The sequence below is a fragment of the Pseudomonas sp. GW821-FHT12A04 genome (genome assembly GCF_058807755.1).
Map to the genome: position 1 here is coordinate 1 of NZ_JBXAQZ010000009.1, position 112,741 is coordinate 112,741.

Genomic DNA, 112,741 nt, shown 5'->3' on the forward strand with positions numbered 1-112,741 from the left:
TGTCCCCTTCGTCTAGTGGCCTAGGACACCGCCCTTTCACGGCGGTAACAGGGGTTCGAGTCCCCTAGGGGACGCCATTTGCGGGAATAGCTCAGTTGGTAGAGCACGACCTTGCCAAGGTCGGGGTCGCGAGTTCGAGTCTCGTTTCCCGCTCCATATTTAACGAAAACGCCGCTCATTGAGCGGCGTTTTTGTGTGCGCGTAAAAAACCGGATCAACTGCTGAGGGTTTGTACCAGGCTTTCGAGCGCTTCAGTGGTTTTGTCATCCTGCACCGGTTGCGTAGCGGCAGCTGCTTTGAGTTGGCGTGCCAGGCGGTATTCGCTGGGCGTGCAGTTGGCGAACTGCTTGAAGGCACGGGCGAAGTAGGAAGGATCCTTGAAGCCGGCCTCATAGCCGATGCTGGTAATCGGCATCTGGCTGTTGTCGAGCAGATCCTTGGCGAAGTTCATGCGCTTGTCCAGGATGTAATCCGTGAAGCCAAGCCCATTGGCTTCCTTGAACAGGCGGCTGAAGCGAAATGTCGTCATGCCGCAGCGTTGCGCCAATTCCCTCTGATCGATGCTGTCACGAAAGTGCTGTTCGATGTACAGCATGACATTGCTCAGCGCCTGGTGTTTTTGGTGTCCTGAGGTCCGACGGATGCTGTCCGGCAGGGTAGGGGAGTGGTCGATCTGCGATGACTTGCCCCGGCCGTTGGCATTTCGGCGCAGCTCGCAGAGCTGCACCACCGCCGTCAGGTAACGATTCTTCTCGGTGGTCGAGAGCGGGAGCACCATGTATTCCCAGACGCTGGAGCGCATGGCCCATACAGCCAGTTCCTCCGAGTGCTGCACGGTGAACATGGTGATCGGGATGCTGGGGGTGGTGCGTTTGATCTCCAGCAACAGTCGCAAGCCTGGCGTGTCGGGGCGATCAAAATGGACGCAGATCATGTCTGCCGGTTCCCCGATGGGCAACACGGAGTTTTTCGCCAGTTTGCAGTCGCAGGTACCCTCGAACTGCGCGACGAGTTCTTTCGTGGACCGATCATGAGTCAGATCGAACCACAGGAGCGATGGCCTTTTGGTCAAGTTGGACGTCATGTCTCTACTCTGGGGTTCTTGGTGACTCACTTCGCTAGTATTGCCAATGTGCTATCACCTTGCAGATTTAATCCCGATAGGAAAGACGGTTTTTAGTTCTATTCGCTCTATGGGTTGCCTGGAAGGCAGCCCGAGCGAGTGTTTGTTGGTGTGTTTTCGACAAACCGGGTTTAACCGCTTGTCGCTTGTGAATCAATGACAATTGCCTTTGGTTTTCAACGCCTTGTTTACCCCTCCCGTTACTTCTGTAAAGACCAATGTCCCATATTTGGCCGCCCCGCAAAAAAGTCCTAACGATGTGCAAAATCTTCCTAACGCCAATGCCTGCACCCTGACTACTGTTGCACTCAGGCAGCGCAGAACGTACTGCCTCAGAAAAAACAACATTCGAGTGAGGTGGGCAAAATGATCATGCAAACAATCAAGGCTTCGGTAGTGAAGTTCATCAATGACGAAGATGGTCTGACCGTTGTGGAGTACGCGGTAGCCGGCGGGTTGGTTACGGCGCTTGTCGTCGCAATATTTACCACTCTTGGAACAGCGGTTCAGACCAAAATGCAGACACTCTGCACCGCGCTTAATAATAACGTCGCTTGCTGATAGTTCCCGCTGGGTGACGCGTCGATGTTTATGGGACAGCCGGTTGCCGCTATTTCTAATAGGGCGCCGGCAACTTTCTTCATGGACATCGCGTTGTCCCTTTCAATTTGCGTAGAGAGCGCAAATCACTGCGCTGTTAAAGGCCGCCAATAGCAATGTTGCGTGCTAACGATTAATACCCGCAGGGAGACATGCCATGTCCACGGAACTGGTATCGATGGTTTTACTGATAGGGCTTTTGGGCGTGGCGGTGGTTAGCGATCTGCTTCACCACCGTATTCCCAACATGCTGGTCCTGTTGGGCCTTGCCCTGGGCTTGGCCGGTCAGACTTACTCAGGCGGTGTCGGCGGATTGGGTGACAGCCTGCTGGGCATCCTGATCTGTTTTGCGCTGTTTCTGCCGATGTACGCCTTCGGTGGCATGGCTGCCGGTGACGTCAAGTTGATGGCAATGGTCGGCAGTTTTCTACCGTTCCAATACGCATTGTGGGCTGCAATGTTCAGCCTGGTAGCTGGCGGCGTATGCGGTTTATTGATCGTGCTGGTTCGCGGTCAATTGCGTCAGACCTTTGGGCGCTATTGGCTGATTCTTAGGGCGCAGGCTTATCTGGCGCCAACTTCGGATGAAGTAGCCGGCAAGCCTTTCCCATATTCGATTGCAATATTGATCGGCACTTTGAGCAGCGTCTACGGGCAAGTTGCCGGTGGATTCGGAGGTTAGACATGCACGTCATCGTCGATAGTGATGCCTACCCCAGTGATCGGGGAGCGGTGCAACGGCTGGCTCCTCAGCCCTGCACTATCCGCGAAACTGGCCTGACGGACAGTTTTCTCGGCGAGTTGGTGTGCAAGCATTTGTTTGATGCCGGTGTGCTGGACATGTCGCGGCTGGTGGACCGCCTGGCGCTGACCGGCGCGGTACTTGAAGAGGTCCTGGCGTTTCTGCGCAAGGATGGCCGTGTCGAAGTACTCGGCCAGGTGAGTCAAACGGGCGGCCAGATGTTGCGATATGGCCTGACCGAGCGCGGTCGCAGTGTCGCCCGCGATGCCCTGTCGCGCAGTGGCTATATCGGTGCGGCACCCTTCCCGGTGAGTACCTACCGGTCCCTGATCAAGCTACAGACCATTCACCATGGTCGCATCAACGCCAACGATATGCGCAATGCCTTGGCAGGCGTAGTGCTCACGGAGGAGATGCTCGATCAGTTGGGTGTGGCGATGAACTCCGGGCGCGCGATCATGATTTATGGCCCCGCGGGTACCGGCAAGACTTATGTCAGCAGTCGGCTGATCCGTCTGTTCGCCGAGGCCATCTGGGTCCCCCATGCCATCGTCATCAACGAGTCGGTGATCGAGATCTATGACCCGCAAGTGCATCAGCGCCTCGATGACAACGCTCAACAGAACACCCTGATGCTCAACGAAGGGATCGACCGTCGACTGCTGTGCTGCAAACGCCCGATCGTCATCACGGGCGGTGAGTTGAGCATGGAACAGCTGGACGTTCGTTATGACCCTTTCACCCGTCAATACCAGGCTGCCCTGCAGCTCAAGGCCAGCAATGGCCTGTTCATCATCGACGACATGGGGCGCCAGCGCATGGCACCCGCCGAGCTGTTGAATCGCTGGATTGTCCCGATGGAAGAGAAGCGCGATTTCCTCAACCTGGGTGGTGGTCGGCATTGCGAGTTGCCATTCGATCTGATTCTGGTGTTTTCCACCAACCTCAATCCCCTGGAGCTGGCCGATGAGGCCTTCCTTCGCCGGATTGGCTACAAGCTGCAATTCGGTTACCTGAAGCCCGAGGAGTACGAAAAGATCTGGCGTATGGAAAGCGAGCGTCTGGGTATTTCCTATGACCCGCTGTTGGTGCGTTATGTGCTGCAAAGGCTTTATGCAAGTGAAGGCATGCCCCTGGTGCCCTGCCATCCCCGAGACCTCCTGAACATGGCGCTCGATCGCCAGCGTTATATCGGCGGTTCCGGACCACTGTCACCGAAAGAGTTGGAATGGGCCTGGCACAACTACTTCGTCCAGCTCAACTTTCTTTGATGCGGAGATACTGACATGAGCTCTCGTACGCTTACCCTGATAGGCGCTTCACTGGTCATGGGCCTTGGGGCTGCATGGATGGCCGACTCCTGGCTGAGCGCGCGGCTCAATGCCAGCCCGGATGACCACTTTCGAAGTGTGGTGGTCGCCACGGTAGAGATTCCATTCGGGCAGATGGTCGAGGCCCAGCAGGTCACGACCGTACGCATGCCCATGGATACGATCCCGGACGACGCCTTCGATGCCAGCGAAAAAGCCGTGGGCAAGATCGCAACGTTCGACATTCTGCGGGGCGACATCGTGCGCGGTGCGCGTCTGAGCGAGCACCTGGGGGGCAGCACCCTGGCCTCTTTGATTGCTCCTGACAAACGCGCCATATCGGTACGTGTGGACGATGTGGTCGGCGTGGGCGGATTCCTGTTGCCGGGTAACCGGGTCGATGTACTGGCGACCAAAACCACCAATGCCGGCGGTAACAGCGCCACGTCCAGGACCATCCTCGAGAACCTGCGGGTGTTGGCGGTGGATCAGACAGCGGGTACCGACAAGACCCAACCGGTCGTGGTGCGCGCAGTGACTCTGGAGATGTCGACCGCCGAGGCTGAAACCCTGGTCACGGCGCAAACGGAAGGGAAGTTGCAATTGACCTTGCGCAACCCGCTGAACGCCGAGAAACAAATCGCGACCGTTGCGCCTGCCGCACCGGTCATGGCGGTGGCTACCGCCACAGAGCCAAGACGCGTGGTGCCGCGTGGTAATGGTGAGAGTGGCAGAGCCGTCACCGTTATCCGCGGGACCGAAGCCAAAGTGGTCAACATTCGCTGACGGTGTGCAACAGGTGCCTGGGCACCAGGTTATTGGCGGAGCCGATCCGGATCCGTATCGGCAATCGAGGGCTTGATGATGAATCTTCGTATTCAGCGGCCGTTCATTTCGACGCCAAGGCGCCAGGAAGGATCGGTGAGTGCATTGATGGTGATCGCGTTGGCGGCGATGGCCATGATGGCGGCGTTGGCTCTGGACGGCGGGCATATGATGCTGAACAAAACGCGTCTGCAGAATGCGGTGGACGCCGCCGCCCTGAGTGGCGCCAAAACCCTGAGTCAGGTGGAGGGGGGCGTCAACAGTGTCAGCGCGGCCACCGCGACGCGTACCGCCGCGCTCAATACGCTGACACAAAATGCCAATGCTACAGGCAACAACGAATTGGCCACGGCGGTCGGCGGCAATGCAGGCGCATTTGCAGTGGTGGAGCTGGCAAGCAGCGTCTATGGCCCGTTCTCCTATCCCGGGCCAACGGATGCCAAGTACGTTCGGGTATCGGTAGCGAGCTATAACCTGACGGGATTTTTCTGGAGCTTCGCCCAGTCATTAGGCGCCCTGGGGAACAAGGCGGTGGCGGCGATCGCCACCGCGGGACCCAGCCCTACCAGCCCCTGCGATCTCGCGCCTTTGATGGTCTGTGGCGACCCGGCTCAATACAACCCGGGCGCCGGTATGTTCTGGGGCTTCCAGTTTGGTGATCTGAAGGTATTGAAGACGGCTTCCGGCAATCAGTCGCCCATTGGTCCAGGCAACTTTCAGTTGCTCGATTTTGGCTCGGGCGGCAATGCGGTCAGGGAGGAGATGGCCGGAGGCGGCCAGGTCTGCCGCAATGTGGGAGACAACGTCACGACCGAACCTGGCAACAAGGTCGGCCCTGCGTCTCAAGGCCTGAATACGCGCTTCGGCATTTACAACGGTCCGGTCAGTGCCTCGGCCTATCCGCCGGACCTGGTGACCACGTCCAGTAATCCCGCAATCACTGACGACGGCACAGGCCCTAAGTACCAGGGGCAAACCATTACCTCGAGCAATGGCAATCTCACGGCGGGCGGCAACTCGATACTGGACTACAACGACTGGCGTGCGAGCGTTGCTGCGTGTGTGGCTGGGGGCAGTGGCTGTCAGAGCAATGGGGTGTTCGAGCGCCGGATGCTGAAAATCGTGGTGGGCAACTGCGCCGGGAAAAATAATGGTTCAACCTCAATCCCCGTCCTCGGTTTTGGCTGTTATTTCGTGGTGCAGCCCATGAATGGCGGCGGCGGGGAAGCGGAGATCTTCGGCCAGTTCGTGAAGGAGTGCGAAGGCGACAACGTGGCCGGCCCTTCGCCGTCCACCGATTCCGGCCCGCAGATCATTCAGCTCTACAAAACCTATCTCAACGGCAGCGGCACTCCGAGCACTGACTCGTAGGGGGCGTCATGAGACTTCATGGATTTAAACATCGGCAGTGCCAGCAAGGCCTGGCCTTGGTGGAATTCACCCTGGTCCTGCCGGTGTTGCTGTTGATGTTACTGGCCTTCGGTGAGTTCGGCCGCATGTTCTATCAGTACAACTTGTTGCTGCAGGCCAGTCGCGATGCCGACCGTTTCGTCGCCAGCCAGGCCTGGAACTCGACGCTGGGTGCGGTCGCTCTGAGCAGTACGCTACTGACCCAGACGAAAAACGTTGCGGTGTATGGCGTGCCGGCCAACACCGGGACCGCTGTGGTGTCAGGGTTGACGACTGGCAACGTGGTCGTTGCCGCGGTGGGCACCGACCATGTTCGGGTCACCATCACTTACACGTTTTGCCCGGTGATTGGCGCTGGCAATTGCGCCGGAGCGCTTCCCGGTTTTTTTGGTAATCAGATTGCACTGGGCATTCCGCTGGTCGCCACTACCGTGATGAGGGCACTGTGATGAATCGCAAACACATGCGCGGCACCTATGTGGTGGAGTTCGCCGTCATTGGTCTGTTGGTGTTCACGCTGTTGTTCGGCGTAGTGGAAATGGGCCGCCTGTACCTCACGGTCAATGCGCTGGATGAAGCCGTACGGCGTGGTACGCGCCTGGCGGCGGTATGCAATATCAGCGATCCGGTGGTGTTGCGGCGGGCGATCTTCAATGCCGCGGGCAATGCAGGTAATAGCCAGCTGATCGGCGATCTGGCCACCACTCACCTGACGTTGACCTACCTGGATGTAAACGGTGCACAGGTGGCCAACCCCGCTGATCTGGTCAGCGTCAATGGTTTTCGTGCAATCCGCTATGTCCGGTTGAGCCTGCAAAACTTCGTTTTCAATCTGTTCATTCCCGGGTTCGGCGTGCCCATTACCTTGCCTACATTCAGGGCAACGTTGCCACGCGAAAGCCTCGGGCGTCATTCCGATTCCGGGGAGATCACGCCATGCTGAATACCAAGGACACCCCACTCGCCAGTTCTACCGGCAAAGCCGGGCTCAGGTTGCTGATCAGCAGCCGTGATGCCACGTCGTTGCGCGACCTGCAAGGCGTCTGCCAACGCATGCCCAGCCTGGAGGTGAGTACTCGGCTGGTGAGCAATGGGCATGTCGACCCGCTCTACGGCCTGGACCGGATGCCCGATCTGTTGCTGTTGCGCGTCAGCCACCTGTGGCGCGAGGAGCTGGCGGCACTGTTGCAGCGCCCGGCCCATGAGCGCCCACCGATGTTGGTGTGCGGTCTGCTGAGCGAACAGGAAGGCATGCGCCTGGCGATGCAGGCCGGCGCCCGTGACGTGCTGCCGGAGCCCGTCGCCGAGACGGAACTGGTCGCCGCCTTGAATCGGCTGGTCATGGAGGTTCGAACCGGCAGCGGGACAGTAGGGAAATTGCTCGCCGTGATCAGCGCCAAGGGCGGATCCGGCGGCACCATGCTGGCCTGCAACCTGGCCCAGCAGCTCAGTATGAAGGGTGGCTGTACCCTGTTGCTGGACATGGACCTGCAATTTGGCAGCGTGACGCATTACCTGGATGTGGCGCAGTCGCACAGTCATCTGGAGGTGTTGCACCAGATCGACGGCATGGACAGCGTCGCGTTACGCGGTTTTTGCAGCCACTTCAGCCCGACCTTGCATGTGCTGGGTGGGCGGGCCGGCGAGCTGTGCCTGCCGCAGGATGCCCAGCCCGAGCAACTTGATACCTTGTTGCAATTGGCCCGCGCCAGCTATGACTGGGTAGTGATCGATCTGCCGCGGCAAATCGACCACCTCACCGGCTCCGTGCTGGAACAGGTGGATCGGGTGTACGTGGTGGTGCAGCAGAGCGTCAGCCATTTGCGCGATGCCAGCTCTCTGGTGCGGATTCTTCGCGAAGACTTGGGTGTGCGTGGAGATCAGTTGCAGATAGTGGTCAACCGCTATGACAAGACGGCAGCGGTCAGCCTCAAGGATATCGGCGAGGCGCTGCGCAGCACGAACCTGTCGAAATTACCCAACGACTTCAACCTGGTCAGCCAGAGTCAGAACACTGGCGTGCCGTTGGAGCTGCATGCGCCGAAGGCGGCGATCACCGTTGCCCTGCGCAACGTGGCCGACGACTTGGTCGGCAACCAGATGGCTGGAAAAAAAGGTGTGTTCAAACGCGCCTTCAACCGTTTTTTCGGGGGGTGACCCATGATCAGCGACTTTCGTAACCGCTTGCGCAAACAGTCCGCTAAACCCGCCTCATCGCCGGCTAGCCAGCCGGGTGACGACCTGCCGGATCCGGCTGAGGAAATAATGGCGTGGGAGCGTGCAACGCCGGACGTTCTTTACGAAACCAGAAGTCAGGTCACCCCGGTGGAAGCCGAGTGGCGAGAAAAGATCTACCAGCAGTTGCTCAAGGTCATGGACCTGTCCTTGCTGGACACCCTTGAACAGGCTGAGGCCGCACGGCAGATTCGCGATATTTGCCAGCGCCTGCTCGATGAGCATTCGGCACCGGTGAGTACTTCCAGCCGCCAATTGATCATCAAGCAGATCACCGACGAGGTGCTCGGCCTTGGCCCTCTGGAACCCTTGCTGGCTGACCACAGCGTGTCCGACATTCTGGTCAACGGTCATGCCTCGGTCTATGTCGAGCGCTTCGGCAAACTGCAACGCACCGATGTACGCTTTCGCGATGATCAGCATTTACTGAACATCATCGACCGCATCGTCTCCAGCCTGGGCCGGCGTATCGATGAGTCGTCGCCCTTGGTGGACGCCCGGCTCAAGGACGGTTCGCGGGTCAACGCGATTATCCCGCCGCTGGCCATCGACGGTCCGAGCATATCGATCCGGCGCTTTGCGGTGGACCTGCTCAATACCGACAGCCTGATCCAGGTGGGGACGTTAACCCCGGCCATTGCCCTGCTGCTCAAGGCGATTGTCCGTGGGCGCTTGAACGTGCTGATTTCCGGTGGTACCGGCAGCGGCAAGACCACCATGCTCAATGTGCTGTCCAGTTTCATTCCGCACAACGAGCGCATCGTCACCATCGAAGACTCGGCCGAATTGCAACTGCAGCAGCCCCACGTGGTGCGCCTGGAAACCCGGCCTTCGAACATCGAGGGGCGTGGCGAGGTGAGTCAGCGGGAGTTGGTGCGCAACAGCCTGCGGATGCGTCCGGACCGTATTGTGATCGGCGAAGTGCGCGGCACCGAGGCGCTGGACATGCTGACAGCCATGAACACCGGCCACGATGGCTCGTTGACCACGATCCATGCCAACACCGCGCGCGATGCGTTGGGGCGGGTCGAGAATATGGTGTCGATGACCGGGGCGACCTTCCCGATCAAGGCCATGCGTCAGCAGATCGCTTCGGCCATCGATGTGGTGATCCAGCTGGAACGCCAGGAGGACGGCAAGCGCCGCCTGGTCAGCGTGCAGGAGATCAACGGCATGGAAGGGGAGATCATCACCATGACCGAAATTTTCTCCTTCGCGCGCCATGGCATGGGTGAAAATGGCGAAGTGCTGGGTGATTATCGGCCCAGCGGCATGATCCCCGCCTTTCGCGATGTGCTGGCCAAGCGCGGCATCGAGTTGCCGCTGACGATGTTCAGGCCTGAGTGGATGGAGGCTCGGCAGCCATGAACCAGATTCCCGGTGAATTCATTTTGATGTTCCTCGGCATGGTGTTTATCGCCGTCTTCCTCCTGTCCCAGGGGGTGGCGGTGCCGGTATTCGGCGAGGCCGGCAAGATGCGCAAGCGCATCCGCGGTCGCCTGCACGTACTGGAGAAAGCCAATAATTTGCCCAACATGCAAACGGTATTGAGGCAGAAGTACTTGACGCGTTTGTCGCCACTGGAGGCCATGCTTGAGCAGTTGCCTTTTATGGAAACACTGACGCAAATGATCGAGCAGTCCGGGCACGAGTACCGGGCCTATCGGGTATTGCTGCTCGGGCTGGTGCTGGGTGTCTGGGCGGGTATTTTGATCTGGATGGTCTCGTCAGTCTGGTGGATGGCGCTGGTGGTGGGGGTGGCGGTCTTCTGGTTACCCATACTGAAAATCTCTCGTGACCGTGGCAAGCGTTTCGCTGCGTTCGAGGAAGGCCTGCCGGACGCGCTGGATGCCATGTGCCGCGCCTTGCGCGCTGGGCACCCATTCAACGAAACCCTGCGTCTGGTGGGCGAGGAGCACAAGGGGCCGGTGGCTCATGAGTTTGGCCTGACTTTCTCCGATATCAACTATGGCAACGATGTACGCCGGGCCATGCTCGGCTTGCTGGAGAGGATGCCGAGCATGACGGTGATGATGCTGGTGACCTCGATCCTCATCCATCGCGAGACCGGCGGTAATCTGACAGAAGTGCTGGAACGTCTGAGTCGGCTGATCCGCGGGCGCTTCCGCTTTCAGCGCAAAGTCAAAACCCTGTCGGCGGAAGGGCGCATGTCGGCCTGGGTGCTGGTGGCGATTCCCTTCGTGCTGGCGATCGCGATCATACTCACCACCCCCAGTTACATGCCTGTGCTGATCAATGATCCCATGGGCCGCAAGCTGATCATCGGGGCGTTCTGCGCCATGTTGATCGGGATTTTCTGGATACGCAAAATCATCCGGATTCAGGTTTAAGCGCTATTCGCTACCGAGAGGTACAGTTCATGGACTTTTTACTCGGGTTGTTCAGTCGGGTCACGGCAAACGAGGAGATGGCGCGTCTGTTGTTCCTCGCCGTGATCGGTTTGAGTACGGTGCTTGCGGTTGTCGCCGTGATCTTGCTGATGATGGGGCTTCAGGATCCGGTGCAGCGTCGTCTGGCGCTGATCAAGCGTGGTCATTTAGGCAACACGACCGGACAGGACGCTCCAGGTAACCTGCAACTGTTGCTTGAGCGGGTCGGCCAGCGCTTTGCCTCAGCCGAATCGGCTCAGACGTCCGTCACCCAGACCCTGTTGATGCATGCGGGATACCGCTCCTCGTCGGCGGTGCAGATGTACTGGGCGGTACGCTTGATGTTGCCGCTGTTGTTGTTCGGTATTGCGTTGCTGCTGTTGCCGATGATTCCCAAGGTTTCCCTGGTCATGGGGCTACTGTTGGTGGTCTTGGTGACCGGTATCGGATGGCTGGTGCCAGCGCTGTATGTCGCCAAGCGCAAGCAGTTGCGACAAGGTCGGCTGCGTGCTGCGTTTCCGGATGCGCTGGATCTGATGGTGGTGTGCGTGGAGTCAGGCCTGGCCCTGCCCACGACGATCGAACGGGTGGCTGAGGAGATGTCGGTCAGTCAGGTCGAACTGGCTGAAGAACTGGCCCTGGTCAATGCGCAAATCCGTGCGGGCATTTCCAGTACCGAGGCGCTCAAGCAACTGGCCTTACGCACTGGCCTGGATGACGTGCAAGGGTTGGTCAGTCTGTTGGCACAAAGTATTCGCTTCGGTACCAGCGTGGCCGACACCTTGCGCATCTATGCTGATGAGTTTCGCGACCGGCGTACGCAGGCCGCCGAAGAGATGGGGGCGAAAATCGGTACCAAGCTGGTATTTCCGCTGATTTTCTGTCTATGGCCGAGCTTCTTTCTGGTCGCTATCGGCCCCGCCATGATCGGAGTACTCAAAGCATTCGGGTGAGGTAAAACGGCCGGAGCCTGTCGAGCGCGATGGCCTTGTCACCCAAGCCTGATCTGAACTTGATCTACACATCTCCCGCAGGCTGCGATCTTTTGATTTTTCTGGCAGGCAATTCGTTGCCTGGGCCTTTAATTCAGAAGATCGCAGCCTGCGGCAGCTTCGGGAGTAATTTGATAAGGATTGGATAATGTGTAGATACCACTGCTTTCCTGCACACGACATCAAGCCCGGCTTTGCAGCCAGGCTACTCTGGACGACACCAGAGGCTGATCACCCATCGATAGGCCTCAGTTGCCGATGGTCATTTGTCCCGCTGAATCCTGGTCATAAAATTCCGGAATCGGGTAGTTGAAGCTATTGAGCCAGCGTTGCATGGCCAGGTCACGTTCGGTGGCCGAAGCGGTTTGCAGTTTAGGAGAGGCAACCACTCCGCGAATCTGCAGCTGCAACCACTGTTCGGTGCCTTGTTGATAAGGCGAAGAGGGGCCCGGCTCAATGGCCCAGGCAGTGGTTGACAGGCAAGCCGTGCACACGATCAACAGCCGTTTGGTATTCATCTCGACTCCTCGTACGTTCTACTTGTTCGCACTGGTAGAGGCATCGGCTACCTCAGCCTTGCGATTCCCCTCGGAAACCACCACTTTTTTGGCGGAGGCCTTGAGTTTTTCCGCGCGGGTTTGAGCCTCTACGACTTGCTTGGGGCTCAAGTCGGCGCGGGTCACGAGTTCGGCGGCCGCCTTCCAGTTATCCTGATAGATCAGCAACGTCACCATGTTGAGTGCCGCCAGTGTGTTTGCCTGCTTGAGCTCCATGGCGGTCATGAACTCAAAGCGTGCTTCGGGGATCCGTCGCTGATTGAGGTAGACGACCCCCAGGTCATTGCGCATCCTGTCGTCGGTGGGGGCCATCCTCACCGCACGCTCAAGGTGAGTGGCAGCGCTGGCGTTGTCATTTCTGGCGGCGGCCAACTGGCCCAGGCCATGTTCCCCTTCAGCCGCCAGACAGGTGCCGAGCAAGCCTTCGTACAACGGCTGCGCGTCGCCGCTACGCCCCATCAGGCGCAGTACCCGAGCCTTGCGCAGGCGAACCTGGACCAGGTTATCGGGCAATCCTTCCAGATTCGCCAGGCTGGCATACAAACGGCCTTCGTCGGCCATGTTGTCGGCCAGGTTCAGGGCCAGTTCTTGCTCCGAATCGGGCTTGGCACAGCTGGCCGGTCGCGAAGACAGACCATTGCTGGCACAACCTGCGAGCATTAATGTCGCCGCTATTGCAATGACTGCTTTCATCGAAGGTCCCCTGGCTGCAACACGTTGAACGCCTGGCCAATGGCAATAAGGCTGGCCCGGCAAGTGTTCAAAGTCACCGCTACGCGTGAGGGCGAGACAAGTCTGGTTCAGGCTCCGGTTCATTGCGAGAGCCCGCTGCGACTGTCGAAGTCGCCATTTTCCAGGAAAAACATGCGGTAGAAGTTCGGGTCGTAATTGCGCAGCTGTTCGCCAGGCAATGACGGTAGTTGTGCATTGGCAGCCAGTGGCTGGACCAGATGCGGGGTAACGATCATCAGCAGTTCGCGCTCTTCACGGTTGATGGTGTTGTCGCGGAAAAACGCGCCCAGAACCGGGATATCGCCCAGCCCCGGAAACTTGTTTACCTGGGAGTTGTTGCGGGAGCTGATCAGGCCGCTGATGACGAAGCTTTCGCCATCAGCCAGGGAGATGCTGGTATCGGTCCGGCGCACGTTCAGGGCCGGGACGACCGTACCGGCGATGCTCACGGCGTTGGTGAAATCCAGTTCACTGACTTCCGGCGCCACCTTCAGCGCGATACGGTTTTTCCCGACGATGGTCGGCGTCAGGGTCAGGCGGATACCGAATTCCTTGTACTCGATGGACACGTTATCGCTGCCTGAACTGGGCACCGGAATCGGTATTTCACCGCCGGCCAGGAAGCTCGCACTCTGCCCGCTGAGCGCTACCAGGCTTGGCCGCGCCAGGGTGTAGGCGAAGCCGCTGCCCTCCAGCGCATTGAGCGCCACCAGGGTACTGCCGGTAGCAAACGTGAGGTTGAAGTTGTCGTTGTTCACCGGTATTGACGGCGTGACAATGCCGCCGATGGTGGGCAAGGTTCTCGGCGAGCCGAACAGCCAGTTGCCACGGACGCCGAAAATCGAGGCGGAGGCTTCCTTGAGTTTGGTCCGGCTGACTTCAACGAAGCGGATATCGGTCTGCACCTGGCTCGGTAGCAACGGGTCGTCGGAGGGCACCGACGGCACACTGGTCAGCGCCGATGTGGCTCTACCCTTGACGAACACCATGCTTTGGCGCGGCGTTTTCGAACAGGCGGTCCAGACCATCAGGCTGGTGGTCCCCGGCGCAATGCCCGTGAGTATGAATGCGCTGCTGCCGCTGGGCTGCACGTCGGCGATTTTCGGGTCACCCACCGCCAGTTGCGTCACCGGAACGGGGCTGCGCAGTTCATTCTGCAGCCCCTGACCGACCTCGTACGTTGTCGGCCAATTGTCCAGTTGTGAACAATTGGCCGGCGCGGCCTGAGCCGCATCCACGCTGAGGCCCATCCAGAACAGGCCATGGATAATTCGCTTGAAAGCGGGCTCGGTACGAAAGCTCATTAAGGACATCCTCGCTGGATAGGCCATCTTCAGGCTGACTAAGTTGTCTCGGATCACTCACGGGGACCGGACTACCTCTCCCAATGCGCCAGACCACTTATCCACGGCCTTGGCGTTATTCCTTGCGTGCTACACATGAGCGGGCGCAATTCGCTGATCTGGCTGGATAGCGAGCGACCATTGCTGAAACGGTTTTCAGTGATCCGGTGACCTGGACTGCCTGTCGGAGCGATACTCGCGCCTATGGTTCGACCTGGTCCCCCCGGAAAGTCATCGGCAATGCAGGTACAGAGCCGGAAAACGCCTGCCAGGATCATGGTGAGGTAACTCCTTTTGCCAATCCGCTATCTGATCACTGAAGCTAACGTGAAAACTCGAGCCGTTATGACTTCTTGTAGTTTGAAGGTAGTTCAATCAAACCAAAGTGCCATGAGATAGAGAGAAAACTATTGGTGCAAAGGCTGGAGCTAGGCAGGCGGACGCTGCGGAAAAGGTCGCGGCACAGTGCGGTTGCCTGAAGTTGACGGGGTGCGCTGAAGGAAAAAAAAGGCCCGCATGCTCAAGCATGCGGGCCTTTGGCATCACTGATTGATGATCAGTGCTTGCTGTCCTGGTTCGACAGCGCCAGCAACTGCTTTTCCTGGTTCCAGTCGAAGGGCTCGTCGTTCTGTTCGGCTTCGAAGCGGCGCTCTTCCAGTGCCTGATACAGGTCGATTTCATCATCGGGCATGTAGTGCAGGCAGTCGCCGGCGAAATACCACAGCAGGTCGCGCGGGACCAGGTGAGCGATTTGCGGGTAGCGAGTGATGACCTGGCACAGGATGTCCTGGCCCAGGTACTGGCTTTCGATCGGGTCGACAGGCAGTAACGCAAGCAGTTCGTCGAAGCGCTCAAGGAACAAGGCATGACTTTCGTCGGGAACCTGCTCGGCCTCACCTACGGCGACCAGGATGCTGCGCAGGTGGTCGAGTAAAACGAGATGATCGGCAACGATGTTGGACACGAGATAAGTCCTCAAGAGCAAAACGGGCGCGGGAGTATAAAGCGCCCGCGCCCGTTTTTACATGTTTGAGGGGATCAGCGGACTTTTCCCTTGGCCAGTGCCAAGGCCTCTTGGTCAAAGTCATCGACATCGATCACCTTGCGCCGGGCCGCCTCGGCTTCTCGCAGGGTTTGGGCCTCCACCGGCTGCAATACACCCGCCTCGAGGGCGGCATCGATCACCGACTCGCCGGCCACCGGTTTGACCTGGCCACTTTTGAGTGCCATATGCAGTTTTTTCTGTAGCGGCTGTGCGGCGCTCAACAGATTGCAGGCGTGTTGCAATGCACCGACCGGATCGTCGCTCGCTTGCGGGCGGTAGCACCCCAGGAGCACTTCCTCCAGTGCCGGGTCGCCCTTGGCGCGGCCGATCACCCCTGCGACTTCGGCGCCGAGTTTGTCCGATGGCCCTTTGTGCTGGCGCCCGAACGGGAACACGATCACTCGCAACAGACAGCCCACGACTTTATTCGGGAAGTTGCTCAGCAGTTCATCCATCGCCCGTTCCGCCTGGCCCAGGCTTTCTTCCATGGCCCAGGTCAGCAGTGGTGTCATGTACTGCGGTGAGTCAAGGTCGTTGTAGCGCTTGAGCGCGGCGGACGCCAGGTAAAGGTTGCTCAATACGTCGCCTAGCCGTGCAGACAGGCGTTCGCGGCGTTTCAGTGCGCCGCCCAGCAACATCATGCTCAGGTCGGCGAGCAGGGCGAAAGCAGCGGCCTGACGGTTGAGTGCGCGGAAATAACCTTGGCTGAGTTTGTCGCCCGGGGTGTGTTCCAGATGCCCGAAACCGAGATTGAGCACCAGCGTACTGGCGGCGTTGCCCACGGCAAAACCGATGTGCTTGAGCAGCAGGTCATCGAATTCTCTGAGCGCCTGATCCTTGTCTTCACGGCCGGCGAGGGCCATTTCCTTGAGCACGAACGGATGGCAGCGAATCGCGCCCTGGCCGAAGATCATCAGGTTGCGCGAGAGAATGTTCGCGCCTTCGACGGTGATGAAAATCGGCGCGCCGTTCCATTTGCGACCGAGGTAGTTGTTCGGCCCCATGATGATCGCCTTGCCGCCGTGCACATCCATGGCGTCGCTAATGCAGTCGCGGGCGCGTTCGGTCAGGTGGTACTTGAGAATTGCCGACAGCACCGACGGTTTCTCGCCCAGATCGACTGCATTGGCGGTCAGCATGCGGGCGGCGTCCATCATCCAGGCGTTGCCGCCAATGCGGGCCATGGCTTCCTGGATGCCTTCGAACGAGGCAATCGGCACATTGAACTGCTCGCGAACCTGAGCGTATTGGCCCGTTACCAGACTGGTGAACTTGGCCATGCCGGTACCCACCGCCGGCAGGGAAATCGAACGCCCGACCGACAGGCAGTTCATCAGCATCATCCAGCCTTTGCCGAGCATCTCCTGGCCGCCGATGAGGAACTCCAGCGGGACGAACACGTCCTTGCCCGAGTTCGGGCCATTCATGAATGCCGCGCCCAACGGCAGATGCCGGCGGCCGATCTCGACACCGGCGATGTCGGTCGGAATCAGTGCCAGGCTGATGCCCAGGTCTTCCTTGTCACCCAGCAGGCGATCCGGATCGTAGGCCTTGAAGGCCAGGCCGAGGAGGGTGGCCACCGGACCGAGGGTGATGTAGCGTTTTTCCCAGTTCAGGCGCAGGCCGAGGACTTCCTGGCCCTCCCATTCACCTTTGCAGATCACTCCTGAGTCCGGCATGCCGCCGGCGTCGGAGCCGGCCAGCGGGCCGGTCAGGGCAAAACACGGGATGTCGTCGCCGCGCGCCAGGCGAGGCAGGTAATGATTACGTTGTTCGTCGGTGCCGTAATGCAGCAACAGTTCGGCCGGGCCGAGGGAATTGGGGACCATCACGGTTGAGGCAAGGTCGCCGCTGTGGCTCGCCAGTTTCATCGCCACTTGCGAGTGGGCATAGGCGGAGAAGCCCTTGCCGCCAAACTCCTTGGGGATGATCAGGGCGAAAAAGCCGTTGTCCTTGATGAATGTCCAGGCTTGTGGCGGCAGGTCCATGGTTTGACCGAGCTGCCATTCACTGACCATGGCGCAGAGTGTTTCGGTCGGCCCGTCGATGAAGGCCTGTTCCTCTTCATTCAATTGCGCCTTGGGATAGGACAGCAGCTTGCTCCAGTCCGGACGGCCACTGAACAGTTCGCCGTCCCACCAGACCGTGCCAGCGTCGATGGCATCGCGTTCGGTTTGCGACATCGGCGGCAGGGTTTTCTGGAACCATTTGAACATCGGCGCACTGAACAATTTGCGGCGCAGGTCGGGCAGCAGCAAAGGCGCGGCGACGGCGGCGATCAACACCCAGAAAACCAGTAGCAGCCAGCCCGGTGCGCGGCTGAAAGCGCCCATGGCCACGACATAGATGGCCACGATGACCAAGGCGGGCAGCGGGGCGATGCGGCGGTGGGCCAAATAAGCAATCCCGACCAGCAAAACCAGTATCCACAACAACAGCATATTCATTCCTCCGTGAAACCAGGGCGAACCAGCCCACAGAGCTTAGACGGCATCCGCGAAACAGGCTGGTTGGAGCGATGTGATTCGAATCGTGGGAAACCCCGGATGATTTTCGTGCGACAAATGGGTCGCACACGTGGGAAATACGTTCATTGAGCGAGCGGCAAAGCGGCCATGTTTGGCCGAAACGTCGTTATCTCTGTGCTGAAGCTCTCGCTAGACTCGGGGCTTCCCCAGGAGATTATTTTCATGCGCGAGTATCTGAGTCCCGGCCGCTTCATCGATAGTGACCATCCGTCCGTGGTGGAGTTCGCCGAAAAGCACCGTGGCGCCAGTCGCGATCCGCTGGAGCAGGCGATCAGTCTCTATTACGCCGTGCGCGAAGCGGTGCGCTACAACCCGTACACGTTCAGTCGCGACCCGCAGACCCTGCGCGGCAGTTATGCGCTGGCGGCCGGGGAGAGTTACTGCGTGCCCAAGGCCACGTTGCTGGCAGGTGCAGCGCGGCATTGCGGGATTCCCGCGCGGATCGGCCTGGCGGATGTGCGCAATCATTTGTCGACGCCACGGCTGCTCGAATTGCTCAAGAGCGACATGTTCGCCATGCACGGTTACACCGAGTTTTACTTGCAGGATCGCTGGGTCAAGGCGACACCCGCGTTCAACCGCAAACTCTGCGACCTGTTCAATGTGGCGCCGCTGGAATTCGACGGGATCAACGACAGCGTTTTTCATCCCTTCAACCGCGATGGCGCGAAGCTGATGGAGTACCTGGTCGATCACGGCCAGTTCGCCGACGTACCTGAAGCGTTCTTTTTCGAACACCTGGAAAAGTGCTATCCGCACCTGTTCGGTGAGCAACAGCAACCACTATTGGGCGACATGCAGAGCGATTTGAGTCGCGCCTGATCCGGCGTATGCTGCCTGCCCACTTACCGAAAAAGAGGCGGTCATGCTGAAGATCTGGGGTCGGAAAAACTCGTCGAATGTCAGAAAACCATTGTGGGCCGCCGAAGAACTGGGACTGGCCTACGAGGCGATCGATGCCGGTGGCGCCTTTGGTGTCGTCGATACACCCGAATACCGCGCCATGAATCCCAATGGTCGCGTGCCTGTCATTGAAGACGACGGTTTTGTGTTGTGGGAGTCCAACGCCATCGTGCGTTACCTGATGGCCTTGCATGCCGACGGCACGGCCTGGTACCCGAATAGTCCCAGGGCCCGGGCCACTGCCGACAAGTGGATGGACTGGACCACCTCAAGCTTTGCCGGCCCGTTCCGTACCGTGTTCTGGGGTGTGCTGCGTACCCCGGCAGACCAGCAGGACTGGCCCGCCATCAAGGCGGCGATCAAGGAGTGCGACACGCTGCTGGCAATGGCCGATCAGGCGTTGGCGAACAAGCCCTACCTGTCCGGAGACGAGATCGGCATGGGCGATATTCCCCTGGGCAGTTTCATTTATGCCTGGTTCGAGATGCCGATCGAACGTGCGCCACAACCGCATCTGCAGGCCTGGTATGGCCGGTTGAAACAGCGTCCGGCGTATCAAAAGGCGGTCATGACCGCGTTGACTTAATACTCACTATCGACACGCTTGACTGTACTTGTGTGGCGGCGACAAGCACCATTGTGCCACTCCGCTGCGGTTGTTTTGTTCGCCGCCGCCCATACTTATCCTTTTCTTCCCTTCTTGGTGCGTAAATCAGATATGAGTTCCGCTCTGTCCATCCGGCAGCTAACCAAAACCTACGGCAACGGTTTCCAGGCCCTGAGTGGTATCGATCTGGATGTCGCCGAAGGTGACTTTTTCGCCTTGCTCGGCCCGAACGGCGCCGGCAAGTCCACGACCATCGGTATTCTCTCGACCCTGGTGAACAAGACCAGCGGCACGGTGAACATCTTCGGTCACGACCTGGACAGGAATCCTGCGCAGCTCAAGCGCTCCATCGGCGTGGTGCCTCAGGAATTCAACTTCAACCAGTTCGAAAAGACCTTCGACATCGTCGTGACCCAGGCCGGCTACTACGGCATCCCGGCGAAAATCGCCAAGGAACGCGCCGAACAGTACCTGACCCAGCTCGGCCTGTGGGACAAGAAGGACGTGCCATCGCGCTCGCTGTCCGGCGGTATGAAGCGTCGCCTGATGATCGCCCGCGCGCTGGTTCATGAACCGCGTCTGCTGATCCTCGACGAGCCGACCGCCGGGGTGGACATCGAGCTGCGTCGCTCGATGTGGAGCTTCCTCACCGAGCTGAACGAGAAAGGCATCACCATCATCCTCACGACCCACTATCTGGAAGAGGCTGAGCAGCTGTGCCGCAACATCGGCATCATCGACCACGGCACCATCGTCGAGAACACCAGCATGCGGCAGTTGCTCAGCCAGTTGCATGTCGAAACCTTCCTGCTGGACCTCAAGGGCGACCTGCCAGCTGCGCCGCAGTTGCTCGGCTATCCGTCCCGGCTGATCGACAGCCACACCCTGGAAGTCCAGGTGGAAAAGTCCATGGGCATCACCGCGCTGTTCACCCAGTTGGCGCAGCAGAACATCGAAGTGCTGAGCCTGCGTAACAAAACCAATCGCCTCGAGGAGTTGTTCGTGTCCCTGGTGGAGAAAAATCTGTCGAAGGTGGCGGTATGAGTTCCGAGCTGCGCCCCAACCTCGTTGCCCTCAACACCATCGTTTACCGTGAAGTCCGGCGTTTCACCCGGATCTGGCCCCAGACCCTGCTGCCGCCGGCCATCACCATGGTCCTGTACTTCGTGATCTTCGGTAATCTGATCGGTCGGCAGATCGGCGACATGGGTGGCTTCACTTACATGGAGTACATCGTGCCGGGGCTGATCATGATGTCGGTGATCACCAACTCCTACGGCAACGTGGTGTCGAGTTTCTTCGGCAGCAAGTTCCAGCGGTCCATTGAAGAATTGATGGTCTCGCCGTTGTCGCCGCACACCATTCTGATTGGCTATACCCTGGGCGGCGTGCTGCGTGGCCTGATGGTGGGGATCATCGTGACCCTGCTGTCGCTGTTCTTCACCCACTTGCAGGTGCATCACCTGGGCGTGACCATTCTGGTGGTGGTGCTGACCGCGACCATCTTCTCGTTGCTGGGCTTCATCAACGCCGTGTTTGCGCGCAACTTCGATGACATTTCGATCATCCCGACTTTCGTGCTGACGCCACTGACCTACCTGGGCGGGGTCTTCTACTCGATCACCTTGCTGCCACCGTTCTGGCAGACCGTGTCCTTGGCCAACCCGGTGCTGCACATGGTCAACGCGTTCCGCTACGGCATCCTTGGCGTATCGGATATCCGCATCAGCGTGGCCATCGCCTTCATGCTGGTTGCGACCGCGGTGCTGTATTTCGGTAGTGCAAGGTTGCTGGTCAGCGGGCGCGGGATGCGGACTTAAGGAATACCGCGTCGCCTGCATCGCGAGCAAGCTCGCTCCCACAGGGGATCTTGTTCGCCGCGTAGATTGAATGTGGGAGCGAGCCTGCTCGCGATGGCGTCAGCCCGGACACCGCAAAAAAAAACGGCCTCCCAAGTGGAGGCCGTTTTGCATTCTCACATCCGGCTCTTCTTGCGCCGCTTCCACTGCCTGGCCACCCACCAGCGCCAATACATCATCACCAGGAAGTAGGCCAGTGCGCCGAGTACCAGCCCCGTTACCACCGAGCCCAACAGAAACGGTTGCCACAAGGTCGAGATTTCACCCGTGATCCATTCCCAGTTCAGTGAGTCCGGCAACTGCCGGGCGGGAACGTCCATCAGCCAGGCGCCGGTCTGGTACGTGCAGAAGAACACGGCGGGCATGGTGATCGGGTTGGTCAGCCAGACCAGGCTCACGGCAATCGGCATGTTGCCGCGCACGATGATGGCGAGGATTGCCGCCAGCAGCATCTGTAGCGGGATCGGCAGGAACGCGGCGAACAGCCCCACCGCCATGGCGCGGGCAACGGAGTGGCGGTTGAGGTGCCACAGGTTCGGGTCATGCAACAGCGTGCCGAGAAAGCGTAAGGACTTGTGTTCCCTGATGCTCATCGGGTCTGGCATGTAGCGTTTGAATAAGCGCCGGGGCATAAGGCTTCTCGGTCGGTCAGGGCGGCAAGTATGTCTGGATTCCATGAACTGCCTATTCAGATTTTGTGACAATTATTGACGGCGCCCATGAGACGAGCGGGCTAAGCCTTGAAGGGGACTTTCAAGGACGGGCTTATGCGCACAGGGATGATGGCGCTGGCGTTGGGTCTTTTGACCTTGCGTTTTTTACCGGCATTACCGCCGGTCTGGTTATGGCTGGCGATGCCGGTTGCGGGTTTGATGTTGCTGCCGTTCAGGACTTATCCGGTGGCGTTTTACTTGTTCGGCTTGAGTTGGGCCTGCGCGAATGCGCAATGGGCGCTGGATGACCGGTTACCGCCGGCGCTGGACGGAGAAACCCGTTGGGTCGAAGGGCGGGTCACTGGCTTGCCCCGGCATGACGACGGTGTCGTGCGTTTCGAGTTGACCGACATCCAGTCCCGACGTACCCGGCTGCCGCAGCAAATGCGTCTGGCCTGGTATGGCGGGCCGCCGGTGAACAGTGGTGAGCGCTGGCGCCTGGCAGTCAAGTTGAAGCGTCCGGTCGGGCTGCTCAATCCGCAGGCCTTCGACTACCAGGCCTGGTTGCTGGCACAACGCATCGGGGCGACCGGGACGATCAAGCAGGGCGAACGCCTTGCGCCAGCCCAATGGGCCTGGCGCGATGCAATCCGTCAGCGTTTGCTGGTGGTGGATGCCCAAGGGCGAAACGGCGCGTTGACGGCGTTGGTGCTCGGGGACGGCGCCGGGTTGAGTCGCGAAGACTGGCAGGTATTGCAGGACACCGGCACGGTTCATCTGTTGGTGATTTCCGGGCAGCACATCGGATTGCTGGCGGGCGTCGTGTATCTGCTGATCGCCGGCCTGGCCCGCTTTGGGTTATGGCCGAACCGTCTGCCATGGTTGCCCTGGGCGTGTGGCCTGGCATTCGCCGCTGCGCTCGGTTACGGGATGCTGGCCGGTTTCGAGGTGCCGGTGCGACGGGCCTGCTTGATGATTGGTCTGGTGTTGTTGTGGCGTCTGCGGTTCCGTCATCTCGGTGCGTGGTGGCCACTGTTGTTGGCACTCAACGGCATTTTGCTGCTGGCGCCGCTGGCGAGTCTCCAGCCTGGTTTCTGGCTGTCTTTCGCGGCCGTGGCAGTCTTGATATTGACCTTCGGCGGACGTTTGGGGCCGTGGCGTTGGTGGCAGACCTGGACCCGTGCCCAGTGGCTGATTGCAATCGGGCTGTGCCCGTTGTTATTGGCACTGGGGTTGCCCATCAGTCTGAGCGGGCCGCTGGCCAATTTGTTTGCGGTGCCCTGGATCAGTCTGGCGGTACTGCCACCGGCGTTGCTCGGGACGCTGTTGCTGCCGGTGCCTTATGTGGGTGAGAAATTGCTGTGGCTGGCGGGCGGTCTGATCGACGGTTGGTTCAGCGGATTGGGGTTCGTCTCCGGTCAGGTTCCTGCTTGGGTGCCCGCGGCAGTCCCGCTATGGGCCTGGGCAATCGGTGCTATTGGCGCCTTTTTGCTCTTGCTGCCGCGAGGCTTGCCGATGCGCCCGTTAGGGTGGCCCATGCTGTTGATGCTGGTTTTTTCGCCCAGGCCGATGTTGCAGGAGGGCATGGCGGAAGTCTGGCAACTGAATGTCGGTCAAGGCCTGGCGATCCTGGTGCGCACCCGGCATCACACGTTGCTGTATGACGCCGGACCGCGTTTCGGAGAACTCGACCAGGGGGAACGGGTGGTGCTGCCGGCATTGCGCAAACTGGGGGTGAAGGGCATAGACCTGATGCTGATCAGCCACGCCCACGCCGATCATGCCGGCGGTGCCCCGGCGATTGCCAGGGGGTTGCCGGTGAAACAGGTGGTCAGTGGTGAACCGTCAGACTTGCCTGCGCAACTGCAGGCCGGGAGATGTGAGAGCGGTCGGCGATGGACCTGGGATGAAGTCGATTTCCAGCTTTGGCACTGGCCATTGGCCGGCGACAGCAACCAGAACTCTTGTGTCTTGCTGATCGAGGCCAATGGCGAACGGCTGCTGTTGAGTGGCGACATCGATGCTGCCGCCGAGAGAGCCCTGCTGGACAGTCCGTTGGCCCGGCCCACCGATTGGCTGCAGGCGCCACACCACGGCAGTCGCAGTTCGTCGTCCAATGCCCTGTTGGATGTCCTGCAACCCAAAGGTGCGCTGATCTCCCGCGGGCAGGGCAATTCGTTTGGCCATCCGCATCCCACGGTCATCGCCCGTTATCAAAAACGTGGAATGGCGATCTACGACAGCGTCGAACAGGGTGCCATTCGTCTGCAACTGGGACGCTTCGAGCCGCCGTGGTCATTGCGCCAGGAACGGCGTTTCTGGCGCGATCCGCCGCCCTTGAACCCATAACCGAGCGTTATCAAAGCCCGACCGGATGCGACATCACGGTCTTCGGTGCGTCCACCCCCTATGTTAGAGTGGCGCACTTTTTCGAGGGGGCTGTCACTGTGTGGGAATTGGTCAAATCCGGCGGCTGGATGATGCTGCCGATCATTTTGAGTTCCATCGCGGCCATGGCGATCGTTGCCGAGCGTCTGTGGACCCTGCGGGCCAGCCGCGTGACCCCGGAGCACTTGCTCGGGCAGGTATGGGTCTGGATCAAGGACAAACAGCTCAATAAGGAAAAGCTCAAGGAACTGCGCGCCAATTCGCCTTTGGGCGAGATCCTGGCGGCCGGCCTGGCCAACTCCAAGCATGGCCGCGAGATCATGAAGGAGTGCATCGAAGAGGCCGCTCAACGGGTCATCCATGAGCTCGAACGCTACGTCAACGCCCTGGGCACCATTGCTGCCATGGCCCCGTTGCTGGGCTTGCTCGGTACCGTGCTGGGCATGATCGATATTTTCAGCGCGTTCACAGGCTCAGGCATGACCACCAACGCCTCGGTACTGGCCGGTGGTATTTCCAAGGCCCTGATCACCACGGCTGCCGGTTTGATGGTTGGTATCCCGGCGGTATTCTTCCATCGATTCCTGCAACGCCGGATCGATGAACTGGTGGTAGGGATGGAGCAGGAAGCGATCAAACTGGTCGAGGTAGTGCAGGGCGACCGCGATGTGGACCTGGCCGGGAGCAAAGCGTGAAATTCCGCCGCAAACCACGGGAAACGGTGGACATCAACCTCGCGTCGCTGATCGACGTGGTGTTCATCCTGCTGCTGTTTTTTGTCGTGACCACCACCTTCACCCGTGAAACCCAGCTGCGCGTCGATCTGCCGGAAGCGGTCAGCGGCGCGCCGGCCGACGATCAGAACAAGCCTCTGGACATTGCCATCAGTGCCGACGGCGTGTTCTCGGTGAACAACCAGATCCTGCCGAAAAGCGACCTGGCTTCGCTGATGGACGCGCTGCAAAAGGAAGCCAATGGCGACACCAACCGGCCACTGTCGATCAGCGCTGATGGCAAGACACAGCATCAGTCCGTCATCACCGCCATGGATGCGGCCGGCAAGCTCGGTTTCAGCCATTTGCGCATGACCACTGTCGAAGCGGCGCCCCCCGCGTCCTGATGGCCATGTCCGATCGATTGCTCGCCGCGTGGTACGCAGGTCATCCGGCCCTGAAACTGTTGCAGCCGCTGGAATGGCTGTACCGGTGCGTGGTCATGAACAAGCGCAAGCGCTTTCTGGCCGGTGAGGGCGAGATCTATCAGCCACCGGTGCCGCTGATCGTGGTCGGCAACATCACCGTGGGTGGCACCGGCAAGACACCGCTGATTCTGTGGATGATCGAGCACTGCCAGCGCAGCGGCCTGCGGGTCGGCGTGGTCAGCCGCGGCTACGGCGCCAAACCGCCGCAACTGCCATGGCGCGTCGAGGCCGAGCAAAGCGCCGACGTCGCCGGTGACGAGCCGTTGCTAATCGTCCAGCGCACGGGCGTCCCGCTGATGATCGACCCCAATCGCAGCAACGCTGTCAAAACCTTGTTGGCCAGTGAGCCGCTGGACCTGATCCTGTCCGACGACGGCATGCAGCACTACCGCATGGCCCGTGACCTGGAACTGGTGCTGATCGATGCCGCCCGTGGCCTGGGCAATCGCCGTTGCCTACCTGCCGGGCCGTTGCGTGAGCCGGTCGAGCGCCTGCAAAGCGTCGACGCGGTCCTCTACAACGGTGCCGTGGCCGACTGCGATGATGGATTTGCCTTCCAGTTGCAACCCACCGCGCTGGTCAACCTGCGCAGCGGCGAACGGCGTCCCCTCGACCACTTTGGCGCAGGCCAGGCCGTGCACGCGGTGGCCGGCATCGGCAATCCACAACGTTTCTTCAAGACCCTCGAAACGCTACACTGGCAGCCGGTTCCACATGCGTTTGCCGACCACGCCGAATACAGCGTGGAGGCGTTGAATTTCACGCCGTCATTGCCGTTGGTGATGACGGAAAAGGACGCGGTGAAATGCCGTGCCTTTGCCGCCGCCGACTGGTGGTACCTGGCGGTCGATGCTGTGCCGTCGCCGGCCTTCGTGGCCTGGTTCGACACGCAGTTGATGCGCCTGCTGCCGGCTCGTTTGTTGCCTTAACTCCGTTTTTTCCAGGGAATGCTCATGGACACCAAATTGCTCGATATCCTCGCTTGCCCGGTCTGCAAAGGCCCGCTCAAGCTCAGCGCCGACAAGACCGAGCTGATCAGCAAGGGCGCAGGCCTGGCCTACCCGATTCGCGACGGCATCCCGGTGATGCTCGAATCCGAAGCGCGCACCCTGACCACCGACGAGCGCCTGGATAAATGACCACAGCCTTTACCGTCGTCATTCCATCGCGTTACGCCTCCACACGCCTGCCCGGCAAGCCGCTGCTGCTGATCGCCGGCAAGCCGATGATCCAGCACGTCTGGGAACAGGCGAGCAAAAGCAGCGCCGAGCGGGTGGTGGTGGCCACCGACGACGCGCGCATCGTCGAGGCCTGCAATGGCTTTGGCGCCGAAGTGGTGTTGACCCGTGAGGATCACAACTCCGGCACCGATCGCCTGGCCGAAGTCGCGATGAAGCTGGGCCTGGCGCCCGACGCTATCGTGGTCAACGTCCAGGGCGACGAGCCGCTGATCCCGCCGAACGTGATCGATCAGGTGGCCGCCAACCTGGCAGCCCACGCCGAAGCGCGCATGGCCACGCTCGCCGAGCCGATCGAAGACGTGGACACCCTGTTCAATCCCAATGTGGTCAAGGTCGTCAGCGACCTCAATGGCCTGGCGCTGACGTTCAGCCGTTCTACCTTGCCCTGGGCGCGGGATGCCTTCGCCGTGAACCGTGAGCAGTTGCCCGAAGGTGTGCCGTACCGCCGCCATATCGGCATTTATGCCTATCGCGCCGGATTCCTGCAGGATTTCGTCAGCTGGGGTCCATGCTGGCTGGAAAACACCGAGTGTCTGGAACAGCTGCGTGCGCTGTGGCACGGCGTACGAATTCACGTCGCCGATGCACTGATCGCGCCGCCGCCCGGTGTCGACACCGTTGAAGACCTTGAGCGCGTTCGTCGCCTGCTGGAGGCGTGATGCGGGTTCTGTTTGTCTGCCTGGGCAACATCTGTCGCTCGCCCACGGCCGAAGGCGTGCTGCGGCATAAGCTGCGCGAGGCCGGCTTGGCCGATCAGGTTGAAGTGGCCTCCGCCGGCACCGGTGACTGGCATGTCGGCAAGGCGCCGGACAAGCGCAGTCAGGCCGCGGCGAAGCTGCGCGGTTATGACTTGTCCGCCCAGCGCGCCCGGCAAGTCAGTCGTGCCGATTTCGCCACCTACGACCTGATCCTGGCGATGGACAACAGCAACCTGCGCAACCTCAAGGCCTTGCAGCCGGCCAAGGGCAAGGCCGAATTGGACCTGTTCCTGCGTCGCTACCAGTCGCCAGTCGATGAAGTACCGGACCCGTACTACGACGGCGAACAAGGCTTCGAGCAGGTGCTGGACCTGATCGAGCACGCCAGTGATTTGCTGGTGATCGAATTGAAGGGACGGTTATGAGTTTGCAGGTTCAATCACAGGTTTCGCTCAAGCCGTTCAACAGCTTTGGCGTGGATGTCCAGGCCCGGCTGTTTGCCCAGGCCCATAGCGACGCCGATGTGCGCGAAGCTCTGGCCTACGGGCTGGAGCACAAGGTCCCGGTGCTGGTGATCGGCGGCGGCAGCAACCTGTTGCTGACGGCAGATATCGAATCACTGGTTCTGCGCATGGCCACGCGCGGAATTCGCGTGCTGAGCGATGAGGGCGGCAAAGTGGTGATCGAGGCCGAGGCAGGCGAGCCCTGGCATCCATTTGTGCAACACACACTGTCCCTGGGGCTGTCCGGCCTGGAAAATCTCAGCCTGATTCCCGGCACTGTCGGTGCGGCACCGATGCAGAACATCGGCGCTTATGGCGTCGAGATCAAGGATGTGTTCGCCGGCCTGACCGCCCTCGATCGCCAGACCGGCGAACTGCGCGACTTTACCCTGCAAGAGTGCAACTTCGCCTACCGCGACAGCCTGTTCAAGCAGGAGCCGGGGCGTTGGTTGATCCTGCGTGTGCGTTTCGCCCTCGACCGCGCCGCGCATCTGCACCTGGAGTACGGCCCGGTGCGCCAGCGCCTGACCGAACAAGGCATCGAGCATCCGACCGCCAGCGATGTCAGCCAGGCCATTTGCAGTATCCGCAACGAAAAACTCCCGGACCCGGCCGTACTCGGCAATGCCGGCAGCTTTTTCAAGAACCCTTTGGTGTCGTCGGCGCTGGCTGCACGGCTCAAGGGCGAATACCCGGACCTGGTGGCCTATGCGCAACCCGACGGGCAGATGAAACTGGCCGCCGGTTGGCTGATCGAGCGGGCAGGGTGGAAAGGTTTCCGTGAAGCTGATGCTGGCGTGCATAAATTGCAGGCGCTGGTGCTGGTCAACTATGGAGGCGCGACGGGCCTGCAACTGTTGAACCTGGCGCAGCGCATCCAGAAAGACATTCTCGAGCGTTTCCATGTCGATCTGGAAATGGAGCCGAACCGGTATTGAGCTAAGCTTTCAGGACGGATCAAAAAGCCCTGCACAATGTTTATTGTGCAGGGCTTTTTTGTTAATGCTCGGTTAACTTAGTCAGCTAACGATGCACACTCTTGCTCCACCAAAGGCCCGGTGCAGACCATTTGTGTCCGCATAAGAGAGCCCATTAGCCTGAGTCGATCTGCGTGCGACCCACCGAGATCCAGCGGCAGATTGCTCGACCCCATAACTCAAGACCTATGCGGGCGTGCCCATGATTACCCTGAAACTCAATGGTCAAGACCATCAACTCGACGTCACCGAGGACATGCCGCTGCTCTGGGCGATCCGCGACGTGGCCGGTTACAACGGCACCAAATTCGGCTGCGGCATGGGCCTGTGCGGCGCCTGTACCATTCATATCGAAGGGGCTCCGGCACGCAGTTGCATTACGCCCATCGGTTCAGTCGTCGGGCAGAATGTCAGCACCATCGACAACCTGCACGCCGATCCGATCGGCAAAGTCGTGCAGCAAGCCTGGCTCGACACGGCAGTGGCTCAATGCGGCTTCTGCCAGGGCGGGCAAATCATGTCGGCGACGGCACTGCTCAAGACCCATCCGAACCCGAGCGACGAGCAGATCGAAGAAGCCATGGTCGGCAACATCTGCCGCTGCGGCACCTATAACCGTATCAAGACCGCGATCCGTCAGGCTTCCACTCACCTGAAGGAGGCCAAGGCATGAGCCGGTTACCGAATGATTTCACCCTGAGCAACCTCAGTCGCCGTGGTTTTCTCAAGGGCGTGGGGGCGACCGGTGCGCTGGTGGTCGCCGCGAGTTGGGGCTGGCAAGACGCGTTTGCCGAAGAGAAAGAGAAGAAGTTCGGCGCCGACGGCATGCCCCACGGCTGGGTCGACGATCCGAAAGTCTATGTGAGCATCGCCGCCGATGGCACGGTGACCGTTATCTGCAACCGCTCGGAGATGGGCCAGGGCGTGCGCACCAGCTTGACCATGGTGGTGGCCGATGAACTGGAAGCCGACTGGGCGATGGTCAAGGTACAGCAGGCCCCCGGCGATGAAGCGCGCTTCGGCAACCAGGACACCGACGGCTCGCGCAGCATGCGTCACTGGTACGAGCCGATGCGTCGTTGCGGCGCCGCCGCACGGGCCATGCTGGAACAAGCCGCGGCTGACCAGTGGAAAGTGTCAGTCGGCGAGTGCCAGGCGCAACTTCATAAAGTCATTCATAAACCGTCGGGCCGCGAACTGGGCTATGGCGCGCTGGCCGCCGCCGCTGGCGCTTTGGCCGTGCCTGCGCGAGAAAGCCTGAGACTCAAGCAACCTTCGGAATTTCGATATATCGGTAAGGAAGGCACCAAGGCCATCGACGGTGAGGACATCGTCAATGGTCGTGCGGTGTACGGCGCCGACGTGCATTTCGACGGCATGCTGTACGCGACCATCGCGCGGCCCACGGTGTATGGCGGCAAGGTCAAAAGCTTCGATGGCAGCGCGGCGATGAAAGTCCCAGGCGTGGTCAAAGTGGTACAGATCGAAAGCCGCCCGTTGCCTTCGGAGTTCCAACCCCTGGGCGGCATCGCCGTGGTGGCGAGCAATACCTGGGCGGCGATCAAGGGCCGCGAGGCACTGAAAATCGAATGGGACGACGGCCCCAACGCCAGCTACGACTCGATTGCCTATCGCAAGGAACTCGAAGCAGCCTCGCTCAAGCCCGGCAAGGTGGTGCGCAATACCGGCAACCTCGATGAGGCCATGGCCAGCGCCGATAGCACGCTGGAAGCCTCCTACTACTTGCCGCATTTGTCACAGTCGCCGATGGAACCGATGGTCGCCATTGCGCGGTTCAAGGACGGTGCGTGCCAAGCCTGGGGGCCAAGCCAGGCGCCGCAGGTCACCCGGGAACGGATCGGTGAGCGCCTGGGCCTGCCGTTCGACAAGGTCACGTTCAACGTGACCCTGCTCGGGGGCGGGTTCGGGCGCAAGTCCAAGCCTGACTTCATCATCGAGGCCGCCATCCTCGCCAAGGAATTCCCCGGTAAAGCGGTGCGGGTGCAATGGACCCGCGAAGACGACATCCACTGTTCCTATTTTCACACCGTGTCGGCCGAATACCTCAAGGCCAGCCTGAACAAGGATGGCCTGCCATCCGGCTGGTTGCACCGTACGGTGGCGCCGAGCATCACCGCGTTGTTTGCGCCGGGCATGAACCATGAGGCGGCGTTCGAACTGGGCATGGGGTTCACCAACATGGCGTATGCGATCCCCAACATTCGCCTGGAAAACCCCGAGGCAACGGTGCATACCCGGGTAGGTTGGTATCGCTCGGTGTCGAACATTCCCCATGGTTTCGCGATCCAGAGTTTTATCGATGAACTGGCGCACAAGGCCGGGCAGGATCCGCTGAAGTACCAGATCAGATTGCTCGGCCCGGACCGTCAGATCGATCCGCGTACCTTGAGTGAAGAGTGGAACTACGGCGAATCCCCCGAGCGTTATCCGATCGACACCGCGCGCCTGCGCACGGTACTGGAGACCGCCGCCAAAGCCGCCGGTTGGGGGCGTGAGTTGCCCAAGGGACGCGGCCTGGGCCTGGCAGTGCATTACAGCTTCGTGACGTATGTGGCGGCGGTGATCGAGGTGGAGGTCAAGGACGACGGTACGCTGGTGGTGCACAAGGCTGACATCGCCGTCGATTGCGGGCCGCAGATCAACCCCGAGCGGATTCGCGCGCAATTCGAAGGCGCCTGCGTCATGGGTCTGGGTAATGCGGTGCTGGGGGAAATCAGCTTCAAGGACGGCAAGGTTCAGCAGGATAACTTCCATATGTACGAAGTGGCGCGCATGTCCCTGGCACCGAAAGAAGTGGCGGTGCATCTGGTGACGCCGCCGGGCAATGTCCCGTTGGGTGGTGTGGGTGAACCGGGCGTGCCACCGATTGCGCCGGCACTGTGCAACGCGATCTTCGCCGCCACCGGCAAACGCATCCGCAATCTGCCTGTTCGTTATCAGTTGTCGGGTTGGCAGAAGGCCGGCGCCTGATGGACAGCGCCGATCTGAACGTCCTGCGCAGCGTGTTGCAATGGCATCGCGCCGGTCAGCGGGTGGTGTTGTACAGCGTGGTCGAAACCTGGGGCACTGCGCCCCGGGCACCCGGCGCCATGCTGGCCCTGCGCGAAGACGGCATGGTGATTGGTTCGGTCTCGGGCGGGTGTGTCGAAGATGACTTGATTGCCCGGCTGCACGACGGACGCCTGGAACTTGACGGGCCGCCGGTGCAATTGATCACCTACGGCGTGACCCGCGAGGAAGCCGCACGTTTCGGCTTGCCCTGCGGTGGCACCTTGCGCTTGACCGAGGAGCGTATCGACGATGGGGATTGGGTCGAGCAATTGCTCGCCCGTTGCGAGGCCCATGAAATCGTTGCGCGTGAACTGAACCTGACCACCGGCGAAGTACTTTTGCAGCCGGCCAGTAAAACTGACGTGTTGACGTTCGATGGACAGACCTTGCGGGTGATCCATGGCCCGCGCTGGCGCTTGCTGCTGATCGGCGCGGGGCAGCTGTCGCGCTATGTGGCGGAAATGGCCCGGCTGCTGGATTTCGAGGTGCTGATTTGCGACCCGCGTAGCGAGTTCGTCTATGGCTGGGAGGAACAGCACGGACGATTCGTTTCGGGCATGCCGGATGAGGCTGTATTGAATATCCAGACCGATGAACGCACGGCTATCGTGGCCTTGACCCATGATCCGCGTCTGGATGACATGGCGCTGCTCACGGCCCTGGATTCCAGGGCTTTTTACGTCGGAGCGCTGGGATCGCGGGTCAACAGCCAGAAGCGCCGGGAAAACCTGGCTCAACTGGGGTTGTCGCAATCGGCGATTGACCGCTTGCATGGCCCGATCGGTTTGCACATCGGCAGTCATAATCCAGCGGAAATTGCCTTGTCGCTCATGGCGGAAATCGTGGCGGTCAAAAACGGCATCGAACTGAAGCAGAAGAAAGTCCTGCGGGAGAGCGTATGAGCAAATCCATCGGCGTTATCGTGTTGGCAGCGGGGCAGGGCAGCCGGTTTCGTCAGGTGGCGGGTGCCGAAAAGGATAAAATGGTGGCCGATTGCATCGGGCGTGACGGCGTGGTGCGGTCCGTCATCGAGCACACATTGGTCAACCTGCCGGCGACGCTGGACAAGCGCGTACTGGTGACCACTGCTGACCGCCCGCAAGTGATTCGCATGGCTCAGGCCTATGGCTGCGAGATTGTGCTGATCGAATCGACGGGAATGGGCGACAGCATTGCCGCGGGAGTCGCTGCCTGCAAGCAACTCGATGGCTGGCTGATGGTGCTGGGGGATATGCCGTTCATCCTGCCATCGAGTATCGAGCAAGTGGTGGCGGGGATTGGCGATGACAGTATCAGCGTGCCCGTGCAGGACGGCGGGTACGGGCATCCGGTCGGTTTCGGACGGGGTTTCGCGGCGGGGTTGATGGCGTTATCGGGGGATCGCGGCGCCAAGCCGCTGTTCGCCCAAGGGCGGGTGGTTGAAGTGAGCGTGGATGATTCTGGTGTGGTGTGGGATGTGGATGTGCCTGAAGCACTAACCTTCAGGCCAGCATAGATCCTTGTGGGAGCGAGCCTGCTCGCGATAGCGGTGGATCAGCTAGCACCAATGTTGAATGTCATTCCGCCATCGCGAGCAATCGAGCGTCGACCGGCTGCTCCCACAGGGGAATGGTGTGATTTCACAGATGTAAAAAAAGCCCCGCCTGGGATCACCAGGCGGGGCTTTTTAGTGGCCGATGGAATCAGACGAGAGGTTTAGGCTCGTGTTCTTTTTCCTGGGCTTGCTCGTGTTGCTCTACCGCTTCCTGAACGGAGCGCGGTGCTTCGTGGATCACCGACTCAACCGGCTCGGCAGCCACTTCGGCAGCCGGGGCAGGAGCTGCCTCAACCACTTCAGCAGCAACCGGTGCAGGCTCGGCGGCGACAACCGCTTCAGCTGGAGCCGCAGCGGCAGCCAGTTCAGCTTCCTTCTGCAGACGCTCGGCTTCACGCTTGCGACGACGCACTTCACGCGGGTCGTTAGGCGCACGGCCACTTGGCGTCAGGGCGCTGGCAGGAGCGGCTTCGACCACTGGTGCAGGTGCTTGGGCAACGACCGGTGCTTCAACGGCTGGCGCTTCAACCACCGGGGCCGGGGCCGGTTCTGCAGCGGCAATCACCGGCTCGGAAACCATGGCTTCAGCCACTTGGGTTTCAGCGGCAGGTGCAGCGGTTTCAGCGACGGCTGGCTCGGCAACCCAGTTGAATGCGGTTTGCTCTTCGCGAACTTCACGCACGGTATCAGTCACGGTTTCAACAACCGCTTCCGCAGCCTGGGCAGGTGCTTCTACCACTGGCGCTGGCTCGGCAGCCGCTTCAACAGCAGGCTGAGATTCTGGCGCTGGCGCCACTTCGATTTCCGGCGAGGCGGTGACTTCGACCGGTGTGGTCGCTTCAACGACTGGCGCTTCAACCGGAGCTGCTTCCAGGGTCGCAGCAGTGGCGCGTTCGGCTTGCACATTGGCTTCAGCTTCTGCTGGAGCGCTGATCACGCTGCTGGCAACAGCTGCGGTGACAGCCAGGCCGGCGGCCAGATCGGCAGTGCTTGGCGCTTCAGCGTTTTCGCCGGACTCGGACTCTTCCGAACCTTCGATCACGTTGCCGTTGGCGTCACGCTGACGCTCGCGACGGTTGCTGCGACGACGCTGACCACGGGAGCGGCGGCGTGGACGATCGCCTTCGGCGCTTTCCTGACCGTCTTCCGACAGTTGCTCTTCGTTGGTGGTCAGTTCTTCTTCAGTTGCGGCTGCGGCAGCTTGTTCGGCACGTGGCTGACGTTCTTCACGCGGTGGGCGTGGCGCGCGTTCTTCACGTGGCTGACGAGCCGGGCGTTCTTCAGCGGTAGCAGCCGTAGCGGTAGCAGCGGCGGCCGGAGCAGCCGGAGCGGCATCCAGAGGCTCGCGCAGTTCACGAACGCGTTCTTCACGCTCGCCACGTGGCTTGCGATCTTCACGCGGAGCGCGCGGTGCACGTTCTTCACGAGGCGCGCGTGGTGCGCGTTCTTCGCGGGCTACCGCTGGCGTTTCTTCGCGGGTTTCGCGAGGTTCACGCACTTCCCGTGGCTGACGCTCTTCACGCGGCTCACGTGGTGCGCGTTCTTCACGCGGTGCACGCTCTTCGCGAGGCTTGCGCTCTTCATCGCGGCGACCGTTACGGTTGCGGCTCTGCTGGCGACCGTTGCGACGCTCTTCGTTGCGGGCCGGACGCTCGGCGGCAGGTTTTTCAACCACAACCGGTGCGGCAGGCTCTTCCTTGGTGGCGAACAGGCTCACCAGCGACTTCACCAGGCCTTTGAACAGGCTTGGCTCCGGTACGGCGGCCGGGGCAGGGGCTGGAGCGGCCACCTCTGTTGGCACAGGAGCGTTGGCACGGGCCGGGGCCGTTTTGACCGCAGCTTCCTGGCGAACCAGGGTGCGGGTCGCAGCGGCTGGCTGGACTTCTTCGACTTCGGCAGCGGCAGCGGCGATTTCGTAGCTGGACTGGTTGGTCGCCGCTTCCGGGCTGTCGTCACGCAGGCGCTGTACTTCAAAGTGCGGCGTTTCGAGGTGATCGTTCGGCAGGATGACGATGCGGGCACGGGTGCGCAGTTCGATCTTGGTGATCGAGTTGCGTTTTTCGTTGAGCAGGAACGCCGCCACCGGGATCGGCACTTGTGCACGAACTTCGGCGGTACGGTCTTTCAGGGCTTCTTCTTCGATCAGGCGCAGGATCGCCAGGGACAGCGATTCAACGTCACGGATGATGCCGGTGCCGTTGCAACGCGGGCAGACGATGCCGCTGCTTTCACCCAGGGATGGACGCAGGCGCTGACGGGACATTTCCAGCAGGCCGAAGCGCGAAATGCGACCGACTTGCACGCGAGCGCGGTCGGCTTCCAGGCATTCGCGGACTTTTTCTTCCACGGCGCGCTGGTTCTTGGCTGGGGTCATGTCGATGAAGTCGATGACGATCAGGCCGCCGATGTCGCGCAGGCGCAACTGACGGGCGATTTCCTCGGCCGCTTCAAGGTTGGTTTGCAGCGCGGTTTCTTCGATGTCGCTGCCTTTGGTGGCGCGCGCCGAGTTGATGTCGATGGACACCAGGGCTTCGGTCGGATCGATCACGATGGAACCGCCGGAAGGCAGTTCGACAACGCGCTGGAAAGCGGTTTCGATCTGGCTTTCGATCTGGAAGCGGTTGAACAGCGGAACGCTGTCTTCGTACAGCTTGATCTTGCTGGCGTACTGCGGCATTACCTGGCGGATGAAGGTCAGGGCTTCGTCCTGGGCTTCAACGCTGTCAATCAGCACTTCGCCGATGTCCTGGCGCAGGTAGTCGCGGATCGCGCGGATGATCACGTTGCTTTCCTGGTAGATCAGGAATGGCGCGGCGCGGTCCAGCGAAGCTTCCTTGATGGCGGTCCACAGTTGCAGCAGGTAGTCGAGGTCCCACTGCATTTCTTCGCTGCTGCGGCCAAGGCCTGCAGTGCGCACGATCAGGCCCATGTCGGCCGGGGCAACCAGACCGTTCAGGGCTTCACGCAGTTCGTTGCGCTCTTCGCCTTCGATGCGACGGGAGATACCGCCGGCACGCGGGTTGTTCGGCATCAGCACCAGGTAACGACCGGCCAGGCTGATGAAGGTGGTCAGGGCGGCGCCCTTGTTGCCACGTTCTTCTTTTTCGACCTGAACGATGACTTCCTGGCCTTCGCTCAGGACGTCCTTGATGTTGACGCGACCTTCCGGGGCTTTCTTGAAGTATTCGCGGGAGATTTCTTTGAGGGGCAGGAAGCCGTGGCGCTCAGAGCCGAAATCGACAAAGGCAGCCTCGAGGCTTGGTTCGATGCGAGTAATCCGGCCTTTATAGATGTTGGCCTTCTTCTGCTCGCGTGCACCGGATTCGATGTCCAGGTCGTAGAGGCGCTGGCCATCTACCAGTGCAACACGCAACTCTTCGGGTTGAGTTGCGTTAATCAGCATTCTTTTCATGTAGTACCGTCGGTTTCCGGGCTGCCGGAAACGGCGTTCGGCACACACGACTTCTCACGGTCGGTGTCAGGTGCGTCGGGAGTGGTTGGCCATTTCCCGTGTCCAGCGAAGTCCGGCCAATGTGGGCCTTCATCGCGACGTACGCGTCCTGCTTGCTGTGGCTACTTAAGCACTCAGTCAGGAGGAGGAATCAACCAGCGGCTGTGGACGAGATGAAGCGTCTTGAGAAAGCCTGTTGCTACACAGTCCGGCGGTTGTGCATCTCCACCCTACACGTATCCCTGATAATTCGGGTGCTGCCGCGCGCAGAATCCGCAGCGGGTTGGCATTTACCGTGAGCTCCGAAAGGGGAGGTCACGCATCATGGCTAATTTAGGCGTTGTTTCCGATGCCTTCGCTCGGGGTCATTCGCAGCTGACTGCACTTTGTGAACTGGCCGTGAATATGGCTCGCAAAACGAGTGGAAAACTCTGCTTTGTGGCGTGATTCAGGCCTCATGTCACCTGCGCTCGTTACACCTGCAAACTCCACCGTTACGTAGCGAAAGCCCCGTAGGACGGCCTCGCGTCCTGGTGAATTGCGTTGGTCAGGGCCGGTTTTTGACCGTTGGTCCGCTGTCCAGGCCGCTTTTGGCGGCGTTCGCGACTATAGCAGCAATGATTAAGTGCTTCAATTCCATAAAAAATTGTTATCATCCGCGCCATGACGACGACTACCCCCCCGACTCCAGGCGTACAACTGCTTGAGGTCTCGCCGGAATATGCCGGCCAACGCATTGATAATTTCCTTCTCGCCCGACTCAAAGGCGTGCCCAAGACCTTGATTTATCGCATTTTGCGCAAGGGCGAAGTGCGCGTGAACAAAGGTCGGATCAAGCCCGAGTACAAGCTGCAGGCGGGCGATATCGTGCGCGTGCCGCCGGTTCGCGTGCCTGAGCGCGACGAACCGGTGCCACTGGCACAAGGCCTGTTGCAGCGGCTCGAGGCCTCGATTGTCTTCGAAGACAAGGCACTGATCGTGATCAACAAGCCCGCGGGCATTGCTGTTCATGGTGGCAGCGGCCTGACTTTCGGGGTGATCGAAGCCTTTCGTCAGTTGCGCCCCGATTGCAAAGAGCTCGAACTGGTTCACCGTCTCGACCGTGATACGTCCGGTCTGTTGATGATCGCCAAGAAGCGCAGCATGTTGCGCCACTTGCACACCGCATTGCGCGGTGATGGCGTCGACAAGCGCTACATGGCGCTGGTCCGCGGTAACTGGGCGAGCTCGATCAAGCAAGTCCGTGCGTCGCTGGGCAAGAGCAATCTGCGCTCCGGCGAACGCATGGTCGAGGTCGACGAGGAGGAGGGGAAGGAATCCGTGACCGTGTTCAAGGTCCTGCGCCGCTTCGGCGACTTTGCCACCCTGATCGAAGCCAAGCCGATTACCGGCCGGACTCACCAGATCCGCGTCCATACCTTGCACGCCGGGCATTGCATCGCTGGCGACACCAAGTATGGCGACGAAGGTTTCAGCAAGGAAATCCGCGATCTGGGCGGCAAGCGCCTGTTCCTGCACGCCTACATGCTGACGGTGCCGCTCCCCGATGGTGGTGAGCTGAAGCTGCAAGCGCCGGTCGACGAGATGTGGGCCAAAACCGTGGAGCGATTGAGTGCGCCCATCTGACTACAAGCTGTTGATCTTTGATTGGGACGGCACTCTGGCCGATTCCATTGGTCGGATTGTCGAGGCGATGCACGTTGCCTCGCAGCGTTCCGGTTTTGAGCTGCGCGATGATCTGGCCGTCAAGGGCATCATCGGCCTGGGCTTGCCGGAAGCGATCCGCACCCTGTACCCCGAAATCGGCGACGCCGAGCTGATCGCGTTCCGCGAGCACTATGCTGAGCATTACATCGCGTCGGAGGCTGAGCCTTCGCCGCTGTTCGAGGGTGTGGTCGAGTCGCTCGAGGCATTTCGTGCCGAGGGCTATCATCTGGCTGTGGCGACCGGCAAGGCCCGTCGCGGGCTGGATCGGGTGTTGAAGTCCCATGGCTGGGAGAATTACTTCGATATCACTCGCGCCGCCGACGAAACCGCCAGCAAGCCCCATCCGCTGATGCTCGAACAGATTCTCGCCCATTGCGAGGTCCGCCCGGAACAGGCGTTGATGGTGGGTGATTCGTCCTTTGATTTGCAGATGGCGCGCAACGCCGGCATGGGTTCGGTGGCCGTCAGTTATGGCGCTCAATCGATCGATGCGTTGAGGTTGTATGAGCCGCGACTGGCCATCGACCGTTTTTCAGAATTGCATGCCTGGCTGAATCAGCGGGCTTAACCGGTTGTTTTTTGGGTGGATGGCATGACCGACGAATGGAAGGCGCCCGCCAAGGCAAGCGCAGAGAGCGGTGACGACAAAAGCTGGAAACTGCTGGAAAAGACCCTGCTGGCCGGCATACAGGAGCAGCGCCGGTCCCGTCGCTGGGGGATATTCTTCAAGTTTCTGATTTTTGTGTATCTGTTCGGCGCCATTGTCCTGTTTTCGCCTCTGATGGATATGGAAAAGGCCGGCACCCTTAGTGCCAATTACACGGCGTTGATCGATGTGAGAGGCATGATTGCCGACAAGGAGTCGGCCAGTGCAGACAATATCGTTGGCAGCTTGCGTGCGGCCTTCGAGGACAAGAAGGTCAAGGGCGTCATCCTGCGCATCAACAGCCCGGGCGGCAGTCCAGTGCAGTCGGGTTATGTCTATGACGAGATCAAGCGTCTGCGCGGTCTGCACCCGGACATCAAGCTCTATGCGGTCATTTCCGATCTGGGGGCTTCCGGCGCTTACTACATCGCCAGTGCGGCGGATCAGATCTACGCCGACAAGGCGAGCCTGGTCGGCTCCATCGGTGTGACGGCAGCCGGTTATGGCTTTGTCGGCACCATGGAGAAGCTGGGTGTCGAACGTCGTACCTACACGTCTGGCGAGCACAAGTCGTTCCTTGATCCGTTCCAGCCACAGAAGCCGGAAGAAACCGCCTTCTGGCAGGGCGTGCTCGATACGACCCACAAGCAGTTCATCAATAGCGTCAAGCAGGGTCGTGGCGACCGCCTGAAGGACAAGGAGCATCCGGAGTTGTTCTCTGGCCTGGTCTGGTCCGGCGAGCAGGCACTGCCATTGGGGTTGATCGACGGGCTGGGTAATGCCAGTTCGGTTGCGCGGGATGTGATCGGTGAGAAAGAGCTGGTGGATTTCACCGTTCAGGAATCGCCATTCGATCGCTTTTCGAAAAAGCTCGGCGCCAGCGTTGCTGAGCATTTGGCGATGTGGATGGGTTTTAACGGTCCGTCGCTGCGCTGATTCTGATGTGACATAAAAAACCGGCCTGCGTGGCCGGTTTTCTGGTATCGGGATTCAGGGAACCTGTACGCCTTCAGCCAGCAGCATGTCGATCAGGCGAATCAGCGGCAGGCCGACCAGGCTGGTGGCGTCAGGTCCTTCGGTGCTGCGAAACAGGCTGACCCCCAGGCCTTCGGCCTTGAAGCTGCCTGCGCAGTCGTAGGGTTGTTCGGCGCGCAGGTAGCGTTCGATGCGAGGTGCGTCGAGTGTGCGCATGTGTACGGTGAACGGCACGCAATCGACCTGGCAGTGCCCTGTCTGGCTGTTGAGCAGGGCCAGGCCGGTGAGGAACGTCACGCTGGCACCGCTGGCGGCCAGCAGTTGTTCCCGGGCTTTTTCGAATGTGTGGGGTTTGCCGATAATCCGCTCTCCCAGCACGGCGACCTGGTCGGAGCCGATTATCAGATGAGCGGTATGGCTGTCGGCCAGGGCGCGCGCTTTCTCTTCGGCGAGGCGCTTGACCAGCTCGATGGCGGACTCAGCCGGGCGATGGCTTTCGTCGATATCCGGTGAGCTGCAAGTGAAAGGCAGCTGCAGGCGGGTCAGCAATTCCCGGCGATAGGCCGAGCTGGAAGCGAGTAATAAAGGCAGCATGCACAACTCCATAAGGCGTGTGCGAATTCTAGCGAGGCTTCCAAGTGACGGACAGGGCTGAATTTCCTTTGACATGGGCGGGTGCATCCCTATAATGCTGCGCCTATGTTGAATGACCCGATTCCACCTCACGTTGACCCGCGCAAATTGGCTGATCGTGGCACCACCCTTCAAGGTGAAATGCTGCTGGCCGATTTGGAGAGACTCTGCGACCCGCTTTCCGACAATGTCGGTACGGTGCAGGCTAAATTCGTTTTTGAACGAGATGAACGTAAATCTGTGGTCATCCACAGCTTTATCGACACTGAAGTCAAAATGGTTTGCCAGCGTTGTCTTGAGCTGGTCACCCTGCCGATCCATAGCGAATGCAGTTACGCTGTGGTGAAGGAGGGTGCGAATACCCAGTCGTTGCCGAAAGGTTATGACGTGCTGGAACTGGGCGAAGATCCTTTGGATCTGCAGTCACTGATCGAGGAGGAGCTTCTGCTCGCCTTGCCCATTGTGCCTGCTCATCATCCGGAAGAATGCCAGCAGCCGGCGGGAGCAGATGAGCCCGAACCGAGCGAGGACGAGGTAACGCGGTCCAACCCGTTCAGTGTATTGGCGCAGTTAAAGCGTGACCCAAACGTTTAGGAGTTAATCAATTATGGCTGTTCAGCAGAACAAAAAATCCCGCTCTGCCCGTGACATGCGCCGTTCGCACGACGCTCTCGAGGCTAGCACCCTGTCTGTAGAAAAAACCACCGGTGAAGTTCACCTGCGTCACCACGTATCGCCAGAAGGCGTATACCGTGGTCGTAAAGTGATCGACAAGGGCGCTGACGAGTAATCACTTGTCCGCTCAAGTCATCGCGATTGACGCAATGGGCGGGGACTTCGGTCCCCGCAGCATTGTCCAGGCCAGCCTTGCTTGCCTGTCTGCCACACCCTCGCTGCACCTGACCCTCGTCGGTCAACCCTCCCTTCTTGAAGAGCTGATCGCTGGCCATCCGGCTGTGGATCGCGCGCGCCTGTCGATAATGCCAGCGTCCGAAGTCATCACCATGGACGAAAAGCCTGCCCAGGCCTTGCGCGGCAAACCCGACTCGTCGATGCGCGTGGCGCTTGAGTTGTTGCGTGACGGCAAGGTCCAGGCTTGTGTCAGTGCCGGTAATACCGGTGCGCTGATGGCGTTGTCGCGGTTCGTGCTCAAGACCTTGCCCGGCATTGATCGTCCGGCCATGGTGGCGGCGATTCCGACACAAAAGGGTTATTGCCAGTTGCTCGACCTGGGCGCCAACGTCGATTGCAGTGCCGAGCATCTGTTGCAGTTTGCGGTCATGGGCTCGGTTGCGGCCGAGACCCTGGGCATAGCGCGTCCTCGGGTGGCGTTGCTGAACATCGGCACCGAAGACATCAAGGGCAATCAACAGGTCAAGCTGGCCGCGACTTTGTTGCAAGGCGCCCGTGGCATCAATTACATCGGCTTTATCGAGGGCGACGGTTTGTACCGTGGCGAAGCGGATGTGGTGGTGTGTGACGGTTTTGTCGGCAACATCCTGCTCAAATCCAGCGAAGGTCTGGCGACCATGATTGCCGGGCGCATCGAAGCGTTGTTCAGGAAGAGCGTGGCCTCTCGCGTGGTCGGTGCGCTTGCACTACCGTTGATGAAGCGCCTGCAGGCCGATCTGGCACCTGCCCGGCACAACGGTGCGAGCTTTCTCGGCTTGCAGGGCATTGTGGTGAAAAGCCACGGTTCTGCCGGGGTTCAGGGGTTTCAGAGTGCCATTCAGCGCGCCTTGATCGAGATTCAGGAGAATCTTCCCGAGCGCCTGCACGGTCGTCTGGAGGATTTGTTGCTTTAGGCGTTTTCGTCGGACAATGCTTAAATGTGACCGCTTGGTTCGATGGGCCATCCAACTGTCAGTTTCTTGCGTCCCCAAAGCGGGGCGCCAACTCTCCGACGACAAGATCATTAGGGGCTTGTTACATGTCTGCTTCCCTCGCATTCGTCTTTCCAGGACAGGGTTCGCAGTCCCTCGGCATGCTGGCCGAGCTGGGCGCGCAACATCCGGTTGTCCTTGAAACATTCAAAGAAGCTTCCGATGCACTGGGTTACGACCTGTGGGCACTGACCCAGCAAGGGCCGGAAGAGCAACTCAATCAAACCGATAAAACCCAGCCAGCCATTCTGACCGCCTCTATCGCCCTGTGGCGTTTGTGGCTGGCCGAAGGTGGTGCGCGCCCGGCTTACGTTGCCGGGCACAGCCTGGGTGAATACAGCGCGCTGGTCGCGGCAGGCAGTCTGAGCCTGGGCGATGCGGTGAAGCTCGTCGAGCGTCGTGGCCAGCTGATGCAGGAAGCCGTTCCGGCCGGGCAGGGCGGCATGGCCGCCATCCTGGGTCTGGACGATGCCGACGTACTGGCAGCCTGTGCCGAAGCGGCGCAAGGCGAAGTGGTCAGCGCGGTCAATTTCAACTCGCCGGGCCAGGTGGTCATCGCCGGTGCCAAGGCTGCCGTCGAGCGCGCCATCGAAGGCTGCAAGGCACGTGGTGCCAAGCGCGCCATGCCGTTGCCGGTCAGCGTGCCGTCGCACTGCGAGCTGATGCGCCCGGCTGCCGAGCGTTTTGCAGAATCGATCGCGGCGATCGACTGGCAGGCACCGCAGATTCCAGTGGTGCAGAACGTCAGTGCCCAGGTGCCGGCCGATCTGGAAACCCTCAAGCGCGATCTGCTCGAGCAACTGTACAAGCCAGTACGCTGGGTTGAATCGGTCCAGGCACTGGCCGCCAAGGGCGCGACCAACCTGGTCGAGTGTGGCCCGGGTAAAGTGCTGGCCGGTCTGAACAAGCGTTGCGCCGAAGGCGTGTCGACATCCAACCTCAATACCCCAGACGCTTTCGCTGCCGCCCGTGCAGCGTTGGCCTGAATCAGGAGAAGCTTGCATGAGTCTGCAAGGTAAAGTTGCACTGGTCACCGGTGCAAGCCGTGGCATCGGCCAGGCTATCGCCCTGGAACTGGGTCGTCAGGGCGCCATCGTTGTTGGTACCGCGACCTCCGCGTCGGGTGCTGAGCGCATTGCCGCGACCCTGAAGGAAAACGGTATTCAGGGCACTGGCCTGGAACTCAATGTCACCAGCGACGAGTCCGTGGCAAGTGTTCTGGCGAGCATTCAGGAGCAGTTCGGTGCGCCGGCGATTCTGGTCAATAATGCCGGTATCACCCGCGATAACCTGATGATGCGCATGAAAGACGACGAGTGGCACGACGTTGTCGATACCAATCTGAACAGTCTGTTCCGCCTGTCCAAGGGCGTTTTGCGCGGCATGACCAAAGCTCGTTGGGGCCGAATTATCAGTATTGGCTCGGTTGTGGGTGCCATGGGCAACGCAGGCCAAGTAAACTACGCTGCCGCCAAGGCCGGTCTGGAAGGTTTCAGCCGTGCTCTGGCGCGCGAAGTCGGTTCGCGTTCGATTACGGTAAACTCGGTGGCTCCTGGGTTCATCGATACCGATATGACCCGTGAACTGCCCGAGGCACAGCGTGAAGCCTTGCAGTCGCAGATTCCGCTGGGTCGTCTGGGGCAGGCTCAAGAGATCGCGTCCGTGGTCGCTTTTCTTGCGTCGGACGGTGCGGCTTACGTTACCGGAGCTACAATCCCGGTGAACGGCGGGATGTACATGTAATTCAAATGTGACGGATTGCTTCAAAAAAATGTCATACGAGCTGTCTAAAATCCGTTATAAAGCTGCAATCTATTTATAGGCAGAGGGTCACCGGGTTCGAGGAGTGAAGCTTTCAGTTGAAAAGCTGAAAAGCCTTTCTATACACTTACCCACTGGCCAGCTGCCTGAATTTGTCCATTAGGAGTGAAAACAAGGTATGAGCACCATCGAAGAGCGCGTCAAGAAAATCGTTGCTGAGCAACTGGGCGTTAAAGAAGAAGAAGTGGTCAACACTGCTTCCTTCGTTGAAGACCTGGGTGCCGACTCCCTTGACACCGTTGAGCTGGTGATGGCTCTGGAAGAGGAATTCGAGACCGAAATCCCTGACGAAGAAGCCGAGAAGATCACTACTGTACAAGCTGCAATCGACTACGTTACTAGCCACCAGGCGTAATAGTTTGTAATCGTTGCTCGCTGTCATGGAAAAACCGCACTGCCATCATGGCGTGCGGTTTTTTCTTTAGGCCTGATGCAAAGTCGTCATTTGAAAAAAGGAGAGTGCTGTGTCGCGTAGACGCGTCGTAGTCACCGGTATGGGTATGTTGTCGCCACTGGGCACGGATGTGCCGAGCAGCTGGCAGGGCATTCTGGCTGGCCGCAGTGGCATTGGTCTGATCGAACACGCCGACCTTTCTGCCTATTCCACCCGTTTTGGCGGCTCGGTAAAGGACTTCAATGTCGAGGAATACCTGTCGGTCAAGGAAGCCCGCAAGCTCGACCTGTTCATTCAATACGGTCTGGCCGCAGGTTTTCAGGCGGTACGCAATGCCGGTCTGGAAGTCACTGACGCCAACCGTGAGCGTATCGGCGTGGCCATGGGCTCGGGTATTGGCGGTCTGACCAATATCGAAGAAACCGCCCGCACGCTGCACGAGACCGGCCCACGACGGATCTCTCCGTTCTTCGTGCCAGGCTCGATCATCAATATGATTTCCGGTTTCCTGTCCATCCACCTCGGTGCACAGGGACCCAACTACGCCATCGCCACGGCCTGTACCACCGGTACACACTGCATTGGCATGGCTGCCCGCAACATCATGTACGACGAAGCTGACGTGATGATTGCCGGCGGCGCCGAGATGGCGGCCTGCGGTCTGGGCATGGGCGGCTTCGGCGCTTCCCGCGCGCTGTCGACCCGCAACGACGAGCCGACCCGCGCCAGCCGTCCATGGGACAAGGGCCGCGATGGCTTCGTATTGTCCAATGGTGCCGGTGCGCTGGTACTGGAAGAACTCGAGCACGCCAAGGCGCGTGGCGCGACCATCTACGCCGAGCTGATCGGCTTCGGCACCAGTGGCGATGCCTACCACATGACCTCGCCGCCAGCCGATGGTGCGGGTGCTGCGCGCTGCATCACCAATGCGCTGCGCGATGCCAAAATCAATGGCGATCAAGTGCAGTACATCAACGCCCACGGCACCTCGACTCCTGCAGGCGACTTGGCCGAAGTCAATGCGATCAAGTCAGTATTCGGCGAGCACGCCTACAAGCTGGCCGTCAGTTCCACCAAGTCCATGACCGGTCACCTGCTGGGTGCGGCGGGCGCGGTCGAGGCGATCTTCAGCGTGCTGGCAATCAACAGCCAGGTAGCGCCGCCGACCATCAACCTCGATGAGCCGGACGAAGGCTGCGATCTCGATTTTGTGCCGCACACGGCGCGCAACATGGATATCGATGTGGTCGTTTCCAACTCCTTCGGTTTTGGCGGCACCAACGGTTCGCTGGTGTTCCGTCGGTTCGCAGGCTGATGGACAGCTGGGTCGACGGTCAGCCGGCTGACGCTTTGTCGCTGAAGGATCGCGGCCTGGCTTATGGCGATGGTCTGTTCGAGACCATCGCCGTGCGCAGCGGTCAGCCCGTGTTGCTGGACCGGCATCTGTCGCGCCTGGCGGATGGCTGTTCGCGCCTGGCGATAACAGCCGAGCAGGAGCTGATCCGCAGCGAACTGCTGGCCTACGCCGCGGCACTGGGTGACGGGGTGCTCAAGCTCATTCTCACCCGTGGCGACGGTCTGCGCGGTTATGCCCCCGATCCTTCGGCCCAGGCCCGACGCATTGTGCAAGGCAGTCCACCTGTGGCTTACCCTGCCGCGCATGGTGAGCGGGGTGTTCGTTTGTTTCCCTGCGCCACGCGATTGTCCAGGCAGCCATTACTGGCCGGCCTCAAGCACCTCAATCGTCTTGAGCAAGTCCTCGCCCGTGCCGAATGGCAGGACACCGAGCATGCCGAAGGCTTGATGCTCGATCAGGCCGGGCGCGTAATTGAGGGTGTGTTCAGCAACTTGTTCCTGGTGCGTGATGGCGTGCTCATCACAGCGGACCTCAAGCGCTGCGGCGTGGCAGGCGTGATGCGCGCAGAAATATTGTTTCAGGCCAAGTCGCTGGGAATCCCCACGCAAATCACCGATATCCCCCTCGAACAGCTGCAATGGGCTGACGAAGTCTTTGTCTGCAACAGCGTGTATGGTGTCTGGCCGGTGCGCGCCTATGCTGCTCTTCACTGGCCGGTTGGGCCGCTCACCCGTAAACTCCAAACCATTGCCCGTGTGCTACTGGATGCTTGATACGTGAGACGTAAACTCTTGCTGCTGCTGGAAACCGGAGTGGTTCTGGCGGGGCTGCTGATGGGTGCTTCAGCCTGGAAGATTCATTCGGCGCTGGTACAGCCGCTGAACATTACCCAGGAACAATTGCTGGATGTGCCCAAGGGCACCACGCCGACCCGCACCCTCTACCGACTCGAAGCCAACGGCGTCATCAAGGACGCATTCTGGCTGCGGGTGTATTGGCGCTTCAACCTCGCCAGACAACCCCTGCACAGCGGTGAATACCGCATTCAGCCCGGCATGACCGTCGAAGGCCTGATCGACCTGTGGAAACGCGGGGAAATGGTTCAGTACAGCCTGACCCTGGTCGAAGGCTGGAGTTTCCGTCAGGTCCGCGCAGCGCTGGCCAGGGAAGAGAAGCTCGAACATAGCCTCGACGGTTTGAGCGATAGCCAGGTCATGGACAAGCTCGGCCACACCGGGATTTTTCCGGAAGGGCGCTTCTTCCCTGACACCTATCGTTACGTGCGGGGCATGTCCGATGTCGAGGTGCTGAAAACCGCTTACGACCGCCTCGATGAAGTGCTCGCCAAGGAGTGGGAGAAGCGCGCTGCAGATACACCGTACACCGAACCCTACCAGGCGCTGATCATGGCTTCGCTGGTGGAAAAGGAAACCGGCGTACCGCAGGAGCGCGGGCAGATTGCCGGCGTGTTTGTGCGGCGCATGGCGATGGGCATGCTGCTGCAGACCGACCCGACGGTGATCTACGGCCTCGGCGACCGCTACAGCGGCAAGCTGACCCGGGCTCACCTCAGGGAATCGACGCCGTATAACACTTACATGAATGCGGGATTGCCGCCGACGCCGATTTCGATGGTCGGTCGCGAAGCCATCCATGCGGCACTCAATCCGGTGGACGGCAACAGCCTTTACTTCGTGGCGCGTGGCGATGGCACCCATGTGTTCTCCGACGACCTGGATGCCCACAACAATGCCGTGAAGGAGTTCCAGATCAAGCGCCGCGCCGATTACCGCTCCAGCCCGGCTCCCGCTACTACGCCCGAGATGCCGCCAATCCAGGCTGAGCAAAACGGTATGCAGGAGGCCAGGTCTTCGCAGGAGCAGGCGCCGATCCCGGCCGCTTCACCGAACACGGCTCCCGAGGGGCTGCCGCAAGTACCGGCGCAAGATCCTGCGCCAGCCCCTGAAACGCCCGAACCCGATGCAAGCGCACCGAAAAGCCCGCAATGACTCTGATTAAGGACTGCCTGTGACTGGCTTGTTTATTACTCTGGAAGGCCCGGAAGGCGCCGGCAAGAGCACCAATCGCGAATACCTGGCCGAGCGCCTGCGCGCCGCCGGCATCGAGGTGGTGCTGACCCGCGAGCCGGGTGGCACGCCGTTGGCCGAGCGCATTCGTGAAGTGCTGCTGGCCCCGGTCGATGAAGTCATGAACCCGGATACCGAGTTGCTGTTGGTGTTCGCGGCGCGTGCCCAGCATCTGGCCGAGGTGATTCGCCCGGCGCTGGCCCGCGGTGCCGTGGTCTTGTGTGATCGTTTTACCGACTCGACATACGCCTATCAAGGCGGCGGTCGCGGCTTGTCGCTGGAGCGCATCGCGACCCTGGAAACCTTCGTCCAGGGCGATCTGCGCCCGGATCTCACGCTGATTTTCGATCTGCCTGTCGAGGTCGGCCTGGCCCGCGCCAGCGCTCGTGGTCGTCTGGATCGCTTCGAGCTCGAAGGCCGGACCTTTTTCGATGCCGTACGCAGTGCCTTCCTCAAGCGGGCCAAGGCGGATCCGGCGCGTTATGTGCTGGTCGATGCTGCCCAGCCGTTGGCACAGGTTCAGCAATCGCTGGATGCCTTGCTGCCGCGCCTGCTGGAGTTGAGCCGTGGCTGAGGCCTATCCGTGGCAGGAAAACCTCTGGCAGCAACTGGCCGGTCGCACCCAGCATGCGCACGCCTACCTGCTGCATGGCCCTGCCGGAATCGGCAAGCGGGCACTGGCCGAGCGCTTGATGGCCAGCTTGCTGTGCCAGCGCCCGAACGCGCTGCAAGCCTGCGGCGAATGCAAATCCTGCCTGCTGCTCAGGGCTGGCAGCCATCCGGATAACTACATCCTGGAGCCGGAAGAAGCCGACAAGGCGATCAAGGTCGACCAGGTTCGCGACCTGGTCGGTTTCGTGGTGCAGACCGCACAGTTGGGCGGGCGCAAAGTGGTGCTGATCGAGCCGGCCGAGTCGATGAACATCAACGCCGCCAACGCCTTGCTCAAAAGCCTTGAAGAACCGTCCGGCGATACCGTTCTGTTGCTGGTCAGCCATCAGCCGAGCCGCTTGTTGCCAACCATCAAGAGTCGCTGCGTGCAGCAGGCCTGTCCGCTGCCGGGCGAGGCCATGAGCTTGAAGTGGTTGGCCCAGGCGTTGCCGGAATCCTCCGAAGATGAGCGCGTCGAACTGCTGACGCTGGCCGCCGGTTCGCCGCTGGCGGCGGTCAATCTCCAGGCCCAGGGCGTACGTGAACAGCGCGCGCAAGTGGTGGAAGGGGTGAAAAAACTCCTCAAGCAACAGCAGTCGCCGACGCAACTGGCCGAAGAATGGAAAAACATTCCGATGTTGCGCCTGTTCGATTGGTTCTGCGATTGGTCGAGCCTGATCCTGCGCTATCAATTGACTCAGGATGAAGCCGGCCTTGGCCTGACCGACATGCGCAAGGTCGTGCAATACCTGGCGCAGAAAAGCGCCCAGGGCAAAGTCCTCGATATTCAGGACTGGATCCTCGCCCAGCGGCAGAAAGTCCTGAGCAAGGCCAACCTCAACCCGGCCTTGTTGCTGGAAGCATTGCTGGTGCAATGGGTGTCGTTGCCTGCCCAACGATGACTGTCTGCGCCTAGACTCTGAGTATCAGAACATCGACCGTCCCACCCATACAAGTTGCAGCCCTTTATGCTCGTAGATTCCCATTGTCACCTTGATCGTCTTGACCTGACCGCCCACGAGGGCTCCCTGGATGCTGCCCTGGAAGCTGCCCGGCAGCGTGGGGTCGGGCACTTTCTGTGTATCGGTGTCAGCGCGGACAACGCGGCCGACGTCAAGGCCCTGGCCGAACGTTATGACGATGTCGACTGCTCGGTAGGCGTGCACCCTCTGGATGTGCAGCCGGGGGCCGCGCCGGCGCTGGACTGGCTGTTGCAGGAGCTCAATCACCCGCGGGTGGTGGCGATTGGCGAAACCGGCCTCGATTACCACTACGAGCCGGAAGCGGCAGAGTTGCAGCAGGAATCGTTCCGCCTGCACCTGCAAGCGGCGCAGCAGACCGGCAAACCGGTAATCATCCATACCCGTGGCGCCCGCACCGATACCCTGGACTTGCTGCGGGACGCGGCGCTGCCCCAGGCAGGCGTGTTGCATTGCTTCACCGAAGACTGGGAGATGGCGAAGGCCGCGCTGGACATGGGCTATTACATTTCCCTGTCCGGGATTGTCACTTTTCGCAATGCCGACGCATTGCGTGATGTGGCCAGCAAGGTGCCGGCCGACCGTTTGCTGGTGGAAACCGACTCGCCGTACCTGGCACCGATTCCCTATCGCGGCAAACCAAACCTGCCGCAGTACGTGCGTGAAGTTGCGGAATTTCTGTCAATGTTGCGCGGTGAGCCCTACGAGCGGTTTGCCGAGCAAACCACGGCGAATTTCAAGCGACTGTTCCCGCTGGCACACGTAAAAGGTTAAATCGCAGGCAAAAAAAACCCGGGTTCTGGGGGGTGAATCCGGGTTAAGACCATTAGGAGTAAAACAATGGCACGCGGTCCGTTGGTACCAATATCGGCGTGACACTTGGGGGAGATGCCCCGCCGACAGTTCAAGTATTGATCAGGATTGCGCCTCGTCCAGTTTACCGGTCCGGGTTTTTAAACAAATTTGGAATACGTGCGCTTCGGAAGAGTTCTCATCACCCTGTAAACGTACGCGGAATGACCAGAAAGCGCAGATATGGTCGGATGATCCGTGCATTTTTGCGTAAGTTAGGCATAATACGCGGCTTCGAATTTTGACCCCGACAGACCTTTTCTTATGCATAAAGAACCTCGTAAGGTCCGTGAATTCCGTCGCCGCGAGCAGGAAATTCTCGATACCGCGCTCAAGCTGTTCCTCGAACAAGGTGAAGACAGTGTCACCGTCGAGATGATTGCTGATGCCGTCGGTATCGGCAAAGGCACGATCTACAAGCACTTCAAATCCAAGGCGGAAATCTATCTGCGCCTGATGCTCGACTACGAGCGCGATTTGAACGCTCTGCTGCATTCGGCCGATGTCGACAAGGACAAGGAAGCCCTGTCCCGGGCCTACTTCGAATTCCGCATGCGCGATCCCCAACGCTATCGCCTGTTCGACCGCCTCGAAGAGAAAGTGGTCAAGGGCAACCAGGTGCCGGAGATGATCGAGGAACTGCACAAGATCCGTGCCTCGAACTTCGAACGCCTGACCTTGCTGATCAAGGGCCGGATCAGCGAAGGCAAGCTGGAAGACGTGCCACCTTACTTCCACTACTGCGCGTCCTGGGCGCTGGTGCACGGTGCCGTCGCGCTGTATCACTCGCCGTTCTGGAGCAATGTGCTGGAAGATCAGGAAGGTTTCTTCCAGTTCCTGATGGACATCGGCGTGCGCATGGGCAACAAGCGCAAGCGTGACACCGACACTTCCGGCAGCTGAGCCATTCAGTTGCCTTATTGCGCCATGATTTCGCTACATGGCGCAGTAGCGCAGGAATATACTCAGGTAGAGGACTTGCTAAAACTTGATTTCTGAGTCAAGTTTTAGCGGCCCGATATTCTTCCGCCGGAGTGACCATGATCGTTGATCGTCAAGGCAGGCGTTTTCGCAACTTGCGAATCAGTCTGACCTCTGCCTGCAATTACGCCTGTACCTACTGCGTGCCCAACGGCAAGCGGCTGGTGGCTGCGCAGGATGAATTGTCGGCCGAAGCCATGGCGCGCGGCGTGGCTTATCTGATTGAAGCGGCGGGCATCGAGCGTCTGCGCATTACCGGCGGCGAGCCGCTGGTCAGCCCGAAACTCGAGGCGTTCATGACGGCGGTCGGGCAGATGGGCCTGGAAGACATCAGCCTGACCACCAATGGCCAGTTGCTGGCGAAGAAACTGCCGCTGCTGGTGAACGCCGGTATCCGGCGCCTCAACGTCTCCCTCGATACTCTCGACGCCAGTGCGTTCCGCAGTATTGCCCGGGGCGGCGACCTGGCCACCGTGCTCGACGGCATGAGTGAGGCCAGTGCGGCCGGCATGAAGATCAAGGTCAACATGGTGCCGCTGCGCGGACAGAACCTCGATCAAGTGATGCCGCTGCTCGACTACTGCCTGGAGCGCGGTTATGAACTGCGCTTCATCGAACTGATGCGCATGGGCCACCTGGCCAACGATTCCAATGCCTTTCTGCAGCAGTTCGTCAGTCTCCAGCAATTGCTGAGCCTGATCGGCGAACGCTACGAATACCTGCAAGCCGATGCCCCGGTCGATGCGACGGCCGTTCGATATGAAATTCCCGGCCAGGGTTATTTCGGCGTGATCGCCAACGAGAGCGTGCCTTTCTGCCGTACCTGTTCGCGACTTCGTTTGTCTTCCACCGGGTGGCTGCATGGCTGCCTGTCGTCGAGCAATCGCCATTACATCGGTGACCTGCTGGACAAGCCACGCCATCAGGCCCTGCCGGCCCTGCAGCGGCTGCTGGTGAAAGCCTTGGGTGACAAGCAGGAAGTGGCGTTCTCTGGCGGCGCGACTGTCATGAAGATTATCGGCGGCTGATCTTCCGCAATCGCGAGCAAGCTCGCTCCCACGGGTGATATGCAATCCCCTGTGGGAGCGAGCTTGCTCGCGATTCGGTCTGTCAGATGCTGATGCTAATGAGCTGGCGCGGAAGCTGCATCCTACGGCCATTCGCCGGTTTTCCGACACCGGCCTCTGGAGGATAGGATGCGTAGCCTGGTTTTGCTGCTGGCCGTTTTGGCACTTGGTGGCTGCATGAACGTCAGCGATATGGCCGAAGGGACTCGTTACCATATGAGCGATGCGGGGCTGCTCGATCACAGTGACAGCCGTCGCGTAAACAACCTGCGCATTCAGCCGGACTCGTTCGTCTACATCGCCCAGGGCGCTTTCATGCCGCCGGGCAGCGCCGTTTATCCGCGGCCCAACGTGATTGCCGAAGTCGCGTTCGACGGCTTTGTCGAATATTTCCCGATGGTCCGCCGTGCCCGTACGCCGGAAGGCCTCGACCAGGCCATGGGCGAAGCCCGTGCGGCCGGTGCGCACTATCTGCTCTACACCCGGTTTGCCAAGTCTGACGACCGTATCGGCAACTCGGACGAGTGGCTGGACCAGGAAGCCCTGGATCGTCTCGGCATCGACAGCGGTATGATTCAGATCATGTTGATCGAGACCAGCACCCAGTATTTGATTGATACTGCAACCATCAAGAGTCGTGGCGGTTTACTGACGTTCCACGATAAAAAACCCGAAGACCTGATGGGCCCGCCGCTGGAACAATACGCGCGCAGCCTGCTGGGGCTCAGCGACCAGTAATTTCAAGGAGAACGCCATGAGTGGCCCGCAAAAAGCCAACGACTTGCTGGGGCAAATCCCCAAGACCAAAGGCTTGCCGCCGGTGCACCTGTGGAATCCCGATTTCTGCGGCGACATCGACATGCGCATCGCCCGGGACGGCACCTGGTATTACCTGGGCACGCCGATCGGGCGCAAGCCGATGGTCAAACTGTTCTCCACTATCATTCGCCGCGACGGCGATGATTATTTCCTGATCACACCGGTGGAAAAGGTCGGGATCAAGGTCGACGATGCGCCGTTCGTGGCGATTGCGGTGGACGTGGAAGGCGAGGGCGAGGCGCAGGTGTTGCGCTTTACCACCAACGTCGATGAAACCACCGAGGCCGGCGCCGAGCACCTCCTGCGTGTGGTCATCGACCCGGTAACGCAAGAGCCTGCCCCTTACGTGCATGTGCGCAGCAATCTTGAAGCGTTGATCCATCGCAACGTGTTCTATCAATTGGTGGAGCTGGCGGTGAGTCGCGAGATCGACGGCCAGCGCTGGCTCGGTGTATGGAGTGGCGGCGAGTTCTTCCCCATCGGTCTCGAACCCTGACCCATAACCCTGTGGGAGCGAGCTTGCTCGCGATGAGGGCATAACATTCAACATCCATGTTGCCTGTTACTCCGTCATCGCGAGCAAGCTCGCTCTCACAGGGGTTTGCGAACACTCAAAAAATCAAATTGACATCCAATCATATGATGATTAGCGTGGGCCTCCATCGCGAACGGCATTGAGGTGTCCATGTCCAGCAGCTTTCATGCATCGACGGTTGACTGGCTGGGTTGCTGGCTCGCCACGGGGCAGGTCAAGCCAGGTGAGTCACTCAAGGTCGAAGCCGACCTCGGCGAACAACTCGGCGTGAGCCGCACGGTCATCCGTGAAGCCATCAAGACCCTGGTTGCCAAAGGCATGCTCGAGGTCGGGCCGAAAGTCGGCACGCGGGTATTGCCAGTGCGGCGCTGGAACCTCTTCGATCCACAAGTCGTTGGCTGGTTGTCGCGCAGCGGCTTACCGGAAAACTTCGTCGACGATCTGCTCGACCTGCGCCGCACCATCGAACCGATGGCCGTGCGCTGGGCCTGCGAGCGCGCAACCGGCGAACAGGTGAACGAGATTCTGTTGGCCTGCAACGCGCTGGAACGGGCGGTGGACAGCGGCATCGATTACAACCGTGCCGACCAGTTCTTTCACGAGTGCATCCTCGCCGCCAGCCACAATCAATTCATTGAACAAATGGTTCCCGCGCTCGGCGCGTTGCTGGCGGTGGCCTTTGAAGTGTCCGCCGCCGACCCGGATGAACTGCGTCGCACCTTGCCGATTCACCGGGACCTGGCCGAGGCTATCGCGGCCCGGGATACCGCCCGGGGTGTCTGGGCCTGCATGACCCTGATCGATAACGCGGACCTTGCGATCAAGCGTTACTACCCGCAAGTCATGGCCGATAAAAAAGCCAGCTGACAGCTCGAACCACTGTAGGAGCGAGCTTGCTCGCGATGGTGTATCAGCTACCGCCAGGTCGACTGGCACACCTTCGCGAGCAAGCTGGCTCCTACACAATAAAAACAAGAACAACGCAGGAGGTTTCATGGCGTGGACTGCGGTGACCGAGCATCGGGCACGACTGGGCGAAGGCCCGTTCTGGGATGCGCCCACCCAAGCCCTGTACTGGGTGGATATCGCCGGTAAGCAGGCGTTGCGGTTGATCGGCGCCAACGTGCAGATCTGGCAGATGCCGGAGCACGTGTCGGCGTTCATTCCCTGCGAAAGCGGCGATGCCCTGGTGGCATTGAGCAGCGGCGTGTATCGGCTCGATCTCGACTCACCGGGCCTGGCGCCGCGCCTGACACTGTTTTGCGTTGCCGATCCGCAACCGGGCAACCGCCCCAATGAAGCCCGTTGCGACGCCCAAGGCCGGCTCTGGCTCGGCACCATGCAAAACAACATCGGCGCAAACGGCGAAGACCTGCCCATCGTCCATCGTTCCGGTGGACTGTTCCGCATCGATCGCGCCGGGCGGGTTGCGCCGTTGCTGCGCAATCTGGGCATTCCCAACACGCTGCTGTGGAGCGATGACGCCACCACCGTGTATTTCGGCGACAGCCTCGACGGCACCTTGTATCGACATTTCATCCGTGCCGACGGAGCCCTCGATGCGCCACAGGTCTGGTTTGGTCCGCACGAGCGTGGCGGCCCGGATGGTTCAGCGATGGATGCCGAAGGTTTTATCTGGAATGCCCGTTGGGACGGCAGCTGCCTGCTCAGGTTGAGCCTGGACGGTAAAGTCGATCGGATCATCGAACTGCCGGTCAGTCGTCCCACCAGTTGCGTGTTCGGCGGTTCAGACCTCAAAACTCTGTACATCACCAGCGCGGCCAGTCCGCTGGGCCATCCGTTGGATGGGGCTGTGTTGTCGATCGCAGTAGATGTGCCTGGAAAACATTGCACGCGCTTTGCTGGTTAAATCCCAAAATATGGGATGTAAATATATATATTGAGATTTATTGCAGGCCAGGTTTATAGTCGGCCTCACCAGTTACATGCACTCACACTTAAAAAAACAAAACAGGTGAAGTGATGCAGCGAAGTTCCCCCGTGCTCCCTTGCGGAGCCTGTGCCTCAGAACGTTTCCAAGCTGAAACGTTTTCGCACTCACCTGTTTCCTACCCAGCGCCTTTTGACCGGACATCGACAGATGCCCGGTTTTCGTCGTGTTTTCAAACAGGAGTCTTGATCCATGGCTGAACCACTGTCATTGCCACCGGTTCCCGAACCGCCCAAGGGCGAACGCCTGAAAAACAAGGTCGTCTTGCTGACCGGTGCCGCCCAGGGTATTGGCGAAGCGATTGTGGCGACCTTCGCGTCCCAGCAGGCCAGGTTGATCATCAGCGACATTCAGGTCGAGAAAGTCGAGAAGGTCGCGGCGCATTGGCGAGACCAGGGCGCCGATGTGGTGGCGATCAAGGCCGACGTGTCACGTCAGCAGGACCTGCACGCCATGGCCCGGCTGGCGATCGACCTGCACGGCCGGATCGATGTGCTGGTCAACTGCGCCGGGGTCAACGTATTCCGCGATCCGCTGGAAATGACCGAGGAAGACTGGCGTCGCTGCTTTGCCATCGACCTCGATGGTGCCTGGTACGGTTGCAAGGCGGTGCTGCCGCAGATGATCGAGCAGGGCGTCGGCAGCATCATCAATATCGCGTCCACCCATTCCACCCACATCATTCCTGGATGCTTCCCGTACCCGGTGGCCAAGCATGGCCTGCTCGGCCTGACCCGCGCGCTGGGCATCGAATATGCGCCCAAGGGTGTGCGCGTCAACGCGATTGCGCCGGGCTACATCGAAACCCAGTTGAACGTCGATTACTGGAACGGTTTTGCCGACCCCCACGCCGAACGCCAGCGCGCGTTTGACCTGCACCCGCCGCGCCGCATCGGGCAGCCGATCGAAGTGGCAATGACCGCCGTGTTCCTGGCCAGTGATGAAGCGCCGTTCATCAATGCCTCGTGCATCACCATCGATGGTGGTCGCTCGGTGATGTACCACGACTGAGTGATCGGGCTTTCAGGCGTGTTACTACGCCTGAAATCCAATCATCATACGATATGACTATTGGCAGTATGTGTTTACCGCCCGTTGGTTAACAAAGAACGCTTTCAACGAGTGCTCAAGAAAAATAACAAGGAGTCAGCTTATGAATCGTCGTCATGCTATCCGTTCCCTGTGCTGTGCCGCGTTGGCGGTCTCGGCGTTCAGCCTGAGCAACACGCTGCTGGCAGCCGAGGAAGTGAAGATCGGTTTCCTGGTCAAGCAGGCCGAAGAACCCTGGTTCCAGACCGAGTGGGCCTTTGCCGAAAAGGCCGGGAAAGAGAAGGGCTTCACCCTGATCAAGATCGCCGTGCCCGACGGTGAGAAAACCCTTTCTGCCATCGACAGCCTCGCGGCCAACGGCGCCAAGGGGTTCGTGATCTGCCCGCCGGACGTGTCCCTCGGCCCGGCGATCATGGCCAAGGCCAAACTCAACGGGTTGAAAGTGATCGCCGTCGATGACCGTTTCGTCGATGCCAGCGGCAAGTTCATGGAAGATGTGCCGTACCTTGGCATGGCCGCTTTCGAAGTCGGCCAGAAACAAGGCAATGCCATGGCGACCGAAGCGAAGAAACGCGGCTGGGACTGGAAAGACACCTATGCGGTGATCAACACCTACAACGAACTCGACACCGGCAAGAAGCGCACCGACGGTTCGGTGAAAGCGCTGCAGGATGCCGGCATGCCGAAAGACCACATCCTGTTCGCGGCCCTCAAGACCCTCGACGTGCCGGGCAGCATGGACGCCACCAACTCGGCCCTGGTGAAACTGCCGGGGGCGGCGAAAAACCTGATCATCGGCGGCATGAACGACAACACCGTGCTCGGCGGTGTGCGCGCCACCGAGAGCGCCGGTTTCGCCGCGGCCAACGTGATCGGCATCGGCATCAACGGTACCGACGCCATCGGCGAGCTGAAGAAACCCGACAGCGGCTTCTACGGCTCGATGCTGCCGAGCCCGCACATCGAGGGCTACAACACCGCCAGCATGATGTACGAGTGGGTCACCACCGGCAAAGAACCGGCGAAGTACACCGCCATGGATGACGTGACGCTGATCACCCGCGACAACTTCAAGCAGGAACTGGAAAAGATCGGCCTGTGGAACTGATGGCCGTTTGACTTCAGCGGCGGCCTCGGCGGCGGGGTCGCCTGATCGGTGTGAAGAGGTGGTTATGCACGCGCAAACAATCCAACACGAACACAGCCTTACCGGCAGCTTGCGCTTCAACGGGATCGGCAAGACCTTTCCCGGGGTGAAGGCGCTGGACAACATCAGCTTCGTCGCCCATCCGGGGCAGGTTCACGCCTTGATGGGCGAGAACGGCGCCGGCAAGTCGACGCTGCTGAAAATTCTCGGCGGGGCCTACACGCCTTGCAGCGGTGCCTTGCAGATCGGCGAGCGGACGATGGACTTCAAGTCCACCGCCGACAGCATCGGCAGTGGCGTCGCGGTGATCCACCAGGAGCTGCATCTGGTGCCGGAAATGACCGTGGCTGAGAACCTGTTTCTCGGGCATCTGCCAGCCAGTTTCGGCCTGATCAATCGCAGCACTCTGCGCCAGCAGGCACTGGCCTGCCTCAAAGGCCTGGCCGATGAAATCGACCCGCAGGAGAAAGTCGGGCGCCTGTCTCTCGGCCAGCGGCAACTGGTGGAAATCGCCAAGGCTTTGTCTCGTGGCGCCCACGTGATTGCCTTCGACGAACCCACCAGCAGCCTTTCGGCAAGGGAGATCGACCGCTTGATGGCGATCATCGGCCGGCTGCGGGACGAGGGAAAAGTGGTGCTCTATGTCTCCCATCGCATGGAAGAAGTGTTCCGCATCTGCAACGCGGTGACGGTGTTCAAGGACGGGCGCTACGTGCGCACGTTCGATGACATGAGCCAACTGACCCACGATCAACTGGTCACCTGCATGGTCGGGCGCGACATCCAGGACATCTACGATTACCGCCCGCGCCAACGCGGCGCGGTGGCACTCAAGGTCGACGGACTGCTCGGGCCGGGGTTGCGCGAGCCAGTGAGTTTCGAGGTGCACAAAGGCGAAATCCTCGGGCTGTTCGGGCTGGTCGGGGCCGGTCGCACCGAGCTGTTGCGCCTGCTCAGTGGCCTGGCGCGCCACAGCGCCGGACAGCTGAAACTTCGAGGCCATGAACTGAAGCTGCGTTCACCCCGGGACGCGATTGCCGCCGGGATCCTGTTGTGCCCCGAGGACCGCAAGAAGGAAGGCATCCTGCCGCTGGCCAGCGTCGCGGAGAACATCAACATCAGCGCCCGAGGCGCCCACTCCACCTTCGGTTGCCTGTTGCGTGGCCTGTGGGAGAAGGACAACGCCGAGCAGCAGATCAAGGCGTTGAAAGTGAAGACACCCAACGCGGCGCAGAAAATCATGTACCTGTCCGGTGGCAATCAGCAGAAGGCCATTCTCGGCCGCTGGCTGTCGATGCCGATGAAAGTGCTGCTGCTCGACGAACCCACGCGCGGCATCGACATCGGTGCCAAGGCCGAGATCTACCAGATCATCCATAACCTGGCAGCCGAGGGGATCGCGGTGATTGTGGTGTCCAGCGACTTGATGGAAGTCATGGGCATTTCCGACCGCATCCTGGTGCTGTGCGAAGGCGCCCTGCGTGGCGAGCTGAGCCGCGAACAGGCCAACGAATCCAACCTGCTGCAACTGGCTTTGCCGCGCCAACGCGCCGACGGCGTGGCGAACTGAGAGGTGACTATGATGACAACCCAAAACAACACCCTGCCGACCACGCGCAAACCGCTGGACTTGCGGCGCTTCCTTGATGACTGGGTGATGCTGCTGGCGGCGGTCGGCATCTTTGTCGCCTGCACCTTGCTGATCGACAACTTCCTTTCACCGCTGAACATGCGTGGCTTGGGCCTGGCGATTTCCACCACCGGAATTGCTGCCTGCACCATGTTGTATTGTCTGGCGTCCGGGCATTTCGACTTGTCGGTGGGCTCGGTGATTGCCTGTGCCGGGGTGGTCGCGGCGGTGGTGATGCGCGACACCGACAGCGTGTTTCTCGGTGTCTGTGCCGCGCTGGTGATGGGCCTGATCGTCGGGTTGATCAACGGGATAGTGATCGCCAAGCTGCGGGTCAATGCGCTGATCACCACGCTGGCGACCATGCAGATCGTGCGCGGCCTGGCCTACATCTTCGCCAACGGCAAAGCGGTGGGGGTGTCCCAGGAATCGTTCTTTGTGTTCGGTAACGGCCAGATGTTTGGCGTGCCGGTACCGATCCTGATCACCATCGTCTGCTTCCTGTTCTTCGGCTGGCTGCTGAACTACACCACCTACGGGCGCAACACCATGGCCATCGGCGGCAACCAGGAAGCGGCACTACTGGCCGGTGTGAATGTCGACCGGACCAAGATCATCATCTTCGCCGTACACGGTGTGATCGGCGCGTTGGCCGGGGTGATCCTGGCCTCGCGCATGACCTCCGGCCAGCCAATGATCGGCCAGGGTTTCGAATTGACGGTGATCTCGGCCTGCGTGCTGGGCGGGGTGTCGTTGAGTGGCGGGATCGGCATGATCCGGCACGTGATCGCCGGGGTGTTGATTCTGGCGATCATCGAAAATGCGATGAACCTGAAGAACATCGATACGTTTTATCAGTATGTGATCCGGGGTTCGATTTTGCTTCTGGCCGTCGTGATTGACCGCCTGAAACAGCGCTGATACCCCATTACACCTGTGTGCGAGCTTGCTCGCGATGACGGACTGGCTTCATTACTGGCTCAAATGGCTTTCCTCGTCCTCGGTGGTGCTTGAACCGAGGCCACCACTGCCGGGTGTTTTTTTGTCCGGCAGGTTCGTCCCGCCCTGACGTCCCGCGTCGTTGCCTTGAATCCGCGGGTCGGTGCCGGTGGCGGGCGGCAGGTTATGGTCGATCGTCGTGCCATCGGTGTTCATGCCGGGGGCACTCTGGATGGCGGGAGCCCTGGGTTTTTCCACCGGATTGGTCGGGCCGGTGCTCGAGCCGATGGTTCCGGCGAAGGAGGCGGCGGATAAAAGGGCAGTGAAAACGAGGGCGGTCAACCTGGACAGGGTCATGGTGGTGTCTCCAGCGAGTAGAGTCCTTACCTGATTAGTCCGCCCTCGATCCGGATGGGTGCATTGTCAGCGACGAACGGCTCAGGCCTCCTGCAGTGCCCTGACCGCTATGGCTCTACGCCAGATCAAGCGGCCCACGGTGATCAGCCAGTTGAGCGAGGCAACCGCCAACACCGTGAGCAACAGCGTGGGCATGCCTTGCTCGACGATGATTTTCCCTGCCAGCAATGGAAATCCGAACACGCCGATGAAGTACGACAGGCTGAACAGCAGCAAGGATTGTGCGGTGGTGCCGTTCGGCGCTTCATTGGCGGCCAGGCCGTTGATCACCGAGTAGGTCAGGCCGTAACCGATCCCGAGCATCACTGCGGCGAGCACGTAGCTGACGCTGCTGTCGACGACAAAACCGAACATCACGATCGATGCCAGCATCAGCCCCGAAAGCAGGCACGATGCACGCAATGGATCGCGCTTGACCACGAAACCGGCAACCAGCATGCGGCCGCTGATCGCCGCGCTCATGAAGCCGAGGAAGAACAGCGAATAGTCGAGCGAGCGCGCTGCGGCATAACTGGTTTGAAAGCTCGACAGACCACCGAACACGCAGCCGCCGAGACCAACCATGATGATCGGAAAAACGGCCTTGGACGACAGCACCTGACCCGCTGCACGCCAGGAAATTCGCGACACGCTGCCAGATTGCGCGGGCGCCGGTTTCAGTTGTCGATCCAGGCGCCAGAACAGCAATACGCCGATCAGGCTGGCCAGCGCCGCCAGGTAAAACGCCGCGGTCACCGGATAGCCAAGCGCACTCGCCGCGCGGCCGAGCAAAGGGCCGCTGCCGATCCCGGTCATCATGCTGCCGGACAACAGGGCGAAGTATCTGGCGCGCTGCGCGGGTGTCACCAGGCTCGCCACGATGATCGGCCCCAGGGTGTAGAACACGCCCCAGCCCAAGCCCAGCAGCAGGCCGAAAAACAACAGCAGATGACCGAAGCCCGGGGTCAGGGCGAAGCCCAGGCTGGCCGCTACCAGCAATACACCGAACAGCGCCACCGAGCGGGCGGCACCGAGCAGGTCGGACAAATGACCGGAAACAATCACCGCTGCAAAGGTGCTCAGCATTGCCGCCGAAATCACACTTCCGGCGTCGTGTTCGTTACCGCCGCGAGAACCCATCAGCAACGACAGCAGAAACGTCGAGCCGTAGGACAATGACAACAGGTAACTGGCGAGGCAAAAAAGGCCGAACAGCTTGTTTGAAACTGGGGGTGTTGCGGTGGGCATGACGCGGTTCCTTGACCGGATAAATGAGCAGCGCGTCTATCTAACCACGCAGACCCCGAATATTAGGTCCGAGGTTATCGATTCCAGGGTTAGTGCCGGCCGGAGTAAACCCCCTTTGTAGGAGCGAGCTTGCTCGCGATGACCCCGAGAACACCACATGTATCCAGAAAGCACGCGTTATCGTTAACGACCATCGCGAGCGAGCTCGCTCCTACAGGTGTTGGGACAGTTCCCTCGCCACAAATACCGCGCCGACTTAGTATGGCGTTTTCCACTTTTGACAAGGCACGTCCATGACGATCGAAATCCGCCCGGCGACCCCCAGTGACGCACCGCAAATCCTCGCGTTCATCACTGAACTGGCCGACTACGAACGTGCCCGCCATGAAGTCATCGCCAGCGTTGCCGATATCGAGCGCAGCCTGTTCAGCGAAGGCGCCACAGCCCATGGCCTGATCTGCCTGCGCGAGGGTGCACCCATCGGTTTCGCGGTGTTCTTCTTCAGCTATTCCACCTGGCTTGGCAGCAACTGCCTGTACCTCGAAGACCTCTACATCACCCCGGAACAACGCGGCGGTGGCGCGGGCAAGACCCTGTTGCGGCATCTGGCGAAAATCGCCTGCGCCAACGACTGCGGCCGTTTCGAGTGGAGCGTACTGGAGTGGAATACGCCGGCCATCGATTTCTACAAATCCCTGGGCGCGCAGCCGCAGGAGGAGTGGGTGCGCTATCGGATGGATGGGGCGGTGTTGCGGGATTTTGCAGCGGGTAACTGATCGCTTCTAAAAGATCGCAGCCTTCGGGCTGCGATTTTTTTGCCTTGTCTCATAATATGGGATTGATATTTATATATTGAGATTTGTCCCTTCGCAGGTTTATAGTCCCGCTCACTCACTGCCAAAAACCAAAACAGGTGAAGCGATGCAGGCGCAATTGATCGCGCTCGACTGGGGGACAACCTCATTACGTGCTTACAAACTGGCCGAAGGCGGGCAAGTGCTCGAACAGCGTTCGCTGTCGTCGGGGATCATGCAGCTGCCGAAAGCGCCGCGAATCATTGGCGGCCGGGAATGCGCCGATGGTTTCGAACTGGCCTTCGATGAGGCTTGTGGCGACTGGCTCGACGCCCAGCCGGATTTACCGGTGATTGCCTGCGGCATGGTCGGCAGCGCCCAGGGTTGGAGCGAAGCGGCTTACCGGGACACGCCGGCGAACGTCGCCACGCTCGGTACGTCCTTGCAAACTGTGCGCAGCCGGCGCGGCGTCGATGTGCACATCGTGCCCGGCGTCATCGAGCGTTCGCCTTTGCCGAACGTGATGCGTGGCGAAGAAACCCAGGTACTCGGCGTGCTGCAAAACCTGACGAGCGAGACGGGCGCTGATCTGCTGATCGGCCTGCCGGGCAGCCATTCGAAATGGGTGGAAGTGGCCGACGGCTGCATCGTGCACTTCGACACTTTCATGACCGGCGAAGTCTTCGCTGTGCTCAGTCAACACAGCATTCTCGGGCGCACCCAACAATGTGGCGCGTCTTTCGATGGCGATGCGTTTGATCGCGGCGTGAAGGTCGCGTTGTCGGCGCACGGTGAAATCGGCCTGCTGTCGACGATGTTCAGCGCCCGCAGTCTCGGGCTGACCGGCGAGTTGAGCGCAATCGCCCAGGCGGACTATCTGTCCGGCCTGCTGATCGGCCACGAGTTGACGGCCGTGGCCAATGTCCAGCGGCGCCGACGCAACAGCGTGCATCTGCCTTCGATCATCCTCATCGGCAACACCCAACTCTGTGCCCGCTACAGCCGTGCGCTCGACGCCTGCGGTTTTGCCCGGGTGATTCTGGCCGAACAAGCCACCGAACGCGGGTTGTGGCAACTGGCGCTGGCTGCCGGCCTGGTCACGTGCACCGCATCCCGTTAAACCTGACTGGAGTCCTGACATGCTCAAACAAGCCCTGGCGCAAAACGGCCTGATCGCGATCCTGCGTGGCCTGCGCCCGCAGGAAGCGGCGGCCATCGGCGAAGTCCTGTACGCCGCCGGATTTCGCGTCATCGAAGTGCCGCTCAATTCCCCTGAACCGTACGAAAGTATCCGCATCCTGCGCAGTACCTTGCCCGCCGATTGCCTGATCGGTGCCGGTACGGTGTTGACGCCGGAGCAGGTCGAGCAAGTGAAAGCCGCGGGCGGCCAGGTGATCGTCATGCCCCATAGCGATCCGAAGGTCTTGCGCGCGGCGAAAGCGGCAGGGCTGTACCTGTCGCCGGGTGTCGCCACGCCGACCGAAGCCTTCACGGCACTGGCTGAAGGCGCGGATGTGCTGAAGCTGTTTCCGGCCGAGCAGATGGGGCCGGCAGTCGTCAAAGCCTGGCTCGCCGTATTGCCTGCCGGAACCCTGCTGGCGCCGGTCGGCGGGATCACGCCGGACAACATGCAGTCGTTCATCGACGCCGGTGTCAAAGGTTTCGGCCTCGGTTCCGGCCTGTTCAAACCGGGCATGACGCCTACACAAGTGTCGGCCAATGCCGAGGCCTACGTCGCTGCCTGGAAAGCCCTTCGCTGAGACTTCATTGAGCGCCGAGCGCGCTGCATCTAATAAGAGAGCCAAAAGATGAAAATCACCAAACTGACCACCTTCATCGTTCCGCCGCGCTGGTGCTTCCTCAAGGTCGAAACCGACGAGGGCGTCACCGGTTGGGGTGAGCCCGTGGTCGAAGGCCGCGCCCACACCGTTGCCGCTGCCGTTGAAGAATTGTCCGACTACCTGATCGGTAAAGACCCGCGCAACATCGAAGACATCTGGACCGTGCTCTATCGCGGCGGCTTCTACCGTGGCGGCGCGATCCACATGAGCGCTCTGGCCGGTATCGATCAGGCCTTGTGGGACATCAAGGGCAAGGCGCTGGGCGTGTCGGTCAGCGATCTGCTGGGTGGCCAGGTGCGGGACAAGATTCGTGTGTACTCGTGGATCGGCGGTGACCGTCCAGCGGACACCGCGCGTGCGGCGAAAGAAGCGGTCGAGCGTGGTTTTACCGCGGTGAAAATGAACGGCACCGAAGAGCTGCAATTCCTCGATACCTTCGACAAGGTCGACCAGGCCCTGGCCAACGTCGCTGCCGTGCGCGATGCCGTCGGCCCGAACGTCGGCATAGGCGTCGACTTCCATGGCCGGGTGCACAAGCCCATGGCCAAGGTGCTGATGAAGGAGCTTGATCCGTACAAGCTGATGTTCATCGAAGAGCCGGTGCTGAGCGAAAACTACGAAGCGCTCAAAGAGTTGGCGCCGCTGACCAGTACGCCGATTGCCCTGGGCGAACGGCTGTTCTCGCGCTGGGATTTCAAGCGCGTGCTCAGCGAAGGTTATGTCGACATCATCCAGCCGGATGCCTCCCACGCCGGTGGCATCACCGAAACCCGCAAGATCGCCAACATGGCCGAAGCCTACGACGTGGCGCTGGCGCTGCATTGCCCGCTGGGCCCGATTGCCCTGGCGGCCTGCCTACAACTGGACGCGGCTTGCTATAACGCGTTCATCCAGGAACAGAGCCTGGGCATCCATTACAACGAGAGCAACGACCTGCTCGACTACGTCAAAGACCCAAGGGTGTTCGACTACGACAAAGGCTTCGTGAAGATCCCGAACGGCCCGGGCCTGGGCATCGAGATCAACGAGGAATACGTGATCGAACGCGCCGCCATCGGCCACCGCTGGCGCAACCCGATCTGGCGCCATGCCGATGGCAGTTTTGCCGAGTGGTGATCACTCCCTGACCTACCACTGAACCCTGTAGGAGCGAGCTTGCTCGCGATGGTGTGTCAGTCGACATCAGGCTGAATGACACACCATCGCGAGCAAGCTCGCTCCTACAAGGGGTCTGCACGAAGTTTCAAATTGACCTCAATAACCATAAGAAGAGGCACCCCCTCATGCAACCGCAAACCCTCACCGGGCAGGCGTCGTTGGTGACGCCCAGCCGCAAGCGTTTTTTCATCATGGTGCTGTTGTTCATCACCGTGGTGATCAACTACCTGGACCGCAGCAACCTGTCCATCGCTGCCCCGGCATTGACCAGTGACTTGGGCATCGACCCGATCCACGTCGGCCTGATCTTCTCTGCGTTCGGCTGGACCTACGCGGCCATGCAAATCCCCGGCGGCTGGCTGGTGGATCGCGTGCCACCACGCATCCTTTACAGTGTTGCCTTGCTGCTGTGGTCTGTGGCCACGGTGATGCTCGGCTTCGCCGGCAGCTTCATCGCGCTGTTCGTGTTGCGCATGGCCGTCGGCGCCCTGGAAGCGCCGGCGTACCCGATCAACAGCCGTGTGGTCACCACCTGGTTCCCCGAGCGCGAGCGTGCCACGGCCATCGGTTTCTATACCTCCGGGCAATTCGTCGGTCTGGCCTTCCTGACGCCGGTGCTGGCCTGGCTGCAGCACGAATTCGGCTGGCACATGGTGTTCGTCACCACCGGCGCGGTGGGCATTGTGTGGGCGGTGATCTGGTACGCGGTGTATCGCGAGCCACGGGATTTCAAAGGCGCCAATGACGCGGAAATCGATTTGATCCGCGAGGGCGGCGGGCTGGTGGATATCCAGGCCGAACAGGCCAAGGTCAAAGCCAAATTCAGCTGGACCGACCTGGGGATTGTCCTGACCAAGCGCAAGCTCTGGGGCATTTACCTCGGGCAGTTCTGCCTCAACTCGACACTGTGGTTCTTCCTCACCTGGTTCCCGACCTACCTGGTGAAGTATCGCGGCATGGACTTCATCAAGTCCGGCCTGTTGGCATCGCTGCCGTTTCTCGCCGCGTTTATCGGTGTGCTGTGTTCCGGTTTCTTCTCGGACTTTTTGATCCGTCGCGGTTACACGGTAGGTTTCGCCCGCAAGTTGCCGATCATCAGTGGCCTGCTGATTTCCACCTCGATCATCGGCGCCAACTATGTCGAGTCGACGCCGTTGGTGATTGCCTTCCTCGCGCTGGCATTCTTCGGCAATGGCCTGGCTTCGATTACCTGGTCGCTGGTATCGACTTTGGCTCCGGCGCGCTTGCTCGGGCTGACCGGTGGTGTGTTCAACTTCATCGGCAACCTGTCGGCGATTGCCACGCCTATCGTGATCGGCTTCCTCGCGACGGGTGATTCTTTTGCCCCGGCGATCACCTACATCTCGGTGCTGGCACTGATTGGCGCACTGTCCTACATCTTGCTGGTGGGCAAGGTCGAGCGTATCAAGTTGTAGTCGTGGCACGCGGGCGACCATAATGCCGCCCGTTCACTCGCTCAACGGTAAAGGCTGGATATGCAGGAAGACGCCCCAAAAATCGCCAAGGACGCCGCGCCGACCGGCACCCAGACCCTGCTTCGCGGGTTGGGTGTGGTCCAGGCCGTGGCCAGCGGCGCCCGCGATCTCAAGGAAATCGCCCGGCTGATCGGCACCACGCGCAGCACCACCCATCGCCTGGCCAGTTGCCTGGTGGACGAGCGTTATCTGCGGGTGGTGCCGCAAGTCGGTTATTTGCTGGGGCCGAAACTGATCGAACTGGGCTTTCAGGCCCGTGAAGAGCTGCCGTTGGTGACCCTGGCCGGGCCGTACCTGGATGAGTTGTCGGCGTTGACCGGCGACACCATTCACCTGGCGATCCGTGAAGGCGACGAAGTGCTGTACCTGCACAAGAATCCGGGGCGCAATGGCCCGGAAATGCGTTCGCGGGTCGGCCATCGCATGCCGTTGGCGCGCACCGGGATCGGCAAGGCGCTGATGCTCGATGATTCGCAGCAGGAGTGGCAGCGCCTGTACGAAGTCAGCCTGCCGGTGGGTGGGAAAAACCAGTTCTGGCCGCAGCACCCGGAGCAAACCTGGGAGCAGTTTCAGCAGCGCATGGTCGAGTATGTGGCCGGCGGTTATGCGTTCGACCTGGAAGACAACGAACCTTCGATCCGCTGTGTGGCCGCTCCGATCCGTGATGCCAGCAAGCGCATCGTCGCCGGCATCAGCATTGCCAGTACTGTGCCTTACATGCCGCTGGAAAAAATGGCCGAGCTGATTCCCCTGATCAAAGGGGTCACGGCCCGGCTGTCGGCGGAGCTTGGCTTGAAGGTTTAGATTTTCAAGGTCGCCATGTCGATGACGAAGCGGTACTTCACGTCACCGGCGATCATGCGGGCGTAAGCCTCGTTGATCTGGCGGATGTCGAGCATCTCGATGTCGCAGGTGATGTTGTGTTCGGCGCAGAAATCCAGCACTTCCTGGGTTTCGGCGATGCCGCCGATCAGCGAGCCGGCGAGCACGCGACGCCCCAACACCAGTTTGGCGGCATGTACCGGTGGCTCCACCGGTTCGATCAACCCCACCAGGATATGTACGCCGTCGAATCGCAGCGTATCGAGGTAAGGGTTGAGGTCGTGCTGCACCGGAATGGTGTCGAGCAGGAAATCGAAGTGCCCGGCCGCAGCCTGCATCTGGGCATCATCGGTGGACACGATCACATGGTCCGCACCCTGGCGACGAGCCTCTTCGGCCTTGCTCGCCGAACGGGTGAACAAGGTCACCTCGGCGCCCATGGCCTTGGCGAACTTGATGCCCATGTGGCCCAGGCCGCCCATGCCGAGAATCCCGACCTTGTCACCGGCCTTCACGCCGTAGTGCTTGAGCGGTGAGTAGGTGGTGATGCCGGCGCACAGGATCGGCGCGGCGCTGGCCAGGGGCAGTTTTTCCGGGATACGCACCACAAAGTGCTCGCTGACCACGATGCTGTCGGAGTAGCCGCCCATGGTGTTGCTGCCATCCACGCGGTCCGGGGTGGCGTAGGTCATGGTCGGACCTTCGAGGCAGTATTGCTCGAGGTTGGCCTGGCAGGCTTCGCAGCTGCGGCACGAATCGACCATGCAGCCGACACCGACCAGATCACCGACTTTATGCTGGGTGACACTCGCACCTACGGCGGTCACCTTGCCTACGATTTCGTGGCCAGGCATCAGCGGGTAAACGGCAATGCCCCACTCGTTGCGGGCCTGATGGATGTCGGAATGGCAGACGCCGCAGTAGAGAATCTCGATGGCAACGTCGTCAGGCCTTGGGCTGCGACGTTCGAATTTCACGGGGGCGAGGGGAGTGGTGGCCGACTGGGCGGCGTATCCGATGGCGGTGTACATGGTGAACCTCGCAAAAACGCTGACGGGTGAGGTGGCGCATTCTGGGCGTCGTCCCCTGTACCGGCCATGGCGATTCCTCCGGGTGTCATGCCTATTCCTCCGGCATCCGCCTCTGTTCGAAGCCATTGGCAATCAGACCTGCGATGATGCTTTCGTCCCTTATTCCGTGACCTTTTTTGTGAAGAGCCCCGATGCTGTTGACCCGTTACCTTGATGCCAATGCCACCCTGGTTTCGCTGATCGAGCCGCTGTCCACTCGCGACGGTTTCGTCCCGACTGCGTTGCCGGGCGTACAGGTTCTGCGGGCCAGTTGCGACGTGGCCCGTGGGCCGCAGATCTATGAGCCGAGCCTGGTGATCATCGCCCAGGGCAGCAAACTGGCGTACCTGGGGCCGCGCACCCTGGAATATGGTGCTGGGCATTACCTGATTCAGGCGCTGCCGGTGCCGTTCGAGTGTGAAACCTTTGCCGCGCCCAGCGGGCCCATGCTGGGTGTTTCCGTCGCGATCGACCGGGTGATGCTGGGCGAGTTGGTGTTGGCGATGGGCCTGGCGCCGGGGCGGCATATTCCGGCGCAAACACCGGAGTCCATGACCTCGGCAGTGCTCGATGACGCCATGCGCGGTTGTGTCGAGCGGCTGCTGCGTTGCCTGCACGATCCGCTGGAATGCCAGATCATGGGGCAAGCGCGTTTGCGTGAGTTGCTGTTCGTCGCCTTGCGCGGTCCGCAAGCCGATGTGTTGCGGGCACTGGTTGAGCAGCAGGGGCAATTCGCCCGGATCGCGGCATCCCTCAGTCATCTGCATGCGCATTACACCGAACCGTTGAATGTCGAGACCCTGGCCAGTTGCGCCAACATGAGTGCGTCGACCTTTCACGAGCATTTCAAGCGCAGCACCTTGTTGTCACCGGTGCAGTACCTGAAGCGATTGCGTCTGCTGCGGGCACAGCAGTTGTTGGTGGGGGAGGGGCTGGGTGTGGCGCAGGTGGCGCATCGGGTGGGGTATCAGAGCACGTCGCAGTTCAGTCGCGAGTACAAGCGGTACTTCGAGCGTAATCCCGGGGATGAACGCGCTGCCTGAGTTGGTAATAGATCCCCTGTGGGAGCGGTGTTATGTCCTGAATCGCACGCAACAAAAAGGCCCCCGTTTCGGGAGCCTTGATGTTCAGCGGTTCGGCTTACATGTTCGGGTAAGTCGGGCCGCCGGCACCTTCCGGCGCCACCCAGGTGATGTTCTGAGCAGGATCCTTGATGTCGCAGGTCTTGCAGTGAACGCAGTTCTGGGCGTTGATCTGGAAGCGCTTCTCGCCGTCTTCCTTGGTGATCACTTCATACACGCCGGCCGGGCAGTAACGCTGGGCAGGTTCGTCGTACAGCGGCAGGTTCTTGCTGATCGGGATGCTCGCGTCGGCCAGCTTCAAGTGGCATGGCTGCTCTTCTTCGTGGTTGGTACCGGAGATGAACACCGAGCTGAGTTTGTCGAAGCTGAGCTTGCCGTCCGGTTTCGGGTAGTCGATCTTCTTGCAGTCGGCCGCGAGCTTGAGGCAAGCGTAATCCGGCTTGGTGTCGTGCAGGGTGAACGGCAGTTTGCCGCCGAAGATGTTCTGGTCGAGCCAGTTGAAACCGCCGCCGACGATGGCGCCGAACTTGTGGATTGCCGGGCCGAAGTTGCGGCTGGCGAACAGTTCTTCGTAGAGCCAGCTCTTCTTGAACGCGTCCACATAAGTGGTCAGCTCTTCGGTGCCGTCCTTCTCGGCGAACAGCGCCTCGGCCACGGATTCAGCGGCGAGCATGCCGGACTTCATCGCAGTGTGGCTGCCTTTGATCTTGGCAAAGTTCAGGGTGCCGAGGTCGCAACCGATCAGCGCGCCGCCCTTGAACACCATTTTCGGCAGCGAGTTCAGGCCGCCCTTGCAGATGGCGCGAGCGCCATAGCTGATGCGCTTGCCGCCTTCCAGGTACTGAGCAAGCACCGGGTGATGCTTGAGACGCTGGAACTCATCGAACGGCGACAGGTAGGTGTTGCTGTAGGACAGGTCGACGATCAGGCCAACCACGACCTGGTTGTTTTCCAGGTGATAGAGGAACGAGCCACCGGTGTTCTCGGTGCCCATGATGTCCATCGGCCAACCGGCGGTGTGCACTACCAGGCCTGGCTGATGCTTGGCCGGGTCGACTTCCCAGATTTCCTTCAGGCCGATGCCGTAGTGCTGGGCATCAGCGTCAGTGTCCAGGTTGAAGCGCTTGATCAGTTGCTTGCCGATGTGGCCACGGCAACCTTCGGCGAACAGCGTGTACTTGCCACGCAGTTCCATGCCCGGGGTATACAGGCCTTCCTTCGGGTTGCCTTCGCGGTCAACGCCCAGGTCGCCGGTGATGATCCCGCGAACCACACCGTTTTCGTCGATCAGCGCTTCCTGAGCGGCGAAGCCAGGGTAGATTTCCACGCCCAGGTTCTCGGCCTGCTGGGCCAGCCAGCGGCACAGGTTGCCCAGGGAGATGATGTAGTTGCCTTCGTTGTGCATGGTCTTGGGCACAAAGAAGTCTGGAATTTTCTGCGCGCTTTCAGCGTTCTTGAGCACGAAGATGTCGTCGCGGGTGACGGGCGTGTTCAGCGGCGCGCCGAGTTCTTTCCAGTTCGGGAACAGTTCGTTCAGGGCCCGTGGTTCGAACACGGCGCCGGACAGAATGTGAGCACCGACTTCGGAGCCTTTTTCGACCACGCAGACGCTGATTTCCTTACCGGCTTCGGCGGCCTTCTGCTTCAAGCGGCAGGCGGCGGAAAGACCAGCGGGGCCGGCACCGACGATGACCACGTCGAATTCCATGTATTCGCGTTCCACAGGTTATCTCCTACTCAAGGCTCAACAGTTTTTTTTCTAATTTGGAAGTCGGGTGTCGCATCCATGAATTCCGGCGCAACGCCGGAAGAGGACAATCGATTGACCACCTTTCTCTTTTGGTGGCGCATTATATCTACACCACTCTCAGCGTCCAATACAAACGTTTGTTTGAATTGGCTCAAAGCCAGAGAAATCAAAGTCACGCGCCTTATGAACGGCCATTTTGGCGTATTGACCGGAATAGGCGTTCCGGTCAAGATACGGGCGGTTTTGCGCTCGCCGTAGGCTGGCTGTTGGTTTCAAGAGCACCTCTAAAGACAGGGCGATGGCAGTAGAGAGTGATGCGCTGCGCGGGTTTGATGTGCAGTTTACACGCCGCGATGTTGAATGACTCGTCAGTCACCACTGACCAACGGTCATCCAGATCATGAGCGATGGTCACTTGACAGCTTTGCCGGCGTTTTTGGAGGTGCCCTTGCGCCCGATGAGCATCAACCGCCAGGTTCGCCTAGGCGACTTTCTTTTCACCGGAGAGTAACGAGGAATCCATGAAGGTTCTTGTAGCTGTCAAACGCGTTGTGGATTACAACGTCAAGGTTCGCGTCAAGGCGGACAATTCCGGCGTCGATCTTGCCAACGTCAAGATGTCGATGAACCCGTTCTGCGAAATCGCCGTGGAAGAAGCCGTACGCCTGAAAGAGAAGGGTGTTGCGACTGAAATCGTCGTCGTCTCCGTAGGCCCGTCCACCGCTCAAGAGCAACTGCGCACCGCGCTGGCTCTGGGTGCCGACCGCGCCATCCTCGTCGAGTCCGCCGAAGACCTGACTTCCCTGGCTGTTGCCAAACTGTTGAAAGCTGTTGTCGACAAGGAACAGCCTCAGCTGGTGATCCTTGGCAAACAGGCCATCGACAGCGACAACAACCAGACCGGCCAGATGCTCGCTGCATTGAGTGGCTACGGTCAGGGCACGTTCGCTTCGAAAGTCGAAATCAGCGGCGACAGCGTAGCTGTGACCCGTGAAATCGACGGCGGCGCGCAGACGGTTTCCCTGAAACTGCCGGCGATCGTCACCACCGACCTGCGTTTGAACGAGCCGCGTTATGCGTCTCTGCCAAACATCATGAAAGCCAAGAAGAAGCCTCTCGAAGTGCTGACTCCGGATGCTTTGGGCGTTTCCACCGCCTCCACCAACAAGACTTTGAAAGTCGAAGCGCCGGCTGCACGTAGCGCGGGTATCAAGGTCAAGTCGGTGGCTGAACTGGTCGAGAAACTGAAAAACGAAGCGAAGGTAATCTAAATGACTATCTTGGTTATTGCTGAACACGACAACAAAGTGCTGGCCCCGGCCACGCTGAACACCGTTGCTGCTGCCGCCAAAATCGGTGGCGACATCCACGTTCTGGTTGCAGGTCAGGGCGCTGGCGCCGTGGCTGAAGCCGCTGCGAAAGTAGCTGGCGTGGCTAAAGTGCTGGTGGCCGACAACGCCGCCTATGCACATCAACTGCCGGAAAACGTTGCTCCTCTGGTTGCAGAGTTGGGCAAGGGCTACAGCCACATCCTGGCTGCCGCCACTTCCAACGGCAAAAACATCCTGCCGCGCGTTGCCGCTGCACTGGACGTTGACCAGATCTCCGAGATCATCTCGGTAGAAAGCGCCGACACTTTCAAGCGTCCGATCTATGCCGGTAACGCCATCGCTACCGTTCAGTCGAACGCTGCGGTCAAGGTGATCACCGTGCGTGCCACCGGTTTCGACCCGGTTGCAGCTGAAGGTGGCTCCGCTGCCGTTGAAGCTGTTGGCGCTGCCCACGACGCTGGCATCTCCAGCTTCGTTGGCGAAGAACTGGCCAAGTCCGATCGTCCGGAACTGACCGCTGCCAAGATCGTCGTTTCCGGCGGTCGCGGCATGCAGAATGGCGACAACTTCAAACACCTGTACGCCCTGGCCGACAAGCTGGGCGCTGCCGTCGGTGCATCGCGCGCCGCAGTCGACGCAGGTTTTGTACCCAACGACATGCAGGTCGGTCAGACCGGCAAGATCGTTGCTCCACAGCTGTACATCGCCGTCGGTATCTCCGGCGCGATCCAGCACCTGGCCGGCATGAAAGACTCCAAAGTGATCGTTGCGATCAACAAGGACGAAGAAGCGCCGATCTTCCAGGTGGCCGATTACGGCCTGGTGGCGGACCTGTTCGAAGCCATCCCTGAGTTGGAGAAGCTGGTCTAATCCGGCTGCTTCACTTATAAAGAGCCCGGCCTTTTGGTCGGGCTTTTTTTTGCTCTTCATTCTGTAGGAGCGAGCTTGCTCGCGATGGACGTTAACGATGACGCGTCGATCCTGGATAAACGCGGTGTCTTTGAATCCATCGCGAGCAAGCTCGCTCCTACAGGGGGGGCATAACCAGGTATGAGTGGAGTGTGAAGCCATGGATCTGCGCTGTGTGTGGAGCTTGCTGGGATTGACGCTATTGCCGGCGCTGTCTGTCGCCGCGGGTAAATGCGAGCGGCTGGTGGTCACCGGCAGCCCGGATGCACCGCCGTACCTGTGGCAAGACCCGCACAATCCCAAATACCTGATCGGTGCCAGCGCCGATTTGCTGCAGCAAGTGGCGGGGGAGTTGGGGCTCAAGGTCGAACTGCTTTATGCCGGAAAACGCGCCCAGGCCCTGGACGAAGTGCGCAGCGGGCGCATGGACATGCTGGCGGACGCGACGTTGACCGTCAGCGAGCTGGAGACCCTGGACTACATCCATCCAGCCTTGCTGGAAAACGACTACCTGGTCTGGACTCGCAAGGACTCGACACTGGTCTACAACGAAGCACAGGACCTGCACGGCCATCCCGGTGCCGTGTCGGAAAAGGCCCGAATGACCCCGCAATTCAGCACCTTTGCTGGACAGCAACTGACCCTCACGCGCACGTCCAACCTGACCCAGGCCTTTCAGAAACTGCTGTTGGGCGAGGTCGAGTTTGTACTGGCAGGGCGTTACTCGGGCATGGCGACCGCACAGACACTGGGCATGGCCGCTGACCTGGTCGCGCGCGCGCAACCGGTCGACAAACCTGGCCTGTACCTGGCGATTTCCCATGACTCGGCGTGCAACGATCCGTGGTTGCGCGGACAGTTGGCCAAAAAGATGACAGAATTGCCCGCGTCCGGACTGACGGAGGCCGTGCTGATGCGCAATATCGAGCGATGGAAAGCACAACGCTCACAACCACAGCCAAGCCCCCCGCAACAACCCGTCAGTACCCCAAAACAGTAAGGATTTTCAGTGAGTATTCGACCTCTTTTCGCTGCCGTGGCCTTTGCCGCCCTGACGGGTTGTGCAACCGATCCTGCGCCGAATGAACAGATTCGCCTGACCGAACAGGCACTCGAACAGGCCAAGGCCGTAGGCGCCACCGCCGACGATGTGCCGGAAATGAAACTGGCCGAAGACAAGTTCAACCGCGCCAAGGGCAACATGACCGATCAATCCTTCAAAAACGCACGCATGCGGGCCGAACAGGCCGAACTCGATGCGCGCCTGGCTGAAGCCAAGGTGTTGACGGCCAAGAGCGAGGAACAGTTGAACGTGCTCAACACCCGCATCGCCCGCCTGCGCAAGCAACTGGGGGATGCCCAATGAGCCTCAAGAGCAAAGCCCTCGGCGGTTTGATCCTGGCAGGCTGCGCGAGCCTCTTTGGCTGCGCCAGCCAGCACAGCGAGTCCGCGTTGCAGCAGGCCGGTGCCGACTTTCAGAAGGTCAAGGAAGACTCCAATGTGCTGCGAATCGCCCCCAAGGACGTGATTCGCGCCGGTGAGTCCCTGGCCCGTGCCGATCGCCTGTCCAGCTATTGGGGCAGCGGTTCGGACGTGGTGCATTACGCCTACCTGAGCCAGCGCTACAGCGCCATTGCCCGGGAGCACACCAATCAGGTGCTCAACGAAGAGCAGGCGGCGAAACTCGAACTGGAACGGCAGCGTCTGCAACTGGCATTGCGTGAATCCAAACTGTTCAGCGTGCAGCAGCAAGGCAAATGGCTCGAGGAGCAGATCCTGGCATTGACGACCAGCCAGACCGACCGCGGTCTGGTGATGACCTTGGGCGACATGCTGTTCGACACCGGCGAAGCGGAATTGAAACCGTCGGCCAACCGTGTGGTGTTGAAGATCGTGCAGTTCCTGCAACTCAACCCCAAGCGAGTGGTGCGGATCGAAGGTTATACGGACAGTACCGGGGGCAAGCAGGAAAACCTCAAGCTGTCCCGCGACCGCGCGCAATCGGTGGCTGACGTGCTGATGGACCTGGGTATCGACGACAAGCGCATCCAGGTCGAGGGTTATGGCGACGAGTATCCGGTGGACGCGAACGCGTCGGAACGGGGCCGGGCGCAGAATCGTCGGGTGGAAATTGTGTTTTCCGACGAAAAGGGCCAGCTCGGCGCTGCCCGCTAAGGGTTGCGTCGCTGGAAAGCCCGGCCTGCCATGCAGTGCCGGGTTTTTTTATGCCTGCCGATTACCGCACAAAACAGTACAGATTTTGCTGACACTGCACTGTACGGTCGACTATTGTGGCAACTGTCCCCGTACACTTCTAAACTGTTCCGGTATTGTTTCACACAAGAATAAAATGCCCGTGAAATCGAGTGCTGCGTCATGACCAATCTTTTGCTCTATCAACGTATTGCTCAACAACTGGCCGAAGACATCCGCCGTGGGGTCTATCAGCCGGGGGAGCGCGTGCCTTCGGTGCGCAAGATGAGCTCGCAGCTCAATGTCAGCCATGCGACGGTGTTGCAGGCGTATGCCAATCTCGAGGATCAGGGGCTGATCCGCGCCCGGCCGCAGTCGGGTTACTACGTGCACCAGACGCCGGCGCTCACCGCGCCGACGCCGGACATCGCCCGGGTCGAGCGCCCCGGGCTGGTCACCCGCAGCAGCATCATTCAGCAAGTCCTGGTCGAGTCCCGTCGTGAAGGTGTCTTCCCGCTGGGCGCTGCGGTGCCGAGTGTCGACTATTTGCCGGTGCGGGCACTGCATCAGCAATTGGCCAAAGTCACCCGTTTCCATAGCCCGCGGGCCTTCAGCTACATGTTCAGCCCTGGTTTCGAGCCGTTGCGCCGACAGGTGGCGATCCGCATGCGCGATGCCGGCGTGGTGGTCGATCCGTCGGAAGTGGTGATCACCCACGGTTGCGTCGATGCGCTGCAGATGTCCTTGCGTGTGCTGACCCGTCCGGGCGATCTGATCGCGGCCGAGTCGCCGACCTATTACGGGTTGCTGCAACTGGCCGACCTGTTGGGGCTCAAGGTCATCGAGATCCCCAGTGATCCAGCCACGGGCATGAGCCTGGAAGCCCTGCAACTGGCGGCCAACCAATGGTCGATCAAGGCGTTGGTGCTGACCACCCGCCTGAGCAATCCGTTGGGCGGCACCATGCCAGAGGAGCGGCAGAAACAATTGCTGCGCCTGGCGTCGGACTTCGATATCCAGATTGTCGAAGACGATATCTACGGTGAGCTGATGTTCGAGCAGGGGCGCACCAAGTCTCTCAAGGCCTATGATCGGCTGGACCGGGTGATCTATTGCTCGAGTTTCTCCAAGACCCTGTCGCCTGGCGTGCGGATCGGCTGGATGATTGCCGGCAAGTATCAGCAGGAAATCCAGCGCTTGCAGACCTTCAGTACGCATTCCGCGTGCAGCGTGACCCAGATGGGTATTGCCGCGTACCTGGAAAATGGCGGGTACGACCGGCATTTGCGCTTCATCCGTCAGGAGTACCGGAAAAACCTCAGCGCCTTCCAATTGGCGGTGCAGCAGTATTTCCCTGAAGGCACGCAGATGACCCGACCTACCGGCGGCTTCATTCTGTGGGTCAGTCTGCCGGGGCGGGTCAACACGCAAGAGTTGCACGTGCGGGCATTGCAGCAGGGCATCAGTATCGCGCCGGGACTGATCTTCAGTAATACCGAGCAATTCAATCACTGCATCCGGCTCAACTGCGGCACCCCGTGGAACCGCGAGGCCGAGCGTGCATTGATGACCCTGGGCATGCTGGCCACCCAACTCTGCCAGGAGATGGCTGGCGGTTTGTAACAGGCTGCGACTGCGCTTGTCTTGTGGGCTGCAACAGGCGAGCATATGCATCTCTGCCGTTTGCACCCACCGTTGGATACATGAAACCGACTTTTCCTGCCGCCTGGCTTTGGCTCTGCCTGATTGCGAGTATTCAGCCGGCATCCGTCGTGGCTGCCACCGAGCAGGATCAGACTACCGGCAGTTTCCACGTCGCACCGATAGAAGCCGCACCTGTCAAAAAAGCCTCGGTGGCCGGTAAGCAGGCGACGCCCGTGAAAAAGCGTCCGCCCATTGCCTCCAAATCGAAACCGGCCAGCGAGGTGGCAAAGACTGAGCTTCCATCTACCAAACTGGATCTGAGCTTGCCCAAGGATATGGTTCAAGAGCTCAAGCCGGTCGGAACGGTGCCGTTGGTCAGGCGCGAACCGTTGTTACCCCAGATGTTCGGTGACAAAAGCGGCAACAGCGAGTTCCAGCTCAACGGCCGCCTGCTCAGCAACGAAATGCAGCTGCAACTGCGAAATGAAGAACGCCACGAGGTCGAAGGCGCGGCACTGGATTTCGAGTTCAAGCAGTAACCCTGTCAGGATCCACGAGCCGCAGGCCAGACGCTTTGTCGGAGACTGGCCGGTCATGCTCGTTTGCGTTGAAAAACCCGCCCGCAGGTAATTTAAAACAACTGTTTTAACGGGTACTCTGTGCCCCGTCCATTAACACATTGCTCGTCGCGAGGAGCTTGTCGTCATGAAATGCCGTGAGGGCTGTGGCGCTTGTTGCATTGCCCCTTCCATCAGTTCGCCGATTCCCGGTATGCCCAATGGCAAGGCCGCGGGGCAGCGTTGCCTGCAACTTTCCTCCGATAACCTGTGCAGTATTTTCGGCCAGCCGGAACGGCCGGCGGTGTGTTCTGCCTTCGAGGCCGACCCCGAGGTGTGCGGAAGCAGCAGCGAAGAAGCCATCCGGTTGATTGGCTGGTGGGAGCAAATGACGGCGGCGTGATGTGTTCTACGAACGGAACTTCAACAATAAGGAATAAGACTATGGGTTCGCTGCATCGTATGGCTGTGTTGTGTGGTTTGGCGGTTGTGCTAGCTACCTCGGCGGCTCAGGCCGAAGACTGGAAAGTCAAGAAAGACGAAGACGGCATCAAGATCTCCCTGAGTGAAGTGGCCGGCTCCGACTACAAGGCCTACCAGGGCGTCACGCTGATGAAGACCACCATGGCCAAGCTGCGTGCGTTGCAGGACGACGTGTCCGGAGCCTGCGCCTGGATTCACGAATGCAAAACCCAGAAGCTGCTCAAGCACGAAGGTGAGCAGAGCTGGACCTACACTCAGTTCAACACCCCGTGGCCGGTTACTCCCCGTGATTCGGTGTTGCACATCACCACCATCGAAGGGGCCGATGGCAGCCTGACCCGCAAGCTCGAAGGCGTGCCGAAATACATTCCTGAAGAAAAAGGCTTCGTCCGGGTCACCAAGGTCGACGGTTTCTGGAAGTTCGTACCCAAGGGCGACCAGATCGAAGTGACCTATCAGGTGCACACAGAGCCGGGCGGCAGCGTGCCGTCGATGGTGGCCAACAAGTTCGTGGTGGATGCCCCGTTCAATACCTTGAAAGCCCTCAAGGAACGCGCCGAGAAGTAATTGTGTCACTCTTTTGAGGTGACTTCGTGACGCCCCGACTCGATCGGGGCGTTTGCTTTTTTGAACGATGCTCAGGTTTTAATTTGTTTCCGGATATGCGTTGCACGAAATTTTCACCCACTCTCCAAGACAATTCGCCGGCTCTCCCGTAACGCGCAGCGTATGGCTGAATGCAGGATGAAAGACTCGGGATGAGGGTAGTTATCAATGGCAATGCTGCCGTTGATCGTGCAACATTTGCGCACCGCGCAAACCCCCAGGCCTGGTACGGGCCGAAAAGAGGGCAAGGCGCAGCTGTATTTTTGAAACTTCAACTTCCAATGGGTCCTAAAACGACATGGCAATCCCGGACGCCCTGAGTCAGCAGCGAGCTTCTAGTCGCCTGCTGCAACCGACCGTCAAATCGCATCTGGCCTACACGCTGTTGTGTGCCCTGGTCATGATGGTCATGTTCAGTCTGCTGCGCGTCGCGCTGCTGGCTTACAACAGCTCAATGATCCTCGACACACCGGCTTCGACCTTCCTCGAGGCATTCGCCAACGGTCTGCGTTTCGACCTGCGCCTGGTGGTCTATCTCAGTATTCCGTTGCTGCTGGCCTTGTTCAGCGCCCGGGCCATGGCGGCACGCGGGCTGTTCCGACTCTGGCTGACAGTGGTCTCCAGCATCGCGCTGTTCCTGGGCCTGATGGAGATGGACTTCTATCGTGAATTCCACCAGCGCCTCAACGGCCTGGTCTTCCAGTACGTCAAGGAAGACCCGAAAACCGTGGCCAGCATGCTCTGGTATGGTTTTCCGGTGGTCCGCTATCTGCTGGCGTGGGCTCTGGGTACCGTGATCCTGAGCATGGCATTCAAGGGTGCCGACCGTGCGACCCGCCCTCGTGGCCCGTTCAGTGGCGGCAGCATCGGCACACGCAAGGTCGCGCCGTGGTATGCACGCATTGGCGTGTTCGTGGTTTGCCTGCTGATCTGCGTCGTCGCGGCCCGTGGCACCTTGCGCCAAGGCCCGCCGATGCGCTGGGGTGATGTCTACACCACAGATTCCAACTTCGCCAACCAGTTGGGTCTCAACGGTACGCTTTCTCTGGTCGCCGCCGCCAAGAGCCGGATGTCCGAGGATCGCGACAATATCTGGAAAGCCACGCTGCCACAGCCACAAGCCCAGCAAGTGGTGCGTGACATGCTGGTGATGGCGGATGACAAACTGGTGGATGGCGAGACCGCGGCGGTACGTCGCGATTACACCCCGCCAGCCGACAAGACCTTGCCGATCAAGAACGTCGTCGTGATCCTGATGGAAAGCATGGCCGGTCACTCGGTGGGTGCGCTGGGTGGGCCAGGCAACATCACGCCGTACCTCGACAAACTGTCGAAGGAAGGCTTGCTGTTCGACCGCTTCTTCTCCAACGGTACCCATACCCACCAGGGCATGTTCGCCACCATGGCCTGTTTCCCGAACCTGCCGGGCTTCGAATACCTGATGCAGACCCCGGAAGGCAGCCACAAGCTGTCCGGCCTGCCGCAGTTGCTCAGCGCCCGTGACTTCGACGACGTGTATGTCTACAACGGCGATTTCGCCTGGGACAACCAGTCGGGTTTCTTCAGCAACCAAGGCATGACCAACTTCATCGGCCGTAACGATTTCGTGAATCCGGTGTTCTCTGATCCGACCTGGGGCGTGTCCGACCAGGACATGTTCGACCGTGGCCTGGTCGAGCTCAAGGCGCGGGAAAACGGCAAGCCGTTCTATGCCTTGCTGCAAACCCTGTCCAACCACACGCCTTACGCCTTGCCGACGCCATTGCCGGTCGAGCGCGTGACCGATCGTGGCAACCTGAACGAACACCTGACCGCCATGCGTTACTCGGACTGGGCACTGGGCCAGTTCTTTGAAAAGGCCCGCAAGGAGCCGTACTTCAAGGAAACCCTGTTTGTCGTCGTCGGTGACCACGGTTTTGGTAACGAACGGCAGATCACCGAAATGGACCTGGGCCGCTTCAACGTGCCGATGCTGATGATCGCGCCGGGCATCCAGGAAAAGTTCGGCCAGCGTGACCACACCGTGGGCACTCAGATCGACATCGTGCCGACCATCATGGGCCGCATCGGTGGCGAAGTACGTCATCAGTGCTGGGGACGCGACCTGCTCAACCTGCCGCAAGGCGACGCCGGTATTGGTGTGATCAAGCCGTCGGGCAGTGAGCAGACCACGGCCGTCCTCACCGCGGACCAGATTCTGGTCCTGCCGAAGGACAAGGACATGGCGCCGAAGTTGTATCAGTATGAATTGGGTGCCAACCCTCGCGCCGAAGTCATTGCTGATGCGCCGCGTACCGCCGAGTTGAAACTCAAGCTCGAAGCGTTCCTGCAAACAGCGACCAAGAGTCTGCTGGACAACACCGCCGGTGTTGTTGATGGCAAGCCGGACTAAGTTGTGACGCAAAAAAAGAGGCCCTTCAAGGGCCTCTTTTTTTGCCTGGCGGATACTTATATTCGGCCAAGCAAGAGCAGGATCAACAGCACCACCAATACGACGCCGATGATACCGGACGGGCCGTAACCCCAACTTCTGGAGTGCGGGAAGACCGGTAAACCACCGATCAGTAACAGGATCAGAATGATGATCAGTATTGTGCCCATGTCTATTTCCTTGTCGAAAATGCAGTGGATTGACCATGCCAATCAAGGTCAGCGGGAATGAAGTAAATTCGAGCTGCTTAAAAATTCGGACTATTGCGTTTGCAGGAAAATTCCAAGTTTTTTTGAAGTATTTCGCACGGGTTCTTATTTTTTGTAGTCGCCTTGATTGCGTCAGACGCTCCCGCAGTTTGCTCGGGCCATTCAGCAATCTGATGGAGCGTGGGTCGGGCAATTTCCTTCGCTACACTCGGTGCATCTTCCAAGAACAACAAGGCTGTCTGCTATGCAAAATCGCATGATGATCACTGGTGCAGGCTCTGGCCTGGGTCGCGAAATCGCGCTGCGCTGGGCGCGTGAAGGCTGGCAACTGGCTTTGTCGGACGTCAGCGAGCCCGGCTTGCAGGAAACCCTCAAGCTGGTCCGCGAAGCGGGCGGCGACGGTTTCATCCAGCGCTGCGACGTACGCGATTACAGCCAGTTGACAGCGTTCGCCCAGGCCTGCGAGGTCAAACTCGGCGGCATCGATGTCATCGTCAATAACGCGGGTGTAGCGTCTGGCGGGTTCTTCAGTGAGTTGTCCCTGGAGGACTGGGACTGGCAGATCGCGATCAACCTGATGGGCGTGGTCAAGGGCTGCAAGGCTTTCCTGCCACTGCTGGAAAAAAGCAAAGGCAAGATCATTAACATCGCGTCCATGGCCGCGCTGATGCAAGGCCCGGCGATGAGCAACTACAACGTGGCCAAGGCGGGCGTGGTGGCATTGTCCGAAAGCCTGCTGATCGAGCTGGCGCATCAGGAAGTCGGCGTGCATGTGGTGTGTCCGTCGTTCTTCCAGACCAACCTGCTGGACTCCTTCCGTGGTCCGACCCCGGCCATGAAAGCCCAGGTCGGCAAGTTGCTGGAAAGCTCGCCCATCAGCGCCGCCGACATCGCCGACTACATCTATCAGCAGGTCGCCGCCGGCGAGTTCATGATTCTGCCCCACGAACAGGGCCGCATGGCCTGGGCGATCAAGCAGAAGAACCCGCAATTGCTCTACAACGAAATGACCGCCATGGCCGACAAAATGCGCGCCAAGGCCAGGCAATCCGCAAGCTGATCTTGCCCGCAGGCAACGCTGTGGTTAGGGTGGCCGCCATCGGCCATCCTCGCGAGACGCTTGCATGCTTAATTACCTGTGGTTTTTCGTCGCCGCGCTGTTCGAAATTGCCGGTTGCTTTGCTTTCTGGATGTGGCTGCGCCAGGGGAAAAGCATGTGGTGGGTGGTGCCGGCGCTCCTGAGCCTGACCCTGTTCGCCCTGCTGCTGACCCGGATCGAAGCCACCTACGCCGGCCGCGCCTACGCCGCTTACGGCGGCATCTACATCATTGCCTCAATCGGCTGGCTGGCCGTGGTCGAGCGGATTCGTCCGCTGGGTTCGGACTGGCTCGGCGTGGCGCTGTGTGTGATCGGCGCGAGCATCATTCTGTTCGGGCCGCGATTCTCCGCGTCCTGACAGATCGGCCCTACAATCAACCGGTCTGTCAGACCTTTCCGTAAGTGGTGTGCGTCAAGGGCTGTCAGTCCGGTCTGGTTTGCTGTCGGAGCATTGTAGGCGTACCGCGGGCCGGGCATCTTCAAGGGCCAGAAACTCCTGAAGGACACTCCTCATGCTCGTACTCACTCGCGTTGTGGGCGAAACCATTTCCATCGGTGAAAACATTTCCGTGCGCGTTCTCGCGATCAACGGAAGCAACATCCGCTTTGGCGTTGAAGCGCCTCAGGACGTCAATGTGCACCGCTGTGAAATCTACGAACGCATCCAGAACAAACTGGCGAAAACCAAGGGACGCTGAAGACTTCAGTCGAACAGGTGCTTGGGCACATCGTGCTTGAGCATCAGTTGGCACTGCTCGCTTTCCGGGTCGAAGACAATCAGTGCCTGACCCTTGGTCAAGGCCTGGCGCACGCGCAGTACGCGGGTTTCCAGGGGGGTGTCGTCACCATTGTCCGTGCCGTCGCGGGTCACGAAATCCTCGATCAGGCGGGTGAGGGTGTCGACTTGAAGTTGGTCGTGGGGGATCAGCATAGGCACCTCGGTTGGATCAATGGCGCGATGCTACGGCGAATGACCGGTATCGGCTAGCCTGGGGTTTGATGTCGTCTGCTCTGACGCCATCGCGAGCAAGCTCGTTCCCACAGGCGACCGGGTTCTTTCATGGGAATGCGGTCGAGTGTGGGAACGAGCTTGCTCGCGATAGCGGTTTACCAGGCAATGAAGATCCTGGATCAGTTCTCCGACCGCTGCCCCACCAGGCTGTCCACCGACGGCACCCGTGTATCGCTTTCCATCTGTGTGTCATGTTCGAGCTGATGGCTGAAGCGGTCCAGTGAGCCTTTGGCCGGTTGTGCATCGCTGGCAAACACGGGCGGGCTGAGGATGTACGCACCGAGCAGGCGGCTCAGGGCGGCGAGGCTGTCGATGTGGGTGCGCTCGTAACCGTGGGTGGCATCGCAGCCGAAGGCGAGCAGGGCGGTGCGAATGTCGTGGCCGGCGGTCACCGCTGAATGGGCGTCGCTGAAGTAGTAGCGGAACAGGTCGCGGCGTGCCGGCAACTCGTTGTCGCTGGCCAGGCGCAGGAGGTGGCGTGACAGGTGATAGTCATACGGCCCGCCGGAATCCTGCATCGCGATGCTCACTGCATGCTCGCTGGAATGTTGGCCAGGCGCGACCGGCGCGATGTCGATGCCGACGAATTCACTGACGTCCCAGGGCAGCGCCGCCGCCGCGCCGCTGCCGGTTTCTTCGGTGATGGTGAACAGCGGATGGCAGTCGATCATCAGTTCTTCACCACTGTCGACAATGGCCTTGAGCGCCGCCAGCAGTGCGGCCACCCCGGCCTTGTCGTCGAGGTGACGGGCGCTGATGTGGCCGCTTTCGGTGAACTCCGGCAGCGGGTCGAAGGCGACGAAATCGCCGACGCTGATGCCCAGCGACTCGCAGTCGGCACGGGTGGCACAGTAGGCGTCCAGACGCAATTCGATGTGATCCCAACTGATCGGCATCTCATCCACGGCGGTATTGAATGCGTGCCCGGAAGCCATCAGCGGCAAGACGCTGCCGCGGATCACGCCATTGTCGGTAAACAGGCTGACCCGGCTGCCCTCGGCAAAGCGGCTGGACCAGCAGCCGACGGGCGCGAGGGTCAGACGGCCGTTGTCCTTTACTGCACGCACCGCCGCGCCAATGGTGTCCAGATGGGCGGAAACGGCGCGGTCGGGGCTGTTCTTCTTGCCCTTGAGCGTGGCGCGGATGGTGCCGCGACGGGTCAGCTCGAAGGGAATGCCCAGTTCTTCAAGACGTTCGGCGACGTAGCGCACGATGGTGTCGGTGAACCCGGTGGGGCTGGGAATGGCGAGCATTTCCAGCAGCACTTTTTGCAGATAGCCGAGGTCCGGTTCGGGGATTTTGCTGGTCATGGAAACTCCTGATGAGTTGAGCGCATCGATGGTTTCGATGAGGGGTTTGTTTTGCCTGTCAGGCCGCCATCGCGAGCAAGCTCGCTCCCACAGGGAAATGCGATCAAAGGTGGGAGCGAGCTTGCTCGCGATGGCATCAGCCCAGCCAACACATGGCTAAGAGACCACCGGCTGACTGTACGGAAACAACAGATCCACAAACCGCTCCGCCGTCGGCTGCGGTTCGTGGTTGGCCAGCCCGGCCCGTTCGTTGGCTTCGATAAACACATAGTCCGGCTGGTCAGCGGCGGAAACCATCAAGTCAAGGCCGACCATGGGAATGTCCAGCGCCCGAGCCGCGCGGACGGCGGCGTCCACCAGCGTCGGGTGCAGGATCGCCGTGACATCCTCAAGCACGCCGCCGGTATGAAGATTCGCCGTGCGCCGTACGAACAGGTGCTCACCGGCCGGCAGAATGCTGTTGTAGTCGTATCCGGCGGCGCGCAAGGTGCGCAGGGTTTCCTGGTCCTGCGGGATCTTGCTTTCGCCGCCCGTGGCCGCCTGTCGCCGTCGGCTCTGGGCTTCGATCAATGCACCGATGGAGTGTTGGCCGTCGCCGACCACTTCGGCTGGCCGGCGAATGGCGGCGGCGACCACTTCAAAACCGATCACCACAATGCGCAGGTCCAGGCCCTCGTGGAAACTTTCCAGCAGCACGCGGCTGTCGAAGTGGCGAGCGGCTTCTATGGCTTGCTGCACTTCTTCTATGGTGCGCAAATCCACCGCCACCCCTTGGCCCTGTTCACCATCCAGTGGCTTGACCACCACGCGCTGGTGTTCATCGAGGAAGGCCAGATTGTCATCGGCGTTACCCGCCAGTTGCTGCGCCGGCAGGTTCAACCCCGCTGCCTTGAGCACTCTGTGGGTCAGGCTTTTGTCCTGGCACAGGGTCATGCTGACGGCGCTGGTCAGGTCGCTCAGGGATTCACGGCAGCGTACCCGGCGCCCGCCATGGCTGAGGGTGAACATCCCGGCGTCGGCGTCATCGACGTGCACATCGATGCCACGACGGTGTGCTTCTTCGACAATGATCCGCGCGTAGGGGTTGAACGCGGCTTCCGGGCCGGGCCCGAGAAACAGCGGCTGATTGATGCCGTTCTTGCGCTTGATGGCGAAGGTCGTCAGGTTACGAAAACCGAGCTTGGCGTAAAGGTTTTTCGCCTGGCGGTTGTCGTGCAGCACCGACAGGTCGAGGCAGGCGAGCCCGCGACTCATGAAGTGTTCGATCAAATGCCGCACCAGCACTTCACCGACACCCGGCCGCGCACAATGCGGGTCGACCGCCAGGCACCACAGGCTGCTGCCGTTTTCCGGGTCGTTGAAGGCCTTGTGGTGGTTGAGGCCCATGACGCTGCCGATGACCGCGCCGCTGTCCTCGTCTTCGGCCAGCCAGTACACCGGGCCGCCCAGATGGCGCGGCGTCAGCAGGGTGGCATCGATCGGCAACATGCCGCGGGCCTGATACAGCTGATTGATCGCCTGCCAGTCGGCATCGCTTTGCGCGCGTCGAATGCGGAAACCGCGAAACACCCGGGTCGCCTGACGGTAGTCGCTGAACCACAGGCGCAAGGTATCGGACGGGTCGAGGAACAGCTGCGTCGGCTCCAGCCCCAGCACTTGCTGGGGCGCGGCAACGTACAGGGCAATGTCCCGTTCGCCGGGCTGCTCGTTGAGCAACTCCCCGGCCAGGCTCGCGGCATCGGCAAAGGTGTGGCCGATCAGCAAGCGCCCCCAGCCGCAATGCACGGCAATCGGCGCCCCGCCGAGTTCACTGCCATCCTCGGCCAGACGAGCCTGCAAGCGTTCGTAGGAGGGCGACTGGCCGCGCAACAGGCGTTGGCTGAAAGCCGTGGCGTGAGGTTTCATCGGTCAGATTCCTTGTTCGCTGAGCCACAGGTTGAGGGCCGCCAGTTGCCACAGCTTCGAGCCGCGCAACGGTGTCAATTGCCCCTGTGGATCAGTCAGTAGACGGTCGAGCATCGCGGGGTTGAACAGGCCGCGATCCTGGCTGGGGTCAAGCAGCAGCTCGCGCACCCATTCCAGCGTATCGCCCTGCAAATGCTTGAGGCCCGGCACCGGGAAGTAACCTTTCTTGCGGTCGATCACTTCACTGGGAATCACTTGTCGCGCGGCTTCTTTCAAGACTTGCTTGCCGCCGTCCGGCAGTTTGAAACGCCCCGGAATCCGTGCCGACAGCTCCACCAGGCGGTAATCGAGAAACGGCGTGCGCGCTTCCAGGCCCCAGGCCATGGTCATGTTGTCGACCCGTTTGACCGGGTCGTCCACCAGCATCACCGTGCTGTCCAGACGCAAGGCCTTGTCCACCGCCGCATCTGCACCGGGCTGGGCGAAATGCGCTTTGACGAAGTCACCGGCGGCGTCATTCGCGGTCAGCCATTTCGGTTGCACGGTGGCGGCGTAGTCGTCGTAACTGCAGTCGAAAAACGCTTCGCGGTACGCGGCATACGAATCACTCGCGCCGTCCACTTGCGGATACCAGTGGTAACCGGCGAACAGTTCATCGGCGCCCTGGCCGCTCTGGACGACTTTGCAGTGTTTGGCCACCTCCCGTGACAACAGGTAGAAGGCGATGCAGTCATGGCTGACCATCGGCTCGCTCATGGCACGGAACGCGGCGGGCAGTTGTTCGATGATTTCCTTTTCGTCGATGCGCAGTTGATGGTGCTGCGTGCCGTAGTGTCGGGCGATCAGGTCCGAATACTGGAACTCGTCTCCACGCTCGCCGCCGGCATCCTGGAAGCCGATGGAGAAGGTCGACAGATTGTCCACGCCGACTTCCCGCAATAGACCCACCAGCAGACTTGAATCGACACCGCCGGACAGCAGCACGCCGACATCCACCGCCGCACGCTGACGAATCGCTACCGCTTCGCGGGTGCTGTCGAGCACACGGTCGCGCCAGTCCTCGAGGGTCAGCTTCGTCTCATCGGCGTGAGGGCCGTAGGGCAGGGTCCACCAGGTTTTCTGCTCGGTGCGACCATCGGCTTCGATGCGCATCCAGGTGGCCGGCGGCAGTTTTTCAATGCCCGCCAGCAAAGTGCGCGGTGCCGGGACCACGGAGTGGAAGTTCAGATAGTGATTGAGCGCCGCGGGATCGAGGATCGGGTTGATGTCGCCGCCCTTGAGTAATGCCGGCAGCGCCGAGGCGAAGCGCAGGCGCTGGTCGGTGCGCGACAGGTACAGCGGTTTCACGCCGAGACGGTCGCGGGCGATGAACAGGCGTTGGGCATCGCGCTCCCAAACGGCAAAGGCAAACATGCCGTTGAGTTTCGGCAGCAAGGCTTCGCCCCAGGCGTGATAACCCTTGAGCAACACTTCGGTGTCGCCACCGGAATAGAAGGCGTAACCCAGGCTTTCAAGTTCCGCGCGCAGTTCCGGAAAGTTGTAGATCGCCCCGTTGAAGGCCAGGGACAAGCCCAGTTGCGGGTCGATCATCGGCTGCGCCGAGCCGTCCGACAGGTCCATGATCTTCAGGCGCCGATGGCCCAGGGCAACCGGCCCCTGGCTATGAAAACCCCAGGCGTCGGGGCCGCGGGGGGCCAGGTGATGGGTGATTCGTTCAATGGCTGCAAGGTCTGCAGGTTGATGATCAAAACGTAACTCGCCAGCTAATCCGCACATAAATTCCTTACCGGTTTTTCCGTTGGGGAGGGTCGATCGATACCGCGCCGAAACGGCGGGTACTCAGAAAGTGACCCTCCTCGGTAAGGGGAGTTTTAGATCGATGAGTTATATGCGCGCCAGACCACGGCCGAATCGCCCCGTGAGGGCGACTTCGGCTGCTCTATCGACTACTTACCCCGGATCAGGCGTCTCAGGGCAAATCGGTTGGGGTGACAGGCTTCGGCCACGCTTCTGGGCAACGGCAGGGGTTCGTTGTCCAGCCAGGCTGCCAGCAGTTCTGCGGACAGCGGCGCGGTGATCAGGCCGCGCGAGCCGTGACCGCTGTTGACGTACAAACCGTCAAGCCATGGGCATTCGACGTCCGGCACCTGCCGGGCATCCTTGCCCAGCGCCGCATACGCCTGAGTGAACGCCTGGGTGTCGGCCAAGGGGCCGACGATTGGCAAGTAGTCGGGGCTGGTGCAGCGAAAAGCGGCGCGCCCCTGGAGACTTTCAGGCGCAAGTTTATCGGCCTGTAAACGCTCGACCAGATCATGGGAAATCTCTTCGAGCATGGCCAGGTTGCCCAGGTGTTCTGCCGTGGTCGGTGTCAGGTCATCGCTCTTGAAATCGAAACTGGCCCCCAGGGTGTGTTCGCCCAAACGGGCGGGGGCGACATAGCCTTCGGCACACACCACGGTGCTCAGGGCCTGGCTTTGCGGAGTTTGCGCCAAGCGGGTGATTTGCCCGCGAATGCGCTTGAGCGGCAGCTCGGCGCTCTCGGGGAAACGCTGGATTTCAGCCGCACCGGCGAGCACCACCACGGGAGCATCGGCAAGCAACCGCTCGCTGTCCCAGGCTTGCCAACGGCCTTCAACCTTGCGCAGTTCCAGCGCATCGTGATGGGTGAGCAATTGAATCAGTGGATGCGCAGCCTGCCACTGGCACAGCGCCGGTGGGTGGACCCAGCCGCCTTCGGGATAGAACAGGCCGCCGTGTGCCAGTCCGATACCGGCCACGGCCTGTGCTTCGGGTTGATCCAGCAGGTGCAGCAAGTCCACGGGAAACGCCGCGGCCAATTGCGCCTGGCGTTCGGCTTCCTTGGCATTGAAGGCCAGTTGCAGCACGCCACAATCGTCCCAATCGCGGCCTCGTTGCAAGTGTTCGAGCAGACGTCGGGTGTAGCCGAATCCACTGACGATCATTTGCGACAGCGCCGTGCCATGGGCGGATAACTTCAGGTAGAGCACACCCTGCGGGTTGCCCGAGGCTTCCCGGGCGATGGCGTCGTGGCGCTCCAGCAATGTCACTTGCCAGCCCCGCGCGGCGAGGCTGGCGGCGCTGGCACAACCGGCCAGGCCGGCACCGATCACCAGTGCCTGGCGCTCGCCGGTCAGCGGGGCCGGGCGTGCGAACCAGGGTTTATCCAGGGCCGGGGCCGGCGTTTCCAGGGGCCAGCCGAGGAACTCACCGCGCAGGATCTCCCATTTGTGGCCGATGCCGGGGGTGCGTTTCATCTTGAAGCCGGCGGCGTTGAGCAGGCGCCGCACCCAGCCGGTGCTGGTGAAGGTGCTGATGGATGCACCGGGAGCGGCCAGGCGAGCCAGCTCGGCAAACAGTTCGGCGGTCCACATGTCGGGGTTTTTCGCCGGGGCGAAACCGTCGAGGAACCAGGCGTCGATTCGGGCATCGAGTTGCGGCAGTTGCTCCAGTGCATCGCCGATCAGCAGCGTCAGGGTGACGCGGCCGTGGTCCAGCGTCAGGCGCTGAAAACCCTGATGGATGGCCACGTATTGCTCAAGCAGTTGATCGGCAAATACCTTGAGTTCCGGCCACAGTGCCAGGGCCCGTTGCAAGTCGTCCGGGCTCAACGGGTATTTCTCTACGCTGACAAAATGCAGCCGCGCTCCGGCCGCTGCGTGTTGCTCGAACACCTGCCAGGCGCACAAAAAATTCAGCCCGGTGCCGAACCCCGTCTCACCGATGACCAGCCGCCCACCCTTGGGCAAGGCGGCAAAGCGTTCGGCCAGTCGATTCTGCTCGATGAATACATAGCGGGTTTCATCCAGCCCTGACTTGTCGGAGAAGTACACATCGTCGAACACTCGCGAATACGGGCGACCTTGGTCGTCCCAGTCGAGCTGGGCGTGGGGCAATACAGGTTTCATGGCAGGCTCGGCAGCGGCAAGGCGGCCATTCTAGCCGATTGAAGGTGTGGTGCTTGATCCGTGGCAAGGTATGAACGGGCTGAAACCGGGAAAATCATCAACCTGCACAAAGCCCCCTCGCCACAGGAATCCGCAACCATCCGGAAAATCTCCACTGACCTTCAGGTCCATCCGCTAGTCTTGCTCACATCTGGAAGGGAGCCGCCCATGTTTGAATCCGCCGAAATCGATCACGCCATCGACAAAGAAACCTACGACGCCGAAATCCCGGCCCTGCGCGAAGCGTTGCTCGAAGCGCAATTCGAATTGCAGCAGCAACGCCGCTTCCCGGTGATCATTTTGATCAATGGCATCGAAGGTGCCGGCAAGGGTGAGACGATCAAGGTGCTCAACGAGTGGATGGACCCGCGCCTGATCGAGGTCCGCACGTTCGATCAGCAAACCGACGAAGAGCTGGCGCGGCCACCGGCCTGGCGGTACTGGCGGATGCTCCCGGCCAAGGGGCGCATGGGGATTTTCTTCGGCAACTGGTACAGCCAGATGCTGCAGGGGCGGGTCCATGGCGAGTTCAAGGATCCGCGCCTGGACCAGGCGATCAATGCCGCCGAGCGCCTGGAAAAGATGCTCTGCGATGAAGGTGCGCTGATCTTCAAGTTCTGGTTCCACCTCTCCAAGAAGCAAATGAAGGCTCGCCTCAAGGCACTGGCCGACGACCCGCTGCACAGCTGGCGCATCAGCCCGCTGGACTGGCAGCAGTCGCAAACCTACGACAGGTTCGTGAAGTATGGTGAACGGGCGCTGCGCCGCACCAGTCGCGTTTATGCACCCTGGCATGTGATCGCCGGGGCGGATGCCCATTATCGCAGCCTGGCCGTGGGGCGGATTCTGCTGGCGGGCCTGCAGGGCGCATTGAAGCGACCGAAGATCCATCCGGAAAAGGTCAGCGCCGCGCCAGTGTTCCCCAGTGTCGATCAAGTGAACCTGATCGACAGCCTGGACCTGACCCTGCAGTTGGACAAAGAAGATTACGAAGAACAACTGATCACCGAGCAGGCGCGGTTTTCCGGGTTGATGCGTGACAAACGCATGCGCCGCCACGCGCTGGTGGCGGTGTTCGAAGGCAACGACGCGGCCGGCAAGGGCGGGGCGATCCGCCGGGTAGCGGCAGCGCTTGATCCGCGCCAGTACAGCATCGTGCCGATTGCCGCGCCCACCGAGGAAGAACGGGCGCAACCGTATCTGTGGCGCTTCTGGCGGCACCTGCCGGCCCGGGGCAAGTTCACCGTGTTCGACCGCTCCTGGTATGGCCGGGTGTTGGTGGAGCGCATCGAAGGTTTTTGCAGCCCGGCAGACTGGCTGCGTGCCTACGGTGAAATCAACGATTTCGAAGAACAGCTCACCGACGCCGGTGTGATCGTGGTCAAGTTCTGGCTGTCCATCGACAAACAGACGCAACTGGAGCGCTTCGAAGAGCGCGAAAAGATCCCCTTCAAACGCTTCAAGATCACTGAGGACGACTGGCGCAACCGTGATAAATGGGACGACTATCGCGCGGCGGTCGGCGACATGGTCGACCGTACCAGCACCGAGATTGCGCCCTGGACCCTGGTGGAAGCCAACGACAAACGCTGGGCGCGGGTCAAAGTCTTGCGCACCATCAACCGGGCACTGGAGGAGGCTTTCGAAAAAACCGCCCGGCATGAACGCAAGCGTAAGGACAAGGATTGAGGCCATGGTTACGCATACGCGGGATGAATGATCGTCGCGGCGGGTGAAGAGCTGGACTTATGCTCGGTCCACTCTCAACCGATAACAACAATGAGGTATGTCATGCGTGAAGTGGTGATCGTCGACAGCGTGCGGACCGGCCTGGCCAAATCCTTTCGCGGTAAATTCAACATGACCCGCCCGGACGACATGGCGGCACACTGTGTCGATGCACTGTTGGCGCGCACCGGTATCGATCCGGCGAGCGTCGAGGACTGCATCGTTGGCGCCGGCTCCAACGAAGGCGCCCAGGGTTTCAATATCGGTCGCAATGTCGCGGTGCTCTCGCGCCTGGGCATCGGCACGGCCGGCATGACCCTCAACCGGTTCTGTTCCTCGGGCCTGCAGGCGATCGCCATTGCCGCCAACCAGATCGCTTCGGGTTGCAGCGACATCATCGTCGCCGGCGGCGTCGAGTCCATCAGCCTGACCATGAAGAGCGTCAACACCGACAACCTGATCAATCCGCTGCTCAAGGAACAGGTGCCGGGCATCTACTTCCCGATGGGCCAGACTGCTGAAATCGTCGCGCGTCGGTACAACGTCAGCCGCCAAGAGCAGGACCTGTATGCGTTGCAAAGCCAGCAGCGCACCGCAGAGGCTCAGGCCGCCGGGCTGTTCACTGATGAAATCGTGCCGATGTCGGTGAAGTATCGCGTTGAAGACAAGGCCACAGGTCAAGCACAGATCCTCGACGGCATCGTCGACCGCGATGACTGCAACCGCCCGGACACCACCCTGGAAAGTCTGACCGGGTTGAAGCCGGTGTTCGCCGAAGATGGCTCGGTCACGGCGGGTAACTCTTCGCAGCTGTCTGACGGCGCGTCCATGACTCTGGTGATGAGCCTGGAGAAAGCGCTGGAACTGGGGCTCAAGCCGAAAGCGTTCTTCCGCGGCTTTACCGTGGCCGGTTGCGCGCCGGACGAGATGGGCATCGGCCCGGTATTTTCGGTACCGAAACTGCTCAAGGCCAAAGGCTTGCGGATTGACGACATCGACCTGTGGGAACTCAACGAAGCGTTCGCCTCGCAGTGCCTGTACAGCCGCAATCGCCTGGAAATCGACAACGCCCGGTACAACGTCAACGGCGGCTCGATTTCCATCGGTCACCCGTTTGGCATGACCGGCTCGCGCCAGGTCGGGCATCTGGTTCGTGAATTGCAGCGACGCAATCTGCGGTACGGCATCGTCACCATGTGCGTGGGTGGCGGGATGGGGGCAACCGGGCTGTTTGAAGCGGTGCGGTAAGCCTCGATATTTCTCGTTGTCAGTTCGATAGTCATCGCGAGCAAGCTCGCTCCCACAGTGTTCAGCGGCGATCACAAATGTTGTGTACGTCGCAAAACCTGTGGGAGCGAGCTTGCTCGCGATGGGTGCGCCACGGTCAAAAAAATCACCTGAAGATTACGACCCGCACAGTTTCATTCGCGGCCAGACCGAAACTGTGCCTGTGTACGCCACCGCTGGGGGCCTAGAATGACGACTCCTGTCAGTTGGCGTTGGGGTTCACATGCACATTTCATCGGGTCGCTGGGGTTACGGTCTGTTCCTGGCCTTGTTGACCGCGTTGTTGTGGGGAATCCTGCCGATCAAGCTCAAACAAGTGTTGCTGGTAATGGACCCGGTGACGGTGACCTGGTTTCGCCTGATGGTATCCGGCGGCTGCCTGTTCATTTACCTGGCGGCCACCAGGCGTCTGCCCAGCCGCAAGGTGCTCGGTCCTCGTGGTGGCTGGTTGGTGCTGATGGCGGTGCTCGGCCTGGTCGGTAACTATGTGTTGTATCTGATGGGCCTGAACCTGCTCAGCCCCGGTACGGCGCAACTGGTAGTGCAGATGGGACCGATCATGCTGCTGATCGCCAGTCTGTTTGTGTTCAAGGAGCGTTTCAGCCTGGGGCAGGGGATTGGCCTGCTGGTACTGCTGATCGGCTTTGCGCTGTTTTTCAACCAGCGCTTGAGTGAGTTGCTCACGTCTCTGACCGACTACACCGCCGGTGTGCTGCTTGTGTTGCTGGCGTCCACGGTCTGGACCTTCTATGCCCTGGGGCAGAAGCAATTGCTGACGGTGTGGAATTCGCTGCAGGTGATGATGGTGATCTACCTGTTCTGCGCAGCGCTGTTGACGCCGTGGGTGCATCCGCTCGAAGCGTTGCAATTAAGCCCCTTGCAGGGTTGGTTGCTGCTGGCGTGCTGCCTCAACACCCTGATTGCCTATGGCGCGTTTGCCGAGGCCCTGGCCCATTGGGAAGCCTCCCGGGTCAGCGCGACGCTGGCCATCACGCCGTTGGTGACCTTTGCCGCGGTTGCCATGGCTGCGTGGCTGTGGCCCGACTATGTGCATGCCGAGACGATCAATGGCCTGGGATATGGCGGTGCGGTGCTGGTGGTGCTGGGGTCGGCGCTGGTGGCGTTGGGGCCTTCGTTGATTGCCGGGCTGAAGGCGCGGAAGGTGCGGATGGCAGCCAGTTAGACCGCGTTATCGTTCATCGCGGGCATGCCACGCTCCCACAGGGTTTGCGTCGTCCACAATATCAATGAACGACGCAAAACCTGTGGGAGCGTGGCTTGCCCGCGATGACGGACGATCAGGCGCTACCGATTCAGCCCTTGGCCCCACCCTCCAGCATGTTCTCCGGCCTCACCCACGCATCGAACTCTTCGTCTGTCAGATACCCGAGCTGCAACGCCGCCTCGCGCAAGGTCAGGCCTTCGCTGTAGGCTTTCTTGGCGATCTCCGCCGATTTGTCATAGCCGATGTGCGGGTTGAGTGCCGTCACCAGCATCAAGCCACGCTCCAGGTGCTCAGCCATTTTTTCCGCATCCGGCTCCAGACCGGCCACGCAGTGCTGCTGGAAGTTGCTGCAGCCATCAGCCAGTAAACGGATCGATTGCAGCAGGTTGTGGATGATCACCGGTTTGAACACGTTGAGCTGCAAGTGGCCCTGACTGGCGGCAAAGCCAATGGCGACATCGTTGCCCAATACCTGGCAGGCCAGCATCGACAGCGCTTCGCATTGGGTCGGGTTGACCTTGCCCGGCATGATCGAACTGCCCGGTTCATTGGCCGGCAGCCTGACTTCGGCGAAGCCGGCGCGCGGGCCGGAACCCAGCAGGCGCAGATCGTTGGCGATTTTCATCAGCGTCACGGCGAGGGTTTTCAGCGCGCCGGACAGCGTGGTCAGCGGCTCATGACCGGCCAGCGCGGCAAACTTGTTCGGCGCGGTGATAAACGGCAAACCGGAGAGGGCGGCCAATTCTGCGGCGATGGCCTCACCAAAGCCGTGGGGTGAATTGAGCCCGGTGCCGACGGCCGTTCCACCCTGGGCCAGTTCGCAGACCGAGGGCAGTGCGCTGCGGATCGCCCGCTCGGCGTAATCGAGTTGCGCGATGAAGGCTGAGATCTCCTGGCCGAAGCTGATGGGTGTCGCATCCATCATGTGGGTGCGGCCGGTCTTGACCAGTTTCATGTGGCGTGCGGCCAGTTCGGCCAGCCCGCCAGACAGTTCGCTGATCGCCGGCAGCAAGTGCTGTTGCACCGCCTGGACAGCCGCGATATGCATGGCGGTGGGGAAGCAGTCGTTGGAGCTCTGGGAGCGATTGACGTGATCGTTGGGGTGCACCGGGGACTTGCCGCCACGGGGGTTGCCGGCCAGCTCGTTGGCGCGACCGGCGATCACTTCATTGACGTTCATGTTGCTCTGGGTACCGCTGCCGGTTTGCCAGACCACCAGCGGAAACTGGTCGTCGTGGTCGCCGGCGAGCACCTCGTCGGCCGCCTGCTCGATCAGGCGGGCGATATCGGCGGGCACGTCGCCATTGCGATCATTGACCCGTGCCGCGGCTTTCTTGATCAGCGCCAGGGCATGCAACACGGCCAGCGGCATGCGTTCGTTGCCGATGGCGAAGTTGATCAGCGAGCGTTGCGTCTGAGCGCCCCAATAGGCTTCATCCGGGACTTCAACCTGGCCGAGGCTGTCGGTTTCGATACGGCTCATCTTGCTCACTCCTGTAGGTCCGATTGCGCAGTTTAGGCCGTGATCGACGGCCGTGGTTCCATCAGTCTGAAATTGACCATTCAACCCCTCTAAATCAGGTGCGACAAGGCTTGGGGTTGAGCGACACACTTTTTTAGGCGCAGAATGGACGCCCTTGGGGTCTTACCTCGCCAGCTAGAAAAGGAAACTCGATGACTCGTCTTCGTGCCATCTGTACCGCCGTTGCTTTGGTCTGCGCCAGCGGCCAGGTTCTTGCCGACACCGCCAGCCATAACGCCAGTGCCGAGGCTTTCCTGACCATGGCGCACGCTGACAAACTGGGCACCCCGGTGTACATGCAAGTACAGCAGATGTTTGCCCAGCGTTTCGAACAGACCAAAGCCCCTGAGTCGAAAAAGGCCGTGTTGGAAACCTACCAGGCCAAGGCCAACGCCGCTCTGGACCAGGCCATTGGCTGGAACAAGCTGAAACCGGACATGGTCAAGCTCTACACCACCAACTTCACCGAATCCGAGCTCAAGGACCTGGTTGCGTTCTACCAGTCGCCACTGGGCAAGAAAGTCCTGGAAAAAATGCCTCAGCTGACCCAGCAATCGGCCCAGATGACCCAGGCCAAGCTGGAAAGCGCGGTGCCTGTGGTCAACAAGCTGCTGGCTGACATGACCGCCGAGCTGACGCCGAAAGACGCAGCCGCCCCAGCCAAGAAAAAGCCTTAAGCGGAGTTCGGTATGACCATGCAACAACGCATCGAATCGACGCTGGGCCTGCTTCAGCCCGAGCATCTGCAAGTGCTGGATGAAAGCCACATGCACAGCCGTGGGCTGCAAACCCATTTCAAGGCTGTGGTGGTCAGTACGCAGTTCGAAGGCCTGAACCGGGTCAAGCGCCACCAGAAGGTCTACGGCACGCTCGGCGAGCTGATGGGAGAGTTCCATGCGTTGGCGCTGCATACCTACACGCCAGAAGAATGGGCACAGATTGACGCAGCTCCGGCCTCGCCGACCTGTGCCGGCGGCAGCAAGCACTAAACTCCGGTTTTTTGTTAGAATGCCCAACGCGCCGCTAACCCGGCGCGTTTTTTTTCGCATCCGGTTCACCCCTTACGAGGGTAGCCACCTGGAGATTTACCCATGACACAACAGATTGTCGTGGCGGCACTGTATAAGTTCGTCACCCTGGAAGATTACGTCGCCCTGCGCGAGCCCCTGCTGCAAGCGATGGTCGACAACGGCATCAAAGGCACCCTGCTGATTGCCGAAGAAGGCATCAACGGCACCGTGTCCGGCAGCCGCGAAGGCATCGACGGGCTGATGGCCTGGCTCAAGAACGACCCGCGCATGGACGACATCGACCACAAAGAGTCGTACTGCGACGAGCAGCCGTTCTACCGCACCAAGGTCAAACTCAAGAAAGAAATCGTCACCCTCGGCGTGGAAGGCGTGGACCCGAACAAAAAGGTCGGCACCTACGTCGATCCACAGGACTGGAACGCGCTGATCAGCGACCCGGAAGTGTTGTTGATCGACACCCGTAACGACTACGAAGTCTCGATCGGTACCTTCGAAGGCGCCATCGACCCGAAAACCACCAGTTTTCGCGAATTTCCCGATTACATCAAAGCCAACTTCGACCCGGCCGTGCACAAGAAGGTCGCGATGTTCTGCACTGGCGGCATCCGCTGCGAGAAGGCCTCGAGCTACATGCTCAGCGAGGGCTACGGTGAGGTTTTTCACCTCAAGGGTGGCATCCTGAAGTACCTCGAAGAGGTGCCGCAGGAAGAAACCAAGTGGCAGGGCGATTGCTTCGTGTTCGACAACCGCGTGACCGTTCGTCACGACCTGAGCGAGGGCGACTACGATCAATGTCATGCCTGCCGCACACCGGTGAGTGTGGAAGACCGCGCGTCCGAGCATTACGTGGCCGGCATCAGTTGCCCGCATTGCTGGGATAAGCTGAGCGAGAAGACCCGTCGCAGTGCGATCGACCGGCAGAAGCAGATCGAACTGGCCAAGGCTCGTAACCAGCCTCACCCGATCGGCTTCAACTACAAGCAAGCATCTTCCGAGGCCTGAACCATGTCTGCGCGCCTGCTCTATGTGATGGACCCGATGTGTTCCTGGTGCTGGGGGTTTGCCCCCGTGGCCAAGTCACTGGTCGAGCAGGCGCAAGCCGCGGGTGTGGATGTGCACTTGATCGTGGGTGGTTTGCGCACCGGTAGCGGTGCGGCGCTGGAGCCGACCACCCGACGCTACATTCTTGAGCACTGGCAGGCGGTCACCGAGGCCACCGGCCAGCCCTTCAAGTTTGAGGGCGCGTTACCCGATGGCTTTGTCTACGACACCGAGCCTGCCTGCCGGGCACTGGTGACGGCGCGCGGACTGGCGCCGGATTGTGCCTGGAAGCTGCTCGGGCTGATTCAGCATGCGTTTTATGTCGAAGGTCGGGACGTCACCCGCGCCAGCGTGCTGGTGGAACTGGCCGAGCAGGCCGGCGTGCCGCGCATCGAGTTCGCCGCCGCTTTCGACCGTGCCGACATGCACACTGCGACTGAAGCCGATTTCACCTGGGTCCAGGACCTGGGCATTGCCGGTTTCCCCACCCTGCTGGCCGAGCGTAACGGCCAACTGGCGTTGTTGACCAATGGCTATCAGCCGTTGAGCGAGTTGTCCCCGCTGCTCGGCCGCTGGCTGGAGCGTGCTGCCTGTGCATGACCTGCCTGATGATGTCGCACCCGCTAAACGTGTCGACCGTCTGAGCTGGGCGGAAATCCGCCGCCTGGCCCTGCATCACAAGAAATCCCTGTGGATCGCCAACGGCGTAGCCGTGCTGGCGACCTTGTGCAGCGTGCCGATTCCCTTGCTCCTGCCGTTGCTGGTGGACGAGGTGTTGCTGGGGCACGGTGATGCCGCGCTGAAGATCATGAACCACGTGCTGCCCGAAGGCTGGCAGAAGGCCGCTGGCTACATCGGCCTGATGCTGGTGGTGACCTTGACCCTGCGTTGCACGGCTCTGCTGTTCAACGTGGTGCAGGCGAAATTGTTCGCCGGGTTGGCCAAGGACATCGTCTACCGCATTCGCATACGCCTGATCGAGCGTCTCAAGGGTATCTCCCTGGGCGAATACGAAAGCCTGGGCAGCGGAACGGTGACTACGCACCTGGTCACCGACCTGGACACGCTGGACAAATTCGTCGGCGAAACCCTCAGCCGTTTCCTCGTGGCCATGCTGACCCTGGTCGGCACGGCGGGCATTCTGATGTGGATGCACTGGCAGCTGGCTTTGCTGATTCTGCTGTTCAACCCGCTGGTGATCTATGCCACGGTGCAGTTGGGCAAGCGGGTCAAACATCTGAAGAAACTCGAGAACGACAGCACTTCACGCTTTACCCAGGCGCTGACCGAAACGCTGGATGCCATCCAGGAAGTTCGCGCCGGCAACCGCCAGGGGTTTTTCCTCGGTCGCTTGGGCCAGCGCGCCCGGGACGTGCGTGACTATGCGGTGAATTCGCAATGGAAAACCGATGCATCGAACCGGGCCAGCGGTTTGCTGTTCCAGTTCGGTATCGATATTTTCCGGGCCGCGGCGATGCTCACCGTGCTGTTTTCCGACCTTTCAATCGGCCAGATGCTCGCGGTGTTCAGCTACCTGTGGTTCATGATCGGCCCGGTTGAACAGTTGCTGAACCTGCAATATGCCTACTACGCTGCCGGCGGTGCGCTGTCGCGGATCAACGAGTTGCTGTCCCGAGCCGATGAGCCCCAATACCCGGGCGGCATAGACCCTTTCGTCGGTCGCGAGACGGTCGGGCTGGAAGTACAAGGGCTGAGCTTCGGTTACGGTGATGAACTGGTCCTGAACCAGATGAACCTGTCCATCGCCCCTGGCGAAAAGGTCGCGATCGTCGGCGCCAGTGGTGGCGGCAAGAGCACGCTGGTGCAACTGCTGCTGGGCTTGTACACGCCGTTGGCCGGAACCATTCGCTTCGGCGGTTCGACCCAGCAGGAGATCGGCCTGGAAACCGTGCGGGAAAATGTTGCCGTGGTCCTGCAACATCCGGCGCTGTTCAACGATACCATCCGGGCCAACCTGACCATGGGTCGCGAGCGCAGTGACGAGGCCTGCTGGCAGGCGCTGGAAATCGCCCAATTGCACGGTACGGTCCGGGATTTGCCCAAGGGCCTGGACAGCATCGTCGGGCGCTCCGGGGTGCGGTTGTCCGGCGGGCAACGTCAACGCCTGGCCATCGCCCGGATGGTACTGGCCGAGCCCAAGGTGGTGATTCTCGACGAAGCCACCTCTGCGCTGGATGCCGCCACCGAATACAACCTGCACCAGGCCTTGGCGCGGTTTCTGAGCAACCGCACCACGTTGATCATTGCCCACCGCCTTTCGGCGGTAAAACAGGCCGACCGTGTGCTGGTGTTCGACGGCGGGCAAATTGCCGAGGATGGCGATCATCAGCAACTGATTGCCGACGGTGGCCTGTACGCCAAGCTGTATGGGCATTTGCAGCGGTTGTAGTGAAATGATATCAAGGTTGCAGGGCGCCACTTCAATACTATAAAAAACATCATCGCGGCCGAATTCAGTGGCCGCGATATTCCCTCCGGGCATAGCTTGTCGCTTGCCGGGATCGGAATCGCAACCTAGTCTAGCTATAGCGATTTCGTCCGGAAGACGAGCAAGCGGTGCTAATGCAAGGGACCTCATGAATCAAACGCGGACTCTCGGAACGCCACGGCTGTTGGGCATCGTCTGGCCATTTATCGCCGTTGTAGTGTTTCAAGCCTTGTTGGGCGGCGTTAGCCTTTACGTACTGTCGGCGGTTCGCGGCTATGTTGCCGGCGAAAGCCTCTGGTCCAAGGGCCAGAAGGACGCAATCTATTACCTCAACCTCTATGCCGACAGCGGCGACGAAGCGATTTTTCGTAAATACCAGCACGCCATTTCCGTGCCTCAGGGCGGGCATGAGTTGCGTGTGGCGCTGGATCATCAACCGCCGAATATAGAGGCGGCACGTGTGGCGATTCTCAAGGGTGGCAACCACCCGGAAGACGTTTCCAGCCTGATCTGGCTGTACCTCAACTTTCGTCACTTCAGTTACCTCGAAAAAGCCATCCACCTTTGGACCGTGGGGGATGCCTATCTAGTCCAGCTCGATGACGTTGCGCGGGACATGCATCAGCACATCACTGCCGGCCCGGCCTCCGGCGCGGACGTACAGCGCTGGAAGGAGCAGATTTTCGCCATCAACGACGGTGTGACGCCGGCGGCAAAGGCGTTCAGCGATGCCTTGGGTGAGGGTTCGCGGGTCATTCTTCGTTTGCTGCTGCTGACTAACCTCGCCACTGCTCTTGGATTGATTGCGCTGGCGCTGATGCGCACCCATAAACTGCTCAAGCAGCGCCATGCGTTCGCCGATGCGCTGCAACTGGAAAAAGAACGGGCGCAGATCACCTTGCAATCAATTGGTGATGGGGTGATCACCACGGATGTTTCCGGTGCAATCGCCTACATGAATCCGGCGGCCGAGGCGATGACCCACTGGAAGGCCGAGCAGGCGACGGGATTGCCGCTGGCGGCGCTGTTCAACCTGTTGGACGAAAATGCCCAGACCGATGGTTTCACCCTGATCGAGCATATTCTGAGCGGCCAGCTCAGTGGCGGCAGTGAACACTCCAAGTTGATTCAACGCCTGGACGGCAGCACGGTGTCGGTCACGCTGGTGGGCGCGCCCATCCGCAATGCCGGAAAAGTCAGCGGGACGGTGCTGGTGCTGCATGACATGACCCAGGAGCGGCAGTACATCGCCAATCTGTCGTGGCAGGCGACCCACGATGCCTTGACCGGCCTTGCCAACCGTCGCGAGTTCGAATATCGCCTGGAACAGGCGCTGCACAACCTGACCCGCCATTCGGGTCGCCATGCCCTGATGTTCCTCGATCTGGACCAGTTCAAGCTGGTCAACGACACCTGCGGCCACGCGGCGGGGGACGAACTGCTGCGGCACATCTGCGCGCTGTTGCAATCGGGGCTGCGCGAAGGCGACACCCTGGCGCGCCTTGGCGGCGACGAGTTCGGCATCCTGCTGGAAAACTGCGCACCGGAAGCGGCGGAGAAAATTGCCGAAAGCCTGCGCCAGACGGTGCAGAATCTGCATTTTGTCTGGAAAGGCCGGCCTTTCGTGACCACTGTCAGTATCGGGCTGGTCCATGTCGCGCAGAACCCGACGACGCTCGAAGCCTCGCTGCGTGCTGCCGACATGGCGTGCTACATGGCCAAGGAAAAGGGTCGGAACCGGGTCCAGGTCTATCATCCGGATGACTCGGAATTGTCCCTGCGCTTCGGCGAGATGGCCTGGGTGCAGCGTTTGCACATGGCGCTGGAGGAAGACCGCTTCTGCCTGTACGCCCAGGAAATTGCCCCCTTGGGTCATGTCGATCAGGGCGGCGGGCACATTGAAATCCTGCTGCGACTACATGATGAAGCCGGGCGGATGATCTTGCCCGACAGCTTCATTCCGGCAGCTGAACGCTATGGCCTGATGAGCTCGCTTGATCGTTGGGTGGTGCAGAACGTGTTCAAGATCATCGCCCAATGCCGGGCCGAGCAAGGCCACGGACCGCTGGCTATGTGTGCGATCAATCTGTCAGGCACGACGATTGGGGATGAGGCGTTTCTGGACTTCTTGCGCGAACAGTTTGTGACGTATTCGATTCCGCCTGAAATGATTTGTTTTGAAATTACTGAAACCAGTGCCATTTCAAATCTTGGCAGCGCCATTCGATTCATTAATGAACTCAAAGGCTTAGGCTGCCATTTTTCGCTGGATGACTTTTGCGCCGGAATGTCCTCATTCGCGTACCTGAAACATTTGCCTGTAGACTTCCTGAAGATCGACGGGAGTTTCGTAAAGGATATGCTGGACGACCCGATTAACCGCGCCATGGTCGAAGTGATCAATCACATTGGCCATGTGATGGGTAAGCGCACGATTGCCGAGTTTGTCGAAACGCCCCAGATCGAGCAGGCATTGCTGGAAATCGGGGTGGATTACGCTCAAGGGTATGTGATTGAACGCCCGCAGTTGTTTACCAGTGATAGTCTGTTAAGTCGTCCCGCCAGGCCGCAACCGCTGTTGTTCAAGGCGCCTGGCACGTTCCGTTGAGACTCCTGCCGGTCTTACAATCACAATCAAAAGGAGCTCGACAGTGATCGATACATTCAACCGAACCGGACCGCTCATGGAAGCTGCAAGTTACCCTGCCTGGGCCCAGCGCCTGATCCAGGATTGCAGCGAGAGCAAGCGCCGGGTTGTCGAACACGAACTGTACCAACGCATGCGAGACAACAAACTCAGTGCGAAGACCATGCGCCAGTACCTGATCGGTGGCTGGCCGGTGGTCGAACAGTTCGCGTTGTATATGGCACAAAACCTGACCAAGACCCGCTTTGCCCGTCATCCCGGCGAAGACATGGCCCGTCGCTGGCTGATGCGTAACATCCGCGTCGAACTGAACCACGCCGATTACTGGGTGAACTGGAGTCGCGCGCACGGTGTCAGCCTGGAAGAGCTGCAGGCTCAGCAGGTTCCCCCCGAGCTTCACGCCTTGAGCCATTGGTGCTGGCACACCAGTTCAGCCGACTCGCTGATCGTTGCGATTGCCGCCACCAACTACGCCATCGAAGGAGCGACCGGGGAATGGTCGGCGGTAGTGTGTTCCAACGGTATCTACGCCGCCTCGTTCCCCGAGGAAGATCGTAAGCGGGCGATGAAGTGGCTGAAGATGCATGCCCAGTACGACGATGCCCATCCATGGGAAGCCCTTGAGATCATCTGCACATTGGCGGGCACCAACCCCGGCAAATCCCTGCAGGTGGAGTTGCGTCAGGCCGTTTGCAAGAGCTACGACTATATGTACCTGTTTCTCGAACGTTGCATGCAAATGGAGCACGCAGAGTGGGTACCGGTCGTGCGTGAGCGGATGGCATTGGCCGAAGGCTGATTCAATCGCTGCTTGAAAAACAACTGTGGGAGCGAGCCTGCTCGCGAATACGGACTGTCAGTCAACATCATCGTTGAAAGTCAGATCCCATTCGCGAGCAAGCCCGCTCCCACATTGGTTTGTGTCGTGGCTGAAAAATCAGCCCGCCATCTCCAGCCGGTTACGACCTTCGCGCTTGGCCACATACAACGCGCTGTCTGCCCGTCGCAACAGGCTTTCGGCAGACTCGCCGGGCAACAGGGTCGAACAGCCGAGGCTGACCGTCAGCAGGATCCTGTGACCATCGGCCAGGTACTCTTCAGACTGGGCTGCAAACCGCAGCCGCTCACCGACCATGGCCGCGGCCTCGCGACAGGTATTCGACAGCAGGATCAGGAACTCCTCGCCGCCATAGCGGAACACCATGTCCACGTTGCGCAGCTGGTTTTTGATCGTGGCGGCGACCGCCTTGAGCACGTCATCACCTGTGCTGTGACCATGGGTATCATTGACTAGCTTGAAATGATCGATGTCCAGCATCAGTACTGACAACGGTTGCAGATGGCGCCGGGACAGTTCGATTTCCCTTTGCAGCGTCTGGTCCATGGCGATGCGGTTACCGGCACCGGTCAGCGGGTCGCGCAGTGCGCTTTGGGTGGCGGTACGGTACAGCAGCGCATTGCGCATCGGGAAAAGCAGTGCGGCCAGCAGTGATTCGAGATTGCCCTGATCCTGTTCGCTGAAACGCTGATTGCGACGGAAGATCAGCTCACCCAGGTGTTCGCCTTCGTGGCTGAGGCTGTAACTGATGGAGTGGTGGCCGCGTTGGCCGAACTCCAGGCGCAGGTCACTGCTCTTGTGCTGGTAGCACAAGGCGTCCAACGGCACCAACCGCTGAATCTCGCGATAGAACGTCCCAAGAATGCGTTGCGGCTCCAGACTGGTTTGCAACTGCAGGCTCAGTTGCTGGCGCAATTGCGCAAGACTGACAGGTCTTTCCAGGAGGGGAGGCTGCTGACCAAAGCCCAGGCGCTGCAATTTGGCGCTATCGAAGTCAATTGCGTTGGTCTGGGAAGGTGGTTTCATAAGGCATGCGCCCCTAAGCAGTAAGGCTGTCTTACAAGCAGGGTGAGAGCGGCTTAGGGCTGCGCGTCGTACTGGTCCGTCAGTCCCGTAGGACATTTCGTACAAGTTTAATCCGCTTTGTAGAAGATGAGTAATCTCTGCGCTCAAGCTTCACCCCCGTCTGCTTTCACTTTACGTGTCTGAGCAAACTTAGAGCGAAAGTCGTGCCATTCGGTTCATCCGAATAAAAGTCGTATTAAATCAATGGGTTGTTGTTTGTCTGCTGCCTGTGTAGCGCAGCGTGTGACGTTTGTTTGACAGGTGCCTGGCTCGAACCCGAGAGCCTTCAAGTGCCGCGACAGGAAGCTGGCGCGGCACTAAAAAGCGACGTACGGTCGTTACTGGGCGTTGAACGCCTGGCCATTGATACCGGTGCTGTCCGGGCCCATCAGGTAAAGGTAGACCGGCATGATCTCCTCGGGCGTCGGGTTGTTCAGTGGGTTTTCACCCGGGTAAGCCTGGGCGCGCATGCTGGTGCGGGTGGCGCCCGGGTTGATGCTGTTGGAGCGCACCGGGGCCACGGTATCGACTTCGTCAGCCAGGGTTTGCATCAAGCCTTCAGTGGCGAATTTGGAGACGCCGTAAGCGCCCCAATATGCACGCCCCTTGCGGCCGACGCTGCTGGAAGTGAACACCACCGAGGCATCCTGCGACAACTTGAGCAGCGGCAGCAGGGTGCTGGTGAGCATGAACATGGCATTGACGTTGACTTGCATGACCCGCATGAAGTTTTCGCCGGAAAGCTGCTCGATCGGCGTGCGCGGGCCGATGATCGAGGCATTGTGCAGGAGACCGTCGAGATGCCCGAATTCGCTTTCGATCATCGCTGCCAGCTCATCGTATTGATGGGGCAGGGCGGTTTCGAGGTTGAAGGGGATGACTGCCGGTTGTGGATGGCCGGCGGCTTCGATTTCGTCGTAGACCTGGGTCAGGTTGGCTTCGGTCTTGCCCAGCAGCAGCACGGTTGCGCCGTGTGCCGCGTAGGTTTTTGCCGCTGCGGCACCGATGCCGCGTCCTGCGCCGGTGACCAGGATGACCCGATCCTTGAGCAGTTCGGGGCGGGCGGAATAATCAAACATAAAAACCTCTACAAAAATTCTTCAGGTCAAGCGCTATCCCTGTAGGAGCGAGCTTGCTCCGGGCGGCGTTCCGACGATGGGCGTAAACGATGACGACCCCGTGGCGCTCTCAGGTTCTTCGCGAGCAAGCTCGCTCCTACAGAGGTCAACGACAGTCTCAGCAGCTACAGAGGGCGCTATCCAAAACCTTGCGCAGCTCCAACGGATGATCGACCACCACGTCCGCTCCCCAGTGTCGCGGGTTGTCATCCGGGTGGATGTAGCCGAAGGTCACCGCAGCAGTCTTGGTGCCGGCATCACGGCCGGACTCGATGTCGCGCAGGTCATCGCCAACGAACAGCACGCTGGCCGGATCGAGGTCGAGCATCTTGCAGGCGAGGATCAGCGGCTCGGGATCCGGTTTGCTGTTTTTCACATGATCCGGGCAGATCAGCAGCGCCGAACGCTCGGCCAGTCCCAGCTGTTGCATGATCGGCTCGGCGAAGCGCAACGGCTTGTTGGTGACCACGCCCCAGATCAGGTTGGCCTTCTCGATGTCCGCCAGCAGTTCGCCCATGCCGTCGAACAGCTTGCTATGGACGGCACAACCGACGAGGTAGCGCTCCAGGAACTCCAGGCGCAACTCCTCGAATCCCGGCGATTCCGGGTCCATGGAGAAGGTCACTGCGACCATCGCCTTGGCGCCGCCGGAAATCTCGTCGCGAATGTGTTTGTCGTTCATCGGTGGCAAGCCACGGTCGGCACGCATCGCCTGGCAGATCGCAATGAAGTCCGGCGCGGTGTCGAGCAGGGTGCCGTCCATGTCGAAAAGAACTGCTCTGATTGGCATCGGCTTATTCCTCGCGCAGGGTCTGGATCATGTAGTTGACGTCCACGTCGGAGGCCAGTTTGTAGTGCTTGGTCAGCGGGTTGTAGGTCAGGCCGATGATGTCCTTGACGGACAGGCCGGCCATGCGGCTCCAGGCGCCAAGTTCGGAAGGGCGAATGAATTTCTTGAAATCGTGGGTGCCGCGCGGCAGCAACTTCATGATGTATTCGGCGCCGACGATGGCGAACAGGTACGCCTTCGGATTGCGGTTGATGGTCGAGAAGAACACCTGGCCGCCGGGCTTGACCATGCGGAAGCAGGCACGGATGACCGACGACGGGTCTGGCACGTGCTCAAGCATTTCCAGGCAGGTGACCACGTCGAACTGCTCGGGCATTTCCTCGGCCAGGGCTTCGGCGGTGATCTGCCGGTATTCGACGCTCACGCCCGACTCCAGCTGATGAAGCTGGGCAACCGCCAACGGCGCTTCGCCCATGTCGATACCCATCACGGTCGCGCCGCGCTGAGCCATGGCCTCGCTGAGGATGCCGCCGCCGCAACCGACGTCGAGGACCTTCTTGCCGGCCAGGTGGACGCGTTCATCAATCCAGTTGACCCGCAGCGGGTTGATGTCGTGCAGCGGTTTGAATTCGCTTTCGCGGTCCCACCAGCGATGGGCCAGGGCCTCGAATTTGGCGATTTCGGCGTAGTCGACGTTGCTCATGGTTTAAGTCCTCTAAAACTTGAAAAATCCTGTTGCCCCGGATTGTGCTCCAGGGTGCTTACGATTCGGTGCGGCCACTGATGCGCCGGCCCCAGGCCTTCGCGACAGTACTTAGCTGTTGTTCATCCAGGCGTGTCAGGCGGCGGTCGTCGAGCAACTGCTTGCCGGCAACCCAAAGGTGTTTCACGCAGTCCCGGCCGGTGGCGTATATAAGCTGCGAAACCGGGTCGTAGACCGGCTGCTGGGCCAGCCCCGAGAGATCGAAAGCCACCATGTCCGCGGCCTTGCCGATTTCCAGCGAGCCGACTTCGGCCTCGATACCCAGTGCCCGGGCACCGTTGAGGGTGGCCATGCGCAAGGCACGATGGGCATCCAGCGCGGTGGCCGAACCGGCGACAGCCTTGGCCAGCAGGGCCGCGGTGCGGGTTTCGCCGAGCAGGTCCAGGTCGTTGTTGCTGGCCGCGCCATCGGTGCCGACCGCGACATTGACCCCGGCCTGCCACAAACGCTCTACCGGGCAGAACCCGCTGGCCAGCTTCAGGTTCGATTCCGGGCAATGAATCACATTGCTGTTGCTTTCTACCAGCAGCGTCATGTCTTCTTCGCTGATCTGGGTCATGTGAACCGCCTGGAAGCGTGGCCCCAGCAAGCCCAGGCGCGCCAGTCGGGCCAGCGGTCGTTCACCGCGCTGCTCGACCGATTGCTGCACTTCAAACGCCGTTTCATGCACGTGCATGTGGATCGAGGCGTCCAGTTCTTCGGCGATCACCCGGATTTTTTCCAGATTTTCATCGCCCACGGTGTAGGGTGCATGGGGGCCGAAGGTGATTTTGATGCGCTCGTGGTGCTTGAGATCGCCAAACAACTCGACGCCCTGACGAATGGCTTCGTCCGCTGTAGCGGCGCCCGGAATGGGGAAGTCGAGGATCGGAATCGCGATCTGCGCGCGAATGCCGCTGTTGTGCACGCGCTCGCTGGCAACCTTCGGGAAGAAGTACATGTCAGAGAAACAGGTGATGCCACCTTTGATTTGCTCGGCGATGGCCAGATCCGTGCCGTCGCGCACGAAGTCCTCGTCGACCCACTTGGCTTCGGCGGGCCAGATGTGGTTCTCCAGCCAGGTCATCAATGGCAGGTCATCGGCCAGGCCACGGAACAGCGTCATCGCCGCGTGCCCGTGGGCATTGATCAGGCCGGGGCTGAGCAACATGTCGGGCAACTCGCGGGTTTCGGTTGCGTTAAGCTTCAGTGCGGCGGAACGTGGGCCGATAAACACGATGCGTCCATCACGGATGCCCACGCCATGTTCCTTGAGGACAACACCAGCAGGTTCGACGGGTACCAGCCAGGTCGGCAGCAATAACAGGTCGAGCGCAGCGGCAGTGTTCGGCATCGAGGGTCGGTTCCAGTGCTTTTGTAAAGGATGGCGAAGTATACCCGAGCGTCTTCGCGGGGGGATCGCTATAATCGGCGGCTTTTGTTCATGAGTGCGGGGTGAGGGATGCGCGATCGACTGTTGGCTGCGGAAAAGGTAAAGGCCATCGATTGGCGTGATGGCGCTCTCCATCTGCTGGATCAGCGCATTTTGCCGTTCGAGGAAACCTGGATCGCCTACACCAGTGCAGCCGGTGTGGCCGAGGCCATTCGCTCGATGGTGGTGCGCGGTGCGCCGGCGATTGGTATCAGTGCCGCTTATGGCATCGTGCTCGCGGCCCGTGCCCGGATTGCCGAAGGTGGCGACTGGTACGCGGCGCTGGAAGAGGATTTCGCGCTGCTGGCCGATTCCCGTCCCACTGCGGTCAACCTGTTCTGGGCGCTGGGACGCATGCACGACCGGCTTGATCGCCTGAAAGACAATGCCGATCCGCTGGAGGTGCTGGAAGCAGAGGCCATCGCCATTCACGAAAGCGATCGCGAAGCCAACCTGACCATGGCGCAACTGGGTGTGGACCTGATCCGCAAGCATCAGGGCAACGCCCAGGCGATCCTGACCCACTGCAACACCGGCGCACTGGCCACGGGCGGCTTTGGCACGGCGCTGGGGGTGATTCGTGGGGCTTTCATCGAGGGCATGGTCGAGCGGGTGTATGTCGACGAAACCCGCCCATGGCTGCAGGGCTCGCGGCTGACCGCGTGGGAGCTGGCCAATGAAGGCATTCCCGTGACCCTCAATGTCGATTCCGCCGCCGCGCATATCATGAAGACCAAAGGCCCTACCTGGGTCATCGTCGGTGCTGACCGGATCACCGCCAATGGCGACGTGGCCAACAAGATCGGCACCTATCAACTGGCCGTCAACGCCATGCACCACGGCGTGCGCTTCATGGTGGTGGCGCCGAGTTCGACCATCGACATGCACCTGGCCAGCGGCGATGACATCCCGATTGAGGAACGTGATGGCCGCGAGTTGCTGGAGGTCGGTGGCAAGCGGGTGGGCGCGGATGTCGAAGCGTTCAATCCGGTGTTCGATGTGACTCCGGCGGACCTGATCGATGCGATCGTCACCGAAAAAGGCATCGTCGAGCGCCCGGATACGGCGAAAATGGCGCAGTTGATGTGCCGTAAGCGCCTGCATTAATAGCTTCTGGCGTCTGAAAGATAGCCATCGCGAGCAAGCTCGCTCCCACAGTGTTTGCGGTGCACACAAAACCTGTGGGAGCGAGCTTGCTCGCGATGGGGTCGTCAAACCCAATGAACCAACCCGAATCAGCCACAAATTCTCCATTCAACACGGCTCTAAGCCCCTCTCGTCCCCTTCAAGCCTGTCACCGGTCAACTAACTACTCTCCATGCGCATCTGGGGGATAGGTGCGTGGCGGCTCTTGTGATAACATCCGGCGGTTTCCAGGGTTGCCCGAAGTGGCGACCCGTACTGCGCAGATCCATGGCATAACTCGTTGATTTGTCGTAAGTCGGTGCATGGCACTCAGCCTGTATCGGCGAGCTTCGTTGGTCCCATATG

The 112,741-nt window shown here is 60.4% G+C and carries 108 protein-coding genes and 2 tRNA genes; 85 read left to right on the top strand and 25 right to left on the bottom strand.

Going from position 1 to position 112,741, the window contains the following annotated elements:
* Position 1: 1 nt before the first annotated feature.
* Together AC1RS8_RS15135 and AC1RS8_RS15140 are read left to right on the top strand one after the other, a co-directional pair.
* Positions 2-77: transfer RNA gene (locus tag AC1RS8_RS15135), tRNA-Glu, on the top strand.
* 3 nt (positions 78-80) lie between these two features.
* A tRNA-Gly gene (locus tag AC1RS8_RS15140) sits at positions 81-156 on the top strand.
* Between the two features lie 58 nt (positions 157-214).
* Here the strand turns inward: AC1RS8_RS15140 and AC1RS8_RS15145 are convergent.
* Complete coding sequence (locus AC1RS8_RS15145) at positions 215-1,084, bottom strand: AraC family transcriptional regulator (RefSeq protein WP_218494379.1); 870 nt, start codon at positions 1,082-1,084, stop codon at positions 215-217.
* 405 nt (positions 1,085-1,489) lie between these two features.
* Here AC1RS8_RS15145 and AC1RS8_RS15150 point away from each other — a divergent pair, with 405 nt between their 5' ends.
* The 11 genes from AC1RS8_RS15150 (at position 1,490) to AC1RS8_RS15200 (ending at position 11,588) form a co-directional block, all read left to right on the top strand.
* A complete protein-coding gene (locus AC1RS8_RS15150; protein WP_218494380.1) occupies positions 1,490-1,684 on the top strand; it encodes a Flp family type IVb pilin in 195 nt (64 codons plus the stop codon).
* A 196-nt stretch (positions 1,685-1,880) separates the two neighbouring features.
* Positions 1,881-2,405, top strand: coding sequence for an A24 family peptidase (locus AC1RS8_RS15155; RefSeq protein ID WP_218494381.1), 525 nt, complete (start codon positions 1,881-1,883; stop codon positions 2,403-2,405).
* Between the two features lie 2 nt (positions 2,406-2,407).
* Positions 2,408-3,736 carry a DUF8689 domain-containing protein gene (locus AC1RS8_RS15160; protein WP_218494382.1) on the top strand — a complete coding sequence of 443 codons (1,329 nt, stop codon included), beginning with the start codon at positions 2,408-2,410 and terminating at the stop codon, positions 3,734-3,736.
* A gap of 15 nt (positions 3,737-3,751) precedes the next feature.
* Positions 3,752-4,561 carry a Flp pilus assembly protein CpaB gene (gene cpaB, locus AC1RS8_RS15165; protein ID WP_218494383.1) on the top strand — a complete coding sequence of 270 codons (810 nt, stop codon included), beginning with the start codon at positions 3,752-3,754 and terminating at the stop codon, positions 4,559-4,561.
* A 75-nt stretch (positions 4,562-4,636) separates the two neighbouring features.
* Positions 4,637-5,971 carry a Tad domain-containing protein gene (locus tag AC1RS8_RS15170; protein ID WP_489339071.1) on the top strand — a complete coding sequence of 445 codons (1,335 nt, stop codon included), beginning with the start codon at positions 4,637-4,639 and terminating at the stop codon, positions 5,969-5,971.
* 8 nt (positions 5,972-5,979) lie between these two features.
* The gene (locus AC1RS8_RS15175) at positions 5,980-6,459 is read left to right on the top strand and encodes a TadE/TadG family type IV pilus assembly protein (protein ID WP_218494385.1); all 480 of its coding nucleotides are present in this window, start codon (positions 5,980-5,982) and stop codon (positions 6,457-6,459) included.
* Positions 6,459-6,953 (top strand): TadE/TadG family type IV pilus assembly protein, encoded by a 495-nt coding sequence (locus tag AC1RS8_RS15180; protein WP_218494386.1) that lies wholly within the window; start codon positions 6,459-6,461, stop codon positions 6,951-6,953. Before AC1RS8_RS15175 ends, AC1RS8_RS15180 begins: the two co-directional genes overlap by 1 nt.
* On the top strand, positions 6,947-8,167 hold the full coding sequence (locus AC1RS8_RS15185; protein WP_218494387.1) for an AAA family ATPase: 1,221 nt from the start codon (positions 6,947-6,949) through the stop codon (positions 8,165-8,167). Before AC1RS8_RS15180 ends, AC1RS8_RS15185 begins: the two co-directional genes overlap by 7 nt.
* Positions 8,168-8,170: 3 nt before the next feature.
* Positions 8,171-9,613 (top strand): TadA family conjugal transfer-associated ATPase, encoded by a 1,443-nt coding sequence (locus AC1RS8_RS15190; RefSeq protein WP_218494388.1) that lies wholly within the window; start codon positions 8,171-8,173, stop codon positions 9,611-9,613.
* Positions 9,610-10,596: a type II secretion system F family protein gene (locus AC1RS8_RS15195; protein ID WP_218494389.1), complete on the top strand. Its 987-nt coding sequence runs from the start codon at positions 9,610-9,612 to the stop codon at positions 10,594-10,596. Before AC1RS8_RS15190 ends, AC1RS8_RS15195 begins: the two co-directional genes overlap by 4 nt.
* 29 nt (positions 10,597-10,625) lie before the next feature.
* On the top strand, positions 10,626-11,588 hold the full coding sequence (locus tag AC1RS8_RS15200) for a type II secretion system F family protein (RefSeq protein ID WP_218494390.1): 963 nt from the start codon (positions 10,626-10,628) through the stop codon (positions 11,586-11,588).
* 287 nt (positions 11,589-11,875) lie between these two features.
* Here AC1RS8_RS15200 and AC1RS8_RS15205 read toward each other — a convergent pair whose 3' ends face one another.
* From AC1RS8_RS15205 to AC1RS8_RS15225, 5 genes are all read right to left on the bottom strand, one after another.
* Complete coding sequence (locus AC1RS8_RS15205; RefSeq protein WP_489339070.1) at positions 11,876-12,145, bottom strand: DUF3613 domain-containing protein; 270 nt, start codon at positions 12,143-12,145, stop codon at positions 11,876-11,878.
* A gap of 18 nt (positions 12,146-12,163) precedes the next feature.
* A complete protein-coding gene (locus AC1RS8_RS15210; protein ID WP_489339069.1) occupies positions 12,164-12,877 on the bottom strand; it encodes a tetratricopeptide repeat protein in 714 nt (237 codons plus the stop codon).
* Between the two features lie 119 nt (positions 12,878-12,996).
* A complete protein-coding gene (locus tag AC1RS8_RS15215; RefSeq protein WP_218494393.1) occupies positions 12,997-14,220 on the bottom strand; it encodes a type II and III secretion system protein family protein in 1,224 nt (407 codons plus the stop codon).
* A 595-nt stretch (positions 14,221-14,815) separates the two neighbouring features.
* A complete protein-coding gene (locus AC1RS8_RS15220) occupies positions 14,816-15,223 on the bottom strand; it encodes a PA2817 family protein (RefSeq protein ID WP_007972361.1) in 408 nt (135 codons plus the stop codon).
* A gap of 74 nt (positions 15,224-15,297) precedes the next feature.
* On the bottom strand, positions 15,298-17,745 hold the full coding sequence (locus AC1RS8_RS15225) for an acyl-CoA dehydrogenase (protein ID WP_489339068.1): 2,448 nt from the start codon (positions 17,743-17,745) through the stop codon (positions 15,298-15,300).
* Positions 17,746-17,994: 249 nt separating this feature from the next.
* Here AC1RS8_RS15225 and AC1RS8_RS15230 point away from each other — a divergent pair, with 249 nt between their 5' ends.
* The 4 genes from AC1RS8_RS15230 (at position 17,995) to AC1RS8_RS15245 (ending at position 21,162) form a co-directional block, all read left to right on the top strand.
* Entirely contained in the window at positions 17,995-18,654 is a 660-nt protein-coding gene (locus tag AC1RS8_RS15230; RefSeq protein ID WP_057713694.1) for a transglutaminase-like domain-containing protein, read from the top strand.
* 43 nt (positions 18,655-18,697) lie between these two features.
* Positions 18,698-19,321 (top strand): glutathione S-transferase family protein, encoded by a 624-nt coding sequence (locus tag AC1RS8_RS15235; RefSeq protein ID WP_489339066.1) that lies wholly within the window; start codon positions 18,698-18,700, stop codon positions 19,319-19,321.
* A gap of 132 nt (positions 19,322-19,453) precedes the next feature.
* Entirely contained in the window at positions 19,454-20,386 is a 933-nt protein-coding gene (locus tag AC1RS8_RS15240) for an ABC transporter ATP-binding protein (protein ID WP_218494395.1), read from the top strand.
* Positions 20,383-21,162: an ABC transporter permease gene (locus AC1RS8_RS15245; RefSeq protein ID WP_057713697.1), complete on the top strand. Its 780-nt coding sequence runs from the start codon at positions 20,383-20,385 to the stop codon at positions 21,160-21,162. The genes AC1RS8_RS15240 and AC1RS8_RS15245 overlap by 4 nt, the downstream gene beginning before the upstream one ends.
* A 155-nt stretch (positions 21,163-21,317) precedes the next feature.
* On the opposite strand, the gene AC1RS8_RS15250 is transcribed toward AC1RS8_RS15245, so the two are convergent.
* A complete protein-coding gene (locus tag AC1RS8_RS15250) occupies positions 21,318-21,833 on the bottom strand; it encodes a DUF2062 domain-containing protein (RefSeq protein WP_057713698.1) in 516 nt (171 codons plus the stop codon).
* 135 nt (positions 21,834-21,968) lie between these two features.
* Between AC1RS8_RS15250 and AC1RS8_RS15255 the strand changes: the two genes are divergently transcribed.
* From AC1RS8_RS15255 to AC1RS8_RS15310, 12 genes are all read left to right on the top strand, one after another.
* Positions 21,969-24,203 carry a DNA internalization-related competence protein ComEC/Rec2 gene (locus tag AC1RS8_RS15255; protein ID WP_489339065.1) on the top strand — a complete coding sequence of 745 codons (2,235 nt, stop codon included), beginning with the start codon at positions 21,969-21,971 and terminating at the stop codon, positions 24,201-24,203.
* Between the two features lie 98 nt (positions 24,204-24,301).
* A complete protein-coding gene (locus tag AC1RS8_RS15260; protein WP_057713700.1) occupies positions 24,302-24,937 on the top strand; it encodes a MotA/TolQ/ExbB proton channel family protein in 636 nt (211 codons plus the stop codon).
* Entirely contained in the window at positions 24,934-25,362 is a 429-nt protein-coding gene (locus tag AC1RS8_RS15265) for an ExbD/TolR family protein (protein ID WP_057713701.1), read from the top strand. Before AC1RS8_RS15260 ends, AC1RS8_RS15265 begins: the two co-directional genes overlap by 4 nt.
* Positions 25,362-26,372 carry a tetraacyldisaccharide 4'-kinase gene (lpxK, locus tag AC1RS8_RS15270; RefSeq protein WP_489339064.1) on the top strand — a complete coding sequence of 337 codons (1,011 nt, stop codon included), beginning with the start codon at positions 25,362-25,364 and terminating at the stop codon, positions 26,370-26,372. The genes AC1RS8_RS15265 and lpxK overlap by 1 nt, the downstream gene beginning before the upstream one ends.
* Positions 26,373-26,396: 24 nt before the next feature.
* Positions 26,397-26,582: a Trm112 family protein gene (locus tag AC1RS8_RS15275; protein WP_003179363.1), complete on the top strand. Its 186-nt coding sequence runs from the start codon at positions 26,397-26,399 to the stop codon at positions 26,580-26,582.
* Positions 26,579-27,343: a 3-deoxy-manno-octulosonate cytidylyltransferase gene (gene kdsB, locus AC1RS8_RS15280; RefSeq protein ID WP_090457217.1), complete on the top strand. Its 765-nt coding sequence runs from the start codon at positions 26,579-26,581 to the stop codon at positions 27,341-27,343. Before AC1RS8_RS15275 ends, kdsB begins: the two co-directional genes overlap by 4 nt.
* Positions 27,343-27,807, top strand: a complete 465-nt coding sequence (locus AC1RS8_RS15285; RefSeq protein ID WP_090457215.1) for a low molecular weight protein-tyrosine-phosphatase — start codon at positions 27,343-27,345, stop codon at positions 27,805-27,807. The genes kdsB and AC1RS8_RS15285 overlap by 1 nt, the downstream gene beginning before the upstream one ends.
* The gene (gene murB, locus AC1RS8_RS15290; RefSeq protein WP_090457214.1) at positions 27,804-28,823 is read left to right on the top strand and encodes a UDP-N-acetylmuramate dehydrogenase; all 1,020 of its coding nucleotides are present in this window, start codon (positions 27,804-27,806) and stop codon (positions 28,821-28,823) included. Before AC1RS8_RS15285 ends, murB begins: the two co-directional genes overlap by 4 nt.
* 241 nt (positions 28,824-29,064) lie before the next feature.
* Complete coding sequence (locus AC1RS8_RS15295) at positions 29,065-29,535, top strand: (2Fe-2S)-binding protein (protein WP_015096391.1); 471 nt, start codon at positions 29,065-29,067, stop codon at positions 29,533-29,535.
* A complete protein-coding gene (locus tag AC1RS8_RS15300; protein ID WP_489339063.1) occupies positions 29,532-31,853 on the top strand; it encodes a xanthine dehydrogenase family protein molybdopterin-binding subunit in 2,322 nt (773 codons plus the stop codon). The genes AC1RS8_RS15295 and AC1RS8_RS15300 overlap by 4 nt, the downstream gene beginning before the upstream one ends.
* The gene (locus AC1RS8_RS15305) at positions 31,853-32,836 is read left to right on the top strand and encodes an XdhC family protein (protein WP_489339062.1); all 984 of its coding nucleotides are present in this window, start codon (positions 31,853-31,855) and stop codon (positions 32,834-32,836) included. Before AC1RS8_RS15300 ends, AC1RS8_RS15305 begins: the two co-directional genes overlap by 1 nt.
* Positions 32,833-33,429, top strand: a complete 597-nt coding sequence (locus AC1RS8_RS15310; protein WP_489339061.1) for a nucleotidyltransferase family protein — start codon at positions 32,833-32,835, stop codon at positions 33,427-33,429. Before AC1RS8_RS15305 ends, AC1RS8_RS15310 begins: the two co-directional genes overlap by 4 nt.
* 187 nt (positions 33,430-33,616) lie before the next feature.
* Here AC1RS8_RS15310 and rne read toward each other — a convergent pair whose 3' ends face one another.
* On the bottom strand, positions 33,617-36,880 hold the full coding sequence (gene rne / locus AC1RS8_RS15315; protein ID WP_489339060.1) for a ribonuclease E: 3,264 nt from the start codon (positions 36,878-36,880) through the stop codon (positions 33,617-33,619).
* Positions 36,881-37,582: 702 nt separating this feature from the next.
* On the opposite strand from rne, the gene rluC reads away from it, so the two are divergent.
* The 3 genes from rluC to AC1RS8_RS15330 are packed head-to-tail and all read left to right on the top strand — an operon-like array spanning position 37,583 to position 40,208.
* Complete coding sequence (gene rluC / locus AC1RS8_RS15320; protein WP_007977058.1) at positions 37,583-38,545, top strand: 23S rRNA pseudouridine(955/2504/2580) synthase RluC; 963 nt, start codon at positions 37,583-37,585, stop codon at positions 38,543-38,545.
* A complete protein-coding gene (locus AC1RS8_RS15325) occupies positions 38,532-39,194 on the top strand; it encodes an HAD-IA family hydrolase (RefSeq protein ID WP_057713711.1) in 663 nt (220 codons plus the stop codon). Before rluC ends, AC1RS8_RS15325 begins: the two co-directional genes overlap by 14 nt.
* 24 nt (positions 39,195-39,218) lie before the next feature.
* Positions 39,219-40,208 carry a S49 family peptidase gene (locus tag AC1RS8_RS15330; protein ID WP_057713712.1) on the top strand — a complete coding sequence of 330 codons (990 nt, stop codon included), beginning with the start codon at positions 39,219-39,221 and terminating at the stop codon, positions 40,206-40,208.
* 54 nt (positions 40,209-40,262) lie between these two features.
* Here AC1RS8_RS15330 and AC1RS8_RS15335 read toward each other — a convergent pair whose 3' ends face one another.
* On the bottom strand, positions 40,263-40,841 hold the full coding sequence (locus tag AC1RS8_RS15335; protein ID WP_489339059.1) for a Maf family protein: 579 nt from the start codon (positions 40,839-40,841) through the stop codon (positions 40,263-40,265).
* Positions 40,842-40,946: 105 nt separating this feature from the next.
* Here AC1RS8_RS15335 and AC1RS8_RS15340 point away from each other — a divergent pair, with 105 nt between their 5' ends.
* The 22 genes from AC1RS8_RS15340 to araH all read left to right on the top strand — a co-directional run bounded on the left by AC1RS8_RS15340 (position 40,947) and on the right by araH (position 61,006).
* Positions 40,947-41,474 (top strand): YceD family protein, encoded by a 528-nt coding sequence (locus AC1RS8_RS15340; RefSeq protein WP_007942001.1) that lies wholly within the window; start codon positions 40,947-40,949, stop codon positions 41,472-41,474.
* Positions 41,475-41,487: 13 nt separating this feature from the next.
* Entirely contained in the window at positions 41,488-41,670 is a 183-nt protein-coding gene (gene rpmF / locus AC1RS8_RS15345) for a 50S ribosomal protein L32 (protein WP_003179396.1), read from the top strand.
* A gap of 4 nt (positions 41,671-41,674) precedes the next feature.
* Complete coding sequence (plsX, locus tag AC1RS8_RS15350) at positions 41,675-42,685, top strand: phosphate acyltransferase PlsX (RefSeq protein ID WP_079246722.1); 1,011 nt, start codon at positions 41,675-41,677, stop codon at positions 42,683-42,685.
* 125 nt (positions 42,686-42,810) lie between these two features.
* On the top strand, positions 42,811-43,749 hold the full coding sequence (fabD, locus tag AC1RS8_RS15355) for an ACP S-malonyltransferase (protein WP_008050436.1): 939 nt from the start codon (positions 42,811-42,813) through the stop codon (positions 43,747-43,749).
* Between the two features lie 16 nt (positions 43,750-43,765).
* Positions 43,766-44,506, top strand: coding sequence for a 3-oxoacyl-ACP reductase FabG (gene fabG / locus AC1RS8_RS15360; RefSeq protein WP_090457205.1), 741 nt, complete (start codon positions 43,766-43,768; stop codon positions 44,504-44,506).
* 196 nt (positions 44,507-44,702) lie between these two features.
* Complete coding sequence (gene acpP / locus AC1RS8_RS15365; protein WP_003175607.1) at positions 44,703-44,939, top strand: acyl carrier protein; 237 nt, start codon at positions 44,703-44,705, stop codon at positions 44,937-44,939.
* A 109-nt stretch (positions 44,940-45,048) separates the two neighbouring features.
* Positions 45,049-46,293 carry a beta-ketoacyl-ACP synthase II gene (fabF, locus tag AC1RS8_RS15370; RefSeq protein ID WP_095056620.1) on the top strand — a complete coding sequence of 415 codons (1,245 nt, stop codon included), beginning with the start codon at positions 45,049-45,051 and terminating at the stop codon, positions 46,291-46,293.
* Entirely contained in the window at positions 46,293-47,108 is an 816-nt protein-coding gene (pabC, locus tag AC1RS8_RS15375) for an aminodeoxychorismate lyase (RefSeq protein ID WP_223532478.1), read from the top strand. Before fabF ends, pabC begins: the two co-directional genes overlap by 1 nt.
* Positions 47,109-47,111: 3 nt before the next feature.
* A complete protein-coding gene (gene mltG / locus AC1RS8_RS15380; RefSeq protein ID WP_489339057.1) occupies positions 47,112-48,344 on the top strand; it encodes an endolytic transglycosylase MltG in 1,233 nt (410 codons plus the stop codon).
* Between the two features lie 19 nt (positions 48,345-48,363).
* Positions 48,364-48,996 carry a dTMP kinase gene (gene tmk, locus AC1RS8_RS15385; RefSeq protein WP_057713719.1) on the top strand — a complete coding sequence of 211 codons (633 nt, stop codon included), beginning with the start codon at positions 48,364-48,366 and terminating at the stop codon, positions 48,994-48,996.
* A complete protein-coding gene (locus AC1RS8_RS15390; RefSeq protein WP_489339056.1) occupies positions 48,989-49,975 on the top strand; it encodes a DNA polymerase III subunit delta' in 987 nt (328 codons plus the stop codon). The genes tmk and AC1RS8_RS15390 overlap by 8 nt, the downstream gene beginning before the upstream one ends.
* Before the next feature lie 66 nt (positions 49,976-50,041).
* Positions 50,042-50,827: a TatD family hydrolase gene (locus AC1RS8_RS15395; RefSeq protein WP_057713721.1), complete on the top strand. Its 786-nt coding sequence runs from the start codon at positions 50,042-50,044 to the stop codon at positions 50,825-50,827.
* 342 nt (positions 50,828-51,169) lie between these two features.
* A complete protein-coding gene (locus tag AC1RS8_RS15400; protein WP_007977040.1) occupies positions 51,170-51,808 on the top strand; it encodes a TetR/AcrR family transcriptional regulator in 639 nt (212 codons plus the stop codon).
* 137 nt (positions 51,809-51,945) lie between these two features.
* Complete coding sequence (locus AC1RS8_RS15405) at positions 51,946-52,914, top strand: GTP 3',8-cyclase MoaA (RefSeq protein WP_090457196.1); 969 nt, start codon at positions 51,946-51,948, stop codon at positions 52,912-52,914.
* Positions 52,915-53,082: 168 nt separating this feature from the next.
* Positions 53,083-53,691, top strand: a complete 609-nt coding sequence (locus AC1RS8_RS15410) for a DUF4823 domain-containing protein (protein WP_057713723.1) — start codon at positions 53,083-53,085, stop codon at positions 53,689-53,691.
* A gap of 16 nt (positions 53,692-53,707) precedes the next feature.
* Positions 53,708-54,268 (top strand): DUF1285 domain-containing protein, encoded by a 561-nt coding sequence (locus AC1RS8_RS15415; RefSeq protein ID WP_090457194.1) that lies wholly within the window; start codon positions 53,708-53,710, stop codon positions 54,266-54,268.
* A gap of 189 nt (positions 54,269-54,457) precedes the next feature.
* Positions 54,458-55,174, top strand: coding sequence for a FadR/GntR family transcriptional regulator (locus AC1RS8_RS15420; protein WP_057713725.1), 717 nt, complete (start codon positions 54,458-54,460; stop codon positions 55,172-55,174).
* Between the two features lie 127 nt (positions 55,175-55,301).
* Entirely contained in the window at positions 55,302-56,177 is an 876-nt protein-coding gene (locus AC1RS8_RS15425) for an SMP-30/gluconolactonase/LRE family protein (protein ID WP_489339055.1), read from the top strand.
* Positions 56,178-56,450: 273 nt separating this feature from the next.
* The gene (locus tag AC1RS8_RS15430) at positions 56,451-57,269 is read left to right on the top strand and encodes an SDR family oxidoreductase (protein WP_223543670.1); all 819 of its coding nucleotides are present in this window, start codon (positions 56,451-56,453) and stop codon (positions 57,267-57,269) included.
* A gap of 142 nt (positions 57,270-57,411) precedes the next feature.
* Positions 57,412-58,416, top strand: a complete 1,005-nt coding sequence (locus tag AC1RS8_RS15435) for a substrate-binding domain-containing protein (protein WP_057713728.1) — start codon at positions 57,412-57,414, stop codon at positions 58,414-58,416.
* A gap of 64 nt (positions 58,417-58,480) precedes the next feature.
* Positions 58,481-60,025, top strand: coding sequence for an L-arabinose ABC transporter ATP-binding protein AraG (gene araG / locus AC1RS8_RS15440; RefSeq protein WP_057713729.1), 1,545 nt, complete (start codon positions 58,481-58,483; stop codon positions 60,023-60,025).
* Positions 60,026-60,037: 12 nt separating this feature from the next.
* Complete coding sequence (gene araH, locus AC1RS8_RS15445; protein WP_090457976.1) at positions 60,038-61,006, top strand: L-arabinose ABC transporter permease AraH; 969 nt, start codon at positions 60,038-60,040, stop codon at positions 61,004-61,006.
* A gap of 51 nt (positions 61,007-61,057) precedes the next feature.
* Here the strand turns inward: araH and AC1RS8_RS15450 are convergent, their stop codons facing one another.
* A complete protein-coding gene (locus tag AC1RS8_RS15450; protein ID WP_407514826.1) occupies positions 61,058-61,381 on the bottom strand; it encodes a hypothetical protein in 324 nt (107 codons plus the stop codon).
* Positions 61,382-61,462: 81 nt separating this feature from the next.
* On the bottom strand, positions 61,463-62,668 hold the full coding sequence (locus AC1RS8_RS15455) for an MFS transporter (RefSeq protein WP_489339054.1): 1,206 nt from the start codon (positions 62,666-62,668) through the stop codon (positions 61,463-61,465).
* Between the two features lie 293 nt (positions 62,669-62,961).
* Between AC1RS8_RS15455 and AC1RS8_RS15460 the strand changes: the two genes are divergently transcribed.
* From AC1RS8_RS15460 to AC1RS8_RS15485, 6 genes are all read left to right on the top strand, one after another.
* Positions 62,962-63,444, top strand: a complete 483-nt coding sequence (locus tag AC1RS8_RS15460; protein WP_057713732.1) for a GNAT family N-acetyltransferase — start codon at positions 62,962-62,964, stop codon at positions 63,442-63,444.
* A 145-nt stretch (positions 63,445-63,589) separates the two neighbouring features.
* Positions 63,590-64,582, top strand: a complete 993-nt coding sequence (locus tag AC1RS8_RS15465) for a 2-dehydro-3-deoxygalactonokinase (RefSeq protein ID WP_489339053.1) — start codon at positions 63,590-63,592, stop codon at positions 64,580-64,582.
* Between the two features lie 19 nt (positions 64,583-64,601).
* Positions 64,602-65,222, top strand: coding sequence for a 2-dehydro-3-deoxy-6-phosphogalactonate aldolase (locus AC1RS8_RS15470; protein WP_090457179.1), 621 nt, complete (start codon positions 64,602-64,604; stop codon positions 65,220-65,222).
* Positions 65,223-65,270: 48 nt separating this feature from the next.
* A complete protein-coding gene (gene dgoD / locus AC1RS8_RS15475; RefSeq protein ID WP_008047041.1) occupies positions 65,271-66,419 on the top strand; it encodes a galactonate dehydratase in 1,149 nt (382 codons plus the stop codon).
* A gap of 167 nt (positions 66,420-66,586) precedes the next feature.
* The gene (locus AC1RS8_RS15480; RefSeq protein ID WP_407514833.1) at positions 66,587-67,897 is read left to right on the top strand and encodes an MFS transporter; all 1,311 of its coding nucleotides are present in this window, start codon (positions 66,587-66,589) and stop codon (positions 67,895-67,897) included.
* A gap of 60 nt (positions 67,898-67,957) precedes the next feature.
* Positions 67,958-68,761 carry an IclR family transcriptional regulator gene (locus AC1RS8_RS15485; protein WP_489339052.1) on the top strand — a complete coding sequence of 268 codons (804 nt, stop codon included), beginning with the start codon at positions 67,958-67,960 and terminating at the stop codon, positions 68,759-68,761.
* Here AC1RS8_RS15485 and AC1RS8_RS15490 read toward each other — a convergent pair.
* Positions 68,758-69,810 carry an NAD(P)-dependent alcohol dehydrogenase gene (locus tag AC1RS8_RS15490; protein ID WP_057713737.1) on the bottom strand — a complete coding sequence of 351 codons (1,053 nt, stop codon included), beginning with the start codon at positions 69,808-69,810 and terminating at the stop codon, positions 68,758-68,760. The two genes, AC1RS8_RS15485 and AC1RS8_RS15490, sit on opposite strands and share 4 nt — an antisense overlap.
* 191 nt (positions 69,811-70,001) lie before the next feature.
* Here AC1RS8_RS15490 and AC1RS8_RS15495 point away from each other — a divergent pair, with 191 nt between their 5' ends.
* Positions 70,002-70,892 carry an AraC family transcriptional regulator gene (locus tag AC1RS8_RS15495; RefSeq protein ID WP_057713738.1) on the top strand — a complete coding sequence of 297 codons (891 nt, stop codon included), beginning with the start codon at positions 70,002-70,004 and terminating at the stop codon, positions 70,890-70,892.
* A 97-nt stretch (positions 70,893-70,989) separates the two neighbouring features.
* On the opposite strand, the gene AC1RS8_RS15500 is transcribed toward AC1RS8_RS15495, so the two are convergent.
* Positions 70,990-72,654: an electron transfer flavoprotein-ubiquinone oxidoreductase gene (locus AC1RS8_RS15500; RefSeq protein WP_057713739.1), complete on the bottom strand. Its 1,665-nt coding sequence runs from the start codon at positions 72,652-72,654 to the stop codon at positions 70,990-70,992.
* A gap of 548 nt (positions 72,655-73,202) precedes the next feature.
* Here AC1RS8_RS15500 and AC1RS8_RS15505 point away from each other — a divergent pair.
* The 10 genes from AC1RS8_RS15505 to AC1RS8_RS15550 all read left to right on the top strand — a co-directional run bounded on the left by AC1RS8_RS15505 (position 73,203) and on the right by AC1RS8_RS15550 (position 82,796).
* Positions 73,203-73,952 (top strand): electron transfer flavoprotein subunit beta/FixA family protein, encoded by a 750-nt coding sequence (locus AC1RS8_RS15505; RefSeq protein ID WP_015093946.1) that lies wholly within the window; start codon positions 73,203-73,205, stop codon positions 73,950-73,952.
* Entirely contained in the window at positions 73,953-74,882 is a 930-nt protein-coding gene (locus tag AC1RS8_RS15510) for an electron transfer flavoprotein subunit alpha/FixB family protein (protein WP_008004325.1), read from the top strand.
* 199 nt (positions 74,883-75,081) lie between these two features.
* The gene (locus AC1RS8_RS15515; RefSeq protein ID WP_057713741.1) at positions 75,082-75,921 is read left to right on the top strand and encodes a substrate-binding periplasmic protein; all 840 of its coding nucleotides are present in this window, start codon (positions 75,082-75,084) and stop codon (positions 75,919-75,921) included.
* 9 nt (positions 75,922-75,930) lie between these two features.
* The gene (locus AC1RS8_RS15520; RefSeq protein WP_489339051.1) at positions 75,931-76,287 is read left to right on the top strand and encodes a DUF4398 domain-containing protein; all 357 of its coding nucleotides are present in this window, start codon (positions 75,931-75,933) and stop codon (positions 76,285-76,287) included.
* Positions 76,284-77,096 carry an OmpA family protein gene (locus AC1RS8_RS15525; protein WP_057713742.1) on the top strand — a complete coding sequence of 271 codons (813 nt, stop codon included), beginning with the start codon at positions 76,284-76,286 and terminating at the stop codon, positions 77,094-77,096. The genes AC1RS8_RS15520 and AC1RS8_RS15525 overlap by 4 nt, the downstream gene beginning before the upstream one ends.
* A gap of 201 nt (positions 77,097-77,297) precedes the next feature.
* Positions 77,298-78,737, top strand: a complete 1,440-nt coding sequence (locus tag AC1RS8_RS15530; RefSeq protein WP_007973699.1) for an aminotransferase-like domain-containing protein — start codon at positions 77,298-77,300, stop codon at positions 78,735-78,737.
* An 80-nt stretch (positions 78,738-78,817) separates the two neighbouring features.
* Positions 78,818-79,297 carry a translation initiation factor 2 gene (locus tag AC1RS8_RS15535; RefSeq protein ID WP_489339050.1) on the top strand — a complete coding sequence of 160 codons (480 nt, stop codon included), beginning with the start codon at positions 78,818-78,820 and terminating at the stop codon, positions 79,295-79,297.
* Positions 79,298-79,463: 166 nt separating this feature from the next.
* Positions 79,464-79,718 carry a YkgJ family cysteine cluster protein gene (locus tag AC1RS8_RS15540; RefSeq protein WP_046037440.1) on the top strand — a complete coding sequence of 85 codons (255 nt, stop codon included), beginning with the start codon at positions 79,464-79,466 and terminating at the stop codon, positions 79,716-79,718.
* Between the two features lie 41 nt (positions 79,719-79,759).
* Positions 79,760-80,365, top strand: a complete 606-nt coding sequence (locus AC1RS8_RS15545) for an START domain-containing protein (protein ID WP_489339049.1) — start codon at positions 79,760-79,762, stop codon at positions 80,363-80,365.
* A 337-nt stretch (positions 80,366-80,702) separates the two neighbouring features.
* Entirely contained in the window at positions 80,703-82,796 is a 2,094-nt protein-coding gene (locus tag AC1RS8_RS15550; protein ID WP_223502415.1) for an LTA synthase family protein, read from the top strand.
* Between the two features lie 56 nt (positions 82,797-82,852).
* Here the strand turns inward: AC1RS8_RS15550 and AC1RS8_RS15555 are convergent, their stop codons facing one another.
* Entirely contained in the window at positions 82,853-83,011 is a 159-nt protein-coding gene (locus AC1RS8_RS15555; protein WP_172435350.1) for a DUF3309 family protein, read from the bottom strand.
* 277 nt (positions 83,012-83,288) lie between these two features.
* On the opposite strand from AC1RS8_RS15555, the gene AC1RS8_RS15560 reads away from it, so the two are divergent.
* From AC1RS8_RS15560 to csrA, 3 genes are all read left to right on the top strand, one after another.
* Positions 83,289-84,104, top strand: a complete 816-nt coding sequence (locus tag AC1RS8_RS15560; protein WP_057713747.1) for an SDR family oxidoreductase — start codon at positions 83,289-83,291, stop codon at positions 84,102-84,104.
* Positions 84,105-84,168: 64 nt separating this feature from the next.
* A complete protein-coding gene (locus AC1RS8_RS15565; RefSeq protein WP_057713748.1) occupies positions 84,169-84,501 on the top strand; it encodes a YnfA family protein in 333 nt (110 codons plus the stop codon).
* 154 nt (positions 84,502-84,655) lie between these two features.
* Entirely contained in the window at positions 84,656-84,841 is a 186-nt protein-coding gene (gene csrA / locus AC1RS8_RS15570; protein ID WP_057713749.1) for a carbon storage regulator CsrA, read from the top strand.
* Between the two features lie 5 nt (positions 84,842-84,846).
* On the opposite strand, the gene AC1RS8_RS15575 is transcribed toward csrA, so the two are convergent.
* From AC1RS8_RS15575 to mnmC, 5 genes are all read right to left on the bottom strand, one after another.
* On the bottom strand, positions 84,847-85,074 hold the full coding sequence (locus AC1RS8_RS15575) for a YheU family protein (protein WP_056727184.1): 228 nt from the start codon (positions 85,072-85,074) through the stop codon (positions 84,847-84,849).
* A 200-nt stretch (positions 85,075-85,274) separates the two neighbouring features.
* Positions 85,275-86,465, bottom strand: coding sequence for an osmoprotectant NAGGN system M42 family peptidase (locus AC1RS8_RS15580; RefSeq protein WP_150726222.1), 1,191 nt, complete (start codon positions 86,463-86,465; stop codon positions 85,275-85,277).
* Between the two features lie 156 nt (positions 86,466-86,621).
* Positions 86,622-88,370, bottom strand: coding sequence for an N-acetylglutaminylglutamine synthetase (ngg, locus tag AC1RS8_RS15585; protein ID WP_489339048.1), 1,749 nt, complete (start codon positions 88,368-88,370; stop codon positions 86,622-86,624).
* Between the two features lie 3 nt (positions 88,371-88,373).
* Positions 88,374-90,146 carry an N-acetylglutaminylglutamine amidotransferase gene (locus tag AC1RS8_RS15590; RefSeq protein WP_489339047.1) on the bottom strand — a complete coding sequence of 591 codons (1,773 nt, stop codon included), beginning with the start codon at positions 90,144-90,146 and terminating at the stop codon, positions 88,374-88,376.
* Positions 90,147-90,316: 170 nt separating this feature from the next.
* A complete protein-coding gene (mnmC, locus tag AC1RS8_RS15595; protein ID WP_489339046.1) occupies positions 90,317-92,296 on the bottom strand; it encodes a bifunctional tRNA (5-methylaminomethyl-2-thiouridine)(34)-methyltransferase MnmC2/FAD-dependent 5-carboxymethylaminomethyl-2-thiouridine(34) oxidoreductase MnmC1 in 1,980 nt (659 codons plus the stop codon).
* A gap of 207 nt (positions 92,297-92,503) precedes the next feature.
* Between mnmC and pap the strand changes: the two genes are divergently transcribed.
* From pap to AC1RS8_RS15610, 3 genes are all read left to right on the top strand, one after another.
* On the top strand, positions 92,504-94,024 hold the full coding sequence (gene pap / locus AC1RS8_RS15600) for a polyphosphate:AMP phosphotransferase (protein ID WP_489339045.1): 1,521 nt from the start codon (positions 92,504-92,506) through the stop codon (positions 94,022-94,024).
* Positions 94,025-94,126: 102 nt separating this feature from the next.
* Complete coding sequence (locus tag AC1RS8_RS15605; protein ID WP_489339044.1) at positions 94,127-95,311, top strand: thiolase family protein; 1,185 nt, start codon at positions 94,127-94,129, stop codon at positions 95,309-95,311.
* A 262-nt stretch (positions 95,312-95,573) separates the two neighbouring features.
* On the top strand, positions 95,574-96,533 hold the full coding sequence (locus AC1RS8_RS15610; protein ID WP_057713756.1) for a DMT family transporter: 960 nt from the start codon (positions 95,574-95,576) through the stop codon (positions 96,531-96,533).
* 130 nt (positions 96,534-96,663) lie between these two features.
* On the opposite strand, the gene AC1RS8_RS15615 is transcribed toward AC1RS8_RS15610, so the two are convergent.
* Positions 96,664-98,058, bottom strand: coding sequence for a class II fumarate hydratase (locus AC1RS8_RS15615; RefSeq protein ID WP_489339043.1), 1,395 nt, complete (start codon positions 98,056-98,058; stop codon positions 96,664-96,666).
* Positions 98,059-98,249: 191 nt separating this feature from the next.
* On the opposite strand from AC1RS8_RS15615, the gene AC1RS8_RS15620 reads away from it, so the two are divergent.
* From AC1RS8_RS15620 to AC1RS8_RS15650, 7 genes are all read left to right on the top strand, one after another.
* Positions 98,250-98,774 carry a DUF2059 domain-containing protein gene (locus tag AC1RS8_RS15620; RefSeq protein WP_007997268.1) on the top strand — a complete coding sequence of 175 codons (525 nt, stop codon included), beginning with the start codon at positions 98,250-98,252 and terminating at the stop codon, positions 98,772-98,774.
* Between the two features lie 12 nt (positions 98,775-98,786).
* Positions 98,787-99,086: a BolA family protein gene (locus AC1RS8_RS15625; protein ID WP_090457159.1), complete on the top strand. Its 300-nt coding sequence runs from the start codon at positions 98,787-98,789 to the stop codon at positions 99,084-99,086.
* A gap of 102 nt (positions 99,087-99,188) precedes the next feature.
* Positions 99,189-100,130 carry an oxygen-dependent tRNA uridine(34) hydroxylase TrhO gene (gene trhO / locus AC1RS8_RS15630; protein ID WP_090457157.1) on the top strand — a complete coding sequence of 314 codons (942 nt, stop codon included), beginning with the start codon at positions 99,189-99,191 and terminating at the stop codon, positions 100,128-100,130.
* Positions 100,131-100,133: 3 nt separating this feature from the next.
* A complete protein-coding gene (locus AC1RS8_RS15635; RefSeq protein WP_057713760.1) occupies positions 100,134-100,769 on the top strand; it encodes a DsbA family protein in 636 nt (211 codons plus the stop codon).
* Positions 100,762-102,579 carry an ABC transporter ATP-binding protein gene (locus AC1RS8_RS15640; RefSeq protein ID WP_429520567.1) on the top strand — a complete coding sequence of 606 codons (1,818 nt, stop codon included), beginning with the start codon at positions 100,762-100,764 and terminating at the stop codon, positions 102,577-102,579. The genes AC1RS8_RS15635 and AC1RS8_RS15640 overlap by 8 nt, the downstream gene beginning before the upstream one ends.
* 187 nt (positions 102,580-102,766) lie before the next feature.
* Positions 102,767-105,226, top strand: coding sequence for an EAL domain-containing protein (locus tag AC1RS8_RS15645; RefSeq protein ID WP_489339041.1), 2,460 nt, complete (start codon positions 102,767-102,769; stop codon positions 105,224-105,226).
* Between the two features lie 76 nt (positions 105,227-105,302).
* Positions 105,303-106,064 carry an iron-containing redox enzyme family protein gene (locus tag AC1RS8_RS15650; protein WP_219733187.1) on the top strand — a complete coding sequence of 254 codons (762 nt, stop codon included), beginning with the start codon at positions 105,303-105,305 and terminating at the stop codon, positions 106,062-106,064.
* A 138-nt stretch (positions 106,065-106,202) separates the two neighbouring features.
* Here AC1RS8_RS15650 and AC1RS8_RS15655 read toward each other — a convergent pair whose 3' ends face one another.
* The 5 genes from AC1RS8_RS15655 to AC1RS8_RS15675 all read right to left on the bottom strand — a co-directional run bounded on the left by AC1RS8_RS15655 (position 106,203) and on the right by AC1RS8_RS15675 (position 111,172).
* A complete protein-coding gene (locus AC1RS8_RS15655) occupies positions 106,203-107,129 on the bottom strand; it encodes a GGDEF domain-containing protein (protein WP_057713764.1) in 927 nt (308 codons plus the stop codon).
* A gap of 377 nt (positions 107,130-107,506) precedes the next feature.
* Positions 107,507-108,247 carry a YciK family oxidoreductase gene (locus tag AC1RS8_RS15660; protein WP_007999919.1) on the bottom strand — a complete coding sequence of 247 codons (741 nt, stop codon included), beginning with the start codon at positions 108,245-108,247 and terminating at the stop codon, positions 107,507-107,509.
* A 157-nt stretch (positions 108,248-108,404) separates the two neighbouring features.
* Positions 108,405-109,076, bottom strand: a complete 672-nt coding sequence (gene mupP, locus AC1RS8_RS15665) for an N-acetylmuramic acid 6-phosphate phosphatase MupP (RefSeq protein ID WP_057713765.1) — start codon at positions 109,074-109,076, stop codon at positions 108,405-108,407.
* A 4-nt stretch (positions 109,077-109,080) separates the two neighbouring features.
* Complete coding sequence (ubiG, locus tag AC1RS8_RS15670; protein ID WP_057713766.1) at positions 109,081-109,779, bottom strand: bifunctional 2-polyprenyl-6-hydroxyphenol methylase/3-demethylubiquinol 3-O-methyltransferase UbiG; 699 nt, start codon at positions 109,777-109,779, stop codon at positions 109,081-109,083.
* 58 nt (positions 109,780-109,837) lie between these two features.
* Positions 109,838-111,172 (bottom strand): TRZ/ATZ family hydrolase, encoded by a 1,335-nt coding sequence (locus AC1RS8_RS15675; protein WP_090457151.1) that lies wholly within the window; start codon positions 111,170-111,172, stop codon positions 109,838-109,840.
* 108 nt (positions 111,173-111,280) lie between these two features.
* Between AC1RS8_RS15675 and mtnA the strand changes: the two genes are divergently transcribed.
* Positions 111,281-112,357: an S-methyl-5-thioribose-1-phosphate isomerase gene (gene mtnA, locus AC1RS8_RS15680; protein ID WP_057713768.1), complete on the top strand. Its 1,077-nt coding sequence runs from the start codon at positions 111,281-111,283 to the stop codon at positions 112,355-112,357.
* Positions 112,358-112,741 lie beyond the last annotated feature (384 nt).

What these genes read in the sequence shown, in the direction of transcription:
- AC1RS8_RS15145 (WP_218494379.1), bottom strand. Translation starts at nt 1,084, where the DNA reads ATGACGTCCAACTTGACCAAAAGGCCATCGCTCCTGTGGTTCGATCTG.
- AC1RS8_RS15150 (WP_218494380.1), top strand. Translation starts at nt 1,490, where the DNA reads ATGATCATGCAAACAATCAAGGCTTCGGTAGTGAAGTTCATCAATGAC.
- AC1RS8_RS15155 (WP_218494381.1), top strand. Translation starts at nt 1,881, where the DNA reads ATGTCCACGGAACTGGTATCGATGGTTTTACTGATAGGGCTTTTGGGC.
- AC1RS8_RS15160 (WP_218494382.1), top strand. Translation starts at nt 2,408, where the DNA reads ATGCACGTCATCGTCGATAGTGATGCCTACCCCAGTGATCGGGGAGCG.
- cpaB (WP_218494383.1), top strand. Translation starts at nt 3,752, where the DNA reads ATGAGCTCTCGTACGCTTACCCTGATAGGCGCTTCACTGGTCATGGGC.
- AC1RS8_RS15170 (WP_489339071.1), top strand. Translation starts at nt 4,637, where the DNA reads ATGATGAATCTTCGTATTCAGCGGCCGTTCATTTCGACGCCAAGGCGC.
- AC1RS8_RS15175 (WP_218494385.1), top strand. Translation starts at nt 5,980, where the DNA reads ATGAGACTTCATGGATTTAAACATCGGCAGTGCCAGCAAGGCCTGGCC.
- AC1RS8_RS15180 (WP_218494386.1), top strand. Translation starts at nt 6,459, where the DNA reads ATGAATCGCAAACACATGCGCGGCACCTATGTGGTGGAGTTCGCCGTC.
- AC1RS8_RS15185 (WP_218494387.1), top strand. Translation starts at nt 6,947, where the DNA reads ATGCTGAATACCAAGGACACCCCACTCGCCAGTTCTACCGGCAAAGCC.
- AC1RS8_RS15190 (WP_218494388.1), top strand. Translation starts at nt 8,171, where the DNA reads ATGATCAGCGACTTTCGTAACCGCTTGCGCAAACAGTCCGCTAAACCC.
- AC1RS8_RS15195 (WP_218494389.1), top strand. Translation starts at nt 9,610, where the DNA reads ATGAACCAGATTCCCGGTGAATTCATTTTGATGTTCCTCGGCATGGTG.
- AC1RS8_RS15200 (WP_218494390.1), top strand. Translation starts at nt 10,626, where the DNA reads ATGGACTTTTTACTCGGGTTGTTCAGTCGGGTCACGGCAAACGAGGAG.
- AC1RS8_RS15205 (WP_489339070.1), bottom strand. Translation starts at nt 12,145, where the DNA reads ATGAATACCAAACGGCTGTTGATCGTGTGCACGGCTTGCCTGTCAACC.
- AC1RS8_RS15210 (WP_489339069.1), bottom strand. Translation starts at nt 12,877, where the DNA reads ATGAAAGCAGTCATTGCAATAGCGGCGACATTAATGCTCGCAGGTTGT.
- AC1RS8_RS15215 (WP_218494393.1), bottom strand. Translation starts at nt 14,220, where the DNA reads ATGAGCTTTCGTACCGAGCCCGCTTTCAAGCGAATTATCCATGGCCTG.
- AC1RS8_RS15225 (WP_489339068.1), bottom strand. Translation starts at nt 17,745, where the DNA reads ATGCTGTTGTTGTGGATACTGGTTTTGCTGGTCGGGATTGCTTATTTG.
- AC1RS8_RS15230 (WP_057713694.1), top strand. Translation starts at nt 17,995, where the DNA reads ATGCGCGAGTATCTGAGTCCCGGCCGCTTCATCGATAGTGACCATCCG.
- AC1RS8_RS15235 (WP_489339066.1), top strand. Translation starts at nt 18,698, where the DNA reads ATGCTGAAGATCTGGGGTCGGAAAAACTCGTCGAATGTCAGAAAACCA.
- AC1RS8_RS15240 (WP_218494395.1), top strand. Translation starts at nt 19,454, where the DNA reads ATGAGTTCCGCTCTGTCCATCCGGCAGCTAACCAAAACCTACGGCAAC.
- AC1RS8_RS15245 (WP_057713697.1), top strand. Translation starts at nt 20,383, where the DNA reads ATGAGTTCCGAGCTGCGCCCCAACCTCGTTGCCCTCAACACCATCGTT.
- AC1RS8_RS15250 (WP_057713698.1), bottom strand. Translation starts at nt 21,833, where the DNA reads ATGCCCCGGCGCTTATTCAAACGCTACATGCCAGACCCGATGAGCATC.
- AC1RS8_RS15255 (WP_489339065.1), top strand. Translation starts at nt 21,969, where the DNA reads ATGCGCACAGGGATGATGGCGCTGGCGTTGGGTCTTTTGACCTTGCGT.
- lpxK (WP_489339064.1), top strand. Translation starts at nt 25,362, where the DNA reads ATGGCCATGTCCGATCGATTGCTCGCCGCGTGGTACGCAGGTCATCCG.
- AC1RS8_RS15275 (WP_003179363.1), top strand. Translation starts at nt 26,397, where the DNA reads ATGGACACCAAATTGCTCGATATCCTCGCTTGCCCGGTCTGCAAAGGC.
- kdsB (WP_090457217.1), top strand. Translation starts at nt 26,579, where the DNA reads ATGACCACAGCCTTTACCGTCGTCATTCCATCGCGTTACGCCTCCACA.
- AC1RS8_RS15285 (WP_090457215.1), top strand. Translation starts at nt 27,343, where the DNA reads ATGCGGGTTCTGTTTGTCTGCCTGGGCAACATCTGTCGCTCGCCCACG.
- murB (WP_090457214.1), top strand. Translation starts at nt 27,804, where the DNA reads ATGAGTTTGCAGGTTCAATCACAGGTTTCGCTCAAGCCGTTCAACAGC.
- AC1RS8_RS15295 (WP_015096391.1), top strand. Translation starts at nt 29,065, where the DNA reads ATGATTACCCTGAAACTCAATGGTCAAGACCATCAACTCGACGTCACC.
- AC1RS8_RS15300 (WP_489339063.1), top strand. Translation starts at nt 29,532, where the DNA reads ATGAGCCGGTTACCGAATGATTTCACCCTGAGCAACCTCAGTCGCCGT.
- AC1RS8_RS15305 (WP_489339062.1), top strand. Translation starts at nt 31,853, where the DNA reads ATGGACAGCGCCGATCTGAACGTCCTGCGCAGCGTGTTGCAATGGCAT.
- AC1RS8_RS15310 (WP_489339061.1), top strand. Translation starts at nt 32,833, where the DNA reads ATGAGCAAATCCATCGGCGTTATCGTGTTGGCAGCGGGGCAGGGCAGC.
- rne (WP_489339060.1), bottom strand. Translation starts at nt 36,880, where the DNA reads ATGAAAAGAATGCTGATTAACGCAACTCAACCCGAAGAGTTGCGTGTT.
- rluC (WP_007977058.1), top strand. Translation starts at nt 37,583, where the DNA reads ATGACGACGACTACCCCCCCGACTCCAGGCGTACAACTGCTTGAGGTC.
- AC1RS8_RS15330 (WP_057713712.1), top strand. Translation starts at nt 39,219, where the DNA reads ATGACCGACGAATGGAAGGCGCCCGCCAAGGCAAGCGCAGAGAGCGGT.
- AC1RS8_RS15335 (WP_489339059.1), bottom strand. Translation starts at nt 40,841, where the DNA reads ATGCTGCCTTTATTACTCGCTTCCAGCTCGGCCTATCGCCGGGAATTG.
- AC1RS8_RS15340 (WP_007942001.1), top strand. Translation starts at nt 40,947, where the DNA reads ATGTTGAATGACCCGATTCCACCTCACGTTGACCCGCGCAAATTGGCT.
- rpmF (WP_003179396.1), top strand. Translation starts at nt 41,488, where the DNA reads ATGGCTGTTCAGCAGAACAAAAAATCCCGCTCTGCCCGTGACATGCGC.
- fabD (WP_008050436.1), top strand. Translation starts at nt 42,811, where the DNA reads ATGTCTGCTTCCCTCGCATTCGTCTTTCCAGGACAGGGTTCGCAGTCC.
- fabG (WP_090457205.1), top strand. Translation starts at nt 43,766, where the DNA reads ATGAGTCTGCAAGGTAAAGTTGCACTGGTCACCGGTGCAAGCCGTGGC.
- acpP (WP_003175607.1), top strand. Translation starts at nt 44,703, where the DNA reads ATGAGCACCATCGAAGAGCGCGTCAAGAAAATCGTTGCTGAGCAACTG.
- pabC (WP_223532478.1), top strand. Translation starts at nt 46,293, where the DNA reads ATGGACAGCTGGGTCGACGGTCAGCCGGCTGACGCTTTGTCGCTGAAG.
- AC1RS8_RS15395 (WP_057713721.1), top strand. Translation starts at nt 50,042, where the DNA reads ATGCTCGTAGATTCCCATTGTCACCTTGATCGTCTTGACCTGACCGCC.
- AC1RS8_RS15400 (WP_007977040.1), top strand. Translation starts at nt 51,170, where the DNA reads ATGCATAAAGAACCTCGTAAGGTCCGTGAATTCCGTCGCCGCGAGCAG.
- AC1RS8_RS15405 (WP_090457196.1), top strand. Translation starts at nt 51,946, where the DNA reads ATGATCGTTGATCGTCAAGGCAGGCGTTTTCGCAACTTGCGAATCAGT.
- AC1RS8_RS15410 (WP_057713723.1), top strand. Translation starts at nt 53,083, where the DNA reads ATGCGTAGCCTGGTTTTGCTGCTGGCCGTTTTGGCACTTGGTGGCTGC.
- AC1RS8_RS15415 (WP_090457194.1), top strand. Translation starts at nt 53,708, where the DNA reads ATGAGTGGCCCGCAAAAAGCCAACGACTTGCTGGGGCAAATCCCCAAG.
- AC1RS8_RS15420 (WP_057713725.1), top strand. Translation starts at nt 54,458, where the DNA reads ATGTCCAGCAGCTTTCATGCATCGACGGTTGACTGGCTGGGTTGCTGG.
- AC1RS8_RS15425 (WP_489339055.1), top strand. Translation starts at nt 55,302, where the DNA reads ATGGCGTGGACTGCGGTGACCGAGCATCGGGCACGACTGGGCGAAGGC.
- AC1RS8_RS15430 (WP_223543670.1), top strand. Translation starts at nt 56,451, where the DNA reads ATGGCTGAACCACTGTCATTGCCACCGGTTCCCGAACCGCCCAAGGGC.
- AC1RS8_RS15435 (WP_057713728.1), top strand. Translation starts at nt 57,412, where the DNA reads ATGAATCGTCGTCATGCTATCCGTTCCCTGTGCTGTGCCGCGTTGGCG.
- araG (WP_057713729.1), top strand. Translation starts at nt 58,481, where the DNA reads ATGCACGCGCAAACAATCCAACACGAACACAGCCTTACCGGCAGCTTG.
- araH (WP_090457976.1), top strand. Translation starts at nt 60,038, where the DNA reads ATGACAACCCAAAACAACACCCTGCCGACCACGCGCAAACCGCTGGAC.
- AC1RS8_RS15450 (WP_407514826.1), bottom strand. Translation starts at nt 61,381, where the DNA reads ATGACCCTGTCCAGGTTGACCGCCCTCGTTTTCACTGCCCTTTTATCC.
- AC1RS8_RS15455 (WP_489339054.1), bottom strand. Translation starts at nt 62,668, where the DNA reads ATGCCCACCGCAACACCCCCAGTTTCAAACAAGCTGTTCGGCCTTTTT.
- AC1RS8_RS15460 (WP_057713732.1), top strand. Translation starts at nt 62,962, where the DNA reads ATGACGATCGAAATCCGCCCGGCGACCCCCAGTGACGCACCGCAAATC.
- AC1RS8_RS15465 (WP_489339053.1), top strand. Translation starts at nt 63,590, where the DNA reads ATGCAGGCGCAATTGATCGCGCTCGACTGGGGGACAACCTCATTACGT.
- AC1RS8_RS15470 (WP_090457179.1), top strand. Translation starts at nt 64,602, where the DNA reads ATGCTCAAACAAGCCCTGGCGCAAAACGGCCTGATCGCGATCCTGCGT.
- dgoD (WP_008047041.1), top strand. Translation starts at nt 65,271, where the DNA reads ATGAAAATCACCAAACTGACCACCTTCATCGTTCCGCCGCGCTGGTGC.
- AC1RS8_RS15480 (WP_407514833.1), top strand. Translation starts at nt 66,587, where the DNA reads ATGCAACCGCAAACCCTCACCGGGCAGGCGTCGTTGGTGACGCCCAGC.
- AC1RS8_RS15485 (WP_489339052.1), top strand. Translation starts at nt 67,958, where the DNA reads ATGCAGGAAGACGCCCCAAAAATCGCCAAGGACGCCGCGCCGACCGGC.
- AC1RS8_RS15490 (WP_057713737.1), bottom strand. Translation starts at nt 69,810, where the DNA reads ATGTACACCGCCATCGGATACGCCGCCCAGTCGGCCACCACTCCCCTC.
- AC1RS8_RS15495 (WP_057713738.1), top strand. Translation starts at nt 70,002, where the DNA reads ATGCTGTTGACCCGTTACCTTGATGCCAATGCCACCCTGGTTTCGCTG.
- AC1RS8_RS15505 (WP_015093946.1), top strand. Translation starts at nt 73,203, where the DNA reads ATGAAGGTTCTTGTAGCTGTCAAACGCGTTGTGGATTACAACGTCAAG.
- AC1RS8_RS15510 (WP_008004325.1), top strand. Translation starts at nt 73,953, where the DNA reads ATGACTATCTTGGTTATTGCTGAACACGACAACAAAGTGCTGGCCCCG.
- AC1RS8_RS15515 (WP_057713741.1), top strand. Translation starts at nt 75,082, where the DNA reads ATGGATCTGCGCTGTGTGTGGAGCTTGCTGGGATTGACGCTATTGCCG.
- AC1RS8_RS15525 (WP_057713742.1), top strand. Translation starts at nt 76,284, where the DNA reads ATGAGCCTCAAGAGCAAAGCCCTCGGCGGTTTGATCCTGGCAGGCTGC.
- AC1RS8_RS15530 (WP_007973699.1), top strand. Translation starts at nt 77,298, where the DNA reads ATGACCAATCTTTTGCTCTATCAACGTATTGCTCAACAACTGGCCGAA.
- AC1RS8_RS15535 (WP_489339050.1), top strand. Translation starts at nt 78,818, where the DNA reads ATGAAACCGACTTTTCCTGCCGCCTGGCTTTGGCTCTGCCTGATTGCG.
- AC1RS8_RS15540 (WP_046037440.1), top strand. Translation starts at nt 79,464, where the DNA reads ATGAAATGCCGTGAGGGCTGTGGCGCTTGTTGCATTGCCCCTTCCATC.
- AC1RS8_RS15545 (WP_489339049.1), top strand. Translation starts at nt 79,760, where the DNA reads ATGGGTTCGCTGCATCGTATGGCTGTGTTGTGTGGTTTGGCGGTTGTG.
- AC1RS8_RS15550 (WP_223502415.1), top strand. Translation starts at nt 80,703, where the DNA reads ATGGCAATCCCGGACGCCCTGAGTCAGCAGCGAGCTTCTAGTCGCCTG.
- AC1RS8_RS15560 (WP_057713747.1), top strand. Translation starts at nt 83,289, where the DNA reads ATGCAAAATCGCATGATGATCACTGGTGCAGGCTCTGGCCTGGGTCGC.
- AC1RS8_RS15565 (WP_057713748.1), top strand. Translation starts at nt 84,169, where the DNA reads ATGCTTAATTACCTGTGGTTTTTCGTCGCCGCGCTGTTCGAAATTGCC.
- csrA (WP_057713749.1), top strand. Translation starts at nt 84,656, where the DNA reads ATGCTCGTACTCACTCGCGTTGTGGGCGAAACCATTTCCATCGGTGAA.
- AC1RS8_RS15575 (WP_056727184.1), bottom strand. Translation starts at nt 85,074, where the DNA reads ATGCTGATCCCCCACGACCAACTTCAAGTCGACACCCTCACCCGCCTG.
- AC1RS8_RS15580 (WP_150726222.1), bottom strand. Translation starts at nt 86,465, where the DNA reads ATGACCAGCAAAATCCCCGAACCGGACCTCGGCTATCTGCAAAAAGTG.
- ngg (WP_489339048.1), bottom strand. Translation starts at nt 88,370, where the DNA reads ATGAAACCTCACGCCACGGCTTTCAGCCAACGCCTGTTGCGCGGCCAG.
- AC1RS8_RS15590 (WP_489339047.1), bottom strand. Translation starts at nt 90,146, where the DNA reads ATGTGCGGATTAGCTGGCGAGTTACGTTTTGATCATCAACCTGCAGAC.
- mnmC (WP_489339046.1), bottom strand. Translation starts at nt 92,296, where the DNA reads ATGAAACCTGTATTGCCCCACGCCCAGCTCGACTGGGACGACCAAGGT.
- pap (WP_489339045.1), top strand. Translation starts at nt 92,504, where the DNA reads ATGTTTGAATCCGCCGAAATCGATCACGCCATCGACAAAGAAACCTAC.
- AC1RS8_RS15605 (WP_489339044.1), top strand. Translation starts at nt 94,127, where the DNA reads ATGCGTGAAGTGGTGATCGTCGACAGCGTGCGGACCGGCCTGGCCAAA.
- AC1RS8_RS15610 (WP_057713756.1), top strand. Translation starts at nt 95,574, where the DNA reads ATGCACATTTCATCGGGTCGCTGGGGTTACGGTCTGTTCCTGGCCTTG.
- AC1RS8_RS15615 (WP_489339043.1), bottom strand. Translation starts at nt 98,058, where the DNA reads ATGAGCCGTATCGAAACCGACAGCCTCGGCCAGGTTGAAGTCCCGGAT.
- AC1RS8_RS15620 (WP_007997268.1), top strand. Translation starts at nt 98,250, where the DNA reads ATGACTCGTCTTCGTGCCATCTGTACCGCCGTTGCTTTGGTCTGCGCC.
- AC1RS8_RS15625 (WP_090457159.1), top strand. Translation starts at nt 98,787, where the DNA reads ATGACCATGCAACAACGCATCGAATCGACGCTGGGCCTGCTTCAGCCC.
- trhO (WP_090457157.1), top strand. Translation starts at nt 99,189, where the DNA reads ATGACACAACAGATTGTCGTGGCGGCACTGTATAAGTTCGTCACCCTG.
- AC1RS8_RS15635 (WP_057713760.1), top strand. Translation starts at nt 100,134, where the DNA reads ATGTCTGCGCGCCTGCTCTATGTGATGGACCCGATGTGTTCCTGGTGC.
- AC1RS8_RS15645 (WP_489339041.1), top strand. Translation starts at nt 102,767, where the DNA reads ATGAATCAAACGCGGACTCTCGGAACGCCACGGCTGTTGGGCATCGTC.
- AC1RS8_RS15650 (WP_219733187.1), top strand. Translation starts at nt 105,303, where the DNA reads ATGGAAGCTGCAAGTTACCCTGCCTGGGCCCAGCGCCTGATCCAGGAT.
- AC1RS8_RS15655 (WP_057713764.1), bottom strand. Translation starts at nt 107,129, where the DNA reads ATGAAACCACCTTCCCAGACCAACGCAATTGACTTCGATAGCGCCAAA.
- AC1RS8_RS15660 (WP_007999919.1), bottom strand. Translation starts at nt 108,247, where the DNA reads ATGTTTGATTATTCCGCCCGCCCCGAACTGCTCAAGGATCGGGTCATC.
- mupP (WP_057713765.1), bottom strand. Translation starts at nt 109,076, where the DNA reads ATGCCAATCAGAGCAGTTCTTTTCGACATGGACGGCACCCTGCTCGAC.
- ubiG (WP_057713766.1), bottom strand. Translation starts at nt 109,779, where the DNA reads ATGAGCAACGTCGACTACGCCGAAATCGCCAAATTCGAGGCCCTGGCC.
- AC1RS8_RS15675 (WP_090457151.1), bottom strand. Translation starts at nt 111,172, where the DNA reads ATGCCGAACACTGCCGCTGCGCTCGACCTGTTATTGCTGCCGACCTGG.
- mtnA (WP_057713768.1), top strand. Translation starts at nt 111,281, where the DNA reads ATGCGCGATCGACTGTTGGCTGCGGAAAAGGTAAAGGCCATCGATTGG.